We start from the raw sequence: 113,120 nt of genomic DNA on the forward strand, positions 1-113,120 counted from the left end.
CGGAGTTCATCGCGCCGTAGCGGAAGTAGAGCTTGGCCAAGGGGGTCCTTTCGAAAGGGTCGCCCACCGATTGTAAAGGCGCGCCCTGCAACGGCCCAGCAGCGGGAGGCCCGCTACCGCCGTGGGGGCTGTTGGCCGGACTTGCCACCGCCGGGAGAATGATCCGCAAGCGGCCATGGCCGGGCGGGACCTGTGCGGGCAGAATCCCCGGTAAACTTGGGGATTGTGACTTCCCAAAACACCTCCGCCCCGCAGCCCGCCGCCGACTCCCACGACGCAAGCGAGCAGACTCGCGTCCGGATGGAGAAACGCGCCAAGCTGATCGAGCGCGGCGTAGAGGCGTATCCGGTGGGCGTGGATCGCACCCATGCGCTGGCGGAAGTCCGGGAGAAGTACGCCCACCTGCAGGCCGACGAAACCACCGGCGACGTCGTTGGGGTGACCGGCCGCATCGTTTTTATCCGCAACACCGGCAAGCTCTGCTTCGCCACGCTCCAGGAGGGTGGTGCTGACGGCAAAGCGGTCCGGTTGCAAGTCATGCTGAGCCTGGCCAACATCGGTGAGGACGCGCTCGCCGACTGGAAGGCCCTCGTTGACCTCGGCGACCACGTGTTCATCCAGGGCGAGGTGATCTCCTCGCGGCGCGGCGAGCTCTCCGTGATGGCCGGGTCCTGGTCCATGGCGTCCAAGGCGCTGCGCCCGTTGCCGGTGCTGCACGCCGAGCTCAACGAGGAAACCCGCGTCCGCCAGCGCTATGTGGACCTTATTGTCCGCGACGAGGCCCGCGAAATGGTCTATACCCGGGCCGCGATCACGCGTTCCATCCGCGAGACCCTGCATCGCCAGGGTTACGTCGAGGTGGAAACGCCGATGCTGCAGCTGGTCCACGGCGGCGCGACGGCCCGCCCGTTCGAGACGCACATGAATGCGTTTGACCAGAAGATGACCCTGCGGATCGCCACCGAGCTCTACCTCAAGCGCACGGTTGTGGGCGGGATCGACCGCGTCTATGACATGGGCCGCGTCTTCCGCAACGAGGGTGTGGACTCCACCCACAGCCCGGAATTCACCACCCTGGAAAGCTACGAGGCCTGGGCGGACCAGTTCGTGATGGCGGACCGGATCAAGGAACTAATCCTCGACGCCGCGGACGCTGCGGGCGTGGGCCGGGTCCTGCAGTCCGAGGCTGGCGAAATCAACCTCGACGGCGACTGGGCCTGGATGGCCGTCTACCCGGGCCTTTCCGAAACCGTTGGCCAGGAGATTACCCCCGAGACCCCTGCGTCGGAGTTGCTGGCGCTGGCCGCCAGGCACGAGGTCAAGGTCGACGCGGCCTGGGATGCGGAAAAGCTTGTGGTGGAGCTGTTCGGCGAACTCGTTGAGCCGACGCTGCTTAATCCCACTTTCGTGTACGACTACCCGCCTTCCGCCCAGCCGCTGGCGCGGCAGCACCGGACGGATGACCGGCTGATTGAAGCGTGGGACCTCATCATCGGCGGCATGGAGCGCGGTACGGCATTCTCCGAGCTCATTGATCCGGTGATCCAGCGCGAACGGCTTACCGAGCAGTCCCGCCGCTCCGCCGCCGGCGACGTAGAGGCCATGCAGCTGGACGAGGACTTCCTCCGCGCGCTGGAGTACGGCGCCCCGCCGATGGGCGGGATCGGGCTGGGCATCGACCGGCTGGTGATGCTCTTCACCGGCGCGGGCATCCGCGAGACCATACTCTTCCCGCTGCTGAAGCCCGAGGGACACTGACCATGGACTATGTCGCCGTATTGCTTCCTTCCGTGGTCGTTGGGTTGATTTTCTGGTTCGCCATGAAGTCGATCTTTAATGCCGATAAATCCGAGCGCCAGGCCGAGGCGCGTGCCCAGGCGGAAGCCGATGGAAATACCCCCGACGCCGCTACGCGCCGGCGCGAGGGCCATTCCAACGATCCGAACTAATAGCAGGCTATTCCGCCTTGGGTTTTCCTTTGGAAACCCTTTTTCGCTTTGACTCGTTGCCATAAAGCGGAGGATACTTCTAAGAAGTTTCATCCGGATTTCCTTGATACTCATCCTTTTGGAAAGAGAGTCTTTAATGGCACAGAAAGTAAAAATCATCCTTGTTGATGATCTGGATGGGGGCTCCGCGGACGAGACCGTCCGGTTTGGCCTTGACGGCGTCAGCTACGAAATCGACCTGTCATCGGAAAATGCATCAGAACTGCGCTCCGCAGTTGAGCGGTTTGCCGGCCACGCGCGCAAGACGTCGAGCGGCCGCGCCACGCGCACCAAAATTTCATCCGGCCGGAACCAGGACTCTGCCCAGATTCGGCAGTGGGCCCGCGATAACGGCTATGCGGTAAACAGCCGCGGCCGTATTCAGGCTGAAATTCAGGAAGCCTATCAAAAGGCGAATTCCTAGCCCTTGGGCCGGGAACCTTCCGCCGTTTGATGAAGCGGTTTGGCGTAATGCCAATACCCATAACGATGCCCCCGCTGACGGCAGGGGCATCGTTATGTCCGCCCGCGCTGACCGGGCCGGCGCGTTCCCGCCCGGTTGCCGGCCAAAGGCGCAGGTCCGAACCGGGGGCTGGCCGCGTGCTGCGTCCCGGGAGACGCAGCGGGGCAGGGGCGCCGCCGGGGCCGGCAGCCCGTGTTTGGGCGGGCAGCTGGCCCCGCAGCGGCGTCCCGGTTTCCCCTGTGGCGAACAAGCCCCAAAATTTGAACCCGGCCACGTAGCATCAAAGTACGTCGTTTCTAGGAGTGTGGCGAAATGTTTGAGCGATTTACGGACCGTGCCCGTCGCGTAGTTGTGCTTGCCCAAGAAGAGGCACGCATGCTGAACCACAATTACATTGGTACCGAACACATCCTCTTGGGTCTGATCCATGAAGGTGAAGGTGTTGCGGCCAAAGCCCTTGAGTCCTTGAGCATCTCGCTCGACGGCGTTCGCGAGCAGGTACAGGAGATCATCGGCCAGGGCCAGCAAGCCCCGTCCGGACACATCCCCTTTACCCCCCGCGCCAAGAAGGTCCTGGAGCTCTCGCTTCGCGAAGCGCTGCAGCTGGGCCACAACTACATCGGCACGGAGCACATCCTGCTCGGCCTCATCCGTGAGGGTGAAGGCGTTGCCGCCCAGGTGCTGGTCAAGCTCGGTGCGGACCTCAACCGCGTCCGCCAGCAGGTCATCCAGCTGCTCTCGGGCTACCAGGGGAAGGAGACCACCGGTGCCGGTGTCGGCCCCGGCCAGGCCGAAGGCACCCCGGCCGGCTCCGTTGTGCTGGACCAGTTCGGCCGCAACCTGACCCAGGCTGCACGTGAGAACAAGCTGGACCCGGTTATCGGGCGCGAATCCGAAATGGAACGCGTGATGCAGGTCCTCTCCCGCCGCACCAAGAACAACCCGGTGCTGATCGGCGAGCCCGGCGTCGGCAAGACTGCCGTCGTCGAAGGCCTCGCCCAGGCCATTGTCCGTGGCGACGTTCCGGAGACCATCAAGGACAAGCAGCTGTACACGCTGGACCTTGGTTCCCTCGTGGCCGGTTCACGCTACCGCGGTGACTTCGAGGAGCGTCTCAAGAAGGTCCTTAAGGAAATCCGCACCCGCGGGGACATTATCTTGTTCATCGATGAAATCCACACCCTCGTGGGCGCGGGTGCTGCTGAAGGCGCCATCGATGCGGCCTCGATCCTGAAGCCCATGCTGGCCCGCGGCGAGCTCCAGACCATCGGTGCCACCACGCTGGACGAGTACCGCAAGCACATCGAGAAGGACGCAGCGCTGGAGCGCCGGTTCCAGCCGATCCAGGTCAAGGAACCCTCTGTCGCGCACGCGATCGAGATCCTCAAGGGCCTCCGCGACCGGTATGAGGCGCACCACCGCGTCACCATCACCGACGGCGCCCTTGCCTCGGCCGCGAGCCTTTCCGAGCGCTACATCTCGGACCGCTTCCTGCCGGACAAGGCGATCGACCTGATCGATGAGGCCGGCGCGCGGCTGCGTATCCGCCGGATGACGGCCCCGCCGGAGCTCAAGGTCATGGACGAGAAGATTGCGGCCATGAAGCTGGAGAAGGAATCCGCTATTGACGCGCAGGACTTCGAAGGTGCTGCCGCGCTGCGCGACAAGGAGCAGAAACTCATTGTTGAGCGGGCCGAGAAGGAACGCCAATGGAAAACCGGCGGCATGGATGACATCTCCGAGGTGGATGAGGATCTCATCGCCGAGGTGCTGGCGAACTCCACCGGCATCCCGGTCTTCAAGCTGACCGAGGAAGAGTCCTCGCGGCTGCTGAAGATGGAAGACGAGCTGCACAAGCGCGTCGTCGGCCAGGACGAGGCCATCAAGTCCCTTTCCCAGGCGATCCGCCGCACCCGTGCAGGCCTGAAAGACCCGAAGCGTCCGGGTGGTTCGTTCATCTTCGCCGGCCCCACCGGCGTCGGCAAGACCGAGCTAGCCAAGGCACTGGCCGAATTCCTCTTCGGTGAGGAAGACGCCCTGATCACCCTGGACATGTCCGAGTACTCGGAGAAGCACACGGTGTCGCGTCTCTTCGGAGCCCCTCCGGGCTACGTCGGCTACGAGGAAGGCGGACAGCTGACCGAGAAGGTCCGCCGTCGTCCGTTCTCCGTGGTGCTGTTCGACGAAGTTGAGAAGGCGCACGCCGACCTCTTCAACTCGCTGCTGCAGATCCTGGAGGACGGCCGCCTGACCGACTCCCAGGGCCGGGTGGTGGACTTCAAGAACACCGTGATCATCATGACCACCAACCTCGGCACCCGGGACATCTCCAAGAGTGTTGCCACCGGCTTCCAGTCGGGCACGGACACGCAGACCGGGTACAACCGGATGCGGGCCCGCGTGACCGAGGAGCTCAAGCAGCACTTCCGCCCCGAGTTCCTGAACCGTGTTGACGACGTTGTGGTATTCCCGCAGCTGACCCAGGACGAGATCATCGAGATCGTGGACATGTTCGTCGGCCGGTTGGAGAAGCGCCTCAAGGACAAGGACATGGGCATCGAGCTCACGCCCGCGGCCAAGATCCTGCTCGCAACCCGCGGCTACGACCCCGCCATGGGTGCCCGGCCGCTGCGCCGGACCATCCAGCGCGAGATCGAGGACCAGCTCTCCGAGAAGATCCTCTTCGGCGAAATCCACGCTGGCGACATCGTGATGGTGGATGTGGAAGGCGAAGGCGACGACGCCAAATTCACCTTCGCCGGCAACACGAAGCCGCTGATCCCGGAGATCGCTCCGAGCGTCTAAGCATTGGCCCAACGGCCCCGTCTTCCTAACCAGGGAGGCGGGGCCTTTGCGTTTGCAGCCTCGCCCCTTGCTCGGCACCGCGGCGGGTGCAGCTTGCTCGCCCGTCCCTCGCGTCGGCGCAAGCTACACAATGGCGCCTGCGCCTTCGCCTCCGCAGGTGGTCACCGCACTGAGCACCGTGGTGGTATCTGAAAGTACCGTTTCACTCTTAGTGAACTTGGTGTGATCCATGCCATAGCGGGTGTTGAATCGGTGCATGGCTTCCACCGATCCGGCAACGCAGGGCGAGCAGCCCGAAACACCTTTCCATAACCTTGACCACTACCTCGCCATCCCCAGGGTCAGCGGCCTGGTGCTGAGCCCGGACGGCGGACGGCTGGTGACCACGGTGGCCACGCTGAATGCCAAGGGCACCGAATACGGCACCGCCTTGTGGGAGCTGGATCCGGCCGGGCAGAAGCAGGCCCGTCGGATCACCCGCAGCGCCAAGGGCGAAACCGGGGCCGTGTTCGCCGGCGGGGACCTGTACTTCAGCTCCGCGCGTCCAGACCCGGAATCCCCGGAGGCGGACCCGGTAAATGCGCTCTGGATGCTGCCCGCGGGCGGTGGCGAAGCCCGCGTTGCGCACACCCGGGCCGGTGGTATTGGTACCCTCCTGGCGGCGCAGGGGACCGGTGCGCTCATCCTCAACGCCGCCGTGCTGCCCGGTGCCACGGACGAAGGAGGCGATGCCGAACTCCGCACGGCACGTAAGGACAAAAAGGTAGCGGCCATCCTGCACAGCGGATACCCCGTCCGTTACTGGGACGCCGACCTGGGGCCCGCCGAGCCGAGGCTCTTTGCCGTCGAGCCCCTCGAACCGGGCGAGGAGCAGGAACAGGCCAAGCCGTCAACTGTTGACGCCGCGGCGCCGCTTAAGCTCCGCAACTTGACGCCCGACGCCGGTGCCGCCCTGCGGGACGCGGATACCGTCATCAGCCCCGACGGCACAACGATTTACAGCAGCTTCACCAAGGTGCTGGCCCGCGCGGACTCCCGGTCAGTTCTCATCGCGGTCGACGTCGCCACCGGCACCCGTAAGGTTCTGCTGGACACCGAGGGAATGAGTTACTTCCCCGGGCCGGTCAGTCCCGACAACCTGACGCTTGTGGTGCGCAGCGAGAGTGACACCACGCCGGAAGCGGCGCCGCAGCTGAAACTGCACCTGCTCGACGTCGGCGGCGGATCGGCCCGGGATGCAGGCCATGCCGAGCCGGTGCCGCTCGCGCACGGCTGGGACCGCTGGCCGGTCTCCGCCGCCTGGCTGCCGGACGGATCTGCCCTGCTCGTCACCGCCGATGAGGACGGCGCCTCGCCGGTTTTCCGCATCGGCATCACCGGGGACGGGGGAGCCGGCCGGGTCACCCGGCTGACGGCCGACTCCGCGGCGTATACCGATGTTGTGGTTCATCCGGACGGCCGCAGCGCCTATGCACTCCGCAGCTCCTACGAGTACCCTCCGGAAGCGGTTCAAATCGACCTTGCCAACGGAGCCGTCAGCCGGCTCCCCGCCCCCGCGGAACGCCCGCGTCGCCATGGCTCGCTGGAACGTGTGGAGACGACGGGGGCAGACGGAACCCGGGTGCCGGCGTACCTGGCGCTCCCGGAAGACGCCGGCGCCGGAAGCCCGGCACCGCTGCTGTTGTGGATACATGGCGGCCCGCTCGGTTCATGGAATGCCTGGACCTGGCGCTGGAACCCCTGGCTGCTCGTTGCCCGGGGTTACGCCGTGCTGCTCCCGGACCCGGCCCTCTCGACCGGTTACGGCCAGCACCACATCCAGCGCGGCTGGGGTGAATGGGGCAAAGCCCCGTACACCGACCTGATGGCCATCACTGACGCCGTTGTGCAGCGGCCGGACATCGACGAGACCCGCACGGCTGCCATGGGCGGTTCGTTCGGTGGCTACATGGCGAACTGGGTGGCCGGCCACACCAGCCGGTTCAAGGCGATCGTCACGCACGCAAGCCTCTGGGCGCTGGACCAGTTCGGCCCCACCACGGACTCCGCGCCCTACTGGCTCAAGGAAATGACAGCCGAAATGGCCCTGGCCAATTCCCCGCACCTGCATGTGGAGGACATCAGCACACCGATGCTGGTCATCCACGGCGATAAGGACTACCGGGTCCCCGTCGGCGAAGGACTGCGCCTCTGGTACGAGCTGCTCGCCAAGTCCCAACTCGCAGCCGACGGGAACGGCGCGACTGACCACCGTTTCCTTTACTTCCCGGACGAGAACCACTGGATCCTGCAGCCGCAGCACACCAAGGTCTGGTACGGCGTCGTCGAACACTTCCTGGCCAGGCACCTGCTGGAGCAGGACGTGCCGGTCCCGGCCGAGCTTGGCCTCTAGCTCCAGCCGTGCGGCGTCCGGCCCGGAGGCCGCACGGCGGCGCGGCACAAAACGCGCGCCGTAGGATTGGGCTGTGACTGAACCTATCCTCATCCGCCTTGCCCGTACCAGCGATGTCGGGGCGATCAAGACCCTTGTGGCGCCGCTGGCCGAACAGCGGATTCTGATGGCCAAGGAAACCGTGGCCTACTACGAGAGCCTCCAGGAGTTCCGGATCGCCGAGTCGCCCGACGGCGAAGTGATCGGCTGCGGGGCGCTGCACGTGATGTGGGAAGACCTCGCCGAAGTGCGCACGCTCGCGGCGTCGGATGCCTGGCGCGGTACCGGCGTGGGCCATCTCCTGGTTGAGCGGCTGCTGGCGGATGCCCGTGCATTGGGAATCTCCCGCGTCTTTTGCCTCACCTTCGAGGTTGACTTCTTCAAAAGACACGGCTTCGAAGTGATGGCGGACCAGTCCGCGGTGGACCCCGTGGTCTATTCCGAGTTGCTGCGCTCCCACGATGAGGGTGTCGCCGAGTTCCTCGACCTTGCCAGGGTGAAGCCCAATACACTCGGAAACACCCGGATGATCAAAGCGCTCTAAGCCCGGGCCGGCGCCGGAAAACGACACGGTGCGGATCGGGGACGGCGTCTTCCCATCAATAAATCTGATGGATAAACTGATCCCGGTCCAGGGGGTGGGCCATCTCTCTTTTCGGAGGCAAGAAATTGCACGAGCGCGCTATCTTTCCTGATTTTTCCGCATTCCAAATGACGATGTCAGGCGGCATAACAGCCCGGCACACCGCAGCACCGCCCGCCGGCGAAGATCCCGGCCAGGACCCTGCGGCGGATCACGGCCAGGGACTTGTTTCGGGGCCGGAACCGCGCGACGGGGACGCCCTGCGGCGGCTGAATGCCCCGCCCTTCTCCTGGCTGGGCAGCGACGCCTGGCCGACCGTTTCGCTGCGGGCCGACGAACCCTGCTGATGGCGCCGCGGACCGCGCGGAGAGCCGCCGGCCGGGGCGCCAGCGCTTCGCGTCCGGCGCGGCACTTTGGGCCCCTACCGCTGGCAAGTGCCCGGTAGTAGGGTCTAAGCAAGCAGCCAGGACACCATCCAGGGAGCACAGCCATGAAGAAACTCATCAATGATCCCCGGGCCGTGGTTGACGAGTCAGTGGAGGGTTTTGGGCTTGCCCACGCCGACCTCGTGACCGTCTTCGCGGACCCGAAGTACATCGTGCGCAAGGACGCTCCGGTGGCAGGGAAGGTCGGGCTGGTCTCCGGCGGAGGCAGCGGGCACGAGCCCCTGCACGGCGGCTACGTCGGCATGGGAATGCTCGACGCCGCGGTGCCGGGTCCCGTGTTCACCTCGCCCACACCCGACCAGATCCTCCCGGCGACCCTGGCCGTCAACTCAGGCGCCGGCGTTGTGCACATCGTGAAGAACTACACCGGGGACGTCCTCAACTTTGAGACCGCTGCCGAGCTGGCCCAGGCGGAAGGCGTGGAAATCCGCACCGTGCTGGTCAACGACGACGTGGCGGTGGAGGATTCGCTCTACACCGCCGGACGCCGCGGTGTAGCCGGAACCGTCCTGGTGGAGAAGATCGCCGGTGCCGCGGCGGAGCGGGGGGACAACCTCGATGCCGTGGCAGCCATCGGCGACAGGGTCAACCACAACGTACGCAGTATGGGTGTTGCCTTGACCGCCTGCACAGTCCCGCACGCGGGGGCGCCCAGCTTCGTGCTGGCGGAAAACGAAATCGAAATCGGCATCGGTATCCACGGCGAGCCCGGCCGGCACCGGATTCCGATGGAGAACGCCGACGGCATCACCGACCGCCTGCTGGAACCTGTGGTCAGCGACCTCGGGCTGGCGTCCGGGGACAAGGTACTGTTGTTCGTCAACGGCATGGGCGGTACCCCATTGAGTGAGCTGTACATCGTCTACCGCCGAGCCGCGCAGCAGTTGGCCGCACAGGGGATCACGGTGGAACGCTCGCTGGTCGGCAATTACATCACTGCCCTCGAAATGCAGGGGTGCTCCCTTACCGTCCTGCGCCTGGACGCTGAATTGACGGCACTCTGGGACGCCCCCGTCCACACTCCCGCCCTCCGCTGGGGTGCCTGACCGTGGGGCTTGACGTCAACTGGGCGCTGCGGTGGCTGACCCTCACGGCCGCGGCCATGGCGGAGCACCGGGAGGAACTCATTGAACTGGACAGGCCGATCGGCGATTCGGACCACGGTGAGAACATGGACCGTGGCTTCAAAGCGGTGATGGCCAAGATTGCCGAAGCGCCGCCGGAAACGGCGGGAGCGGCACTGAAACTGACAGCGATGACCCTGATGTCCAAGGTTGGCGGAGCTGCCGGCCCGCTCTACGGCACCGCGTTCCTGCGTGCCGGCACGGCGCTGGGTGAGGCGGCCGAGATTGACTCGGACACACTCGCCGCTGCGTTCCGGGCGGCAAGGGACGGGATTGTGGCCCGCGGAAAGGCCGATTCAGGGGACAAAACGATGGTTGATGCCTGGACTCCCGCCGTTGACGCGGCCGCTTCCGCGGCCGGAGACAGCGACGTCCTCAAGGTCCTGCTGGCCGCTGCGGAGGCTGCCGAAGCGGGGGCCGTCGCTACCGACCCGATGCTCGCGCGCAAGGGCCGCGCCAGCTATCTGGGGGAGCGCAGCATCGGTCATCGGGATCCGGGCGCCGTCTCGACCGCCCTGATCCTGCGCGCGGCCGCCGGGGCTGCCGAATGACGGTCAACCTTGTCGTTGTCTCGCACAGCGAAAAGATTGCCGACGGCGCCGCCGAGCTAGCCGCCCAGATGGCGCCAGATGTGATGATCCTCGCCGCAGGCGGTACCGGCGACGGCAGGATCGGCACCAGCCTCGAGCTGGTCATGGCGGCGCTGGAGCAGGCCGGGGACGCCAGCACCGACGGCATTGTGGTCCTGACCGATCTTGGCTCGGCGGTGATGACAGCCGAATCCGCGGTGGAGTTCCTGGCGGATCCCGGCTTGGTATTGCTGGCCGATGCGCCCCTGGTTGAAGGACTTGTCGCGGCCGCCGTGGCGGCCCAGTCAGGCGCGGATCTGGCGGCCGTGAGGGACGCCGCGGAGGCCGTGTACCGGCCGCCGGCCGCGGGGCAACACCCGCACGGCCACCGGCCGCCGGAGGCGAGCGGTGATTTCGAACTTGTTAACCAGGCCGGTATGCATGCCCGTCCGGCCGCGAAGATTGCCGGCGGCCTGTCCGGCATGGACGCCGAGGTGACCATCAGCGGCGCCGATGGCGCGTCGATGACGGAGCTGATGATGCTCGGGGCGGTGAAAGGTACGGTGCTGCACGTGGAGGCCAGCGGCCCGGATGCCACCCAAGCCGTGGACTACCTGCGCGGACTTATCACTGCTGGCTTCGGCGAACCGTAGACCGGTCGCGGGCCGGGCGGAAGTCAGGCCGGCAACCGGATCCCGGCCGGGTGCAGTTCCGCCAGGCCATCGCTGAGCAGCCCGGACAGCGCGCGTTCGAGTTGCTCCGGAGCGCAATTGAGCCGGTGCAGGGCGGCCAGCGGGATGTCGATTCCGGCCGGTTCGAAGCCAAGGTCGACGGCGGCTTGCGCAAAAAGCTCCGGGTCGACCGGCGACTCTGCGACCCGGAGCACCGCCATTACGGCACCCCTGACCTGGCGGTCAGTTCCGTGCCATGACTGGCCCTTCGGTGTGTACGTCGGCGGCGGCTCCCCGGCTGCGAGCCAGGCGCATGAGCCGCTGACCGGACATTGCCCGCACTTCGGCGACCGCGCAGTGCACACCAGGGCGCCGAGTTCCATCACCGCGGCGTTCCAGCGGACGGAGGACGCGGCGTCGTCCGGCAGCGCCTGCGCGGCAAGCCGGGTCTCTGCGGCGGTGAGCGATGGCGACGGCAGCGCGGCACCGGAAAACAGGCGTGCGTGCACGCGCCGGATGTTGGTGTCCACCACTGTTTCGCGGCTGCCAAAGGCGAACGCCGCGACCGCCGCTGCCGTGTAGCTTCCCACGCCGGGAAGTTCCAGCAGCTCCGGGTACGTGCCGGGAACCTTTCCGCCGTGATCGGTGCCGATGGCTACTGCGGCCGCATGCAGGCGCAGCGCCCGCCGCGGATACCCCAGCCGGCCCCAGGCCCGGACCGCTTCGCCGGCCGGCTCGCCGGCCAGATCGGCCGGCTGCGGCCAGCGCCGCAGCCATTCCTCCCAGACGGGCAGCACACGCACCACCGGGGTCTGCTGCAGCATGATCTCGCTGACAAGTACGCCCCAGGCCGTGCATTCAGCTGCCCGCCACGGAAGGTCCCTTGCGTTCGCGCGGAACCAGGTGTCGAAGACGTTGTGCAGGGCCGCCGGCGAAACGGCCGCAGGAAGGCCAGGCGGGTCCGCGGCAGCAGGGGCGGTGGGGGAATCGGTGAGGGCTTTGATGGATTCAAGCGTAATAGATAAGGGCCACAGTCCGCCCGCGGCGTGGGAGGGCCCGATACCCGGCGCGGGTCTCTAGCCTAGAAGGATGGGCAGGCAAGACAATCCAGGAACTCACGGCTCCCGTCAGGGCGCTTCCGGCAGCGGAGCGGGCTCGGGCCGGAACCGGGCGGGCGCATCGACGCGCAATACCGTCCGCCGGCCTGCCCGGAAACCAGGCAGCGCGGTGTACCGCCGTCGCAGGCTGTTCGTTGGCGCCGCACTCCTGCTCGTGATTGCGCTCGGCCTCGGCGGATTTGCCGCCGCCGCCAGCCTGCTCAACGCCGGGGCGCCCTCCTCGGACGGAGCAGCTGCTGCTTCCGCGCCGGTAGCGACGCCGGCCGGCACTCCGCAGGCCACGGCGTCTCCTTCGGCCACTCCGACGGGCAACGGCTGCGAGCAGAACCTCGTGACTGTCGCGGCGTCCACGGACAAGCCAGCCTACGCGGCAGGCGAAAATCCGTTGCTCACGCTCAAGGTGACGAACGGCAACCGGGTGCCTTGTGAGATCAATATCGGCACGTCCCAGATGGAGTTCCTCGTCACGAGCGGCTCGGACCGGATCTTTTCATCCACCGACTGCCAGTCGGACGCGACCGAACTCGTGAAGACCATCGCGCCGGGTCAGAGTGAAACGGCCAATTTCCCCTGGCAGCGCAACCGCACGGTTCAGGGCTGCGCGCCGATCGAGGCCAAACCGGGCGCCGGCGGCGCCTATTACGTCTTCACCGCCCGGCTGGCGGGAAAGACCAGCCCCAAAGCCGTGTTCCAGCTGAATTAGACCCCGGCGGACCTCACAGGAACCTGTCCAGGAGACTTGCCTCGGCCATCCGGCTGAGTCCCTCGCGGACCGTCCGGGCACGCTGGTCGCCGATGCCATCGACGGTCATCAGGTCATCAATCGTGGCCGCCATCAGGAACTGCAGGCCGCCGAAGTGGTCCACCAGGCGGTCGGCGACGGCCTTCGGCACGGCCTTCAACCCGGAAAGCAGCCGGTAGCCGCGCGGCTGGACCACGGCGTCGAGGTTGGCCTCGCCGCCCGCGAAGCCAACGATCCCGGCAATTTTTCCCAAGTCGATCAGCTCGGTGGGGCCAAGGTTCACCAGCGCCTTCACCGCCTGGTCGATGTCCTCTGCAGAAGTGTCCGGGCCTGAGTAATCCCGGATGATCACATCACTGCCCGGGCCGCGTCCCACCGTCAGCTCGTCCAGCTGGAGCGAGAGCAGCCGCCCGTCCTCGCCGAGCTCCAGCACGTACTGCGAAATCTCCTCGGAAATCCGGCGCACCATCTCCTGGCGCTGCAGCGTCACCGCCACATCGCGGACGGTCACCATTGCCTCGATTTCCAGGGCGGAGAGCGAACTGGTCACCTGGTCCAGTCGCGAGCGGTAGCGCTCCAAGGTAGCCAGGGCCTGGTTGGCGCGGGCCAGGACCTTCTCCGAACCTTCCAGCACGTGCCGCAGCCCGTTGACATACAGCGCGATGATTTGCATGGACTGGCTCACCGAGATCACCGGCACGCCGGTCTGGATCGCGACGCGCTCAGCGGTCCGGTGCCGGGTCCCGGACTCCTGGGTTTCGATGCTGGAATCCGGGACCAGCTGCACGGCCGCGCGCAGAATGTTGCTGGCGTCCTTGTCGCAGATGATGGCACCGTCCATCTTCGCCAGTTCGCGCAGCCGGGTGGGGGAAAAATCGATGCCGATGTCGAATCCGCCCGAACAGATTGACTCGATGGTCCTGTCGATGCCCAGCACGATCAGGGCCCCGGTCCGGCCGCGAAGGATGCGTTCCAGTCCGTCGCGAAGTGCGGTGCCCGGTGCCACTCGGCCCAGCGTAGCCTTGAGCGAATCTTCCGGGCTCCGAGCCATAGATTTTCCCTTCAAAGGTGCAGGTCTCAGCCCGCAAGTGCGCCGGTTTCCAGTGTTGGCCGGCAGGATCAAAAGTACTCGGTTTCCCGCTCCCACCATAGTAGAGGCAAAGGGAGCCAAGTTCCGCACGGACAAGCCCCAAAGTGGTCCATTGCGACGCGCGTGGGACCGCCCGAAGAACGCCCCCCCCGGGCCATATCCCGGACCGGCATATTTGGCCCACGGTTCGACCGTTTCGACCCGGGGCTGCACCCGCTTCGCGGCGGCAGCCCCGGCTGCGATAAACTTGGACCCTTGGGTGAACCGTCGGGCGGCCCGCCGCCCCCGGCACACATCGCACCACGCCGAAATCCCAACAGAATCACCCGCGATCCCACCGGCCCAGCCGGGCCCGGCAGGCCCGGGGGCGCCACCACCAACGCCGCAGCGAAAGTAGCATCGTGTCTCAAGAAGTCCTTAGCCCCGCCCGAGTCCAGGAGATTCACAAGCAGGCGGCCCGGCGTCGGACTTTCGCGGTCATTTCGCACCCCGACGCGGGTAAATCCACGCTGACCGAGGCGCTCGCGCTGCACGCAAAGGTGATCGGCACTGCCGGCGCCTCCAGCGGCAAGGCCAACCGCAAGGAAACCGTCTCGGACTGGATGCAGATGGAAAAGGACCGCGGTATCTCGATCAGCTCCGCGGCGCTGCAGTTCTCCTACCGGGACACCGTGATCAACCTGCTGGACACCCCCGGCCACGCCGACTTCTCCGAGGACACCTACCGGGTGCTGGCCGCCGTAGACTGCGCCGTGATGCTTGTGGACGCCGCCAAGGGCCTGGAAACCCAGACGATGAAGCTCTTCGAGGTCTGCAAGCAGCGCAACCTGCCGATCATCACGGTGATCAACAAATGGGACCGCCCCGGCCTGGACTCGCTGGCGCTAATGGACGAAATCACCGAGCGCACCGGCCTGAAGCCGATGCCGCTGACCTGGGCCGTGGGCATCTCCGGTGACTTCCGCGGTGTCTGGGACCTGCGCAATGACCGTTTCGCCCAGTTCAAGCGAAACAATTCCGGCGCCAACATCGCGCTTACCGAATACTTCACGCCGGAGGCGGCCGCGGCCAGCCAGGGCGAGGACTGGTCCAACGCCGTCGATGAGGCCGGGCTGGTGATCGAGTCCAACCTGGAGTTCGACATCGACGCCTTCCACGCCGGAGAGGCGACCCCGATCCTTTTCAGCTCCGCAGCGCTGAACTTCGGCGTCAAGGAGATCCTTGATGCCCTCGTGGACTTCGCCCCGCCCGCGGCCCCGCGGCCCGACGTTGACGGTGCCCCGCGGGCCGTCGACGCGCCCTTCGCCGGATTCGTCTTTAAGGTCCAGGCCGGCATGAACAAGGCGCACCGGGACCACGTCGCCTTCATCAGGGTCTGCTCCGGCGTTTTCGAACGTGGCATGGTGGTGACCCAGGGGCGGACCGGCAAGTCCTTCGCCACCAAGTACGCCCAGCAAGTCTTCGGCCGGGAGCGCGAGGTAATCGACGAGGCATTCCCCGGTGATGTTGTGGGCCTGGTGAACGCCTCCTCGTTGCGGGTCGGGGACAGCCTGTTTGTCGAGAAGCCGGTGGAGTTCCCCGCGATCCCGCTGTTCGCCCCGGAGCATTTTCAGGTGGCGCGGTCCAAGGACCCCAGCCGTTTCAAGCAGTTCCGCCGCGGCATCGAACAGCTTGAGCACGAGGGCGTTATCCAGGTGCTCCGTTCGGACGTCCGCGGCGACCAGGCCCCGGTGCTGGCCGCCGTCGGGCCCATGCAGTTCGAGGTAGTTGAAGACCGGATGGCGCACGATTTCAGTGCGCCGATGCGGCTGGAACGGCTGCCGTACTCGATCGCCCGGATTTCGACGGCGGACGCCATGCCGGCGCTGGCCAACGTCCCCGGGGCCGAGGTGCTGCTGCGCTCCGATGGCGAATACCTGGCCTTGTTCAACGACGTCTGGGCCCTGCGCCGGATCGAAAAGAACCACCCGGACCTGACACTGCTGCCGATCGGCACGCACAACCCCGCCAAGTAGCTGCCGGCACCGCGTGCGTGCGTGGCAGGATGATCCGCCGCAGGTCTTCCTGAATCACCTTTCCGCGGTATCATAAGTAACCTTGCTAATGATGCGGGCGCCCCACCTTTCGGCTTTTTGGACTGATCCGCGCGATTTCGTCGGCGGGCCCCGCACTTTAAGGGACAACGAACACTCTTTGACTGACTACAACAGAAAACTCGGCATGGAACCAGGCTTCCTGCTGAGCGGCCGCTACCGGATCCAAGCCCTCATCGGCACGGGAAGCCAGTCCACCGTGTACCGAGCCCATGACGAACTCCTGCAGCGGGAAGTGGCAGTCAAACTCTTCCGGGACGACGCGGATGATCTTGAACATACCCGCCGGCAGGGGCAGGAGGTCCGCATCCTCGCGGGGATGGGCCACCACGCCCTGGTGACGCTGTTCGACGCCGGCGCGGACCTCAGCGACCCGGAGGCGCGCCTCACCTACCTCGTGATGGAACTGGTCCGCGGACCGGACCTGCGCCACCGTGCCGCCCAGGGGCCGCTCTCCGCTGCACACATGGCCCTGATCGGCCACGACCTGGCGGACGGACTCTCCTACATTCATCATCACGGGATTGTGCACCGCGATGTAAAGCCGGCCAATATCCTGCTGGTCGATTACAGCAACGACGACAGGCGCCCCCGGGCCAAGCTCAGCGACTTCGGTGTTGCCGTGATGACGGGCAGCGGACCCGTGGGCGACGACTCCGGAACCTCCGGGACGCCCGCTTACCTGAGCCCGGAGCAGGCTGCCGGTGAACCGGCCGGGCCGCTCAGCGATGTATATTCCCTCGGACTGGTGCTGCTCGAAGGGTTAACCGGAAAGATGGCGTACCCCGGTGCCCCCATCCAGTCCGCCGTCGCGCGGCTGCTCCACGACCCGGACATCCCCGAAGAACTTGCCCCCATCTGGACGTCGCTGCTGTCCTCCATGCTTGCCCGGGACCCGGCGGATCGGCCGCCGGCCCGGGAGGTTTCCCTCGCGCTGCGCCAGGAAGTCATCAACGGCGCGGCCCGCCACCGCCTGGAGGCAGCCCCCGGCGGGACCGGCGAGGAAGCCAGGATGCGCGCGGTGGAGCGCTACCGGATCCTCGACACGCCGTCCGACGGTGCCTTCGACCGGATCGCACGCCTCGCGGCACGGATGTTCGCCGTGCCCGTGGCGATCGTGAGCGTGGTGGACCACGACCGGATCTGGTTCAAGGCCCATCACGGCACTGACGTTACGCAGATTGGCCGCGACCCGGGGCTGTGCGCCTCCGCGATCCTGCAGGACGAAACCTGGATCGTGGAGGACGCCACCCGGGATCCCCGCAGCCTCGCCAACCCCCTGGTGGCGGGCGAGTTCGGCCTGCAGTTCTACGCCGGAGTCCCGCTGCGCACCCCCGACGGCTACAACCTGGGCACCTTCTGCATCTTGGACCGGGAACCCCGGGTGTTCAGCGCCGCCGATACACGTGCGCTGGAGGACCTGGCAGCGATCGTGATGAATGACCTGGAGATGCGGTTGCAGAGCAGGGAAGCGATCGCCAGTTAGCAGGTATTAGCGCCAGCCGGCACGGAGCGCCAGTTCCAGCTCAAACCGCGCCTCGGGGTCCTCCAAGGCGTCGCCGAACAACTCGCGCAGCTGCGCCGCCCGGTACCCCACCGTCTGCGGGTGGATGCCGAGCTCTGCGGCCACCGGACCACGCTGGCCCCAGTGCCGCAGCCAGGACAGCAGCGTCTCCGCGAGCCGCTCCCGCTGCGCCGGGCGCAGCCCCTCCAGCGGCGCCAGCCTGCGGTTGGCCAGTTCTGCGATTGCTGAGGGCTCCGCCCCGAGGATCACCTCGGCCAAATGCTCGTCCGCCCAGATGGGCGGGTCCTCCGGGCCGTCCCGGGGCTGCAGGACCGAGGCAGCGAGCACTGCCAGACGCAGCGAATCGGGGACTTTCTCCCAGCTCCCGGCGGGCCCAACCGCCGCCCCGCGGCCACGCAAGGCTTTCTCAAGGTCCGCCCGCGCGGAGGGTGACTGCCGGGCCGGAACCAGGGCAACGGCGTCGGTCTCGCGTTCGATCACAAGTGTTCCGGCGCCCAGCCTCAGCCGCAGCCCCGCGGCCCGGTCCACCGGCAGGGTCACCACCACCATCCGCTGCGGCAACGACCAGTCCGCCATCGCAGCAGTCTGGCGCAGTGCCGCCTCATCCGCCTGTCCCAGCAGGAGCAGGTCGAGCAGTTCGGTGCGCCGGCGGTCCACCGCGCCGGCACGTTCCGATTGTTCAAAGGCGTAGGCTTCGGCGCTGACGGCGGACAGTTCGTCGATGTAGGCCAGGATCGATTCACCCAGGTCCACCACCACGCTCTGGCCAAGGTGGTGTTCCACCGAAACCCTGGACATCTCGCGGAAGGTGACGCGGGCCCCCATCCGGTAGGCGCTCAGCAGCGCGTCCATGCTCCGTCCCTGCCGGAACTCCCCGCTCCCCAGCCCTGCCACGAGTTGCCTGCTCTCCTCCGAAAGGGCAGGCAGCCGGGTTGCCGGCAACTGCAGGAAGCGCTCCAGTGCCGCGGCCACCCCCCGGCGCAGCCCGCGGCCGAAGCGGCCTTCAATCGGCCTGGCGTAGGCCGGAACAAGCTGCGGCACGGCGTCGATGATGGCCTCGACAATTCCCGGCATCATCGGCCGGAGCACGTCACTGACCTCACGCGGCAAGGCCAGCCACGGCGGATCGGCAGCGGAAGCGGGAGTGCCCGACGGGGCTGTATTCATGGGCCTGGTTCCAATATGTTGTTGCGGGGAGACAGTTTATCTACGTCGATCGTATGCCTAGGGTGAAGAAGTATGACCGCCACTGACATAAGCTTGATACATGATCCGGCTCCGTAAGCTGGCGCGCGCCGCATCTCTACTGACCACCCCCCTAGCTCCAGAAGACATTCTGTCGCTGTTCAATCCTGTGTTTTCCGCCCGCCAACTGCGCGGTGTGGTCACTCGGGTGGTTCCAGAAACGGCCGATTCCGCCACAATTTTCTTCCGTCCCGGCCGCGGCTGGCAAGCACACCTCGCCGGCCAGTGGGCCCGCATTGGCGTCGAGCTTGACGGCGTCCGCCACTGGCGCTCGTATTCGCTCAGCGCCCCCGCCGGCAAGGACCCGGCCATCACCGTCAGTGACATGGGTGCCGTCTCCGGCACTTTGGTGCGCCACACCAAGCCCGGCGACGTTCTCTTCCTGGCGCCGCCGCAGGGTGACTTCGTGTTACCGGAGCACCCGCGGCCACTGCTGATGCTTACTGCCGGGAGCGGAATCACCCCCGTTATGTCGATGATCCGCACCCTCGTGCCGCACCGGCCCGACTCCGACGTTGTCCTCATTCACACGGCCCGGACCCCGGCGGATGCCATCTTCCGCGAAGAATTGGCCGAACTCGCGGACCAGTTCCCCAATTTCCAGGTCACCAACTGGTTCACCGGCGAACGTGGACGGCTGGATTTCACGTCGACGGCCGAGCTGGACGGACTTTGCCCGGACTGGCGCCAGCGCGCCGCTTACGCCTGCGGCCCCGAAAGCTTCCTGGACGACGCCGAGGCGCTCTGGGAAGCTGAGGCCGCCACCGCGGTGGCACAGCCGGAAGCCAGCCTCACGATCGAACGCTTCAGCACCAAGCTGGCCGGCGGTTCAGGGCACGACGGCGGATTGGTCACCTTCGAGGCGTCGGACCGCGAAGTCGAAGCCGGCGGCGACACTCCGCTGCTCGACGTCGGCGAGGATGCCGGCGTCCTAATGCCCAGCGGGTGCCGGATGGGCATCTGCCACAGCTGCCTCATCCCGCTCCGGGCAGGCCAGGTCCGTGACCTGCGCACGGATGAAGTCCATGGCGAGCCCGGCCAACTAATCCAGACGTGTGTTTCGGCAGCCGCCGGACCCGTTAACCTCGACCTCTGAGGAGTACCACAGCATGACGATTGTTTCTGACAAGCAGGACCTGTCCGAGGACGCTCCCCAGGGCGCCAATGACTCTGCCAAGGCGCCCGCTTCCGTGAAGACGCGGCCCGGTGCCCTCGCCGAGTCCGGCAGCCCGACCGTTCGGCCGCCGGCCGCCGCGCACCTCTCCGATGAGCAGGTCGCGGAGCTCGGCCGTGAACTCGACGCGATCAAGGACGACATCCTTGCCAAGCGCGGGGCGTCCGATGCCGCCTACATCCGCCGTATGATCAAGATCCAGCGCGGACTGGAGATCTCCGGCCGGGCCGCCCTGCTGGTGAGCAAGAACAAGGCAGCCTGGGTCACCGGAACCACGCTGCTGGGCTTCGCCAAGGTCCTGGAAAACATGGAGCTGGGGCACAACATCCTGCACGGCCAGTGGGACTGGATGCGGGACCCGGACATCCACTCCACCACCTGGGAGTGGGACTTCGTTACCCCGGCGCGCGCCTGGCAGCACACCCACAACGACCTGCACCACCGCTGGACCAACGTCATCGGCAAGGACAACGACGTCGGATACAACCTGCTGCGTATGGACGCCCAGCAGGAATGGAAGCCGTTCAACCTCGGCAACCCGGTGTACAACGCACTGCTGGCACCGGTCTTCGAGTGGGGCATCGCGATCTACGATCTTGAGCTGCAGGATTACAAAGAGGGCAAAAAGTCCAAGGAAGCCCTCACCAAGGACCTCAAGGCGCTGGGCCGCAAGGCCCTCAAGCAGTTCACCAAGGACTACGCGGCCACGCCCGCCGTCGCCATGCTGACCGGCTCCGGCAAGCAGGCGCTCTACGGCACCCTGACCGCGAACGCAGTTCGAAACGTCTGGGCCCACGCGGTTATTTTCTGCGGGCACTTCCCCGACGGGACCGACACCTTCACCGAAGAAATGGTCGAAGGTGAGACCCGCGGCGACTGGTACGTGCGGCAGATGATCGGCTCCGCCAACATCTCCGGCTCCAAGTTTATGCACCTGATGACCGGCAACCTCTCGCACCAGATTGAGCACCACCTTTTCCCGGACATCCCGTCCAACCGCTACGCGGAGGTGGCCCCGAAGGTGCAGGAGATCTGCAGGCGCTACGGCCTGCCGTACACCACCGGCCCGATCTGGAAGCAGGTCGGCTCCACCTGGGCCAAGGTCTTTAAGCTCGCTTTGCCGCCCAAGAAGGCCTAGCTCAACCGATCCGACTGAAGCAGGGGGGCCCGCCGTACCGGTGGGCGCCCCTGCTGCGTGTTGTGGCCGGTGCTCCGTCCCAGTGGCCTGCCCGGACGGCCCGGCGGGGCCGGGAAGTGCGCGGATTCCGGCCAGCGCCAGGCCCGCGGGTGTCCGCAGCCGGGCGGGAACGTCGCGACGGTCCGGGTGTCAGTCTCTGGCCGCCACCCCAAGCACGTGCGCCAGCGGCGGGTTGCCCGGCAGGACCGAGAAACCGAAGCGCTCAAGCCCCTGGACTGTAAACCCCGCCCGGGCGATGCCGCCAACGGTGTCCCGGTTCGGGTGGCAGCCGCCCGCCAAACGGCTCCACAACGGCGTAATCAGGTCCTCAGCGGCAGCAAGCACCCGGTGCGCCGAGCGGACGTGCTCGTAGAACAGCAGCAGCCCGCCCGGCCGCAGGACCCGAACCACCTCCGCCAGGGCAACGGACTGGTCCGCGACGCTGCACAGCACCAGGCTGGAGACCACAACGTCGACGGAGGCATCCGCCGCGGGCAGCGACTCCGCCACGCCGTCCTGCACCATGACCGGCACGGATGCGTTGCGGGCGGCGTTCCGGGCCAGCTCCCGGAGGGTGGGGTCCGGTTCGAGGGCCAGCACGGTTCTCACAGCGGAGGGATAGAACTCGAAGGTGGCACCGTAGCCGGCCCCGATTTCGATGACGACGCCGCGTGCCGCTGCCACGAGGCGCCGCCGGTGGTCCGCTGCGCCGCGGGCGTCCATCCGCGGACCGACGCGGGCGAAAGATCGTCCGAACGATCGGCTGGGTGGGCTCGTCTCGGGCATGTGGCCTCTTTTCCGGTCAGCTGACCTCAATTACTCCCATCATTCCCAGGTCCTCATGGTCCAGGATGTGGCAGTGGTAGACAGAGCGGCCGCTAAAGTCACGGAACGCGATCCGGACCGTGGCCCGCCCGTTCGCCCGCACATTCACCACGTCCCGCATGATAACGCCCTCGACTGCCTGGCCGTTGTCCTCGATGAGCTGCATCGGCCACACATGGAGGTGGAAAGGGTGGTCCATGGGGCTGGTGTTGACCAGCGTCCATTCCTCCACGCTTCCGGCCGGCACTACCGTATCGGTACGGGAGCCGCTGAATTCGCGGCCGTTGATGCTGAACCCCATCATGCCGGACGGCCTTCCTTGTCCCATGCCCATGCCCATGGCCAGGAGCAGCTGCCGGCGCGCGGTGACGGTGGCCGTTCGGAGGTCCTCCGGCGCCGGCCGGGGCGGGACCGCAGCGGGCGCGTCCGCGGATTCGCCGCTGACCCGAAAGACGGCCAGCGCCGCCGGCCCGCGGCCGGTAAGCGGCCCCTGCCGCATCATGCCAGGCATACTGCCACGGTTGTAGGGAAGCGCCTGTAAAACGGTGTCGCCGGCAGTTGCCGTCACCAGCAGGTCCGCCCGGTTTCCCGGCGCCAGCAGGAGTTCCTCAACTCTGCCGGGCACGGGGGACCGTCCCGAATCCATGCCAATCAGGTCCAGCCGCTGGCCGTCCAGCCGGAGCCGCAGGAAGCGGGCGGCGCAGGCGTTGATAATCCGCCAGCGTTCCCGTTCGCCCGGGCGGGCGGTGAGCAGCGGGTTGCGTTGACCGTTGAGCAGGAGTAATTCGCCTTCCCGGCCCGCCATCCGCTCCGGCTGCGACACAGCGGCGACGCTGCCGGCGCTGTCCAGGGTGGTGTCCGAGACCAGCAGCACCCGGTCCGCGCTCACCGGGATGGTCCCGGAGTCCTCGACGATAATCGCACCGAAAAGACCGGCGAAGATCTGCCCGGCCACCGTGCCATGGTGATGCGGGTGGTACCAGTACACGCCCGGCGGATGGTCCGGAGGCAGCCGGTAGCTGTAGTCGAACGCCTCCCCGGGCCTGACGGCGAGAAACACGTTGTCGCCATTGGCTTGCGGGGACACGTGCAGGCCATGGACGTGCAGGTTGGTTGCTTCGTCCAGGCCATTCACCAGCCGGATGGTGAGCTCGTCTCCGGGGCGCAGCCGCAGGGTGGGGCCTGGAGAAGTGCCGTTGTAGCACAGCGCGCTGGCAGGGCGGCCGCCAAGCTCGACTTGGCCGTGCGCGGCTTCAAGGGTGAGTTGCAGCTTGCCGGCCGTGCTGCGAAGTTCCGGGGGGATGCGCAGTCCGGGGCCCTCCGCGTCGGCCATTCCACCGTTCGGTGGCTCGGCGGAAGCCAGGGACCACCACAGCCCGGCTCCGCCTGCCACAGTGGCCGCCGTGCCGAGGCCGCCCAGGAGCAGGGTGCTGCGACGGCTGATTGGCCGCACTAGGATTCCTCGCCGAGGACTTTCACGTTCTCGCGGTACTGTTCCGTGGTGAGCTCGCCCTTGGCAAAACGTTCGTCCAGGATCAGCCGTGCCTGGCTCTTTCCGCCCGGTGTGCCCGGCGTGCCGGGGAAGCCGGGGCCGGCCGGGGGAGTACCCGGCTGGCCATAGCTTGGGGTGCCGTAGTGGCCGGGTTGAGCCGGCCCGCGGCGGCCGGCTCCGCCGCTGAACGTGCGGACCGCGAGCAGCACCAGCGCTGCGATCCCGACCAGCAACAGCGCGCCCCAGAGCCACATCCAGCCGATGCCGTTTCCGTAGTTTCCCATCATGGCCGCTTCCTCTCGCCCCTCGCCGCTCGCCGCTCGCCGCTCGCCCCGCGCCGCTGTCCTGTCCTGTCCTGTCCTGTCCTGTCCTGTCCTGTCCCCATCGTCGGCCGGATACCGGGCGGCGGCTAGGGTCCAAAGTCGCTTCCTGAGGGTCTTGCTGCGTTGCTGCCCGGTTACTTCGTCAGGGTGTGCTGCAGGCGGGATATGCGCCTGCGGAGATCCAGCGGCGACTCAGCGGGAACGACTCAGCTGATCAGCAGGCTCAGCGCCTCGGTCAGGTGCCCGACTTCCCGCACCGAGAAGCCCGCGGGCACCGGTCCGGGGCCATTGGGGCTGGCCGGCACCACGGCATGGGTAAAGCCCAGCCGGTGGGCTTCCTGGATCCGCTGGTTGATCCCGGGGACGGCGCGGACCTCGCCGGCCAGTCCCACTTCACCAAAGGCGATGAGCCGCTGCGGCAGGGGTTTTTTGGCTTTCGCCGAGGCCACGGCCAGCGCGACGGCGAGGTCGGTGGCGGGTTCACTGAGCTTCACGCCGCCAACTGTCGCCACGTAGGAATCGTCCTTGTTCAGCAGGCAGCCGGCCCGCTGCTGGAGTACGGCCAGCAGCATGGCCACCCGGGAACTGTCGAGTCCGCTAGTGGCCCGGCGGGGTTGGGCACTGGAGCTTTCTGCCAGCAGGGACTGCACCTCCGCGAGCAGGGGCCGGCGCCCTTCCAGGGTCACGGTGATGCAGGTGCCCGAGACCGGCTCCTTGGTCCGCGAGACGAAGAGCCCGCTCGGGTCGGCCAGGCCTTCGATCCCGTCTTCGTTCAGGTCGAAGCAGCCGACGTCGTCCGTGGGCCCGTACCGGTTCTTGACGGCCCGCAGAAGCCGCAGCCGGGAGTGTCGTTCGCCTTCAAACTGGCACACCACGTCGACCAGGTGCTCGAGCAGCCGGGGTCCGGCGATCGAGCCGTCCTTGGTCACATGGCCGACCAACAGGGTGGTCATGTTGCGGCGTTTGGCGGCGGCGATCAGGGAGGCTGCGACCTCCCGGACCTGCGAGACACCGCCGGCGCTGCCTTCGACATCGGCGCTGCTGAGTGTCTGCACGGAGTCCACGATCAGCAGCCGCGGCTCCAACTTCTCGACCTGCCCCAGGGCTTGGCCGAGGTCCGTTTCGGCGGAGAGATACAGGGATTCGGCGACGGCGTCGATGCGGTCCGCGCGCAGCTTGACCTGCGCTGCGGATTCCTCGCCCGTGATGTAGAGGACATCCTGTGCGGTGCGGGCAAACTTGGCGGCAACGTCCAGCAGCAGGGTTGACTTGCCGACGCCGGGTTCGCCCGCCAGCAGGATCACGGCGCCAGGGACCAGCCCGCCGCCGAGCACACGGTCCAGTTCATCCACCCCGGTGGGCAGGAAGGCAGCGGTGGTGGCATCCACTTCGGAGATCCGGCGGGCCGGTTCCAGCACGCTGGTGGCCGCCGTTGTGCGCGCCACGGCGCCGCCGGTTTCCTCAACGGTGCCCCAGGCCTGGCACTCGCCGCAGCGGCCCACCCACTTAGCGGTGGTCCAGCCGCATTCCGCGCATTTGTAGCCCGGCGCCTTGGTGGCGCGGGAAGTCTTGGTAGCCATTGCTCCACCTTATCGGCGCCCTGTGACAAGCACGCTTCCGCGCCGCGGCGACTACAGCGGCCAATACCGCGGCGACTACAGCGGCGGAAGGATGTCCCGGGCTTCCCCGGAGTCGACCCCGGCCGCCTCAAGCAGGTCCACCATCAGCGGACGGAACAGCATCACCACCGTTTCGCCTTCCAGCCGCTGCACATCCAGCAGCCGCGGGTGCAGGCGCCCGGCAATTTCCCGTAATTCCGTCCGGGCCGTCCGCAAGTGGGCGCGGCGGACGCCGTCGTGCACTTCGGCCAGGCCCAGGGAGAGTTCGTCGACGGCATCGGCCGTGTCATGCAGGACCTCGGCGATGTTCTGCGTCGCCTCGTCGGACAGGGCCGCATGATTGATGGCGCTGGTCAGGCGGCGGGCAAAGACGCGGCTGTTGCGCAGTGCCAGGTCGATGTAGTCGAGCGACTGTTCCATCTGGTCCAGCTCGTCCCGGTGCCTGCGGTAGGCCGGCGACAGGGTCGCCACCTCGCCGGAGGACCGCAGGGTCTGCCGCATGGCATCGACGAGCGGCTGGCAGTTCCGGCCCCGGATCAGCGCATGCCATGCCTGGGTCGCGTCGCTGGAACTCAGCGCAGAGCCGCATTCGCGCAGCACCTCGGCGAGTTCGTGCAGGAGTTTCCTGACGTCGTTGCGGGGTTCCCGGCGCGGGTCCTTCGGGATCAGGATGGTCACCAGGAGGGCAAACACCCCTCCGACGACGGCGTCGAGGCTGCGGGTAAACGGTCCTCCGTCGGGCGCCGGCAAAAGGACCACCAGCAGGGACTGCAGCCCCAGCTGGGTGGTGAAAATGGTGCCGCTGTCCAGGAACCTTGCCAGCAGGATCGAGAACAGCAGCACAACGGCGGCCTGCCAGATCCCGGCGCCCAGCCAGTGCAGCAGCAGGTCGCCGACGACGATGCCGATGGTGCAGCCGAGGCCGACCTCGATCACGCGCCGCAGCCGGGGGTCGCGGGAAAAGCCCAGCGAGATCAGGGATGACGTCGCAGCGAAGAGCGGGCCGCTGTGGCCCAATACGTATTCGGCGAAGGCGTAGGCGCCGACGGCGCAGCCCGTCATCTGAATGGCCGGCACCAGGGAGTTCCGGCTGCGGACCAGGCCGGTGCGGACCCTGCCGCGCAGGAACCGGGAGCTTGCGGAAAGTCCAATAGCGGGGGCCATGCGCTCCAGTCTAGAGGGCCGTTGAGCGTCCGGTCCGTCGGGGCCGGCCCCTACGACTGCGACGACGCCAGCGCAATGGGCCCCGGCGGATGTAAGCCAATGTCCCGGCGTCGTTAACCTTGCGTTCACCTTGGGCGGCAATTCTCTTCACTTGGGGCGCCTACCTTCGATAAAGGTACAAACCGTACGCATCTTTGACCGGGCTTCTCCCGCCCGGCACGCACAGAAGAATCCCTGGAAGGGGTACATCTCAGTGAAGGCACTCCGTTTCGGCCGCAACGCGGCTATCGCTGTCATCGCCGTTGGCGCTCTCGCGCTGACCGCATGTGGTTCGGACAACGCAACCGGCACCGCCCAGTCCGCCGCTCCGTCCGCTTCGGGCCCCAAGGTTACGGGCACCCTGACGGGTATCGGTTCCTCCGCGCAGGGCGCTGCCATGGATGTGTGGAAAACCAGTTTTGCCTCGGCAAACCAGGGCGCCACGGTGCAGTACTCCCCGGACGGTTCCGGTGCCGGCCGCAAGGCCATCCTGGACGGCTCCGCGCAGTTCGCCGGCTCCGACGCCTACCTCAAGGACGATGAGCTTGCCTCGTCCAAGACCCAGTGCGGTCCCGAGGGTGCGCTGAACATCCCCGTTTACATTTCCCCCATCGCGGTCGCCTACAACCTCCCCGAGGTCAAGGAACTGAAGCTGGACGCCCCGACTGTCGCCAAGATCTTCCGCGGTGAAGTGGCCAAGTGGAACGACCCGGCCATCGCCGCACTGAACCCGGACGCGACGCTCCCTGACCTCAAGGTCACCCCGGTGCACCGCTCGGATGACTCCGGCACCACGTCCAACTTCACGGATTACCTGGCCGCGGCCGCTCCCGAGGCCTGGACCGACAAGGCTGCCGGAATCTGGCCGGCCGCCCTGCAGGGCGAAAACGCCAAGGGCACCTCAGGCGTCGTGAAGACCGTCACGGACACCCCCGGCGCCGTAACCTACGCCGATGACTCCGCAGTAAGCGGCAAGCTCGGCACCGCGCAGATCAAGGTGGGCGGTTCGTTCACCAAGATCTCCGCCGACGCCGCGGCCAAGGCCGTCGACGCCGGTACTCCGGTTGCGGGGCGCAACGCCAGCGACCTGTCCATCAAGCTTGACCGCAAGACCACGATCGAAGGCGCCTACCCGATCGTGCTCGTGTCCTTCCACGTTGTCTGCACCAGCTACGAAAAGCAGGAAACCGTGGACCTGGTCAAGGCCTTCGAGAAGTACGTAGTCTCCGACGCCGGCCAGAAGGCCGCCGCCGAGTCCGCAAAGTCCGCCCCGCTGTCCAAGACGCTCCAGGACAAGGCCCTCAAGTCCATTGAGGCCATCAAGGTCAAGTCCTAGGGATCTTCTGCGCTGGCAGGCATAGTGGAAACACCAGCCTGATAATGGTTCCCTGCCCTGTTACGGCTGTCATCGACGGCCGTAACAGGGCAGGGAACCAATGTGTTTATCCGACGTACACACAGATCTGAAGGATCGTGAAGTGACCACCACCTCCCTGACCACGTCCCGGGGCGCAGGCCGCGCCGGCGACAAGGTCTTTTCCGCAGCCACTTTGGCCGCCGGGTGCCTGATCCTGGCCGTGCTCTTCGGGGTAGCGCTTTTCCTCGTTATCCAGGCTATCCCTGCCCTCGTGGCCTCCCCGGACAAGATCCAGGGCGGCGAAGGCTTCTTCCCGTACATCTGGCCGATCGTGATCGGCACGCTGATCGCAGCCGCTATTGCCCTGGTGATCGCCACCCCGGTAGCCATCGGCGTCGCTCTCTTCATCTCGCATTTCGCGCCGCGGCGCTTCGCCGCCCCGCTCGGTTACCTCATCGACCTGTTGGCCGCCATCCCTTCGGTGGTCTACGGCGCCTGGGGTGCGGCGTTCCTGTCCGGCACCATGACGCCGGTGTACCAGTGGCTGGCCAAGAACGCAGGCTGGCTGCCCATCTTCGAAGGCCCGGCGTCGGCAACCGGAAAGACCATCCTGACGGCCGGAATCGTCCTGGCGGTTATGGTGCTGCCGATCATTGCGTCCCTGACCCGCGAAATCTTCCTGCAGACCCCCAAGCTGCACGAGGAGGCGGCGCTGGCGCTCGGCGCCACCCGGTGGGAAATGATCAAGATGACGGTACTGCCCTTTGCCCGCCCCGGCATCATCAGCGCGATTATGCTCGGTCTCGGCCGCGCCTTGGGCGAAACGATGGCGGTGGCCCTCGTCCTGTCCTCCGGCGCCCTGACCGCCAGCCTGATCACCTCCGGAAACCAGACCATCGCTGCTGAAATCGCGCTGAACTTCCCGGAAGCCAGCGGATTGAAGGTCAGCACGCTCATCGCGGCAGGCTTGGTTCTCTTCGTTATCACCCTCGGCGTGAACATGATCGCCCGCTGGGTCATCATCCGGCACAAAGAATTCTCGGGAGCCAACTAAATGACCGCCACCCTGACCCCCGTCAAAAAGCGTTCGGCCCTCACCAAGGGCCAACTGCCAAAATGGGCGCCGTACCTGGTGCTTGGCATCGCCCTGGTTCTCGCCGCTGCCGTGATGGCCCTGATCGGATTCAACGCCTTCGGGTGGGGACTCGTCTCGGCCATCCTCTTCGCTGCCGGTCTTGTCGGATGGAGCGCCGCCGTCGAGGGATCCCGTAAAGCCAAGGACAAACTGGCGACCTGCCTGGTGGTGGGCTCGTTCCTGATCGCCCTGCTCCCGCTGATCTCCGTGATCTGGACGGTTCTTGTTAACGGGCTGCCGGGCCTGCTGGACCCGGGGTTCCTGACGACGTCGATGAACGGCGTAACGGGCGCCTTCGACAACAAGACCGTCGAGGAAGGCGGACCGGTTGTTGGCGGCATCTACCACGCGCTGCTCGGCACCATCCAGATCACCCTGCTGGCGACGGTCATCTCGGTGCCGGTGGGCCTCCTGGCCTCGGTCTACCTGGTGGAATACGGCAACGACCGGACCGTGGCGAAAGCCATCACTTTTTTTGTTGACGTTATGACCGGCATTCCGTCCATTGTTGCGGGCCTCTTCGCGGCGGCGTTCTTCTTCGCGGTGATGGGCCCCGGCACCAAGACCGGTGCCGTCGCCGCCGTCGCGCTCTCCGTCCTGATGATCCCCGTGGTGGTCCGCTCCAGTGAAGAGATGCTCAAGATCGTCCCCAACGAGCTTCGGGAGGCGGCCTACGCCCTCGGGGTCCGCAAGTGGCGGACCATCCTGAAGGTCGTTATCCCGACGGCGATCTCCGGCATCGCCTCCGGCGTCACCCTCGCCATCGCCCGGGTGATTGGCGAAACCGCACCGATCCTGGTCACCGCCGGATTCGCGACCGGCATCAACAGCAACGTGTTCGGCGGCTGGATGGCCTCGCTGCCAACCTTCATCTACACCCAGATCCTGAACCCGACCTCGCCGTCGAACCCGGATCCGTCCTCACAGCGCGCCTGGGGCGCCGCCCTGGTCCTCATCATCCTGGTGATGCTGCTGAACCTCGGAGCCCGCCTGGTTGCCCGTATCTTCGCACCCAAAGCCGGACGCTAGGCTGCTATGGCGGCCCCATTCTTCTTCCCGTACCTCCAGCAAGTGAAGGAACATCATGTCTAAGCGCATCGACGTCAAGGACCTGAACGTCTACTACAGCAAATTCCTGGCCGTCGCAGACGTTAGCATCAACATCGAACCCAAATCCGTGACGGCTTTCATCGGACCGTCCGGCTGCGGCAAATCCACTTTCCTGCGCACCCTGAACCGGATGCACGAGGTGATCCCCGGAGCCCGCGTTGAGGGCGAGGTGCTGCTCGACGGCGACAACCTGTACGCGCCCGGGGTTGACCCGGTGACCGTCCGCGCGCAGATCGGGATGGTGTTCCAGCGGCCCAACCCGTTCCCCACCATGTCCATCCGCGACAACGTGCTTGCCGGCGTCAAGCTGAACAGCAAAAAGATCTCCAAGGGCGAAGCCGACGCCTTGGTGGAGCGCTCCCTGCAGGGCGCCAATCTGTGGAACGAGGTCAAGGACCGGCTGGGTAAGCCCGGCTCGGGCCTCTCCGGCGGCCAGCAGCAGCGGCTCTGTATCGCGCGCGCGATTGCCGTTGAGCCGCAGGTCATCTTGATGGATGAGCCCTGCTCCGCGCTGGACCCGATCTCCACCCTTGCCATCGAGGACCTGATTAACGAACTCAAGGACCAGTACACCGTGGTGATCGTGACCCACAATATGCAGCAGGCCGCGCGGGTGTCTGACAGGACGGCGTTCTTCAACATCGCAGGCACCGGCAAGCCAGGCAAGCTGATCGAATACGGCGACACCCACACCATGTTCAGCAACCCCACCGAGAAAGCCACCGAGGACTACGTTTCCGGCCGCTTCGGGTAAGCGCTCCGCGCGGAGCGCTTACGGCGTCGTTAGGGATTGCCCAGCGGCGAGAGGGACAAGGCGAGCACAAATGCCGTCGCCGCGGTGGCCACCGGAGTCAGCACCCAAAACATCAGGATCCGGATCACCACCTTTCGGTCGGTGGCCCGGAACGCCTGGTTGGTGCCGGAGCCTAAAACGGCGGAGGTGACGGTGTGGGTCGTCGAGATCGGCCAGTACAGGCCGATCGCGCCAATCAACAGGATCGCCGAGCTGAAGAGCTGTGCGATCGAACCGCGCAGCGGATCCATCCGGATCATCCGGTAGCCGATGGTGTAGGAAATCCGCCAGCCGCCTGCCAGGGTGCCGGCGGTCAGCAGGACAGCCGGGAACAGCGCCACCCAGACCGGCATACCGCCTTCGCCGGCTAGCCCGGACGCCAGCAGCGCAAGGATCAGGACTGCGCCGGTGCGCTGGCCGTCCTGCAGGCCGTGGGCAAAGGCGACGGCGCCGCTGGCGATGCTTTGGGCCCGTCGCGACCGGCCGTTGACGACGTTTGGCGGTGTGTACCGGGCTGCCCACGTCGCCGGCCAGACCAGCAAATAGGCGCCGGCGAAGGCGATTACCGGCGAGAGCAGCAGGGGCAGCACCACCTGGAGGAGCAGGGACGAATCTACGCCGCCGACGTCGTTCCCGCCGAGCGCCGCACTCGCGACACCCGCGCCGGCCAGCCCGCCTACGAGGGCGTGGGTGGATGACGACGGGACGCCCCGCCACCAGGTGTAGATGCCCCACAGCACGGCACTAGCCAGGCAGGCGATCAGGATGCTGAGCCCGTTCACCCCCGGGGGCAGGCGCACCCAGGTCTGGCTGACCCCAAGGGCCAGGGCTGCGCTCAAGGCGGCGCCGATGAAGTTGAAGAACGCGGCCAGCAGCACTGCGACGGTTGGCGTGAGGGCCCGCGTCCGGACCGCTATCGCTACCGCCGCTGAGGCGTCCCTGAAACCGTTCAGGAAAGCGAAAGCCCCGGCGAAAACCACAACCAGGGCAAACAGCATCATCGTCACGTCAGGATTCCTTGACGATGATGCTGCCCACCTGGGTCGCGATCCGGCGCATCTCCCTGCTGACCCCCACCAGCTGCTCGGCGATATCCCGGTTCCGGGCGAAGCGCGCCGGCTTCATTTCGTGAAGCATGTCCGCGACCCAGACCCGGTGGGAGCGCTCGGCGCGTTTGGCGAGGCGGAGGACCTCGATCCAGTAGTCCTCCAGGTCGTTCAGGTTGTCCAGCCTCCGCATGGCGTCCACGGTGAGCTCGGCCTGCCTGCTAATGATCTCCAGCTGGTCCGCGGCGCGTTTGGGCAGGCGGTCCAGCTGGTACAGGGACACGAGGTCAGCGGCTGCATCGAGCTTCTCCATCGCCTCATTCAGGAATCGGGAGAGGGCGTACATGTCCTCGCGGGGAAGCGGGTTCACGAACGAAGTGCGCATATGCGTCAAGAGGGCGAAGTGCAGTTCCGCGGACTTTGCTTCGTGGTTGTGCATGTCCTCGAGAAGCCTGGCGTTTTCACTCGCAGGTGCGCCAAGGATTTCCGAGAGGGTGCCCGTGGCGAGGACAAGCTGGCCGGCAAGTTGGGCGAGAATGTTCAGCCCGGCGGGCTCCTGGGGGAAAAGGCGCAGCTTCACGTGTGAATTCCGGTCTTCGGGAGGGAGGCGCACGGGGGTAGGGGGCCGGACGTGTGAGGTGAGGAAGACCCGCGCATAAGGAATACATTACCGTCCGCCCGGACAGCCTCGGATAGGCGCCGGCGGGGCTCCGGAATGTGACAGCGGCCCGGGGCGGAAGCGGAGCGCGGCGTCAAACCGGGCATAAAAATGGTGCCGAACCGGAGACGCCTCTCGGCGGTAGGCCGCTCTAGGCGGCTAGATGTTGAAGCCCGGGGGTTTCGCGGTTCGGCACCGCCTTTAGTTTTCTACGTGGCCGGTGACAAGTCAACATTGACAGCCGGTGTGCGGCGTGCTTTTCGGGTGCCGGCCGGCACCCCGCCCCGGCCTAGTCCAGCTCGCCCAGGCGCCATGCGTTGGCGGCGTGTTCGAGGTCCTCGGCCGTTTTGACCAAAAGATGCGAATTGCGCGTCAGCTTGCTCGCGTGGTTCTCGTTGGTGTGCTCAGCACCGTCAGCGAGAGTGGCCTGGCCCAGCGCCACAACGCGGCAGAATGCGGCAGAACGTTCCAGCGCGACGTCGAACTCGCCCTCGAACGCGCCGGAGAGGATGGCGTCCGCCATCGACTTCATTTCCTCGGCTCCTGGCGGCTCCGCGGCGCCGGCCACCACGCGGGCGACCTGGGCGGTGTCTTTGCCGGCTTTGAAGTACACGGAGATCCGCTCGGCGTCCTGGATCGTGGCGGCCCGCAGTGCGTATAGGCGCCAGAGGGCGCCCGGGAGCGAGCGTGCGGGGCTTTCGGCCCACATCTCGGCGATGGCTTCGAGGCCTTGTTCATCGGCGAGCTTCACCAGCCGCTTGGTCACTGCCGGGTCCTCGTTGTCGCGTCCGCGGCGCACGAGTGCCTGGGCTGCAAGATGGGCGGCCTCGGAGACGCGGGCAGGGTCGGCCCCGCCGGCGAAGGGCTCAAAGTCGATGGGGGCGAAGGGCTTCGGCTTGTGATGCCGGTGCGGTCCGGGGGTGCTGGATCCTGCTTGCTCGCTCATGCCACCACGCTACTCCAGTGCTGTCGGGGAATCGAGCGTGTGGGCCCTCGCCGGCCTGTGCCCCCGGCCCACGAACAGGGCACACGACGGCGGCGATCCCGCCCGATGCAAATAATCCGCCCAGGTCTGGGGTACAGTATTAACGTCCAGAAATGGACTGGGCTGATCGGCCCTTGAACAGTGGATTTATCCGCCGTTGAAGGTCGTCAGCTGGGGCCTTTAGCTCAGTTGGTAGAGCATCGGACTTTTAATCCGTGGGTCGTGGGTTCGAACCCCACAGGGCCCACCCACGGAGCAGGCCAGAGGAAATGTCCTCTGGCCTGCTCCTGTCTTAAGACCGCAGCAGGGGGCCGGCGGTCCGCCCGAGAGGGCCGTACTGGTGCTCACCGCCGTGCCGGTTCCGGTTCTTGGTATCGGCCCGCCGGGTGTGGCGGACCTGCCCGCCGCCGCCGGGGTCACCAGAGGCTGGTTGCGGGTGCAAAATGGTGCCATGGATGCCGTCGACGCGCTGAACGAGATTGCCTTCTGGCTTGAACGCGGGCTCGCCCCAAGCTTTAAGATCCAGGCCTTCCGGAAAGCCGCCGGAATCATCGCCGGTCTCGGGACAAATGAACTGGCGGCCCGTGCCCGGGACGGCCGGCTCAAGCGGACCAAAGGTATTGGCGACCGGACGTTCCAGGTCATCAGCGAGGCGCTCGCCGGCGATGTACCCCAGTACCTCAGCGGGCTGCGGAGCCGGGGGGCAGAGCCGCTGGCGCCGGGCGGGCGCACGCTGCTGGCTGCCCTCCGCGGGGACCTGCACGCCCACAGTAATTGGTCCGACGGCGGATCCACGATTGAGGCCATGGCAGCTGGCGCCAGGCTGCTGGGCCGTGAGTACCTCGCACTCACCGACCATTCACCCAACCTCAAGATCGCCAACGGGCTCAGCGCCGAACGGCTCCTCGAACAACTCGACGTCGTCGCCGGAATCAATGCCAACAACGGCGGCGGCTTCCGCCTGCTGCGGGGCATCGAGGCCGACATCCTCGAGGACGGCACCCTGGATCAGGCCCCGGAGGTGTTGGACCGCCTGGATATCGTCGTCGCCAGTGTGCATTCGAAGCTTCGTGCTGAGCAACGCACCATGACCCGGCGGATGCTCGGCGCGATCGCCGACCGGCACACAAACGTGCTCGGACACTGCACGGGCCGGCTGGTCCAGGGGAACCGTGGAACGCGTCCGCCGTCGGAGTTTAAGGCCAAAGAAGTCTTCGCTGCCTGCGCGGAGCACAACGTCGCCGTTGAAATCAACGCCCGGCCGGAGCGCCGGGACCCGCCCGGCGCCCTCATTGAGCTTGCTCTCGACGCCGGCTGCCTGTTCAGCATCAACAGCGATGCCCATGCCCCCGGCCAGCTCGATTTCCTGCAGTATGGTGCCGAGCGAGCCGAACGCCATGGTGTACCGGCGGAACGGATCATCACCAGCTGGCCCCTGGACCGCCTGCTCGAGTGGGCCGGTTCGAGAGGCTGACTGTAGCCCGCCGCTGCACCGGAGCATGCTCTCCGGGGCCGGGCAGGACTGGACATAGTGCTGCTGGGCCCAGTCCCGGGCGCGGAGGATGGACATGCCCACCGGTTCGGGAGGTGGGGTGTGCGCATCTTGCCGGGCTGCGGCGGGCAGCGAACGTCTGCGCAACTGTTGTCTGGTTGGGCCTGGCGCCATTCCCGCACTTCGATAGCATGAGGGCTACTGGGCCATCACCGGAAGGCGGTCTCAATAGTGAAGACCCCTCCTGCACCCCTGCTGACGGCTATTACAAGGCTTAGGGCCGCTGGTTGCGTCTTTGCCGAGGAGGAAGCGGGGCTGCTGGCGACGGCCGCCGCGTCGCCTGGCCATCTGGAAGCCCTCGTGCAGCAGCGGGCTTCCGGTCTGCCGCTTGAACACATCCTGGGCTGGGCGGAGTTCTGCGGACTCCGGATCCGGGTGGATCACGGCATCTTTGTGCCCCGCCGCCGCACCGAGTTCCTCGTCCGGCAGGCGGCCCGGCTGCTGGCCGCACCTTCAATCGTGGGCCGCTTGCCCGTTGTTGTAGACCTTTGCTGCGGGTCAGGGGCGGTCGGAACAGCGCTCGCGGCGCTGGCCGGTCCCCTTGAGCTGCATGCTGCGGACATCGACCCCGCGGCGGTGCGCTGCGCCGCCGTGAACATTGTGCCGTCCGGCGGTGCTGTCCACCAAGGGGACTTGTACGAGCCTCTCCCGGAGCGGCTCCGCGGCCGGGTCGACGTCCTTGCGGTGAACGCCCCGTATGTTCCTTCAGCGGACATCGCCACCATGCCGCAGGAAGCCCGCCTGCACGAACCTCGGGTTTCCCTCGACGGCGGTGCGGACGGGCTTCAGGTACAGCGAAGGGTGGCCGCCGCGGCGCCGGACTGGCTGGCGCCTGGCGGCTCCCTCCTGATCGAGACGAGCCGGCGGCAGGCGCCGCGGACCGTCGAACTGTTCATCCGGAACGGACTCACGGCCCGGGTGGCCAGTTCCAAGGCGTTGGACGCCACGGTTGTGATCGGAACTGTCGTCGCAGGAACGGCTGTGGGCGTTTCGCCCGTGCAGCCGGGAGCTCCGGTGTAGCTAGGAAACCCTGTCCGGATCGATGTTGGTCGCGGCTCCGGCCGGGGTGGCCCCGCCTTCGTCGGACCAGTCCTGGCCGTGCTGGTCGTTGAGAGCCGGGTCGGACTCGACGTCGGCCGTTGTCCCCTTCGGGGCGTCGCTGCGGACGGCGGAAACGATCACCGTACCGGCGCGGCGGGCCGCCTCGCCAAGCTGTTCAGTAACTTCGGGTGCTTTGTCCTTCACTGCGCCGGCCGCTGCACTCAGAGTGTCCTGGACCGGCTGGCTTGCCCACAGGCCCGCCGTGCGTGCCTTGAGCCTCTCGTACGCCGCCCGCCCGGAGCGGGACCCGAGAACGTAGCCTGCGGCGATTCCGGCTCCGAAAAGAAGTTTGCCTTTCATACTGTCCTCCTGCTTGTTGGTGGTGCTCACCATGGGTGTCCAGCAATTTCTGCCACGAGGCTGGTGCCAAAAAACCGGTCCCGGAAATATCCCGGGACCGGTTTCGCTTGCAGTCGCGTTTAGCGGGCTGAACGCTTGGAGATCATGCCGTAAACGAGCAGGACGATGATCGCACCGCCGATGGCCAGGAGCCAAGTGGACAGCGAGAAGAACTCGTTGATGCCCACGCCGAACAGCGCGCCGCCAATAAAGCCACCCAGAAGGGCGCCAACGACGCCGAGGATCAGCGTGATGATGATGCCGCCACCCTGACGGCCCGGCAGGATTGCCTTGGCAATGGCGCCGGCGATAAGACCCAGAATCAGAAATGCAAGAAAGCCCATTTTTATCGTTCCTTCTTCTACATAGAGGAGGCACCCGGATTGCCGGGTGCGCTACATCCTTCTGCCTCAATACTAATCATGCTTAGCATAAATGAGCCAGCTGAGGCAGTGGAAGCGTCCCGACGAGGGCGCCGCCGGGACCGTTGGCAGGCCTGTGCTGATGTCACCGGAACCGCCGCGGGTTGGCGGCAACCGGCGGAATTCAGGGTCTCCGGCTGCTTGCGGTCAGCGCTCCAGGCGGAACCCGAGCTTGATGGTGACCTGCCAGTCGGCGACCTGTCCGTTTTCGAGGTGGCCGCGCACTTCCTTGACTTCGAACCAGTCGAGGTTACGCAGCGTCTTGGCCGCCTCGGCGATGCCGTTGCGGACGGCGGCGTCAATCCCCTCGGTCGACGTTCCGACAATTTCGGAAATGCTGTAAGTGTGGTTAGGCAACTTCGCTCCTCGTGGTCGTCATCGTTTCCTGGCGGTGGGCCGTTCCTGCAGGTTAGCCGAGAGGGTGCTGCGTTACTAGGGGTGGGCGGCGGAGCCTCAGGACACCGAGACGGGCCCTGGTTCGGGGCGCTTGGGCGCCAGCGGGGGGACGTCGGGACGGTTCCGGACCCGGCCCACCATCCAGGGAAGCAGGTAGTTGGTGAACCAGGCCAGGTCTCCGGCCTTGCCTTCCCGCCACGTTCCGGCCGGCATGGGTTTGGGTTCCAGCGGGCTCAGGCCGTGGGGGACGCTCAGGGATTCCAACACCATGGCGGCCACGGTGTGGTGGCCCATCGGGGAGAAATGCAGGCGGTCCGGGTCCCACATTCGCGGGTCGGAGAGCTGGCGCAGGGACCAGAGATCAGCGATCACCCCGTGATGGCGTGCGGCGATGGTCCGGATGTTCTCGTTGAAGACAGCCACCCGGCCCCGGTTGTGGCCAAGCAGCGGCGTATCGCGCCAGTCCGGACCGGTGAACAGTACAATCGTCGCTCCGGTGGCACTGAGCATGCCAACTGCGGCGTCGAGGGCGGCAGCCAGACGGTCGGGATCGCTCCGGTGGAAGACAAGGTCGTTGCCCCCGGCCGAAAGGGTGACCAGGTCCGGCTTCAGCCCAATTGCAGGCCCGAGCTGCCGGTCCAGGATCTCGCGCAGCAGGAGGCCGCTGACGGCGAGGTTGGCGTAGCGGAAATCCGGCCGTGACTCGCTGAGCTCCTCGGCGATGCGGTCCGCCCATCCCCGCATGCCGCCGGGGCTGCGTGGTTCCGGGTCCCCGAGCCCCGCGGTAAACGAATCGCCCATCGCCACGTATCGGCCCCATTGCCCGGTAATCCAGGGGCCTGCGGTGGCCCGCCGATTCGAGGCCGGGCCCCGTCCCGGCGCGGGACCTCCAGCGCCGGCCTGGCCGGCGCCAGACTCCAGGAAACCGGCGGCGTTCACACCCCCAGCAATACGCCGAATGTTCAAGCTCCGCTAGGTACTTTGGTCCCTAGCCGGTCCAGCCGGGGTGGGCCGGTGCCGGTGGGGACAGCGAAGGGTTGAAATACCCTAAGGGGTATAGATCATACGCACGGGGGTATATCATGGAATATCACCCTGTGAATTCCGGAGGAACAAATGGAACTCGATGCCGCCGACATGAAGCCCGTCATCAATCGACTTCGCCGTGCCCAGGGGCAACTCGCCGCTGTCACCCGAATGATCGAAGAGGGCCGCGATTGCAAGAGTGTTGTCACCCAGTTGGCGGCCGTTTCCAGTGCGCTCGACAAGGCGGGATTTTCGATCATCGCCACCGGCCTGCAGCAGTGTATGCAGCAGGAGGACCCCAGTCTGGACCGCGCCGAACTCGAGAAGCTGTTCCTTTCGCTCGCCTGAGTTGATTAGTCCCGGCGCGCCGCCAGAACGTAGCTCTTGAGGTCATCCAGCGTTTGCTGCATGTGCTCGTCCATGGCATCCCGGGCCTTGTGCGGATCCCGCGTGGACAGCGCCTGGACGATCTTCTTGTGCTGGCCGATGGCGTGGGCCTGGATTTCGCGCACCTCGGACGTCTGGGTCCGCCGCCTTTCCAGTACCCGGTGCAGCGGTGCGAACAGTACTGCTACAAAAACGTTCTCCGAGGCGCGCAGAATGAGGTCGTGGAAGGCGAGGTCCGCCGCCACGAACGCGGCGACGTCGTGCCGCTCGTGCGCGTCCCGCATCGCCTCCACCTGGCCCTGGAGGGTGTTGAGGTCGGAGTCGCCAATCCGGCCGGCGGCCAGCTCGCACGCCCCGGTCTCCAGCATTCGGCGCAACTCGATCAGCTGAATCGCGGCCGCAGCGTCATTCTTTCCCTCCGAGGCTGCCCGGAGGACCGCCTCCAGGGATGCCCAGCGGTTGAGGGGGTTGACAAAGGTTCCGCGGCCCCGTTCCACACTAAGGATCTGCTGGGCCTGGAGGGTCTTCATGGCCTCCCGGACCGTCATGCGGCTCACCTCGTGGCGGGCGCTCAGCTCCAGCTCGCCGGGTACGGCGGCCCCGGGCGGGAATTCGCCGGAAATGATGCGGTCCAGTAGTTCATCCGCCACGACGCCGACCAACGATTTTCTTGCCAATTTTCCCCATCCGCTGCCACAGAATTGCCTGATTGGCCACTTTACTTGCGCGTTTTTGTGCCGTGTGCCACACTAGCATTCGAACATTAGATGTCGGACATCTTACAAATATACATCGCAGCAGAGTTCCCACAATGGAGTGCAAGTGCCCTTTGAATCAGAGGTTTTTGAAGCCGACGTGCTGGCCGCCTTCCCGGCGGAGGTCCGGATTCCCGCCCGGACCGTTGCCGATGCCCTTGCGGCTTCCGCCAGGCACTCACCCCGGATCCTGGTGGTGCTCGACGACGATCCAACAGGTACCCAGTCCGTGGCGGACCTTCCGGTCCTCACCGCGTGGGAAGTCTCCGACTTCACTTGGGCATTCACCCACCGGATCAACGGGCGCCGCCCGGACGCCGTATATGTCCTGACCAACACGCGGAGCCTGGACCCTGCCGAGGCCGCTGCCCGTAACAAAGAGGTGGTCCGGAACGCCCTCGCCGCGGCTGCCCTGCACACCGGCGGGGCCGGTTCCGGCGGTGTCAGTTCCAGGCTCCGCCTCGCGTTCGTCAGCCGCAGCGACTCCACCCTCCGCGGCCACTACCCGCTGGAACCGGACACTATCGCGGCAACGATCGCCGCTGACAGCGGTGAAGTGACCGACGGCGTTGTGATTGTTCCGGCCTTCCCCGACGCCGGGCGCGTAACTATCGGCGGTGTGCACTTTATGCGGGGCACCGGCGGCGACGCCGGCAAGCTCACCCCGGTGGCTGAAACCGAATTCGCCCGGGACGCCAGCTTCGGCTTCGTGAATTCCGAACTTGCCAAGTATGTGGAGGAGAAGTCCGGGGGACGCTTCCCCGCGGCTTCGGTGATCGTGCTGACCCTGGACCTCATTCGTGCCGCCGGCCCGGACGGCGATCCCCGCGGCTCGGCCCTCGCCATCGCGGATGCTGTCGGCTCCGCCACCGACTCCACCCCGATCGTGGCCGACATCGTGACCGAAAACGACCTCCGAGCGCTCGCGCTGGGCCTGGAGGAAGCAGAACGCCGCGGCAAAAAGCTGCTCTACCGGGTGGGGCCGCCGTTCGTCCGGGGCCGCATCGGGCAGGAAATCCGTACCGAACTCAGCGGCGAGGAGGCCTATGCCGGCCGTACGCCCTCCGAAGCCGGAGGCCTGATCGTGGTCGGCTCCCACGTCGGCGTCACCACCCGCCAGCTCAAGGCCCTTGTCGAACAACACAGCGCCGCGCGGATCGTGGAGATCGACGTCGAAAAGCTGCTGGCCGGCAATTCCGCTGGCTACCTCGACGAAATCGTCCGGACCGTCGTCGATTCCCTGCGCACCGCCGACGTTATCCTCCACACCAGCCGGCTGCTCATCAAGACGGAGGACGCCGCCGAGAGCCTGCGGATCGCACGCACCGTATCCGCCGCCATCGTCGCGGTGGTGAACCGGACCCTCAAGACTTTCCCGCCGCGCTTTGTTATTGCCAAAGGCGGCATCACGTCCTCGGACGTGGCCGCCCACGGCTTGGAAATCCGGCACGCGATTGTCCGCGGCCCCATGCTGCCGGGCATCGTCAGCCTGTGGGAACCGGTGGACGGGCCCGCGAAGGGCATACCGTTCATCGTCTTCGCCGGCAACGTGGGCGACGATGAGTCGCTGGTCCAGGTCACCCGCAAACTCAGCAATACTTTCTGACCAGCCCAAGCCCCTCATGTCAATGGAGAGAATCATGAACTACAAAGTTACGGTCCTGGGCCTGGGCGCCATGGGACTGCCCATGGCCACCCGGCTGGCAACCCAGCTCACCGTCCACGGTTTTGATATCGCCGAGCCTCGCCTGCGGCTCGCCGATGAAGCCGGAGTCCGCACTTTCTCCTCCGCCCGCGAAGCGGCCGAAGGCGCCGATGCCCTGCTGCTGGCCGTGCGCAACGGCGAGCAACTGGACGATGTCCTCTTCGGTGAGAACGGCGTCGCCTCGGCGCTGTTGCCGGGCGCCGTCGTGATCCTCGGCAGTACCGTAGGCACCGAAGCCATTCCCGCCACCGTCGCGCGGCTCGCCGAATTCGGCGTCTCCCTCGTTGACGCGCCACTCTCCGGCGGACCGAAGCGAGCCGGCGACGGCGATCTGCTGATAGTGGTGGGCGCCGAACCGCAGGCGCTGGAAGCGGCCCGGCCGGTCCTGGAGCTGCTCGCCTCCACCCTTACCGTCGTCGGGGACAAGCCCGGCGACGGACAGGCCCTGAAGACCGTCAACCAGCTGCTCTGCGGGATCCACATCGCCGCGGCCGCCGAGGCGATGGCCCTGGCAGACGCCCTTGGCCTGGACCAGGCCAAGACCCTCGCGGCTTTGGAAGCCGGCGCCGCCGGGTCCTTTATGCTCTCCAACCGCGGGCCCCGCATCCTCGAGGCTTACACGGAGAACGGCGCGGAGGTCCTCAGCCGCCTGGACATCTTCGTCAAGGACATGGGCATCGTCGGCAAAGCCACCCGCGCCGCCGGCCTCGCCGCGCCCGTGGCTGCCGCTGCCGAGCAGCTGTACCTGCTGGGCCAGGCCCAGGGACTTGCCTCCGCCGATGACTCAGCGGTTATCAAGGTTATTGCGCCCACCAAGCGCACCCCCTAGTTCCCCGCCCCGCCTGCGGACGGAGAGAACCTGCAGGAACTGCAGGTTCGCGGGACGCCGCGGCCGGGCCCTTCGCTGCCAGGGCACTGGCCACCCGCTCCCGCTGGCCTGCCGACGGCCCGAAAGCCGGGAGGCTAGGATCAAAACATGATTCTGGCCTCTCTCCTTTTCGCGCTTCTCGCGGCCGTGTTGCATGTCTACATTTTTACGATGGAGTCCATCACCTGGTCGCGGCCGGCCACGTGGAAGCGTTTCAGTATCACCTCGCAAGCTGACGCCGAGACCACCCGGGCGATGGCTTACAACCAGGGCTTCTACAACCTGTTCCTTGCCGCCGGAGCCCTCGCTGGCACTGGTGCCGTTGCCCTCGGACACACCCCCGTCGGCTGGACGCTGATCTTTAGCAGTTGCGGTTCCATGCTTCTGGCAGCCCTCGTGCTCGCCCTGAGCGGGCGAAAATACCTTCGCGCGGCCGCCACGCAGGGCGCGACGCCGCTGCTCGCCGTTCTGTTCGGAGTGCTGGGGCTGCTAACCGCCTGAGCTTTCGGAAGCACCGTCGCCGGGCCGCCGACGCCCGGCTGAAGACAGCAAAACAATAGATACCCATTACTTGCCTGCACCTTTCCGGCTGCTATTGACGTTGCCTGTCTTGCTGAGGAAAATCACGACTTGGAAGCCCTTGAATGAACCGCATCAAGTGCGTCGTCATTAGTCTCGGGGCCTCCTAGGGGAAACACCGTGGATGAAATCCAGCTTCAGGCCTGGCCTGCCAGATCACGCCACTGGCAGACCATGAGAATCTCGCTGTTTCGGGTGGATTTGAGTGGTTCCCTTGGGTTGGGGGATGCCATCAAGGACGTAACGTCAGCGGTCGGAATCCCGCCGTGCAGCGGCTGCGAACGACGTGCAGCCGTTTTGAACAGGTTTCTGCGCCTGCCGCGGTTCAAGAAAACGAACCGCTCCGACTAGTTCGGTTGGCCCGCAACTACTCGTGCGCGGCCACAGCCCGATCGTAGGATCGGGCCATGTGTCAGGAGGCGGCCATGCCGCAAAAAGTGGTGGTTACGGAACGATACTGGTGCCCCGGCCCCTGGCCATGGGAGTGGTTTGACACCTGTACCCGGCAAGTGACCAAGTGGTGCTACGACTTTAGCTGGGTGGAAGAATCCGGATATTTCCTCTTCAGCCATTTGAAGGGCTGTGAGAACGGAACGCTCTACACCTGGTACGCATTTTCCTTCAACATCTTCGGCAGTACGCACTACGGTCCGGGCCGCATGTGCTTCACCAGCCAGCTCAGCAGCGCCGGCAGGTGTGCGGCGTCGGCGGTCTCGGGCTTGACTGTGACGGCTGAATCGCCGCATGTCCAAGCCACGGCTCGCCGCCAGATCCGGGGCCCGGTCAACCGTCCGTTGCTCGAAAACGGAGAACAGCCAAAGCTCGACGGAGAGACGAAGGAGGAACCTGATGCGTGCCACACTAAATCTCGAAACAGTGCTCCAAGACCTTCACTGCTACGACGAGGGTGACGGGTGGGGCAATGCCGAACCGTATATCTGGACGGCCTTTTTCAAAGTCGACGGGGACAACTTTGCTGTGGAGGCCGGGGCTGGCCTGATCGGTTCTCCCGTTATCGTCACGAGTAATGGCACGCACGGAAACCTCGGGAACACAGACGTTGATGCCGGGGATGACGTCGCGATCCCGGACGCCGTGGGTAGATGGACTACGAAACTGAAACCCATTCCGATCAACGATGCCGGTCTGCGCGCGCTACTGAACGACGATGACATACCGGCCATCGGCGGAGTGGTGGTTTCCGTTATGGAAGAAGACGGCTGGCCGGACAGCCTGGCGAACACCGGCTATTCGGCTTTTGTGGATGCTGTGCAGCTGGCAGTGGTGAAAGTGGCCGCCAGCTTCCAGCATGCGCTGGCTGCCCCGACTCCCCAGGAAATCAAAGATCAGATAGACGTTGTCAAAGCCTCCGCGGCTGCATCTGTGCACGCAGCCGTGAAAGATGCCATGTCCGGATGGCAGCTGATCTGGTACGGCACTTTTGGCGACAACGATGACAATATCGGCACGGAAGCATTTACTGTTACCACCGACGAGCTGGTGGCGAATCCCGCGATCGAGATTCTGCGGCGCTGGTCCGGTGACGACTCGGGGGACGGAGACTGGGAGCTCCGCGGCGTTTTCCGCGGATTTCCCCAGCTGGATTGCAACCTGGCGACCATCTTCTCCACGCCAAGCGCAAGGCCGGCACAGGACGACGCCCTGGGCAAGCCGTTGGAAGCCATGCGGGCCTTTCGGGAAGGCGGCTTCCGCGAATACCCGGGGCTTGGGCTGTGGTGGGAGGAACTCAGGCAGGTCAGCCCCGCCCTGGCTTTCCTTGCCGCAAGCCGGCCGGAAATCGAGGATGCGTTGCATGGGCTGCTCCTGGACGCCGGCGTTTGGCTTGACGATAAGACTGTTGTGATCGAGAGATCATCCCGGGATCGGATCAATATCGTCCTTGACGCTGTTGCCGGCTCCGGTTCGAACCGGACCCGCCGTGTTGTCCGGCAGGCCAAGCGTGTGGTGGAGCGACTGGACGGGGTCAGTTTTGAGGCGGGGCTGAAACTCGCAGCTGAAATCAAGCCGGTGGGGAGGACTCCGCGCCGGACGGCGGCGGAGTCGTCGTCGGGCCTCCAACCGGTGAATACGCCCCTGACGAGCTTTCTGGTGGCACTGGCCGACCCTGCCGTGCTGGAGGCCTACCGGCGGGGGCCCGATGCCCTGCTGGCCGCAGCCAGGCTCAGCGCGGAGGAGGCACAGGCGATCCGGCAGGGGCACCGCGGACGGCTGCGCCTTGGCGCGCTCGCGGAACTGGAAAGGGCAGGTTACGCGGCGCTTGTCACTGACAAGCTGGCTCCCGGCGTCGGCGCCATGGACCCGATCACGATCAACACCAACAATTTTAACAACAACACAATCAATATCCAGACGACCTACAATTCGAGCACAAACACCAGCAACGACAATACGACCGTGACCACCAGCAATGACAACACCACTACGACCACTACTAATTCAAGCGACTGGCGGGAGCGTGCACTGGCTGACATTGAAGGAGCGATCCAGTATTTCGCCAAGGATGACTTCAAGCAGCACGGGAGCCTGCATGTGGTGGGCTCTGGAATCCTGCCGATCACCGACTTGAGTTACGGCGCGCAGGCTCAAATTATGAAGGCGGATATGGTCCTTTACTGCGTTGCGGACCCTGCCACGGAGCTTCGTATCCATGAGTTGAACCCGCGCTCCACCTCGTTGTACGGGCTGTACGGCAATGGCGTGCCAAGGATTGAGACATACCGGGCAATGGTGGACGCAATTCTCGAACAGGTGCGCCGGGGCCGCCGAACCTGTGCCGTCTTTTATGGCCACCCCGGAGTGTTCGCGTGGTCCACCCACGAGGCCATCCGCAGGGCGCGCAGCGAAGGCTACCGGGCCGAGATGGGCTCGGCCGTTTCCGCCCAGGACAGCCTCTTCGCCGATCTGGGCCTGGACCCTTCAACCTTCGGGCTGATGACCCTGGACGCCACTGACTTCCTGATCAGGAACCGGACGCTGGATACATCCATGCACGTCCTGTTGTGGCAGGCGGAGTGCGCCGGTGACGACGGCTTCAATTTTTCGGGCTACCGCAGGCACAACTTTCCGGTGCTGATTGAACGAATAGGGGAGTTCTATCCCAAGGACCATCCGGTGATCATCTATGACGCCTCGACTTTTGGGCACCTTCCACCCGTAATCCAACTGAACCATCTTGACACCATCAAAGCATCCGACCTGTCCGGGATTTCTACGTTGTACCTCCCCCCGGCAACAACGCCCGAGACCGACCGGCAGATGCTGGAGAAACTGGGCCTGATCGGATAGCGGTGCCGCCGGCCGGCGGAACTGGGCCGCCTCGCCGCCCTGCAGCATCTTGCCTGCCATTGCCACACCCGCCTTTAAGTGCCAATGTCGAACCATGACGGAGAACTCTGCAGCCCGCGAAGACACGTTTCGCCCGGACGTGTCCACGACCCGTAATGATGAGCTGCACCGCTATGAGCTCCACGTAGGCGGCCAGCTGGCCGTTCAAATCCGCTTCATCGATGAGCCCGGCCATGTGGACTTTATTCACACTGATACGGCCGAGCAATTCCAGGGCAAGGGGCTCGGCAAGGTGCTGGCCCACTTCGCCCTGGACGACGTCGTCGCAGCCGGCAAACGGATCATCCCCAATTGCCCCTTCATCTACCGCTACCTGCGCAAGCACGCTTCCTACACCCAGTACATCGACTGGCCGGAACAGCCGCCGGCCGGCGCCTGAACCCCGGAAGGAAACAGTGTGGCGGCGCCGCCCGCTTGTGGCCGGGGGCAATAACCTCGTAAGGTTTTAGCAGAGTTACGCAGTCGGCTCTTGGACGTTTCCCTTTGGAGAACCCCGTGAACCATAAACTGCGTGTGCTTGTCCGTGTGGAGGCCGGCGCCGGAACCGTGACCCTCGAAGTCACTGGTTGCCTTACCCAAGCTGATTTCCCCTCGCTGCTGCATATCATCCGGCGTGCGGGACGCCTCGGCGCGGGCACCGATGTCATCATCGATCTCCACAAGTCATCCCACCTGGACCCGGAGATCCTCCTCGAGCTGCGGTCAATGGCCGATACCGGCACGGAGGCCTTCGCTGCGGGTGCCGGGCAGACCACAGAGCCGTTCCGCATGACGCTGGCGGAACCCGCCGAGCTGCCGATCTGCCTCCTGCACGTCGGCTCCGACGGTGAAGTCCTCGCCGGACTCGAGGCGGAACTCGCGGCGGGGCAGCCACTTGACCTTGCTGCGGAGCCGGGCGCGTCCCCCGCCGTCCTTCCCGCCGGGCCGGGGTTGCCCGCAGGAGTGGACGAGGCCTGCGGCCCGGCAGCGGCCGAGCTCAACGCCGTCAGCGACCCGCAGCTGACCGAGTACTTCGAGGGGACGCTGGACCCCGCCGCAACCGTCCGGGCACTCTCCGACATGGCGCTGGGGCAACTGGCCGATGCCCTGTACCGCCACCTCGACACCAACAGCCCGTCCTTCGGGGCCCACACCTGGTACGAGCTGGCCACCGAAGAGTTGCAGCAGCGCCACCACGGCGCTGCAGGCGATCCCGAGGACGTGGAACTGCCTGCCGGGCAGGGCCCTGGCCTGAGGCGGCGGCCGGCACCGGTTAGGCTGTGGCCATGACTCCCCGTGCCGTGACGCCTGCCGGTTCCACTGCCCTGATCACCGGCGCCACCGCCGGGATCGGGGCCGAATTCGCCCGCCAGCTCGCCAGCGAGGGCCACAACGTGGTCCTCGTGGCCCGCAACAGGGCAAGGCTGCAGGCCGGGGCAGCGGAACTTTCGGAGCGGTACGGCGTCCGTGCCGAAGTTCTCTCCGCCGACCTCACGGACGACGCCGGCGTGGCAGCCGTCGTCGCCAGGCTCACGGATCCGGCGCGCCCAGTGGAAATCCTGGTCAACAACGCAGGCATTGGGCTGCTGCGCTCCTTCGCGGAGAACGACATCGCGGACGAGACCAGGCATTTGAAACTGCACGTCGAGACCGCCATGCAGCTGACCCACGCCGCCCTGCAGGGTATGCTCGGCCAGCACTCGGGCCGGATTATCAACGTCGCCAGCGTCGCTGCGTTTCTTCCCCGGGGCAGCTATTCGGCCGCGAAATCGTGGCTTGTCAGCTTCTGCCGCTGGGCCAGCCTCGCCTATTCCAAGCAGGGCGTCACAGTCACCGCGGTCTGCCCCGGCTTCACACACACCGAGTTCCACGACCGGATGGGCATGGATAAGGCGGCAACGCCGCGCTGGATGTGGCTGACGGCCGAGCGTGTGGTGCGCGAAGGCCTCGCCGATAATGCCAGGGGCAAGGCTGTTTCCATCCCGAGCAAGCGGTACAAGGTGCTGACCGCGGCCGCCCGCATCCTTCCGGACAGGCTCGTTGCCGGCCCGCCCCGCCGCGCGAAATAACGGGTCAAGGCCGACCGCCCGGCGACCGGCGCCGCCGGATCAAAACCACAACAACGATGCCGAGCCCGGCGCCCAGCAGGGTCTCGACGGCGCGTTCGGTCACCAACACCTGCGGGTCGGCGGGGGCGGCGAGCTGTGTCATCAGCAGGATCACGGGAGTGAAGGACACCATCGCCAGCCCGTAGTGCCTGGTCATAAAAAGCTCCGTGGTGAACTGCAGGACAATCACCAGCACAGCCAGGACGACTGCCTCATGTCCGGGAAACGCCCTCAGGGGTGAGAGCGTCCAGGGGAACAGCACCACCGCGACCACCACCAGTCCCGCGAGGGTGCCAACAATCCGGTGCAGGCCGCGATAGACGCTGCTGGGCATATCGGCCCCCGCCAGCGGTACCGCTGCGGCTGCCATGGCCCAGTGCGGGTGCCCGCTGCCGCTAAGCACACCGACGGAGCCAGCTGCCCCGACCGCCGTGAAGTACCGCGCCGCATGAATCCACGCGGCCCGGCGTCTGGCCCCGCGCAGTGCCGGGACCTCGCGGGCTGCACCGCGTTGCCAGGCTCTGCCCCGCACCCAACCACCGAATCCCACGGCCATGGAAAAGCCTGCCGACAGTGCCCCGATAAGGACCGCCGTGTGCCAGTGCACAGTTGTGGGGATGGAGGCGCAGGCGCCCAATGCCAGAATGCCGAAGAACGGGCCGTTCGGCTTCAGTGCCACCTTGTCCGCGAAAAGGGATCCCGTCGCGGCCAGCACCGTTTCGATAACGACCAGCGCCCAGGAATGCAGCTGGTGTACCGAAAGGAACACACCGACGGCCAGCCCGCCCACGAGCAGGAGGGCCGCGTGGCCCTGGTGCCTGAGCCGCAGTTGATGAGGTTCGTTGCGGCCATACATGCCGGTCAGGGCGCCGAACACCGCGTAGATCATCAGTTCCGGGCGGCCTGCGGCAAGCAGCGCAAGGGACGGCGCTGCCACGCTGACCGCCACGCGGACTGCCGAGACGTGGTCTTTGTTGGCTGGCGCCAGGCGGTGGAGGCTGCGGAGATGGGCGCCGAAGGATGGCACGGTGCCTCCTGTTCCGTGCTGGGGCCGGACGGTTAGCGGCGCGGCTTAGTGCCGGACGCGCCTAAGGCCCGCCTTCCGGTGGTTCCCCAGGGGAAACACCGGAAGACAGGCCTCGATGGGCGGGACTTGCTACAGAATACGGTTTAGCAGGCCGGGTTCAGGACAAACCCGGCCTTGGTGCCAGGGGCTGACTTAGACTTTGGCGGGTACGGTCCCGGCATCCTCGCGGTTCACGGAATCAGCAGCTGCATCGGCCGAAGCGCCGACAAAGGGCATATCCATCTCCACCAGGTCGATCAGCGGGTTCTCGTCCTGGTTGGCGACGAGTTCCTTGGCCTCCTCGGGGGTGTCCACGCTGGGCATGGAACCCGGCAGGGGCATCCGGGCCGATTCCTTCAGGAAGTAGATCGCCACTGCGCCGATAGCCGAAGTAGCCATCAGGTAGTAAGCAGGCATCATGTCATCGCCGGTGGCGTTAATCAGGGCCGCAACGATAAACGGTGTGGTACCGCCGAAGATGGCCACCGAGAAGTTGTACGCGATGCCCATCGCTCCGTAGCGGCTCGACGTCGGGAACTGGGCCGGCAGGGACGACGCCAGGTTGGCCACATAGAAAGTGACCGGGAAGGCGACCAGGCCAAGGCCCAGCAAAGTGGACCAGATTTCGCCGACGCCGATCAGCAGGAACGCCGGGGCGGCCAGGACGACGGTGCTCACGGCGCCGATCCACAGTACGGGACGGCGGCCGATCCGGTCGGAGAGCTTGCCGGTCAGCGGGATGCACAGGCTCATGATGACCAGCACGGGAATGGTCAGCAGGGTGCCGTGAACCGGGTCGTACCCCTTGGACTCGGTCAGGTAGGTCGGCATGTACGACGTCAGGGCGTAACCGGCAGTATTTGCTGCGGCCACCAGGATCATCGCGACGATGATGGAGCGCCAGTACGCCTTCACAATGCCTACCGGGCCCTTGGCTACCGCGGCGTCACCGGCGGTTGCGTCCTTGGCCAGGTTCGCCTGGGCGTCCAGGGTGGCTTGGAACTGCGGGGACTCCTCGATCCTGCTCCGGAAGTAAACGGCGATCAGACCCAGGGGGCCCGCCACCAGGAACGGGATCCGCCAGCCCCACTGCTCCATCGTGTCCTGACCAAGGGTCAGCTGCAGCACGGAGACGAGGGCGGCGCCGATCGCGAAGCCGAGGTAGCTCCCGAGGTCCAGGAAGCTGGCGAAGAAGCCGCGCCGCTTATCCGGGGCGTACTCGCTCACGAACGTTGTGGCTCCGGCGTACTCGCCGCCGGTGGAGAAACCCTGGATGACCTTGAACAGGACCAGCAGCACCGCTGCCCAGATCCCGATCTGGGCGTAACCCGGCAGGAGGCCGACGGCGAAAGTGCTGGCCGCCATGATCATCAGTGTCGCAGCGAGTACCTTCTGGCGGCCGATTTTGTCGCCGAGCCAGCCGAACACGACCCCACCGAGGGGGCGGGCAATAAAGGTGGCGGCGAAGGTTCCCAGCAGGAACAGAGTCTGAACAGACTTGTCCGCTTCCGGGAGGAACACCGGTCCCATCGTGGTGATCAGGTAACCGAACACACCGACGTCGTACCACTCCATGGTGTTACCAACGATGGTGCCGCCGAGTGCCTTTTTAAGCATCGGCCTATTAACTACGTTAACGTCGGACTCCTTGAGCCGGCGCCGCGTCCGCAGCTTTGGTTTTTTCGCACCCGGGGGGGCAGCTTGGTTGGTTCGGCCGGCGTCAATCACGCCAGCCGAAGAGTCGGTCATGCTTCGGTCTTTGGGCATTTGGTGCACTCCTATGGAGGTCATTTGCTTGCGACTTGTAGCTGCCCCGCTCTGGGCAGGCTTTCAATTTTACGTGATTTCGATGGTATTTCCGAGTTTGGTGCCGTACCATCCGCTATTTCGACCCCGCAGGGGGCCGGTTACGGGAAATTTCTTTCCGCCGTTTCGCCGCGTCGTTACTGGGAAACTCGCGTCTGCACCGTGGACCGCGCAAATATTTCACGGCCGGGCGGTCTGCCGCCGGTTTTAGGGCCCGAATCACGCCTCCCGGAACACCACGGGCTCATCCGCGACGGGGCCGGTCCCGGCTCCGGAAAGCACCGCGCAGGAGGGGTATCCAAGGCTTCCGGAAAGCGCCTAGGGTTGACTGCAACACACTGCTGATCAGCACCGCCGATCGAACGCCACACAAGGAGAACAGTCCATGACTGGCAATGAAACCACAAAGAGCAGCAACAGCGGCGCGGAGCCGGACGGCAGGCCGCAGGCCGGCCCGGAGCAGGGGAAGGGCATCAAGTCCCGTCTGACGGACGCCCAAAAGGAGATGCTCGCGAGCAAGTCCCGGGGCGGGGCTGGCTCGCAGAGTGTCGGCCACAGCCACAAGCCAACGCACGTCAGCGGCAAACAGGGCCCGGCGGAGAAAAAGGTCCGCTGGTAACCCTAGAGACATCACCGCCCGGCGGACCTAGGATGGTGGGACGTTTCATTTCATCGCGGAAAGGACGAGCCATGGCGGATCATCACTCGAAAGACGAGATCGAGCCCGAGGTTGCCGGTCACCTTGCGGAGTCCATGGACGAGGTTCCCGGGCCGGAGAGTAAACGCCCGGAACCCCAGTCGCCCGACGACGGCCATGAGTGGCCGGACGGCAGCGGGAAGCACCGCCATCCCAAGGACCGCGACGTTGTCCGGGGACAACAAGGACAGCAGGTGGCGGACGCAGCCATCCACCGGCAGAGTCGTCCCCAGGTCCCGCATCACGACTAAGCACTGCGAGGGCCCGCCGCGGCGGGCCCTCAGCTGTGTTCGACGACGACGTCGTCCGGGTTTTTGTCCGGACGCCAGCCACGCCAGACCGGGTGCCGAAGCTTGCCGGATCCCGTCCACTCACCGAACTTAACCTCGCCGACCAGCTTGGCCGACACCCAACGGGCGCCGGCGGCGTCTTCCGCGGGAACATCCGCAAACGGTGAGGTCTTGCGCGGCAAAGCCTCCAGCTGCCGGCGCAAGCCGCCGAGTTCGCGGGTGCTGAAGCCGCTGCCCACACGGCCCACGTAGCGCAGCGTCGGCCCGTCCGGAATGCCCAGCAACAGCGAACCGACGGTGTCGCGGCGCTCGCCGTTGCCGGGGCGCCAGCCGCCGACCACCACTTCCTGGGTCTTTTCGAACTTTAGCTTGAGCCAGGACCGGCTCCGCTGACCGACGTAGCGGCCGTCCGTGCGCTTGGCCATGACGCCCTCCAGCCCCAGTTCCTCAACGCTTTCCAGGATGTGCCCGGCATCGCCGTGGATTAGTTGGGAGAGGTCCACCGGGCCGCCGGTAAGGGTGAAAAATGCTTCCAGCCGTGCCCGCCGCCGGCCGAGCGGCAGGCGGCGCAGGTCCGAGCCGCTCTCGGCCAGGAGGTCAAAAAGCATCAGCCGGACCGGCGTAGATGCCCGCGCCTGCGCGACGTCGGAGGCACTGCCGAGGTTCATCCGCCCCTGCAGCAGCCCAAAGTCGGGCCGCCCCGAAGGGCCGACGGCGATTATCTCGCCGTCGGCGATGAAGTCCTGCTCCGGCCAGCTGGAACGTTTGGTCAGTTCCGGATACGCGGCGGACATGTCGTTGCCGTTGCGGCTGATCAGGCGGATCTTGCCCGCACCCCCGACGATCAGGGCCCGCACCCCGTCCCATTTGAGTTCGAACTGCCAGTCCTTGCCGGGCAGGTCGGCGGCGCTGCCGGGGCTGGCCAGCATCGGTGAAACGTCCGCCGGATCCGGGGCGGCGGGCAGCGGAGGTTCCTCCTGCGGCGGGGGAGCATGCTCATTCTTCGCGCCCGGCGCGTCCATCAGGTGGATGAGCCACTGCCCCTCGCCCCTGCCGGTATGGATCAACGCGAACCTGCGGGCGCCGGCCAGCCCGCCGTCGTCCGGGCCGCTGAGGGTGGCAATGACTTCTTTGCCCGCGATCCACTTCTCGCACTCGTAGTAGCCGTGGTCCCAGATACTGACGGTACCGGCGCCGTATTGGCCCTTGGGGATGGTGCCTTCGAAGCCCGCATAGTCCATCGGGTGATCCTCGGTCTGGACCGCCAGGTGGTTTGTGGTCCGGCTCGTAGGAACGCCCTTGGGCAGCGCCCAGGAGACCAGGACGCCGTCACGCTCCAGCCGGAGGTCATAGTGCAGCCGGCTGGCATGGTGTTCCTGGATGACGAACTTCTCCCGGAGGGTGCCGCCTTCTGAAGCTGCCCGGTACTGCTCGGCCGTGAAGGGCTCAGGGGTGGAGCCAGCGTCACGTTTGGCGCGGTACTTCTCCAGCCGCGGGTCGGTGGCGCCGCCGTCGCCGGTGGTGTTGCTGCCGTTCGGGCGGCCACCGGGCTGCGCCGTTGCCTTGCGCCCGGCGGAGATGACGGAGAAAGGATCCTTGCCCGACTTCACGCGCGCAAGGACCTCCCGGTAGTCCAGCTGGTGCAGTGACGGTGAGTTGAGTTCACGCCAGGTCCGCGGAGCCGCCACCGTGGGCCGGAGCCGCCCGCGCAGCGAGTAGGGAACGATGGTGGTCTTTGCGGCGCTGTTCTGGCTCCAGTCCACCAGGACCTTGCCGGCGCGCAGGGTCCTTTTCATGTCACTGACGGCCAACTCCGGATGGTCGGCTTCCAGGGCGCGGGCCAACTCGTGGGCGAAACCCGAAATCTGTTCGGAGCCCTGGCTGCCGTCGAGGGCCGCGTACAGGTGGATGCCTTTGCTGCCGCTCGTCACGGGTACGGGATCCAGGCCCACGTCCTGCAGGATACTCCGGGCGAGCCAGGCGACCGCGACGCATTCGGCCAGTCCTGCACCCTCACCGGGATCCAGATCCAGCACCAGCCGGTCCGGTGGCATCTGCTCGCCGTGGGAATCCACGCACCACTGCGGCACGTGTATCTCCAGGGCTGCTGTCTGCGCCAGCCAGGCCAGTGTGGCCGGGTCGTTGACCAGCGGGTACTGGATGGTGCGCTGCTTGTGGGTGATGGCGGCCCGCGGAACCCAGCCCGGTGTCGAATGGTCCAGGTTCTTCTGGAAGAACATCTCGCCCGGGGCATCGGCCGTCCCGACGCCGTGCACCCAGCGCTTCCGGGTAGCCGGCCGGTCCGCGGCAGCGGGGATCAGCACCGGCGCCACGGCCGCGTAGTAAGCCATGACTTCGGCCTTGGTGGTACCGGTCTGCGGGTACATCACCTTATCCAGATTGGTGACCACCAGCTCCCGGCCGCCGACCCGGACCCGCTCCTTGCCGTTCGCCGTCGCCCTTTCAGCCAAGGGGCTTCACCTCCACGCCGCTGTGCGGTTCACTTGATCCATGAGAGCCATCTGGAAAGGCGCGATAGCGTTTGGGCTGGTCAACGTGCCGGTCAAGGTTTACAGCGCCACCGAAGACCACGACATCAGCCTGCACCAGGTCCACAACGCCGACGGCGGGCGGATCCGCTACCAGCGACGCTGCGAAATCTGCAGCAAGATCGTGGACTACGAGGACATCGACAAGGCTTACGAGGACGACGGTCAGACCGTGGTCCTCAGCCGCGAGGAGCTCAAGTCCATTCCGGCGGAAAACAGCCACGAGATCGACGTGGTGCAGTTTGTGCCGGCGGAGCAGCTGGACCCGATGATGTTCGAAAAGAGCTATTACCTGGAGCCGGACTCCAAATCGCCCAAGGCCTACGTCCTGCTGCGCCGTGCGCTTGAAGACACCGACCAGGTGGCTATCGTCCAGTTCGCGCTGCGCGACAAGACCCGGCTGGGGGCGCTGCGGATCCGCGGGGACGTGCTGGTGCTGCAGGCGCTGCTCTGGGCCGATGAGGTGCGGGAGGCCAGCTTTTCCTCGCTCGAAACCACTATCCGCATCTCCGCCCAAGAACGTGAAATGTCCGCCGCGCTGGTCGATTCGATGGCGGCGGACTTCGAACCCGGGCAGTTCACCGACGACTATCAGGCGCAGCTGCGCCTGCTCATCGAGGCGAAGCTGGAGAAGGGGGAGTCCCTGGACACCGAGGAAACCTTTGGCGTCCCGGCCGCCGGCTCCGGCTCCGGCGAGGTGATCGACCTGATGGAGGCGCTCAAGCGGAGCCTGGAGAAGAAACGCGGGGGACGGGCGGCCACGTCGGACGACTCCGCCGGGCCCGGGGCCGCGGCGCCCGCTTCGAAGTCGACGGCCGCGAAGGCTGCTCCCACCCGGACTTCCCGCGCCGCACCCAAGACAGCGCCCAAGACTGCAGCCAAGACTGTACCGAAGACTGCAGCCAGGGCCGCGCCGAAGGCCGGGACCAAGGCCGCCGGGACAAAAGCGGCCGCGCCGTCCGCGCGGAAAGAGGCCTGAGCGGCCGGGCGTCCGGCCCGTGGCCATCTGGATCAGGCGTTCCCGAGCGCGGAGGGCTCAGTCTTCGTCTTCGGCATGGCCTGCCTCCCTGGCTGGTTGTCGGTGCCGGCGGCATCACCCACCGCCTCCCGAATCTGGCCGGCGGCGGACCGGGACCTCCGCCGGCGGCGGTGTTCCGCTGCCGCGGATTCCAAACTATCGGTGCGGCAGGCACCTGACAAGCCTTGGCTAAGGGTATGTAGCGGACCTGAGCGGGACGGCCCAGGAACCTGCGGGGCTGCCGGTTGCCGACCCTTAACGCAGGAGCCCGGCCACACCCTCGGTGGGTGCGGCCGGGCTGTCGCGTTACAGTCGGCGGGCGGTGCTGCTATTCGGCGTCGTGGTCCGTTTCCAGGATCTGGACCAGCCGTTCGAGGGCGGCGTCGGCGCCGTCGCCTTCGGCGCGCAGGACTACCACGTCGCCGTGGGATGCGCCAAGGCTCATCAGGGACAGGATGCTGGCAGCATCCATGGCCTCGTCGACAGGCTCACCCAGCCGGGCGATGGTGATCTCGAGATCGAACTCGCCGGCTGCCTCCGCAAAGATGGCGGCCGGGCGGGCGTGCAGCCCTACACGGCTGGCAATGGTGGCGTTACGTTCGGTCATTTCTGCTCCTTGGATTCAGCATGGGGATGTCAGCGTGGAAAATCTTCCCGGCCGCTTCAATCAGACGGTTGCGGGGACCAGTTCTACCGTATCAACGGTCTTCCTGACGGCCCAGCGCTTGAGTGCCAGGACGGACAGCGCCGTAATAATGGTGCCGACGATGATTGCCACAACAAACATCAGGAAGTTGTCGATCGCGAAGAAGACAAAGAGTCCGCCGTGCGGGGCCTTGGATCCGACGCCGGCGGCCATGGAGATGGCGCCGGTGACGGCACCGCCGAGCATGCTCGCCGGGATCACGCGCAGCGGGTCGGCGGCGGCGAAGGGGATGGCGCCTTCGGAGATGAAGGAGGCGCCCAGCAACCACGCGGCCTTGCCGTTTTCGCGCTCAGCCAGGCTGAAGCGCTGCTTGTCCAGGACAGTGGCGAGTGCCATTGCCAGCGGCGGAACCATGCCCGAGGCCATCACGGCTGCCATGATCTGCCACGGGGCCTGGTTGGTGATCGTGGCGGCACCGAGACCGGCGACGGCGAAGGAGTAAGCAACCTTGTTGACCGGTCCGCCCAGGTCGAAGCACATCATCAGACCGAGGATGATGCCGAGGACAACTGCGCTGGCACCGGTCAGGCCGGAAAGCCAGTCATTGAGGCCGGCGGTGATGCCGGCGATCGGGCCGCCCAGGACCAGGAACATCAGCCCCGATGCCACGAGGGACGCAACCAGCGGGATAATCACAACAGGCATCAGGCCGCGCAGCCAGCGGGCGACCTGGATTTGGCCGATCACATGGGCGATGTAGCCTGCGAGCAGGCCGCCGACGATGCCGCCAAGGAAGCCGGCACCCATAAATCCGGCGACTGCACCGGCAACGAAGCCCGGGGCGATACCGGGCCGGTCAGCGATGGCGTAAGCGATGTAGCCGGCCAGGGCCGGTACCAGGAAGCCCAGTGAGAGGGCGCCGATCTTGAACAGGACGGCGCCGAGGTAGGCGCCAAGCGGGCCCCATGCGTTGTCCGGGAATTCCGTGGGCAGGTTGAAGATGCTGTTGTCCACAACGATGGCATCGGCATACTGGGTGATGAGGTACCCGCCCATCAGGAAGCCAAGCGCGATCAGCAGGCCGCCGCCGGCCACAAACGGGATCATGTAGCTGACGCCGGTCAGCAGCGCTTTCTTCAGCTTCTGCCCAATGTGCTCACCTTTTTCCTCGGCCTCGTTCTGTGCCTGTTCCTCCGCGCCGAAGTGCGGGACCCGGCGGGCGTTGGGGTTCTCTGCGGCCGCGAGGGCCTCATGGACCATCTTTTCCGGCTCGTCGATGCCGCGTTTGACGGGGGCGTTGATAACCGGCAGGCCGGCGAAGCGCTCCTTGCCGCGGACATCCACGTCGACGGCGAAGATGACGGCGTCGGCTGCGGCGATCACTGCCGGATCCAGCGGCTTTGCCCCTGAAGATCCTTGGGTCTCCACCTGCAGGTCCACGCCGATTTCCTTGGCCGCGGCCACAAGCGAATCGGCGGCCATGTAGGTGTGGGCGATGCCGGTGGGGCAGGCAGTGACAGCGACAAGGCGCTTGGACCGGGAAGCTCCGGTCCCGGTCGCGGCGCCGCTTACGGCCGGTGCCGGTGCGGAGTGGGCGGCAGGCTTATCGGCAAGGGCGCCTTCGACGAGCCCGACGACCTCGGCCGCCGAACCGGCGTCGCGCAGGGCCTGGGTGAAGTCCTTTTTGATCAGGGAGCGGGCCAGCTTGGAGAGCAGCTTGAGGTGTTCCTGGTCCGCGCCATCGGGGGCCGCAATAAAGAAGATGAGGTCCGCGGGGCCGTCCTTGGCGCCGAAGTCGACGGACTGGGAGAGCCGAGCCATCACCAGGGTGGGTTCGGTCACCGCCGTCGAACGGCAATGCGGGATGGCGATGCCGCCCGGAACCCCGGTGGCGGTCTTCTGTTCCCGGGCGAAGGCGTCGGCGAAGAGGCCTTCCACCTCGGTGGCGCGACCGTTGGCGGCGACTTTGCCTGCCAGGTGCCGGATCACGGCTTCGGGCGAGTCGCCCAGGTTCTGGTCGAGCTCGACCAGTTCGGTAGTAATGAGCGCAGTCACTGTCAATCCTTCGTCAGGGCCGTGATGGTTACGGCGTTGGGGGTGGTTTGGTGGACTGCCGGGACTGTGGAGCCCGGCAGCGAAGCGGCGGCGGCACCGTGTGCCACAGCCTGGCGGAGACAATCGGCCGGGGCGGCGCCCTGGCTGGAAGCGAGCAGGTAACCGGCCAGTGACGAATCGCCGGCGCCTACCGTGCTCACCGCGGTGACCGGCGGATGCGTGGCCAGCCACGCGCCGTCGGCCGTGACGAGCACCGCACCCTTGGAGCCGAGTGTTGCCAGCACGGCACCGACTCCGGATCGCACGACGGCGGAAGCGGCCGCCGCGGCCGCCCCCGGATCCGCTTCGAGTTCCTCGGCGGACTTGTGCGTGGCGAACCCGGCTGCGGCAGCCAGTTCCACCAGTTCCTCGGCATTGGGTTTGATGAGATCCGGTTTCCCCAGCGCATCGCCGCAGATCGCGGCGGCGAGCGGTTCGCCGGAGGAGTCCACGGCGACAAGGGGAGCCTCTTTGCCGTGATCCATGCTGCGCAGCCGCCGGGTGACGGTGGCGTAGAAGTTGGCCGGGACCCCGGGTGGGAGCGATCCAGCCAGGACAACCCAGCTGGCTCCCCGGGAGTGGTCCAGGAGCAGCCCGATCAGGGCTTCCTGCTGGTCCGCACTCAGCGCCGGTCCGGGTTCGTTGATCTTGGTGGTCACGCCGCCGGGTTCGGTGAGCGCCACGTTGCTGCGCAGCGGCTCTCCGATGGGGAGGGCGGCGAATGGGACGTCGACTTCGCGGAGACCGGCGAGGACGGGGTCCGCCTCGGCGCCCGGGAGCACGGCGACGGTCTTCAGCCCGGAGGCGACCAGGGCGCGGGAGACGTTTACGCCCTTGCCGCCGGATTCCTGCCGGACGGAGACGGCGCGCTGGACTTCGCCGCGGACCAGGGGTCCCGGCAGTGCCACGGTGCGGTCCAGGCTTGGGTTGGCGGTCAGGGTGACAATCATGCGACCACTACCTCCACTCCGGCATCCGCGAGGGCGTCGGCCAGGTCCTGGCCGGGTTTCGTGTCAGTGATCAAAGTGTCCAGATCTTTCAACGAGGCGAACTGGACCAGGGTTTCGGCATCCAGCTTGGAGGAATCAGCGAGCACCACTATGCGGCGGGCTGAATGGACGAAGGCGGCTTTGACAGCGGCTTCTTCAGGATCGGGGGTGCTCAGCCCGAAGGCTGCGTGGATGCCGTTGGTGCCGATGAAAGCGATATCCGGGCGGATCCTGCGGGCGGCTTCCACCGTGGACTGGCCGACGGCGGCCTGGGTGATTCCGCGGACCCTGCCGCCAAGCAGGTGCAAGGCGATGCCGGCCTCACCGGAGAGCTTTGCCGCGACGGGCAGCGAGTGGGTGATGACCACGAGTTCCGCGCCGGGTGCTGCAGCGGCTGACGTCGCTGCAGTCCGCGCGGCCAGGCGGTCGGCGAGGGTCTCGGTGGTGGAGCCGGCGTCGATCAGGATGCTGCCGGTTCGGTTTTCCGGGATCAGTGCGAGGGCCGCTTCGGCGATCCGGGTCTTTTCCGGTTGCCGCTGGTCGGCGCGGACCAGGATGCTTTCTTCGCTGGTGCTGAAGCGGTCCGGGGAGACGGCGCCGCCGTGTACCCGGCGCACACTGCCGGCGGATTCGAGGGCGGCCAGGTCCCGGCGGACGGTTTCGGTGGTGATGCTGAAACGCTCGGCGAGGTCCGTGACGCTGGCACGGCCGCTGGCAACAATGAGCCCCACGATCAGCTGTTGGCGTTCCTCGGCGAACACTGGCTCTCCCTTGCGTCAGTACTGCGGACCTCCCCCGCACTTCCGTGATGACCATCACAATGAAGTGGAGTTGATTGACTTTATCTGTGAATATGTGGCTTTGTCAATGAAAAACAACATGAACACAGAAATGTCCCGTACGCGGCCGATGGGCATGCCCAGTTTTCGGATCGAGGAGTGGGCATATCTGGACTATGTCCATCCGTGGGGCCGGGCGCAGGGCATGTCCGCCGCCGGGCCCGGGCGCGGGGCATGCGCAGGGGTAGGGGTAGAGGTAGCGGGTAGGGGTGGAGACGGGTTCGGCCGGTGTTCACGCACGGGACGGTGCGCGTGCTGGAAGGGCGGGAAGGGCCATACAACGGCCGACGCCGGGCCGGGCCCGGTAAAGGGTTCGGCCCGGCGTCGGGTGGCTTATGCGGTGCGCGGCGGCGCGCTCGGACTAGATGCCGGCGTCGCGGCTTTCGTTCCGGGTGATGGTCTCGCCGGTATTGGGGTCCACAACGGAGCGTGTCTCGCTGACCCGGCGGGTGCGGCTGCGCCCTGGTGAGGCCAGGACCAGGGAAGCGATCAGCCCGATGACACCGACCGCCATCAGGATGTAGCCGATCATGGTCTGGTCCACATTGGGGATCAGGCCGGGGGTGATGGCCCAGGCGAGGATGGCGCCGAGGGCGATGAGGAAAATGGCGGAACCGATTCTCATGACTTGCTCCTTGTGTCCGGTCGGACGGTTAAGTATTGCTAAGCATGCTGTCCAGCGTCAGGCTACAGCCCGGTGCGTGTTGTTTCAACGATCTCATTGACGCCACTCCGGCCAGTTTTCGCACGTAGTCTTGAAGCGTCCGCTGCGGCCGGCCAGATACGTGCCGCCGTTTACCGCACTGCCGCACCAGCCCCGCACCCCGGCGGGTTACGCAACGTGCCTCACAGAAATCCGGTGCCCATGCTTACAGCTTTCCCCAGAGTCGTCGTCACCGGACTGGGAGCAGTGACTCCCGTCGGTGCGACGGCGGCCGAGACCCGGGCCGCGTTGCTGGCCGGGCGCTCAGGAATCGCGGCACTTGAGGATGACTGGGCGCAGGAGCTTCCGGTCCGGATGGCGGGCCGGGCGGACGTTGATGTTCCCGCGCTGCTCTCCACCCCGGAATATAAGAGGATGGACCGGTGCGGGCACCTCGCGTTGATTGCGGCCCGGGAAGCGTGGGCGCAGGCAGGCCGTCCCGCAGCCGACCCGGAACGCCTGGCCGTGGTGATCGGATCCGGCTATGGCGGCCTGGACACAACCCTGGAGCAGGCCCGGGCCCTTGATGCCCGCGGGCCGCGGCGCGTCTCCCCGCACACGCTGACCCGGATCATGACCAACGCGCCCGCGGCCTGGGTGTCCATGGATGTCGGCGCCAAAGGCGGGGCGCGCACCCCGGTGAGCGCCTGTGCCTCCGGGGCGGAAGCCATCTCCCAGGCGGCAGACATGATCCGTGCCGGGACAGCGGATGTTGTGATCGCCGGCGGCGTGGATTCCTGCATCAACGGCCTCATCCTCAGCGGCTTCGCCCAAATTCGGGCCCTGTCCACCCGCAACGGAGACCCGGAGTCCGCTTCGCGGCCGTTCGACCGGGACCGGGACGGATTCGTACTGGCGGAGGGCGCCGCGATCCTGGTCCTGGAACGCGAAGACCACGCCCGCGCCCGGGGAGCGGAAGTGCTCGGTGTCGTGGCCGGAACTGCTGTGACATCCGACGCCGTCGACATCGTCGCCGCCGATCCGGTCATGCAGCGGCGGGTGATGGAAAAGGCCATCGCCGCCGCAGGCCTTGGTGCCGGAGACATCGGGCTGGTCCATGCCCACGCGACCTCCACCCCGGTCGGCGATCGCCTGGAAGCCGACGCGATCAGTGCCGTACTTGGAAACCAGGTACCCGTTACCTCCACAAAATCCCTCACCGGGCACCTCCTTGGCGGCGCAGGCGCCCTCGGCGCCGTCGTCCTGATCCAGGCGCTGAAAACCGGGGACTTTCCGGGGTCCGGCAACCTTGACCAACCCGACGACGGGATCGACCTGAACCTTCTGCGGAAAACGGTGGCAGGCCAGGGAGCCAGGGCAGGCATCGCCAACGCCTTCGGATTCGGCGGTCACAGCACCGCCTTGGTGATCACCGAAAGCTAGGCTGTTGCGATGGAGCGAGTCCTCTGGTCCAAACCGGAACACGAACGCGACGGGACCCCGTTGCTGGTCATGATGCACGGCTACGGCCGGGATGAATCCCGGATGGTGAAACTCTTTGGCAGCCTGCCGTCCGGGTTCAGTTGCGCGGCGCTGCGTGGCCCCAAGGAGATCGGCGACGGGTACGGCTGGTTCCTGCTGGACTACTTCCTGACCCATGACTTCGCTGACGTCATCGCTGCCGCCAACGCCGTGTTCAGCTGGATCGAATCAGTCAAGTCCCAACACACCAGCATCAGCCTGCTCGGCTACTCGCAGGGCATGGCCATGGCCACGACACTGCTCCGGTTGCGGCCGGCGGAGTTCCGCGCCGCCGTCGGGCTGTCAGGATTTGTACTGGACAACGAACTCCTGGCGATGAGCGAATCGTTCGAGTCCCGGCCGCCCTTCTTCTGGGGCCGGGACCGGGATGACCTGGTGATAAACGCCGCCGCAGGGGAGCACACCGAGGAGTGGCTCCACGAGCACACACAGCTCACGGCGAGGACCTACCCGGGAACGGGCCACGCCATTTCGGCCGCGGAACTGGTGGACGTCAGCGCGTTCCTCCGCCACTATGTGCTGAACCCGGGAAACTGACTCCGCCCGCGGCCGGACTCCAAGTGGGGTGGCGATAGTGCCAAAGGTCCTTTTATCCAATTGCGCGTCAATTTTGTAAGCGCTTACACTCAACGTGGGCCGTATTTCTGGCCGTCAACTGACTTCAGGGGGAAGAAAGGGCTGAGCCCTGTGTTGCAGGCTAAGGCGCCGCGTCACCGTCGAGGACGTCGGCGCACTCTCCGGATTTTCCATCTGCACCGACTCCCGCAGCTTCGAAGACCGCCGTGCGCCCTTCGGGAGGTATCCGATCCCGGCGCCCCACGGCTACGCAGCAATTGAAGGGCTCCACCGCCCTGGAGTGCCAAAACCCCGTCACGCCAGCTTCGGGAGACCAAACTGACAGCGGGCCAGCGCACCCGCCGGCGTTAAACGGCGCCCGGTTGCGACCGGGAATGCCCGCTATCTTCAGCGCTGGGGCCCCGTTCCGGTCCGCCCCCTTAAAACGCCGGCCCCGGCCTGCCGGCCCACCGACTGAAAAATGCCGTCTGAAAGGACAACCGAACCATGACTGAGCTTTCCAACAGCACCGCGTCGAGCTGGGCCGGGGCGTCTGCCATCCTCTTTGACCTCGACGGCGTCCTGACCCCAACCGCGATTGTGCACGAGCGCGCCTGGCGCGAACTTTTTGACGGCTACCTCCAGTCCGTTCCCGGGGCCGCCGCCTACCGCGCAAGCGACTATTTCGACCACATCGACGGCAAACCCCGTTTCGATGGCGTCCGGGACTTCCTCGCCTCCCGCGACATCGTCCTGCCCGAAGGCCCGCTGGAGGACGAACCGGAGCACAACACCGTCCACGGCCTGGGTAACCGCAAAAACCAGGTCTTTAACGACATCGTCGCCGCCGGCGGGGTTCGGCCCTACGCAGGCTCTGTGCGGTTCGTCGACGCGGCACTGGCCCGCGGGCTGAAGCTCGCCGTCGTTTCCTCTTCCCGCAACGCCCCGGCGGTGCTCAAGGCCGCCGGACTTTCGGATTACTTCCCGGTAGTGGTCGACGGGGTCGTCGCCGTGGCCGAGGGCCTGCCCGGCAAGCCCAGCCCGGCGACCTACGAATATGCCGCCCGGTTGCTGGGCCTGCCCAGCGACGAGTGCGTTGTGGTCGAGGATGCCGTGTCCGGCGTCCAATCCGGCCGGGCCGGGAACTTCCATTCGGTGATCGGCGTGGACCGCGGGGCGGGCCGGCAGACCCTGCTGGCCGCCGGAGCCACGCTCGTCGTCAACGACCTCGACGAGCTGCTCTAGCCCGTCACCCTTCCGTCCCGACCAGGACGCTGCAAGGCCCTGCAAGACCGCACAAAAACCTCTCATCAGCAGCCTTTTTACCGCCTGAAGGATAAACCATGGCCCTTATCACCTCTGACCGCGCGCGGTTCCCCAATGACCCCTGGCAGCTGGTCGAGACTGTGCACCTCCCCGGCAACGCCGGCACGCTGGAGACCCTCTTCAGCCTCGGCAACGGCCACCTCGGTATCCGCGGCGCCCACTGGGCCGCCGCCGACGCCGAGCTGCCGGGCAGCTTCGTCAACGGCTTCCACGAGACCTGGGACATCAAGCACGCGGAGAACGCCTACGGCTTCGCCCGCACCGGCCAGCGGATCCTCTACATCCCCGACGCCAACAACTTCACCGTGATCATCGACGGCGAAACCTTGAGCCTGGACGAATCCACAGTGCTCGACTACCGCCGCAGTGTCGACTTCGCCACCGGCGTGTACGAATGCCGGATCGTCTGGCAGTGCCGCTCGGGCGCCACCGTGACCACCATCGAACGACGCGCTGTCGGCTACCAGTCCCGCGGTGCGCTTGGCATCTCGCTGGAACTCGGCGCGGACCGGGATATCTCCGCGGACGTGACCTCCTCGGTGATAAACCGCCAGGACCAGCCGGTGGATGATCACTCGGCCCACGACCCCCGGCGTGCCGGCCGGCACGCCGGGCGGGTGCTGCTGCCGGTGCGGCTCGACGGCGGCGACGGCTCGCTGCGGCTGTCCTGGGAGACCGCCGAATCCAAACAGCGCATTGGCCTGGCTGTCGACCACTGGACCAACGCCGGCGTGCAGCCTTTCGACACCCAGGTGCATGAGGACGACAGCAGTGTCCGCTACGTTCTGGCCGTAAGCGCCGACGAGCCGTTTGTGCTGGAAAAGAGTGTCAGCTACGCCGTCGGGCAAGCCTCCGAAGACCTTGCCGACGACGCGGAAGCGGGTCTGAGGCCGCTGTCGGAGATTTTCGCCGAAAGCGCGGAGCATTACCGAAACTACTGGACCACCAGCGACATCATCCTCGCCGGCCAGACCGAGCTGCAGCAGGCCGTCCGCTGGAACCTCTTCCAGTTGGCCCAGGCCACCGCCTGCGCCGACGTCGCCGGCATCCCGGCGAAGGGTGTGTCCGGTTCCGGCTATGACGGGCACTACTTCTGGGACCAGGAGGTGTACCTGATGCCCTACCTGACGTACACCAGCCCCGGCAACGCCCGCCAGGTCCTGCAGTTCCGCCATGAGATGCTGCCCGAAGCCAAGATCCGGGCCAAGGAACTCAGCGTGGACGGCGCCCTGTTCCCTTGGCGCACCATTAACGGGCTGGAGGCCAGCGCCTACTACGCCGCCGGCACGGCCCAGTTCCACATCGCCGCCGCGATCGCCTTCGCGACCAACCGCTACATCTGGGCCAGCGGCGACCAGGAGTTCCAGGAAACCCTCGGCGCCGAGCTGCTGATCGAGACCGCCCGGATGTGGGTGTCCCTGGGTTTCTTTGGCAAGGACGGGCAGTTCCATATTCACGGCGTCACCGGCCCGGATGAGTACACCGCCGTTGTCAACGACAACGTCTATACCAACGTGATGGCGCGCTTTAACCTGCGGGCGGCGGCGGCGCTGGATCACCCCGGGATTGACGATGCCGAACGCCAGGTGTGGGAGCAGGCCGCCAACCGGATGCAGCTGCCCTATGACGAGGACCTCCAGGTCCACGCTCAGGACAACGACTTTATGACCCTGGAGCCGTGGGACTGGACGACACCGCGTTCCAAGTACCCGCTGCTGCTGCACTTCCACCCGCTGGTGATCTACCGCCACCAGGTGCTGAAGCAGGCCGATACCGTGCTGGCCATGTTCCTGCAGTGGCAGGACTTCACGGCCGAGGAAAAGCGCCGCGCCTTCGATTTCTACGACCCGATCACCACCGGCGACTCCACCCTGTCCGCCTGTGTGCAGGGCATCATGGCGGCCGAGGTCGGCTACGGCGACGCCGCGCTGGACCACTTCACGCACGCGTTGTTCATCGACCTGGACGACACACACGGCAACACGATCGACGGCGTGCACATCGCGTCCACCGGCGGCGTGTGGAGCTCGCTGGTCAGCGGCTTCGCCGGCCTCCGGGACCAGGGTGCGGTGCCCTACTTCGACCCGCGGCTGCCCGCTGGCTGGGAAGGGCTCTCGTTCCACCTGAAGATCCAGGGCCGGCTGCTGCAGCTTGAACTGGAGCAGGGTGCCATCAGCCTGACGGTGCGCGGGGGCCCACCGCTCGAGATCGACGTCCGCGGCGAGCTGTTTACGGTCGACGGTGATCCGGTCCGGGTGCCGCTGGCCCCGGTGGCGGTCCCGGAGCCCACGATCTTCCCGAGCGGACTGCCGACGGCGTCCCTGCCGATGGTGCGCGCAGCCGGCTAGGCCTGCTGCTGCCGTTCGGCGGCGCCGCTGCTGCCGAGGTGCCCGTCGCCAGCCAGGCGCTCCGGGCCGTCGTCGAGCGGGTTGGCGATCTCGTCGGCCGGCATCTTCGCGACGGCCAGTGCGATGACCGCCACAACCGGACACACGGTCCCGGCCACCAGGAAGATGAGCCCGACCGGCAGCACCTCGGCGGCCGGGCCGGCGAGGGCCATGGAGACCGGCATCAGGGCCAGCGAGACGAAGAAGTCCAGGCTTGAGACGCGGCCCAGCAGGTGCGGGGGAACCCGGCGCTGCAGCAGGGTGCCCCAAATGACCATGCCCATCCCGCCGGTGGCACCGAAGACGAAGAGCGCGGCAGCCAGCGCCCAAAAGCTGTCGATGATGCCGACGGCGGCAAGTGGCAGGCTCCCGGCGCCCCAGCTCACCATCATCGCGCTCAGGTAGCGGCGCGGCAGCGGGAACGAAGCAGTTGCCAGCGACGCGGCGGCGCCGCCGACGCCCATCACCGCGAGCAGGAATCCGAACTGGCGCGAGTCGCCGCCGAGCTGGTCGCGGACCACAAACGGCAGGAGCACCTCGATGGGGCCGATCAGGAAAAGTACGGAGATGCAGGCCCACAGCAGGGTCCACATTAGCCAGGGTGTGCGGACCGTGTAGCTGACTCCTTCGCGGAGGTCCTGCAGCAGGGACGTTGGGGCGCGTTCGCCGGTCCCGGAACCTGCCCCGCCGCCAGCGCCGTCCATATCCGGACGGGGCTGGCGGCGGAGCAGGCTGAGGACGGCGAGGGCCAGCAGGTGGCACACCGCCACCCCGGTCACTGCATGCGCGGGGGAGAGGGCTGCGACCAGGATGCCCGCGACGGCCGGGCCGGTGGCCTGCTGCAGGAGCGGCCGCATGGTCCCTTCCAAACCGTTAGCCGCGAGCAGGTCCTCCGGCGGCAGGATCCGGGGGAGGATGGCGGAGTAGGCGGGGAAGAAGAATGCTGCGCCGGCGCCGAGCACAAACCCGCCGAGCGCCAGATGCCAGAGTTCCAGCCAGCCCAGCATGGCCAGTCCGCTGATGGTGGCGATGACGGCCAGGTTGGCCCCCTCCACCGCGATGATGAGCAGCCGCTGCGGGAACCGGTCCGCGGCGATGCCGCCCATCAGCAAAAACGCGACGAGTCCGGCGCTGCCGGCGGCCGCAACGAGGGAGAGCTCCAACGGCCCCCCGCCGAGCTCGATCACCTCGTAGACCATCGCCACGGCCCACATTCCGGAGCCGAAAATGGAGATGGCCAGTGCTGTAATCAGCACACGGTATTCCCGGTGTGCGAAGGGCCGCAGGGCCCTCGGTGAGCGCATGGTCCCAGTTTAGGCTGCGACTTCGCGTGAGGGCGGCGGTTTCCAGGCGGGAAAATCCGATGGAATAGGCGGGCCGGTGTCCGGGTTGTCGCCTAACGGGACGGGCAATCCAACCAGGACACCCCGTTCCGACGCACGGGGCCGGAAAGCCGCTACGCAGTTCTGCTGCGGCGGCCACAGGCCCGATTGAGCCGGACTACCCAGAATCGGAGATGGTGGATTAATGACTGCTTACAAGACAGTGAACCCCGCGACCGGAGAGACGCTGAAGGAATTTCCGCTTGCTACCGCGGATGAGGTGGAGAATGCCCTCGCGGCCTCGAAGCAGGCCTTCCAGGCCTGGCAGGCTGCGCCCGTAGCGGACCGCGCCGCGGTCATTGCCCGCGTGGCCGAACTGTACCGGGAACGACAGGACGAACTGGCCCGTCTGATCGCCACGGAGATGGGCAAGCCCTTGGCCCAGTCCCGGGGCGAAGTGGGCCTGGTGGCCGACATCTACTCGTACTACGCCGAAGAGGGCCCGGCCTTCCTCGAAGACGAACTGCTTGATGTTAAAGGCGGCGGCGAAGCAATCGTCCGCTCAGCACCGGTCGGGCCGCTCCTGGGCATCATGCCGTGGAACTACCCGTACTACCAAGTGGCCCGGTTCGCCGCCCCCAACCTGGTCCTCGGCAACACCATCCTGCTCAAGCATGCCGGCAGCTGCCCCCAGTCCGCCCTTGCCATTGAACAGATTTTCAAGGATGCCGGGCTCCCGGAGGGTGTCTACCTCAACGTTTTCCTGAGCAACGAACAGGTTGCCGAAGTCGTCGCCGATGACCGGGTCCAGGGTGTCTCCCTGACCGGAAGCGAGCGGGCCGGCTCAGCAGTCGCCGAGGTGGCCGGCCGCAACCTGAAGAAGTATGTGCTCGAACTCGGTGGCAGTGATCCGTTTATCGTCCTCGACTCAGACGACCTGGACGCCACGGTAAAGGCAGCGGTCAGCGGACGGATCGGGAACGCCGGCCAGGCCTGCACGGCTTCGAAGCGTTTTATCATCCTTGAGGACCTGTACGAGGCTTTTGTGGAGAAGTTCACTGCGCGGATGTCCGCGGTCAAGCACGGTGATCCCTTGCTCGCCGACACCCGCTTCGGGCCGCTCTCCTCACAGAGCGCCGCGGACGGCCTCATCGAGCAGATCCAGGACGCCGTGGACAAGGGCGCTACCCTGCGGACCGGCGGACACCACATCGATGGCCCCGGCGCCTTCGTGGAGCCCACGGTGCTGACGGATGTGACCCCCGGGATGCGGGCGTTCTCCGAAGAACTCTTCGGCCCGGCGGCCGTCGTCTACAAGGTCGCCAGCGTTGAGGAGGCCATTGAACTGGCCAACGGGTCCCCGTACGGGCTCGGCGGTGCGGTCTTCAGTGCCGACGCCGAGAAGGCCAAGGCGGTGGCCGATCGGCTGGACACCGGCATGGTCTTTATCAATTCCGTGGCCGAAACCCAGGCGGATCTGCCCTTCGGTGGTGTGAAGCGTTCGGGCGTCGGGCGCGAGCTGGCACGGTTCGGCATGAATGAGTTCGTCAATAAGAAGCTCATCCGGACCCCGCGCTAAACCGGGCAGTTCTTCGCGGCAGTTGAGGGCGGACAGGCGCCGCCGATCCGCCCTCAACTGCCCGCCCGGGCCATCGTCCGCCTCTACCGGCGGCGCCGCTGTGGCCTAGTGTTAAGGCTTGAATCCACAGCAGTGACGGTTCCGATGAGAGGCGATGATGGCCAAGCGAGGCAACCCGGCAATGAAAATTGCCCAGCAGTCAGCACACAACGCGATGTTCGACGCCGAGGGCAAACCCCGGGCAGGTGTGCACAACGTGCTCCTGCGGGCCGTTGAAATCCAGCGCCCCTTGATCCTGGCGAACCTTCGCCGGCTCCAGCGAAAGCACCCGCGGGCCACGGCGGCCCAGCTGGCCGCAACCCTGGAACGGGACTACCTCATTGCCGTCACCGGCGGCGGCGCGCTTGTGGGCGGGGCGGCCGTGATTCCCGGCGTCGGGACTGTGGCCGCACTGGGCCTCTCGGCCGCCGCGACCGCCGGTTTCCTGGAGGCCACAGCACTTTTTGCCACCTCTCTCGCCGAACTTCACGGCGTGCGGATGGTGGATCCGGAGAAGGCCAGCACACTGGTCATGGCCGTAATGCTCGGCGAGGAAGGCACCGCGCTGTTGAGTTCCCTGAGCGGCCAAGCCACCGGGCAGGGCGGCGGGCCCACCCAGGCGTGGGGCACACTGTTCGCACGCCGGGCACCGCTTGTTGGCTTCGGCCAGGTTCGTGAACGGATCCAGCGGGCTTTCCTCCGGAGCCTGCTCAGGCGCCAAGGCGGTGCCTTGCTGGGCCGGGCCCTGCCGTTCGGCGTCGGGGCCGTCGTGGGCGGGGTCGGCAACCGGATGATGGGACGGGCCGTGGTGGCCAATGCCAAGGAAGCGTTCGGACCGCTGCCCCTCGTGATCCCCGGCGAACTGGGAGCGACCGCGGAGCTGGACGGCCCGGCAGCAGCCCCGGCTGACACAAAGGACAGCAAGGACGATTCAGCGCAGAAAGGCGGCACGTTTTGGATTTGAACGCTGACTTGGGGGAGTCCTTCGGGACGTGGACCATGGGCGACGACGCCGCGATGTTTCCGCTTCTGACGAGCGCCAGCGTGGCCTGCGGGCTGCACGCCGGGGACCCCGTGACCATGCTGGACACCTGCCGGGCGGCCTACGAGTCCGACGTGCGGGTGGGCGCTCACCTGGGCTACCCGGACATGGCCGGATTCGGGCTCCGGGCCCTGGACATGACGTTCGATGATCTCTTCGGCGCCGTGCTGTACCAGCTCGGCGCCTTGGACGGGGTGGCGCACGCCGTCGGCGCCTCGGTGGACTACATCAAGCTGCACGGGGCACTCTACGACCGGACAGTGCGCGACGCCGAGCAGGCTTCGGCAGTCGTCGCGGCCATCCAGGCCTACGATCCGGGGCTTGCCGTGCTGGGCTTCCCGGGCTCCGCCCTGCTCGGGATCGCCCAAGAAGCCGGCCATCCGGTCTTTACCGAGGCCTTCGCCGACCGCGCCTACCTGCCCGACGGCACCCTGCTGCCGCGCTCGCAGGATGGTGCACTGCTGGAGGACCTCGGCCGGATCCAGGAACGGGCCGTGCGCCTTGCCGTCGAAGGCGAGGTCGAAGCTGTGGACGGGACGGTGCTCAGGATCGAACCGCACTCGCTGTGCATCCACGGTGACACGCCCGGGTCGGTCGAAACCGCCGCCGCGATCCGCGCGGCCCTCGAAAGCGCAGGCGTGGAGCTGGAAAGCTTCGCTTAGCCGAAGACCAGGTGGGCCACAGCAAAAATCGCGAGGCCGGCAAGGGCGCCCACCACGGTGCCGTTAATTCGGATGAACTGCAGGTCCTTGCCGATCTGAAGCTCGATCTTTTGCGAGGTTTCCTCGGCATCCCAGCGGGATACGGTATCGGTGATCACACCTGCGATGTCCGAGCGGTACGTCTTGACGAGATACCCGGCGGCGTCCCCGATCCACCTGTTCACCTTGCCGGCCAGTTCGCCGTCGACAACGAGCCGGGTGCCGAAGTCATGCACGGCGGCTTTGAACCTGACGGTCAGTTCGCTGTGCGGATCGTCGACGGCGGAGAGCAGCGCGGCCTTGATGGTGCCCCAGGTTCGGGAGGCGAGTTCCCGAATTTCCGGATCTCCCAGGACTTGGGCCTTGATGCCTTCGGCCCGGGCAATCATAACCGGATCGTGCTGCAGGTCCTGTGCCAGATCCTTGAGGTACGTGTCGATCGACCGGCGGACCTGGTGCTGCGGGTCGGTCTGCACAGCGCGGGTGAATTTGAGGATCTCGACGTAGACCTTGTCGCCTACGAGTCCGTCGACGAACGACGGCACCCACGTCGGGGACCGGTCAGTCACCACCCGGTTGACCGTCTCCTGGTTGTCCCGCACCCAGTCCACGGTTCGGTCCACGAGCACGTCCACCAAGGCGTGGTGATGGCCGTCGTCGAAGATCCGCTCGGCGACCCGGCCCACCGGGGGACCCCACGGCGGAGCGAGCAGATGCCGGCGGACCATGCCCTCGATCACGGCCTGGACGTCGTCGTCGTTGAGCACGGTAAAGGCCCCGCGGATGACGGCGGCACCTTCCTTGGCCACCCGCTCCGCGCCGCCGGGCCCGGAGAGCCAAGCTCCGGCTTTGCGGGCGATGTCCACCGAGGCCAGTTTCTCCTGGACCACCTGCTCGGAAAGGAAGTTGGTTTCCACGAATTCACCCAGCGAGGCGCCAATCTGGTCCTTGCGCTGCGGAATGATGGCGGTGTGCGGGATTTTCAAGCCCATCGGGTACTTGAACAGGGCCGTCACCGCGAACCAGTCGGCGAGGGCGCCCACCATACCGCCCTCGGCCGCAGCCCGGACGTATTCGAGCCAGGGGTACTGCTTCTGCAGGGCGAAGGCGACCACAAAGATGATGGCCATCAAAACCAACAGTGAGAGCGCCAGCAGCTTCATCCGCCGGAGCGCGGATTCTTTCGCGGCGTCGCTCCCTGCCATGGATTGGCGGCGGCTGGGGCGGCCGACTGCGGGCGCGTTGGCGCCGGCGGGGCCCTCCGCGCGGGTAGTTGGCTTAGATTTCACCTGCATGTGCCCAGCCTAGCCCGGCTTGGGCGGTGGCCGTCCGCTAACGTGTCAGCATGACGACTGCCGAGTCCACCGCAACCCGTCCGCTGGTCTACGCCCACCGTGGTTCCAGTGCGGCGTTCGCTGAGCACACCCGGGCGGCCTACCTGCAGGCAATTGCCGACGGCGCCGACGGTGTGGAGTGCGATATCCACCTCACCAGGGACCAGCACGCTGTACTGCTGCACGACTCAACCCTGGACCGCACCTCGGATGGCACCGGAGCCGTGGCGGACAGGACCCTCGAGGAGCTCCGGGCGCTGGACTTTTCCTCCTGGAAGGGCGCCAGGATCCCGGAAGAATACGGCAGTAGATCAGCCCAGCTGCTGACGCTCCCGGAGTTGCTGGCCCTCCTGCGGACAGCAGGCCGGGAGATCGGGCTGGCAATTGAACTCAAACACCCGAGTCCCTTTCAGCTCAAGCTCGAAGACCGTGTCCTGGAAATCCTCACGGCCGAAGGCTGGGATCCGGCGACGTCCCGGCTCGGGAACATCGTGGTGTCTTTTATGAGCTTCAGCCCGGACTCCGTGAAGCACCTGCTGGGAACCGTCCCGTCCGCCGCCGTGTGCCAGCTTGTGGACGACGTCGACGTCGAGGAGCTCCGCGAGGAGCTGGGCCTCGGGGCGCTCACCGGCGGAGCGCTCGCCAATGTGATGAAGGCCGCGCAAACGGAAGCCGAACGGATCCTGGATGACTGCGAGACCGGGCTGGCCGGCCCGGGCATCGACTATGTCCGGGGCCATTCCCGGACCATCCGGCGCTGGCTCAACTCCGGCCGGCGGTTCCGGGTGTGGACGGTGGATTCGGAAGCCGACGTCGCCTTGTGCCAGGAGCTTGGGATCCACGAGGTCACCACCAACCGGCCCGGGCAGGTCCTGGCGCAGCTCTCGGCCGGGTCGCGGAGCCTCGGCTTGCACGGGTAGCTCCCGCTGGTCTTTGCGCCTCAGCCCAAGGGAACAGGGGAGGCTACGCTGCAAGGTCCCGGCGCCGCCAGCCGGCGAACCCGAACGCAGCAAGCACGGCCGCTGCCACGGTCAGGACACCCAGCGCCGCACCATCCCCGGATCCCACCGGGAGCAGCGGGGAATGCCTGAACGGGGAGAGGTCCATCAGCCAATTCGGGGCGTTCCACAGCACCCCGAACTCTCCCAAGGCGACGAACGCCAGCAGGAGGCCCCAGGCCGCCCCGGTCAGCCGAGGCGCCCAGCCGAACACCGCCAGAGCGAGGCTGGTAACAACCCATGCGGCCGGCACCTGGGCCAAAGCGGCAACGGTGCTGCGGCCCAGCAGGGAGGCATCGTTGACGGCGAAGGCGGCTCCGGCACCAATCGACAGGCCCGCCAGAAAGAGCAGCAAAACGACGCCGGCCAACGCAAAGGTGAAGTGGCTGCCCGCCCACCGGAACCGGGTAGTGGCCGTGCCCAGCAGGACTTCGGTATGGCCCGCGGCTTCCTCGCTGCGCAGATGGTTCGCCGCCGATACCCCGTAGGCGGCCGCCAGTAGACCCATGATGCTGATTTCCGCGGCCAGGAAGGCCTCCGTCAAAGCGCGGGGGCCGCCCAGCAGCTTGATAAGGTCCTGGGCGTTTGGTGAACTCAGCAGCTCTGCCACATTGGAGACCAGGGAACCGATGACAACGCCGAAAATCACGAACGCCACGGCCCAGCCTAAAAGTACGCGGTACTGCAGCCTTACGGCCAGGCCCCAGACGCCGGAGAGCGAGCCTACGGCAGGTCCGGGACGCCCGGCAGCGATCCCGGCTCCCAGATCCCGCCGTGCCCGAAGCGCGAATGCCGCCGGAACCAGCACGAGAGAGAGTGCAACAGGCAGCGCCAGCACCCACCAGCGGTCTCCGGCGAACGCCCGGATCTGCTGGTTCCACCCGATGGGCGAGAGCCAGGAGAGCGCCGAGGGCCCCGGCTCGGCGAGGTCTCCGACAGCGCGCAAAGCATAGGTCACTGCGACGATACTGACACTGATCCCGGTCGCGGCCCGGGCGCTGGCGGTGAGCTGTGCCGCCACGCCGGCCACGGCGCTGAATACCATCCCGGTGGCGGCCCAGCCCAGGCCGAAGGCGAAGGAACCGGCCGCCGGCAGTCCGCCGGCGGCCAGCGCGGCTGCCGAGAGCAACCCGAGCAGCACGTTGGCCCCCAGGCTGATCGTGAGGGCCGCCGCCAGCGGTGCGTCTCGCCCCAGCCGCCCGCCGCCGAGCAGTTCCAGGCGTCCGCTCTCCTCGTCCCCGCGGGTGTGACGGACGGTGAGGACGATCATCAGGACGGCCAGGATGGCGGCCATAAACGCGGTGTATTTGATGAGCGACAGCGCACCGATCGAGCCGGGGTCGTAGATCCGCCCGAACATGGCCACCATGGAGGCGGTCGCGTTCAGGGCGGTGGAGGCCTCGATGCGGCTCGTGGCATCGGGGTAGAGCTCGACTCCGGCACGCGCGGTCGAGTAGGCGGTCAAGGCGAAACCGACGATCCACGCAGGCAGCATCCAGCGGTCCCGCCGCAGCCCGAGACGGATCAGGACGCCGGTTCCGGCCAGGGTCTCAGGCATCGCCGGCCCGCCGTCGGCCCGGCCTGGCAGGGGCACCGGAGCCGGGCTGTCCGGGCGGGGCGCCGGACGCCGCCGCCGAATCCCCGGCAGTGCCGGCACCATAGTGGCGCAGGAACAGGTCCTCGAGCGTTGGCGGCTGGCTTGTGAGGGACCTCAGTCCCGCCGTCGTCAGTGCCTGCATCAGGTGGTTCAGGCCGGCCGGCTCGACTTGGGCGTTGACCCGGTGGTCCGTTACGACGACGTCGTGGACACCGGGCAGGAGTTCGAGTCCGGGCGGCACCGTGGCGACGTCGGCGGTGACCGAAGTTCGGGTGAGATGCCGCAGTTGCTCCAGCGGGCCGGTCTCCACCAGCCGCCCGGACCGGATAATGCTGACCCGGTCCGAAAGTGCCTCGGCCTCACTGAGGATATGGCTGCTCAGCACCACTGTTCTCCCCTGCGTGCGCAGTTCGCGGACGCAGCTGCGGAATACGTCCGCCATCAGCGGGTCCAGCCCGCTCGTCGGCTCGTCCAGCAGGAAAAGTTCAGCATCGGTGGCCAGGGCAGCAACAAGGGCCACTTTCTGGCGGTTTCCCTTGGAGTACGCCCGGGCCCTCTTGCTGGGGTCCAGTTCGAACAGGTCCAGGAGCTGATCCCGGCGTGCGCGGTCCTGCCCGCCCTGAAGCCGGCCCAGCAGGTCGATGATCTCCCCGCCTGTCAGGTTCGGCCACAGTGCTACGTCCCCGGGGACGTAGGCCAACCGGCGGTGCAAGGTCGATACCTCACGCCAGGGGTCGAGTCCCAGCACCCGGATGGAACCGGCATTGGAGCGCAGCAGACCCAGCAGCAGCCGCAAGGTGGTGGATTTGCCTGATCCGTTGGGCCCGAGGAAACCGTGCACCTCACCGGCAGCCACGTCGAAGTCCAAGCCGTCCAGCGCCTGCACGGTCCCGAACCGCTTCACAACGCCCTTCATTTCCACCGCAGCGCCCATACGCAACAACGTACCCCGATTGACGCTCGTGACACCCTGCAGAAAGTCCTGTTTTGAGGCAGCCAGTCACGGTTAGCGGGGGGACCGCGGCTGTGATTGAGTTAATCCATGCCATCTCGCTGGTCCGGCCGGGACACCCAGACACTTTCCGCGGTCGCGATGAGCGTCCTGCTGCTGGCCAGCGCGTCGAAGCACTTTGATGATCCGGATTTCTTCGCGCCAGTGGTTCCCGATGCGCTGTGCCGGGATGACAGCGGCGGGAAGCCAAACAGCCCCCTCGCGGTCCTGTCCCGGGAGGAATGGGTCGCATTCAGCGGCCTGCTTGAAGTGGCCGCCGCCGTGGGGCTCCTGGTCCCGGTGACACGTCGCGCCGCGGCCGGATGTGTGACGGCCATGTTCACCCTTTTCCTCGCCGGACACCTCGACGCCCTGCGAAAGGCCTACGGCCCGGGCGGGACCCCCGCCCGGCGCCGCACGCACACCCTGCGGTTGCCGCTGCAGGCGCCGCTGATTGCCTGGGCCTGGAGCTTGCGGAAAACCGCACCGGCGCAACGGGCCCGGCAGCAACAGGCCCGGCGGTGAGGCTTCTGCAGTCCCCGGCCGTGCGGGTGGGGCTCTCCATCAGCATCGCCACCGGACTCTACGGCGTCTCTTTCGGAGCGCTGTCCGTTACATCAGGCCTTGACTTTTGGCAGACTATGGCCCTGAGCCTGCTGCTGTTCAGCGGCGGCTCACAATTCGCGTTTATCGGTGTGGTAGCCGGGGGCGGCTCCGCGGTCGCCGCGATGGGGGCGGCCACCCTGTTGGGCATGCGTAACGGGATTTACGGCATGCAGATCAACGCACTGCTGGCGCCGCGGGGCTGGCTGCGGTTTGCGGCCGCCCACGTCACCATCGACGAGTCGACCGCCACCAGCACCGGTCAAACTGATCCGCTGGAGCGCAAGCGTGGCTTCTGGACCGCGGGCGTTGGCATCTTCGTTCTCTGGAACCTGTTCACCGCCGTGGGCGCCCTGGCAGGCGGGGCGCTCGGCGATCCCAAACAGTGGGGCCTCGACGGCGCTGCCGTGGCGGCGTTCCTGGGCCTGTTGTGGCCCCGGCTCAAGGGCCGCGAACCTGTGGCGATCGCCGTCGTCTGTGCCCTGGCCACTGTGCTGGCGGTACCATTGGTGCCCGCCGGGGTGCCGATCCTGGTGGCCGCCGTGGTTGCGGCGGCAATCGGCTGGTTCAGTAATGGCCGCAGCGACGAAGGACTGGAACCGGACGTGGACCCTTATGCGGACCACCCGGACGCACGGGTGCGCCCGGCAGGGGATACCGCATGAGCCTGTGGATGTGGCTGCTGCTTTCCTGTCTGCTGGCCTACGCGTGGAAACTGCTGGGATATCTGGTCCCGGCCAGCGTGCTCCGTGACCCCCGGATGTCCCGGATCGCCGGCACCATGACGATCGGGCTGCTGGCCTCCCTGGCCATTGTTAATACCGTGGCCTCGGGCCAGACGCTGGCGCTGGATGCACGGCTGGGGGCATTGGCTGCGGCGGGCCTCGCCCTGGTGCTCCGGGCACCCTTTCTCGTGGTCGTCCTGGCCGGAGCCGGCGCAGCAGCAATACTGAGGCTGCTGGGCTGGAACTAGCCGTACCGGCTGGCAGCTGTTACCAAAATGCCGCCTGCGAACGAATGGTCGATGGGGCTGGGGTTGGTAAGGTGACCCGGACCTTTGGGAGAATTTTGAAACGAGCTGACTGGCCGGCTGCAGGCATGGTTTTCCGGAGGACCGGACTGCCCGTCGTTGTGATGACACTGGCCTTGGCCGGTTATCTCGCGGGCCGGCTTCTGCATGGCGAGGGCTTCGACGCCGTAGTTGATGGCTGGCTGGCGGCGGCTACGGGGTGGACAACGGCTGCAGTGTGCTGGCTGGCACTGCACCGGTCCGCCGGAGTGCGGATCGAGTACGCACTGGCTACGGTTGCGGTGACGGCGACTGTGGCGGGGGATACGTATTACACCTTGGCGCAGGACGAATCCGGTGTTTTGCCTTCGCCTTCGCTGGCAGACCTTGGATACATGCTCTTTTATGCCCTGATGCTGCTGGCTTTGATCGTTGTTGTGGGAAAGAGGCTGCATGGAGCTGCGTGGCCCGTTTTCCTCGACAGCGCTGTTGCCGCCTGCGGGGCAGCCACGGTGTTGGCGGTAGTCCTTGAACCCGTGGTGGGGTCCTCAGGCGAAGCTGGCCTCTCTGCCCGGACCGTGATTGCCGTCGCGTATCCGCTCTTTGACCTGATGCTTATTGCCGTGGTTGCGGCCATTTTCGCGGCCCGGGGTGAAACGGACGGACACTGGGCTCCGCTCGTGGTTGGTTTGCTCATCTTCGCTGCAGCGGATGTTGTGTTTGCGCTGGGGGAAGCATCGGGAGCATATTCGGTGGGGTCAGCTCTGGACATGGCCTGGGCCGTCGGGATCGCACTGATAGCCGTGTGGGTTGACCGGGCCTCCCGTGCCGGGCAACCGCGCCGGCGCCGGCGAACGGCCCATCAGGCGCTTCTGCTGCCCGGAGCGGCGACAGCGGCGGCGTTGGCGGTTCTGCTGCTGGGGAGCGAGCAACACGTGCCGGTCTACGCGCTGGTGTTAGCCAGCGCCACCCTGGTCCTCGCGGCCGTGCCGATGGCATTCCGCCACCGACTCTTGCGCAGATTGGCCCGGACGGATGATTTGACCGGGCTGCTTAACCGGCGGGCGTTCCACGATGATTGTGTGCAACGATTGGCCGCCGCCGCCGGTGCCGCCGCCGCCGGTGCCGGCGCCGGCAAGCGCAGCGGTGCGCTGCTGTTGCTTGATCTGGACCGCTTCAAGGAAATCAATGACAGTCTGGGCCACGAGGCCGGCGACCGCCTGCTGGTCCAGGTCGGGGAACGGTTGTCGCGGTCGCTTCGCACCGGTGACCTGCTGGCCCGGCTGGGCGGTGATGAGTTCGCGGTGCTTCTGAATGGCAGCAGCGCCGACGAAGCCGACGCTGTGGCCCGCAAGATCCGCGATGCGCTGGCCGGGGGGTTCCCGGTAGCCGGGATTGAACTGCGGACCAGCGTCAGCATCGGCGTTGCGCTCTTCCCGGGCCATGGGGCCGACGCCAACTCACTCCTTCGCAAGGCAGACCTTGCCATGTACCGGGCCAAGACGGCCCGAAGCGGGCACCAGTTATACCATCAGGACGATGACCGGCAGGGCGAGTTGCGGCTGCGCACCATCCAGGAACTACGCACCGCATTGGTCCTCGATCAGCTGGTATTGCATTACCAGCCCCAAATCGATCTCGCCACGAACGAGATCCACGGGGTCGAGGCCCTGGTGCGCTGGGACCATCCCGCCCGGGGGCTGCTGATGCCCGCTGACTTCCTGGACCTCGCGGAAGAATGCGGCCTGATGCATGACCTCACGCTGGTCGTGCTGCAGAAGGCGCTGGATCAAGCCGCTCAGTGGTCTTCTCGACAGGCGAAGCTCACGGTTGCAGTCAACATCTCCGCGAGTTCGCTGGTCGACGTCGGGCTTCCCCGCCGGATCAGTGCCATGCTGCATGAGCGGCAGCTCCCGGCCAGTGCCTTGATCCTGGAAATAACCGAGGACTTCCTGATGGCCGACCGTGACCGCGCGCGGGGAATTCTGACCGAACTCAGGGGCAACGGTATTCAGATTGCCGTCGATGACTTTGGCACGGGCTACAGTTCCCTGGCTTATCTGCGCGAGCTGCCCATCGACGAGCTGAAGCTCGACCAGTCGTTCGTGCAGCCGATGGGCACGGACCCCCGGGCCTCGGCCCTTGTGGCGTCCACCATCGCCCTGGCACACAGCCTGGGACTGCGGATCGTCGCCGAGGGCGTGGAAACCAGGCAGACACAGGACGAACTCAAGGAGCTCGGCTGCAACAACGCCCAAGGACACTATGTCTCGCTCCCGGTCAGCGCCGCGGAACTGGACGGCTGGCTCGTTAGCCGGCGCCAGCTGGAACCCGCCCCGCAGCCCTGAGGCATTCCGGGCCAAGGCCAAGGCCGGGCCCTAGCCAAGGACGGAGTCGAAGGCTGTTCCCGGCAGGGGCGCCTGCGGCGGCAGCGGCCGGTGGGGGCGTTCCGAACGGATCGCGTCCTCGACGAGGGCGGCCGCACGGCGCCAGGCATCCGAACCCGCCTCCATGGTGTCCACCACGCCAATCAGCATGGCCAGCAGCCGGATCAGGTCGGTCATCGAAATGTCGCTGCGCAGCGTACCCTGGCCCTGTCCGCGGCCCAGGAGCACGGCGACGGACTCAATCAAGTCCCCCGTAATGCCGGTCAGCAGCCCGCGCCGGCCAGCGACGGCACCAAGCAGGTTGGCTTCTTCGCTAGCGACGCCCATCAGCGCGTCAATAACACGGAAGAGGCCGTCGGCGGCGTCGGGACCGGCCAGGGCCTCCTCGATGACCGGGTCCACCAGCAAACCGAGCTGGCGGTGCAGTGCGGCGAGGACCAGTTCTTCCTTGTCGGCGAAGTTCCGGAAGAGCGTCGCCGGGCCGACTCCTGCGGTCACGGCGATGGTCTGCAGCGGGACTTCCGGGCCGTGCTCACGGAAGCACAGGCGGGCGGCCGTGATGATCTTGTCCACGTTCCGCGCGGCATCAGCGCGGAGCGGTTTGCGGTCTGCTGCCCGGTTCATTTGCTTAGGGTAGCAACGCGCACCCGGGGCGGGGAGGTTACTCCCGGGTAGGCGGGAATGTGACGGTATGCGCGGCAGCGGTAGCGGCCGGGGGGCGGGTTCCGGGGCCCGGTCCGGGTTCCGGTCCGGGCCCCTGACGCCCCCGCCCGCCAGCCATGCCGCGGGGCGGCGGCGTACGTGAAAGACTGGGCCCATGTTGCTTGCATTCTCCGTCGCACCCTCCGGCCGTCCCGCGCGAACGGCCGATGGCCCGGAAGCCGGTTCCCGGGCCATCGCTTCGGACGAGGCATCGGTGCACGACGCCGTCGCCGAAGCGGTCCGGATCGTGCGGGAGTCGGGCCTGCCGAACCACACGGACTCGATGTTCACCACAATCGAGGGCGAGTGGGATGAAGTCTTCGACGTCGTCAAGCGCGCTACCGAGGCTGTCGGCCGCTACGGCAGCAGGGTCTCGCTGGTCATCAAAGCGGACATTCGCCCGGGCTTTACGGGCGAACTGACCGGAAAGCTCGACCGGTTGGAAGAAGCCATCGGGGGCGCCTCAAGCCCGGCAGCCGGCTAGGAACAGGCCCCGTCGGGCCTACCGCCGGGGCGGGGCAGCTGAAAGACTGGGGCAATGTTCGAGCATCAGCCCACCGCCCGCTGGTCCGCCGTCGAAGACTTCCTGTCCGCCGTTGTGGTCCGGGCGGACAACTCCCTCAAACGCGCCCTCACCACGGCGCTTGAGGCGGGGATGCCGCCCATCGAGGTGGCCCCCAACGCCGGGAAACTGCTCAAACTCCTCGTTCAGCTCTCCGGCGCCCGGCGCGTGCTGGAAATCGGGACCCTGGCGGGGTTCAGTACCATCTGGATGGCACAGGGACTGCCCGACGGCGGGCGGCTGCTCAGCTGTGAATACCTGCCCGAACATGCCCGCGTGGCCCGCGCCAATGTGGACGCCGCCGGCCTGGGCCACCTGGTGGAGATCCGGACCGGGCTCGCGCTTGCGACGCTGCGAGGTCTCGCCGACGAGGACGTTGAGCCCTTTGATTTCGTTTTCATCGACGCGGACAAGGAAAACAACCCGCACTACCTCGACTGGGCCATCCGCCTCGGCAGGCCCGGCACGGCCATCGTGATGGACAACATGGTGTGGGAGGGTGCCGTGCTGGACCCCGCCCTGGACCCCGTCACTGCCCGGGGGATCATCAGCGCCCTGGACATGCTGGGCCAGGATCCGAGGCTGGACGGCACCGTGATCCAGACGGTGGGCACCAAAGGCTGGGACGGCTTCGCCCTCGCGCGGGTGTTGTAGCAGCGGGGGGCCTCCCGCCGGCGCCGGAACTGACGCCGGAATCCGAAAAGTGCTAAGTGTGCTTAGATTTACTGAGCGAGTCGCCCTATGCCGAACAGTTGTCCGGCCGGCAGGCGCGGACGACAAAGCACCAGACACCATTCGAAGGAGAACAGGCCCGAATGAACCGGAAGCCACCCTCCCAGCAGCCCCTGGCCGTGCGGATAAGCTCCGGGCCGGAGCGCCTGGCCGGCCTCGGCCCCCTGCTGGCGGAAGCCCGGTCCGCCGTCGGCGACGTCCCGGCCCTGCTGGAGCTGGCCAAATCCGCAGCCGAAACCGCACCGAACCCCGGCGAGGGAGGGACGGCGTTCCTCTGGGAAATGTTGGCTTCCGTCACGGCCGTCGACGTTGCGGCTGGACGGGCCATTGAACCGCATCTGGACGCGGCGGCAATCCTCGCCCAGTCCGCCGCCCTGGCCGCAGGCAGCCAAGCGGCCCGCCACGCGGCGCTGCCGGACCGGAACGGCCCGGACGCCGGCGCCTGGGGTGTGTTTGCCGCCGAAGCGGCAGGCCTGCGGCTCGAGGCCAAAGCCACTGACGGCAGTTTCCTGCTGCACGGCGCCAAACCATGGTGCTCGCTGGCTGCCCAGCTGGACCACGCCGTCGTGACCGCCCACCTGGACGACGGCGGCAGGGCGGCTTTCGCAGTGGACCTCCATGCCCAGGGCGTCAGCTTCGAAGACCCGCGGTGGAGCAGCCTGGGGCTCCGGGAAATCCCCAGCGGCACAGTGCGCTTCGACGCCGTTCCGGCCGTGCCACTGGGCGCCGCCGGCTGGTATTACCGCCGGCCCGGCTTCGCTTGGGGCGGCATGGGCGTTGCGGCCTGCTGGCTGGGCGGCGCCGTCGCGGTGGCCCGCGGGTTCAAGGAGGCTTTGGTTGCGGCGTCCGACGGCGGCCGCAAACCGGACCAGCTCGCGCTCGCCCACCTCGGCGAGATTGACCGTACCCTGACGGCCCTGACCGGTTACCTGGCCCGGACGGCGGAGGCAATTGATGCCGGGGAACTCTCGGGCAGCGGCGCCTGGAGCGAGGCCCTGCGCGTCCGCGGACAGGTGGCCACCGCCGTCGAACACATCCAGGCCCTTGTCAGCCAGAATCTCGGGCCCGCCCCGCTCGCGTTCGATCCCGTCTATGGGAAGCGTATGGCTGACCTCTCGCTGTACATCCGCCAGCACCACACCATGCGCGACGACGCGCAACTCGGTGCCCGCACGCTCAAAGGGGACCACCCATGGTGAGCTTCACCCATCAGGACGCCGGGACCAGCGAGGCCGCCTGGGCGGCCAGCGGGCTGGTTGCCCGGCCGGAGCTGCTGCTTGAGCCGGGGGAGGGTGCCGGCCGGGTGGTTATTGTCCTGGCCGCGCATCCGGACGACGAATCCCTTGGTGCCGGCGGTCTGATGGCTCGGCTCGAACGGCTCGGCGCACGCGTCACTGTCCTGTTGTGCACGGCCGGGGAGTCCTCCCACCCGGACTCTCCCAGCACGACGCCGGAACAGCTCGCCGGCGTGCGGCTCAAAGAATTCGGCGGTGCTCTCGAGCGCCTGCTGCCGGAACCGGAGTGGCGTTTCCTCGGGCTACCGGACGGCAGGCTCGCCGACCACCGGGAAGAGCTGCGCGCGGCACTCCAGCGCGCGATCGCCGAGGCAACTGCCGCCTCGGGGCTGCCCCCGGCCGGCATTACGCTCGTGGCCCCGTACCGGCACGACGGCCACACAGACCACGAAGAATTGGGCGCCGCCGCGGCCGAGGCCGCCAATGCCGGCGGCCACGGGCTGCTGGAATACCCCATCTGGTACTGGCTCTGGGCGGACGCCACGGACCCCGCATGGCAGTCGTGGCTGCGCCTGCCGCTGGATCCCGCGGAACAACGGGCCAAGGCCGCGGCGATGGCTGCCCACTCGTCGCAGGTCCAGGCACTCTCCGGTCAGCCAGGGGACGAGGCGCTGCTTTCGCCGGCCTTCCTGGGCCACTTCGAACGGCCATTTGAGACGTTCGCCTGGCAGCGCCCCACTGGAGCCACCGGCGCCTACGCCGCCGCCGACGCCGAAGGCGTTTTTGATGCTGTCCACACCGAAACCGACGACCCCTGGGAGTACACCACCAGCTGGTACGAACAGCGAAAACGCTCGCTTACCCTCGCCGCCCTGCCCGGCGAGGTATATACCGCAGGGCTGGAGGTCGGCTGCTCGATCGGGACGCTCAGCGCGGAACTCGCACAACGCTGCACCACGTTCCTGGCTGTCGACGCGAGCAGCGCCGCGTTGGCCCACGCCGCCCGGCGCCTCGACCACCTGCCCGCTGCCCGGACCCGCCAGCTCACTGTCCCGCGGGAGTGGCCGGACGGCCGGTTCGACCTGATTGTGGTCTCCGAGGTGGGCTACTACCTCGCAGCCGGTGAGCTGGCCGGGCTGTTCGCCCGGGTCGAGGCCGCGCTCCTGCCCGGCGGCTCCCTGGTCCTGTGCCACTGGCGTCATCCGATCTCCGGCTGGGAGCTCGACGGCGACGCAGTGCACGCCGCAGCACGCCGCCAACTCGGCTGGAGCGACGCCGGACTGTATCGCGAACGTGACTTCATCCTGGAGGTCCTGACCGCTCCGCTGGAAACCGCCGTCGTTCCGGGCCCGGAGGGTTAGGCGGAATGGCCGCCCATGCGCTGCCGCTGCCCCGCGGATGCGGCATCGACCGGATCGCTGTGGTGATTCCTGCCCACAACGAAGACCAGCACCTCGACGATGCCCTGTTGGCGGTGCAGTGCGCCGCCGACGCGCTGCACCGGATCCGGCCCGACGTGGAAGTTGGCGTGACAGTTGTGCTGGACGGCTGCACCGACGGGTCTGCCGGCATCACGGCACGCTACACTGCCACGGACGGGCGTTTTAGTGCCCTCGAAGTGGACTTCCACAGCGCCGGAGCCAGCCGGGCGGCCGGGGCCCGGGCCGCCGGCATCGGCTCACCCCGGCGGCGGCCGCCCGGCAAGCGGTGGACCCCGCCGCCGTGGGCGGGCCGGACGTGGCTGGCCAACACTGATGCCGACTCGCGGGTTCCGGAACATTGGCTGGTCCGCCAGCTGGAGTTCGCCGAGGCCGGAGCCGACGCCGTATTGGGTTCGGTGGAACCGGACCCCGCAGGGATGGACCCGGAGCTGCTGCGGCGCTGGCTGCAACGCCACCCCTTCGAGGAGGACCACCCGCACATCTACGGCGCCAACTTCGGTGTCAGGGCCTCTGCCTACCTGGCCGCCGGAGGATTCCCGAAACTCGTCTCGCACGAGGACCGGACCCTGGTGCAAAGCCTTCGGAGCCGCGCTTTCACCGTGACTGCCACCGACAGTATGCGAGTGCTAACCTCAGGCCGGATCCAGGCGAGGGCGCCGCACGGTTTTGCCGCATATCTGCGGACGCTGGGCAGGCATCAGCTACCTGCGGATGACTGACGGGGACCTAGGGCGCTTCGGGGTGAGCCCGACCAGTTAGTCCCTGGATGGATCTTCTTTGACCGCTCTCCTGAGCTGTTACCCGATCTTGCTCTCAGCAACGGAAGCCATATCAAATTCCTCGACGCCGCTCCGCTCTTTGCTCAAGAGATTGAGCATGCGCGTAGCAACGGCGTAGATGCGTTGTTTGATGTCTGGAACGCGGAGGAAGTGGAAGTTTGGAACCACGAGCGGTCTCTCCCTCGTCTTCTGGGCAGCGCAGAATCGCCGTAAGGCATCCAGATGGGGGTCCTTTAACGGACGTAGGTACTCAGTCGAATCTGATGAAGGCCCTGACCGATCCTCCTTGGAATTCCTCGGTCTGGGTGTAGCCGAGCGCTTCATAGAACGCTTTCTGCTTCAGCTGGTCGTCGGTGATTAGGACTTTCTGACGCACGTGCGGGTACTGTTCGAGCGCTCGTTCAGCGAGGGCTCGTCCTATACCTCTTCTGTGATGGGACGGCCGCACGAGGATGTCCTGGAGGTAGCAAATCGAAGCACCATCGGAAATGACGCGAGCTAGTCCAACCAGCGTGTGGCCATCATGAGCGGCCACGAGTGTGGAAGATCCTTCCAAGGCTCGTATTAGATTGTCAGGGTCCTTCGTGTAGGCAAGCCATTCCACCGCACGGTATAGCTCTAGGACTTCGCTGAGTGGCAGGTCTTTGGCCTTCACTACTTTGATGGTGGTCATGCTTCATCCAAACACGCAACTTAGTTATTGGGTGGCTACGAGATGCGCGCCCGTAGGCCGATCGTCTTATGGGCACACGTCGGAGTGGCTGGGCATGGGCACATGCCGTCCCTAGGTTTGGCCTTCACTTATTCCGGGGGAAGAACCGGGGGGCGGTGTTGACTCCCCGTCAAAGGGTGGACAGTGCTAGCCTCTGAGACTTGCGCCGTAGGTTCGTCGCATCAAAAAACTGGGGGCTTAGCGTGGTTTCGATTGGAATACTGGGAATTCTCTACTCCGTGGTGATGGTGGCAATCGTAGTGCTGGCTGTTTACGCCTTGGTGCTCGGCATCATCTTCCTCCGCCTCCGTATCAAGGAGCTCCGGAGGGCAGCCCTGCCGGGTCCGGACAAGGAAGCCTAGGACACCCCTGAATAGCCGACCTGCACCCGCTCATCGATGTCCGGCGGCCAGGGCGGACCTTGCCAGTTGTGCCCGGTGGCGGTGGCGTTCCCTTCCCCGCACGCATTACTCGAAAGGTGGCCGCATGGCCAACAAGATTCCAAGCCCTTGGATAAGTGCCTCATTCTTCGCCTGGGCGGTCCTGTTCGCACTGTGGCAGCCCTTTGTCTGGTGGCGTGGAGTTGCATCCGTATTCGCCGTTGCACTCGGGTTCTGGGGTCTTTACCTGTGGCGGCGCTATAGGGGAAAGAATTCAAGAACCGCGCCTCCGAAAGCCTAAGAAGAATCCCCACTTGAGACTGGCCGGACCCGCCTGCGGCGTCGTCGCTGCGGTGCGCCATCCTCCTGACGTAGCAACCGCGGACAGCATCTCGTGGCTGACTTCACCGCCAGTCTGGCTGGGCCGCCAGAAACTCACACAGCCCCTGCGTACTAGCTTTCGGACGCCGAGTTGCCTTGGTTCTGGCGACGTTCCTTGAGTCCTGACCGCAGGGTGGTGAAGATCGCGATGCCCATGGCCACTGCGGTGAACCACAGACCCTCCGATCCCTGAAGGGCGAGAGTTACCGAGACGATCATGAGTACTACGGCAACTATGAGAAGTGCCCATCGTCCTGCGGCCATCATTTCCCCTGTTCGGTGGATTGGTGGAGCGTGCGGGGTGTGCGGGACTTCGCATCGTGCCTGCGAAAGATCAGAGCGACCACCAGCATTGCTACGACGCCGATCAGCACGGACGGCACGAAGCCGATGGAACGCCAAAAGAGAGCGAACGGCAGGAACCCGGCCGTGTAGACGGCCAAGTTACGGAGCGCTCGGGTCCTAGTGGTCATCGGCTGAGGCCATGGAGTGCTCGCGTTTCGCGGGTCGGCTGCCGATGAAGTGCTTGAGGATCAGTGCCAGGCCGATCGGCACGAAGATGATGCCCGTGACCAGGCGGAGAGTGTCCACCGGCGCCCACGTCAGAAGGATTGCCGCCCAGAGCAGGAAAAACACTCCAGCAATGAGCGCCGGCAGTGCGGAACTGCTCATTGATTTCTCCCTCGGTGCGGAGCCCGGACCGGGCTTTGCTGAGTCAGACCGACCTTGTGACATGCCGCGAGCCTACCCACGTGGGCATCGAACGCAAGTCACAGCTAAGGTTCCCCGCCAGACGACAGGATTGATCTGATTTCTTGCGCGTAAGCAGCAATAAGCCGGCGCCGCCCGAGCATCGAAGGCACCATCTCTCGTCACGCAGGCGTCCCGTGGAGGGATCCCTTTTGGACAGTGCCGCAGACGGTTCGCATCGTGCGTCACCCGACTCGAAGACGGCTACGGCTGCGGTCAGCGGCCCCGAGGCGGTGCGAAGGAAGCGGCGGGCCCGGGGCGGTCCGATGGCCCAGGACGTACCGCGGATGGGACGGCGCTTCCACCACATGAAGTATCCGCCGATGGCGCTTCCGGCGAGACCGAGCGCAATCGCAGGAAGAACGATCGGGTTGGCGAGACCGAAGAGAACGCCCGTGTGCGCGTCGATGCCCCAGCGCGTGAGTTTCGCTGCGACGTTGAAATCGTTGAAGACGAGTCGCCCGCTCACCATCACGGTGGCAGGGTCGACCGCGACCGCGTCAGCCTGGGTCACGGTCCAGGCTTTGCCCTCCTTCGCGGGCGGCTTAATTTCTACCTTTCCGGCATCGATCACCGGTTCCGTCCATGCCGCGGCAAGACCGTGGTCACACAGGGTCCGATCCGACCCCACCGGCCGGGGGCGGTAGCATCGGGAAAATGACCAGTGGGTAATGATTGGCTCGTAAGGATCCACCAGTCGCGCGGGATAGAGAGGACAATCAAGCCATGGACACAACTCAGACAGCAATCGCGGCCTTCGTTATCACGGCTTTGATCGCAACGGCCATCTACTTCCTCGTCATCAAACGCAAGAAGGCGGGCGCTGGTAACAAGCACCCTCACTTCGAGCCACGTGCCACCCGAGATCGCGAGCTGGGCAATGACGGCCGCAATTACCCGAACGCCACCCGGGTCAACGGTGGCTACAATGGCGGCGGCGGTCTCCCAGGCTGAAAGACGTGGGGGCGGGTGCCACCCACGGTCTAGCGCCCCTTGTCCGCTGGGCGTGCATCCGGGCCTTCTTCGGGACAGACTTGAGCATCCGCGACGCCTGTACCTCGAACGGTGCAAGCGCGAAAGCCGGGCGTTACTCGAACCCGGCAAGCACCCACAGCACCACGACGAGGGAGCGGCCGTCGCCGCCGCCGCCGAGGTCGACGGTGCCGGCCATGTCCTCGTCGACCTCCAGGTAATCCCCGTCCGGTGGCTTTCCACTTTCGCAACGGGTGCCCATTTCGAGGGTTCTTAGCAGACCGACCCTGGCGCTCCGAGGAAAAAGCATCCCTGGAGTCCCCGGTCATGCAGTCAGTCACTCCCGCCATCCAACGGGATCTCGAGGCCATGGAGAACGCGCGCCCGTGGCCGGTGCTTCGTCAGAGAGCCGAACTGGAAGGCAGAAATTGGGCGTCCACGGTGCTGCAGTGCATCGGATTATCCGCCCGCTCAAGGATCCTTTACCGTGCACTCATCAGGCCGGACTTTTGTCGGGATGGACGCTAGCTAACGAGCTGCTGGAGCGCGCCGGGAATGAACATTAACGTATTGATCAACGCGAACGTGGCGATGCCGTAACCGATGGCCAGGGCAACAATGGCCAGACCACGGCCGCGTTCTCCCTTCAACCTAATCTGGCTGAGGGCCATGTGTCCGGACCCCACCGCAAAGACAGCAACAACTGCGGCGCCAAAGATCCAGACGCCGGAGGCAGCGATTACGGCGAAGATGATGGCTGCGACGGACAGCCGGTTCAGTCGAGTAGTCGACGTTTTGGCCGGCACTATTGGCGTACTCATATCGGTTCCCCAAACCTCGTTGTTCAAGCGAGTCTAGTTGGCCCCTCCAATACCTCGAGCGGATCCGTAGGCCAGGCGCTCGGAACTCATATGGCGTTGCTTCGATCAACAGAACCCCGCGTGCCCTATGCGCCACGGTCAAAACGACCGATTTTTGAGGCTGTTCCCGGCAGGCCGGCAGAACCGGGTGGGAACGGTAAGGCTACGGGAGGTAGCTGAGCTGTGGGTTGTTCAGAGGAGCCACGGCGATACAGATCAGCAGGACCGCAGCGAGCCATAGCATCCAGCCGCGGTCGAACCAGGCCCCCGAAGCCAGTCTGATCCCGTTGAAGACCAGGATGGGCAGGGCTACAAGCTGGGCGAGGGTGATAGTCATTTCAAACTGCCGCCACACCGACGTAGAGGCGCAGGAGGCCGACCGGTATTCGCCATCGCAGGCAATTCCGGACCAGCTCTGCGCTCCGGCGATCGATAGGAAGGTGCCAGCGTAGGCGCCCCAACCGAGGACGAGGATCGCTGCCACGGCCGCCCCCGCGAGGACATTCCTCCTGCGGCTGCCCGGTATCAAATTGGAAATTGGCTCGCGTGTCGTTTCCCCCATAGTTCCACCCTAGATGCATCGGAAGCAGGTGCGTCGTCGGTCTCACTGCGCCCATGCGCCAGAACAGTCGCCGGTCAAAAAGGACCGTTATCGAAATTCTGGTGCTGCAAAACTGGTGGCTGATGAGTTTTGACTGATGTGGGTCGAAACCGGAGCGAGATTGGGTTGTCGTTTTCACAATTGTGGGGGAGCGGGAGCTGCCGCGGAGTGCGAGGATTGATCGATGAAATCTGAAGCAGATGCGCGCCTGGACGCCGTCTTGATAGGTGGCCGCGAAGCGCGAGCCATCGTCATCGTGGACTACGACCCTTCCTGGCCCGAACGCTTCGAAGCTCTCGCCCAAACCATCCGGGATGCTGCCGGGGAGAAGGCGGTGTCCGTAGAACATATTGGCTCTACAGCGGTTCCGGGCTTATCGGCCAAGCCCATCATCGACGTCCTCCTGACCGTCATGGACGTTGAGGACGAGTCAGGATATATTCCGGCTCTGGAAGACGCCGGTTTTGTTCTCCGAGTCCGCGAGGAAGGGCACCGCATGCTCAGGACGCCTGCCAAAGATGTTCACGTCCATGTATTTAACCCTGAGGACGAGGCCGTCTCGAAGTACAGAGACCTGCGCGATTGGCTTCGGGTCGATGAAACCGACCGTACCCTGTATGCCTATACGAAGAAGTTGCTGGCACGACAACGATGGTCCGATATGAATGACTACGCGGATGCGAAGACCGACGTCATCTCGCAAATCCTCGCGCACGCCACGGTCTGGCGCGCGAACCGTTCCGAGAGTAGCCGCGTATGACCACGGCAACCGCTGCACCCGACCCCGTCCTGGTGCCGGAACTTCTCATCACGGATCTCGACAAGAGCCTGGATTTCTGGTGCGGGCTATGCGGGTTCGCGGTGCTCTATCACCGGATGAACGAGGGTTTTGCCTATATCGCCATAGGCTCGGCGCACGTCATGCTGGAGCAGGTCGGAATGGGTCGAAACTGGATCACCGGGCCTCTTGAACGTCCGCTGGGGCGCGGGGTCAACTTTCAGGTTTCGGTTCCGTCGATCGAGCCGATTGTGAAGGCCCTCGATGCCGGAGGATGGCCGCTCTTCATGGCACCGGAGACCAAGTGGTACAGAACCGGCGAGCACGAAGCCGGCGTCACACAGTTTCTGGTGGCAGATCCCGACGGGTACTTGATTCGGTTCCAGGCGTCTCTGGGACAAAGACTCGCCTTTCACGAGAAGGCATGAGGATCCACAGGATCGGAATCCGCTGGGCGTGAGTCAGTTGCTGTTGTTGTCGACTGCGGCGGACGTGTTTTTGTGAATGAAGGCGTGAACCATGGGGATGAAGCCCGGTGCCAGTTGCGACGCTCTGTCTTTTGTCGGATCGGGGTCTTCTATGAACAGGCCGTGTCCGGCGCCAGGGAACACGGCTATGCCGTGGGGATTGCCTGGCAGTGGCCGGAGCAGTGACGAGAAGGCTGCCAGGCTTTCGGGGACTGGAACCATTGCGTCGGATGCTCCCAGCAGTGCCAGCACCGGGCACTGGACCCTGGGCAGGATCTGTGCGGGGTCAAAGTCGAGAACCTGCCGGAGGAATCCCAGCATCTCAACAGTGTCGAAGTAACGCGTCGCGATTTCGTACCAGGTTCTGCCGCTGAAGGTTTCTTGACGGGTCAGGACCTCCCCGGGGGCCTGCCCGGAAAGCAGCCGGTCTGCCCGGTCATCGAGCCACCGTCCGGCTTCCGCTAAGGAGATGTCATCCTGTCCGTCCTGGCGGAGGTTGTTCAGGATTCGGAAGCGGTCCTGGAACGCGGGCGAGACACCGGGCCCGGAGTTGGAGATGACGAACTGGATCCGGGCATCGAGGGCCGCTGCGATCAGCGCCACCCACCCGCCCTGGCTCACTCCGTAGAAGCCGCACCCGACGCCTGCTACCGCTGGGTGGGACCTCAGCAGCGCCGCTGCCGCAAGGGATTCGTCCGCCCGGGCAGTCAGGGATTGTGTCCTCCAGTCACCGGAGGAATTGCCGCACCCGGGTTTGTCGTGTGTGAGGACCACTGTTCCGCACGAGACGAGCAGATCAACGGCACCACCCCAGCCATCGGCTGTGCCGTCTCCGGAGCCGTCCACCAGGACCAGTCCCGGCTGGGGGAGGGGTGAAGGACGGTAGTGAATCAGGGCGTTGAGGTCGCCGGCGGCGGTGCTGACTCGGGCGCTCTCCCTGACTATTGGTTCCATAGCCCGGACTGTACATCACCAGATGGGCTCGTCCATATGCTCGGCGACGAAGGCCTGCCGTGATGAAGTTCAGTCGATCGAACCTGTTAGTTCCCAGACTCGTCGGAGTTGCGGCGCAAGGCCAGTGCCATCAGCACTTCGTCTCTGTCTCCCGCGGTCAACCGGAGGGCGGTCGCCGGGTCTCGTGCCACGCGCAAGGCGCGAAGAAGCCCTCCGGTACGCCGATCCGTTAACGTGTTGATGGGAGGAGCGCTTCGACCCAGATGCGTTGGTGCTGTTTTGCGTATTGAGTTGCGGTTCTCCAGTGGTCGCCGTGCCCATTGGCATACATGGTCCCCCACGGTTCCTGACCTGTCTCGTGAGAAGACCTGAGAAGGTTGTGCATGGCTGCGGCGCGGCGATACATTGCGGCGGGGAGGCCGGCGCGCAGGCCAGGGTCTGCTGCATAGCCATCGACGAATGCTGCGAGATTTTGTGCCGCTTCCTTGGGAGCCTGCTGGGTGTTGGAGAGCGTGAAGGCTTGGGCGGCGTAGGCAAGGTCCCATAGCCGGGTGCTCGGCGCGGCAGCGTCCCAGTCGATAAATGCCCATCGTTCACCGATGATGAGGTTCCACGGCGCGAGGTCGTTGTGGCAGATTAGCTCTTCGCCGGGACTGGGAATCGCCGTGATCCACGACGCGCCAGGGTCTGGGGTGAATGCTTCGCTTGCGTCGTGGATGGCCCGCACCATCGCTCCGACCCTGCCGAGTTCTGCATGGGTGAGTGGATCCGAATCGAGGGCAAGCCGGCCTGGAATGAATTCCGTGACCTGCCTGCCTTGGGCATCTTGGCCGAGGGCAGCGGGGACATCGACCCCGGCCGCCCGGACTGCTGTCATGAAGGCCAGGACATGAGGGGTCGCCTCGGTCCACGGTTTACGGACGGTTGACCCCACACGCACGACGACGCCGCTGGCGTTGCCTCCGCTGAGTATTTGCTCGTCTGTCACAGCTAAAGACTAGTTTTCGACAGGCGGGTTTCCGGAAGCTGACCGTCGTCGGGCAGGCTGCCGGGTGGTGTGTGCCGTTGGCGGCTAAGGACTGAATCCGCGATCCGTTGCGCAGCTTGGTCCGCCGTGATGTGCGTGGTGTCGATGACCTCGGCTTCATGGTGCAGCCAAGTATGAGCTGCCTCGGCGTACGGTTCCAGGTACGCGAAGCGGAACGTCGAAGGGGCAAGGTCCTTATCGTTCTGTATTCGGTCGCGGAGCGTTGCCTGGTCGGCGTGGAGAACAAAATGCTGGATCGGTATGCCGTGAGCGCTCAGCCCCTCGCTGATCTCCCGCCAGTAGGTCTCCACCAAGACCGTCATCGGCATCACGAGCGTTCCGCCGGTGTACTCGAGCACACGCCTGGCGGTTTCGACAACGAGCGTCCGCCACGGGTCCCAGTGCTGGAAGTTATCCGTCGCCGGAAGCCCGGGTTTGATGTCCATGAGTACCTCACCGACCTTTTCAGCGTCGAAGACGCGGGATCCGGGCAGCAACTGCTGCACGAGCGCGCTCGTCGTTGTTTTACCCGCCCCGTGGGTGCCGTTGAGCCAGATAATCATGGACCGAAGCCTAGCGCCAAAAGACGTTTGCTTCCCCGCCCGGCCGGCAGCCCGGGAGGGTCTCTTGGCGGAGGACTGGGTCTAGTTTGCTTCTGCCGGGACTGCAGGACGCATGCGCAGAAGGAGTCCGACGAGTAGTGCTGTGGCGAGGCAGAGGCCGGCGTTGATGCCGATGGCCGGTAATACGGCGTCCAGGACCTGCTGCGGGGCGTTGTCGCTGCCGTGCCGGAGTAGGGACGCGGCGATGATGGTGCTCATGACCGGGATGCCCATGGTGATGCCGACCTGCTGGCTCATGGTCGTCAGCCCGGTGGCGAGGCCCTGTTCGGTGTCCGGCAGCCCGGTGGTGGCGGTGACCATGAAACCGACGATAGCGGCGAGGTTGGCGACGCCGCCGATGAAGGTTCCGATCAGCACGATGATCAGGGATCCTTGGCTGGTGTTGATGAGGAGCAGGGATCCGGTGGCGGCGGCCTGGATGGTGAGGCCGAGGATGATGGTGTTTTTGTTGCCGAGCCTGCCGATGAGCTTCGGCGCGATCAGGCCCCCGACGATGGTGCCGGCGCCGAGCACGGCGAAGGACAGGCCGGCCCCGAGCGGGGTGTAGCCGAGGACCTGCTGGAGGTAGAGGGTGAGGACGAAGACCAGGGAGGTTTCGGTGGCGAACGCGAGGATTCCGGCGATGTTGCCCCAGGCGATGTTGTTTCGGCGCAGGATACTCACGGGGACGAGGGCATGGGCGGTGTTCTTTTCGATGAAGAAGAACACGATGAACAATGCCGCGCCTGCGGTCAGGGTGCCCCACGCCAGTGGGTCGTCCCAGCCCTTCTCGCCGGCCGTGGTCAGGCCGAAGACGAGTGCGAGCAGGGCAATGGTGACGGTGACGGCGCCTGGGACATCGAGCTTCGTCCTGTTCCCCCGGGCGGATTCGGTCAGGAGTTTCGGTGCCAGGATCAGAACGAAGGCCGCGACGGGGATGTTGATGAAGAACGCCCACCGCCAGGAGAGCAGGTCGGTCAGGAGTCCGCCGAGGATCGCGCCGGTGGTGAAGCCGGCGGCCATTAGGGAGCCGTTCAGTCCCAGGGCTTTGTCCCGCAGCGGTCCCTCGGGGAAGGACGTCGTGAGCAGGGACAGGGCGGCCGGGGTGACGGCGGCGGTGGCGAGGCCCTGGGCGACACGTGCGGCCAGCAACAGGCCGGGATCGGTGGCGAGGCCGCCGAGAAGGGAACCAATCCCGAGCAGAGCCATGCCGGCGATGAAGAGGCGTTTGCGGCCGAAGAGGTCAGCGACCCGGCCGAAGAACAGGGTGAATCCTGCCGCGCAGAGCGCGAAGGACGTCGCGATCCACTGCAGGTGTTCGAGGGAGAATCCGACGTCGGCCCCGATGCGGGGGAGTGCGACGTTGAGGATGGAGAAGTCCACCGCGAGGGTGAAGCTGGCGGTCAGCAGCAGGACCATGATGAGCCGCTGCCGGCCGGTCATCCGGGGAGGCGCTGCGGGAGCTGGCGGGGCCGGTGGTGCGGTGAGCTGGGGGAGTGGTGAGGTGTCGCGGGCTGTCATGGCGGGGATGTCCGATCGCTGAAGTCTGGGATGGGTTCCCTTCCACCCTGCCGGTCCCGGGCACGGACAGCCACGCCGTGCTGTGGGTAGCACTGGCAGTGCTACCCACAGTTGGTGATGTTCGGGAATACTCACAGGTATGAATCAACCGGCAGCCATGGGCGAGTTCCTGCGCAAACGACGGGCCTCCCTGAGCCCGGGCGATGTCGGGCTCATGGACTACGGGACGCGGCGGGTGCCTGGCCTGCGGCGTGAGGAGGTGGCGATGATGGCCGGGATGAGCGTGACCTACTATGCCCGGCTGGAACAGGGCCAGCACCTGAACGCCTCCGACGCCGTCATTAACTCCCTTTCCAGGGCGCTGGCGTTGACCGACGTCGAACGCAAGCACCTCGCGGACCTCTCCGGAATCCGGCGCCGGAACGCGAAGCCTTCCCGCAGCCGCCCGGACCATGTCCGGCCCGGAACGAAACGGCTGATCGAGTCCATGCACCCGGTCCCGGCGGTGGTGCTGGGTAAACGCACGGAGGTCCTGGCCTGGAACGCCGCCGGCCACGGCCTGGTCGCCCCGCATCTGGACTTCGAATCCCCGGAAACGCCGACACAGCGGCCGAACATGACCCGGATGCTCTTCCTGGACGAAGCCACACGGAACCTGTATGCGCACTGGCGGACCGAGGCCGGCCGCGCCGTGGCCTCCCTGCGGCTCCTGTCGGGCCGGTTCGCCGACGACGCCGAGCTCGCCGCGCTGGTCGGTGAGCTGACCCTCAAAAGCCCGGAATTCGCCGTGATGTGGGCCGAACACCCGGTCGAGAACTGCATGTCCGGTAGCAAAACCCTGCACCACCCTGCGCTCGGACCGCTGGAGCTCGGGTTTGAGGTCCTGACCATGCCGGACGATTCCGGTCATCGGATCCTGACCTACACGGCCGAACCCGGCAGCGCCGAGGCCCGCGCACTGGCCCGGCTCACAGACGAACGAACTGTTTTGACGCTCTGATCAAGAGAAGCTCGCTTCGCGAGCCGACAGACGTGACCCGATGGACAGAAAAGTGGGGCAACCACAATGGAGGCAAACATGGCGCGAGTGGTCAGTCTCATTCGTTCGGACTCTCTGGCAGACGTTGCGCAGTACGCATACGCAGCAACCGCCCCCAGCGGCGCCCGCCTTATCTTCCTGGCCGGCGCATGTCCGCTGAACGCGGATGGTTCGACGGCGGGGGTAGGTGACTACACGGCCCAGGCGGAGAAGGCGATAGCGAACATGCGCCTTGCTTTGGAGGCGGCCGGTGCGGGCTTGGAGGATGTGATCAGCACTCGCGTTCTCGTCGCGTCTAACGACAGGGTCGACCTGGTGGCTGCGTGGGACGTTGTCCGCACCTCGTTCGGTGACCACGATGTTCCCAGCACCCTGATGGGAGTCACTGTTCTCGGCTACCCCGACCAGCTCGTGGAAGTCGAAGCGGTAGCCGCAGTCCTCGACTGAACGCGGCACCAGCCGGCAACGAAGCTGGGGACGCTTGCCGGGGGTGGGTGGTTGAACAAGGATCAGCCCCGCCCCGCAGGAACGAATGGCCCATCGGTGCACCAATGCGGTCTGTCTTGAGGCGAGCCACTCACCCTTCATCAGCCGGTCCGGGCAGCTCACCGAACCAATCGCTGGGATCTAGACCAAGCGCGAGAGCCGCCGACCGCGGGAGCGCCTGAGGCCCCAGGGGACGCGGAAAGGACAGTCGTGTCAGCTCCGGCTACCGGGCAGTAATCTGCGTTGCCCGTTCTAGCAGATCCGATGTGGTCACGACTGTGGCGAACTCTTCGTGGAGATTCACCCCTGTCATCCGTGACAGGTCAGCCGCGGTGACGTTTTGTCTGTCCGGGGCGGTGCGGTCGAAGGTGTGGGTCGCGTCGAGGGGGAAGTAGACCCGGTAGCCCAGATTGCCCCCGACTCGAGCCGTGGTTTCGCAGCAATGGTTGGTGGTGATTCCGCAGACGACCAGCTCCTTGATGTCGTTTTCCTGAAGCCACGCGTGTAGATCGGGGGTGCCGTGGAAGCTGGAGTTGACGTTCTTGCGCACCAGAAGATCCGGTGTGCCGGTGATGATGTCCTTGAACGCGTTGCCGGGGTTGTTCGGGTGCAGGGGGGAGGAGGGCGTGGTCGAATCGTGGCGGACGAAAACGATGGGACGGCCGGTTTCCCGCCAGCGCATCAGCAGGGCCGCGATGTTCGCCTCGCAGGAGGGGTTATCGCGAGGACCCCAGTACGCGGCGTCGTCGAAGGCCCGTTGCGCATCGATGATCACCAGTGCGGCACGGGGGTCAATGGTGGGATTTCGCGCGTGGCTCATGGATGTTCCTGTCGGGTGTTGGTTAGCGATGGGGGACTGTTTCATTCGGCCAGACGGTCTCTCAACTGTTACGTGTATGGTCCACCCGCAGCATCGTAAGGTCCTCGGCTGCGTTGATGATGACCCCACATCCGGGTTCAGTGACAGCGAAGACGGTCCCTGGCTCCAGGGCGTACCGGGCATGTCCTCCAGGAAGGGACGCCCAGCCGCGGCCGCCGATGCAATAGAGGGACGTTCCCTCCCCGGCTTCTACCCGTTTTTCGCCATCGGTTGTGGAGATGCCGAGTTCCTGTATCGCGTACCCGAACTGCTGATCCTTGGATATGACCTTGCCGGCGCCGCATGCGTCACGGTCGGCCGTTGTTGCGTGGAACATTGAATTCTCTTTTTCGATTGGGATGGGGACGCGGGGGCGGGACGTCCGCGGCTGATCTTTTATGCTCGTGCTGTCCTGGTGCGGCCTGAGCTGATCCTGGAGTGCCGTGAATCGTTGGCAGCTGCTTTAGGGGTGTTTGAACCCTGGGCGGGTGCTGCGTGTCTGGATGTCTTCCAGTTCCTGGAACAAGGTCAGCTGCAACCCCCCGGGACCGGTCAACCTGGAGTTCAATGACTTCCATGGCGTTTCGCGCGGCTCGGCAACGAGGGTGGCGCCGCCCGCGACGAGATCCTTCGTTGCCGTGGCCGAATCGTCCACTTCGAAGGCGACCCGGATTTTTGCGCTCCGTTGGCCGTCGGCCTCGATATCGTCGATCATCCGGATCTGGGCCGGGTTGGAGAGTTCGAGCGTGGCGCGACCGACCTCGAGGATGGTGACTCTGGCATCGCCGTCACCTTCAAAGGCGGCTTGTTCAGTGAGGCCCAGCACGTCTCGGTAGAACGTCACCGCGGCCTCGTAATCTTCGGCTTCGACGATGAGGCGCAGCTGGCGCACAGGGGCTGTGGTTCTCTTCTCTGTAGTCATGCTCGTACCCTAGAACCTGACACCAATGTGAGAGGCAAGGCATAGATGCGTATCGGAGAACTTTCGGCCGCGACAGGGGTCAGTGTGCGTTCACTGCGGTACTACGAGGACCAGGGCCTGCTAAGCGCGGACCGCACCGGATCAGGGCAAAGGGTCTACGGCCCGGATGCGGCGGCCCGTGTGGGGCTCATCCAGGAGCTCTTCGGAGCCGGCATATGCAGCGCAACGATGGTCGATCTGCTCCCGTGCATGAGTGATCCCGGCGTGAGGACACCCAAGCTGCGGAGCCGGTTGCTCCAGGAACGCGACCGGATCTCGGACACCATCACAAACCTCGCGACAACCCAGGCAGCCTTGGACCGGATCATCAACGAAATCTGAGTATGCCAACCTAATTGGGGACCACTGAGACGGCTTGATTCAGGACCACCCACGAGCCCACGCCCCGGAGTCGGTCCCGTCCGATGGGCCGCTCCCGGAGGACGACGGCGCTGCTAAGTTTGTCGTATCGGTGCGGCTTCCGTTCGGACGGCATCCGAGTGACGAAAATTCTGCCCAAGGAGCACCCCTCTGGTACACCCGGAACGCACTACAACCTCTGCCCCGGCCGACCTGGTCTTCTCGTTCGGCACCCTGTTGGATGAGAAGGTGCTGCAGTCGCTGTTCGGCACCCGGCTCAACACGGTCAAGGACTCCCTGATCGGGCACGGAACCACCGAGGTCGTCATCACCGACCTGGATGTGATTGCCAAGAGCGGCAAGAACGTTCACCTCGGCCTCGTCCGGCGTGAAGGTAACTCAGTATCCGGCGGCCTGCTGGCTCTAACCCCTGACCAGCTGGCCACGGCCGACGCCTACGAGGTCGGCGCCTACGCCCGCCGCCGCGTGCCCACCGGAGCCCACGGGCAGGCCTGGTGTTACGTCTCCGCCGAGCCTCTGGCCGTGGCCGAACGCATTGCCCTGATCGGCGATAGCATTGCCTACGGGCGCTGCACCCCGGAAGGCGGCTGGGCCGCCCGGGTCGCCTCGCGACACATCGCCCGCGACGAGGAGAACAACCGGTTCTTCAACCTGGCCTGGCCGGGCGCCACCATGCTCGAGGTCCTGGACGCCGCCGAGGCCGAGGTGTCCGCCCGCCGCGCCGACACGATCCTGGTGGCGGCCGGCATCAATGACCTTCTCCATGTCGAGGGACGAAGCGGGGCAAAAGTGAGCCAGGACGTAATCGCCCGGCTGGAGTCCTTCTGTGATGCCATGGAGTCCCAGGGACGGCGCGTGGTGGTGATGAGCCCGAACTGGGTAGACACCACAGTGATACCCGGCCTCCATCTGGACGAGATCCTAGACCTGCGGGAGAGCATGCGGTCCTGGTGCCAGCGGACCTTCCGGGACTTCCTGGACACCTGGAACGTCCTGGCCGACCGCCCGGCCCTGTTCAGCGACGGCATCCATCCCTCGACCGAGGGCCACCGACTGCTGGCCGAAGCTGTCGGCAGCATCTGAGCTGATCCCCGGGCCGCGTGTAGATTATCCGGGACAGCTGTCAGGGCGGTGGAAGTGCCTCTTGGCGGACGCATATGAAGATGTGCGGTCCGACCCCACCATCGCTCACTGGCGATCTTGTCAGTGGATTCAAGGTCAACGATGGACGAGATTCTTCAAGGAGGTTTGTAGTGAACCGTAGCGAACTGAAAACAGTTCTGGAGTCTGAAGGCTACAAAACAAATGCCTATGAACTTGAGGGTGGCACCCCTGACGATACGTACTGTCTAGAGGATCGCGGCCATGAATGGGCGGTCTACTATTCCGAACGCGGGTGCCGGTTTGAGGAACAGATATTCTTCACCGAGAATGACGCCTGCAAAGATTTCCTGCGGCTCATGAGGCGGACGCCGTCTGCCCGCGTGAGGAACGGGGAAGAACTACCTCGGCCGCCGATGTTCTGAACTCGGCTCTCACCGGTATTCGAAAGGTGACGCGGCCTCATGGCGCTTAGAGCTTTACTCGGCGGTCATTTCGGACTTGATGCGCCGAGCCCCTGGGGCTCACTACGGTTGGTTTGCGTGTTTGGTGGGCGATGGTGTGGGCGAGTCGGCGCCGGATTCGATGATGGAGCCGTTGAAGGTTAGCCTGTCCACGATCGCGGCGCAGAGACGAGGGTCCGTGAAGGTCTTGGTCCAGCCGGAGAAGCATTCGTTGCTTGCGATCGCGATGGAGTTCGCCGTCGCAGCGTTCGTTCCGGCGTATACCGGCGAGTAGTTGGTGGTCTTGGTTCAAGCCGTCCCACCGGTACTGAATCAAACTGCCATATTCACCCGACTCATACCCGCGATCGTATGGGCAGGTGCGGCACCTCTCCCCATCGCATGGAGACGGACCCCAGCGGGCTAAGTGACAAAAAACGATGCGAAAAGCCGCCATTTATCGCCGTGAGTCACAGCCAGGGCGTCAGGGCAGGAAACGCAGGTCAAAAACGACCGTTTCCGCTACAAGCAATCAGGCGCGTTCAAGAGTGTCGTTTTTCGGAGTCGTCTGCACAAGCACCCGTTAAAGTACGGGGTTGTGCAGACGACTCTGAACATTTAGTTGCTTGAACCCGCCTGCGCAACTCGGCGTTTTGCATCGAAGATGTCTGCACGGAACGGTTGCGGCTATTGCGTTAAGGCCTTCGCTCGGGGCTCCGACGAAATTCCACGCTAAGCGGTCCCGTGGGGTCGCCTGCGCGTTTGATGGTGCCGTAGACGGTGGAACGCGCGACCGCGAAGAGTTCGGCCAGTTCCACGGTCGTGTGGGTCGCTGCCCGGTGTACGCAGACCAGGTGCGCTTCCTGTTTTTTGAGAGCGTGGGCTGCTTCCCCCGCAGGCGGCCCTTCGCCTTGGCGACGGCCATTCCCTCACGGGTTCGTGAGCGGATCAGGTCGGCTTCGAATTCGGCGACCATGGCCAGGACGTTAAAGAGGAGCAACTCATCCGGGCGTGCGTGTTGAGCCAGATCAGGGCCACCGCTACTGTCCACCGTCGCAGGCGTCGACGGGATGGCTGGACAACAAGCCTAAGCGTGCATGCCGGAGATATTTGCGACGGCGGGGTCGACACCACGCATTACCTGGCGGACGGATGCCCACCAGGCAGTGAAACCGCTTGGTCGAGAAGTGTTCCGTGGGACGTTCCCTACGGAAATTTAGTGGGTAGTGCAGACGAGTGTGGACATTCCGTGCAGACGACTTCGGAAACTGACATTTTGTGGCTCACAACCACCTGACCGAATTGCCGCTGCCATGAGCCGGTGCAGCCGTTTCGGTGACTGCGGGATTCCTCGTGGCAGTCCCTCGTCCACACCCGCCGTGACCTTTGGCCCTAACGTGGGCCGGGCGTGGAGGCGCACCCTCAAGCCATGAGCTACCTGATCCGGGTTGGTCCGCAATGTTGCGCCTAAGCGGCTCCGGGGAGCCGTGACGCCGGGGGCCACTTCCGGACGGAGCGGCGTCGGCGGCCCGAGCGCCGGAGCCGTGCCGGGCGTCGCGGGACTGAGTTCGGCGGAGGCCGCCCGGAGGCTGGAACACTTCGGGGCGAACAAGCTCCCGGAGGCCGGCACGGTACCCGGCTGGCGCAGGCTGCTGGCCGAACTCACGCATTTCTTCGCCGTGCTGCTGTGGTGCGCCTCCGTGCTGGCCTACCTGGCAGGGATGCCGCAGTTGGCCATCGCGATCGTCGTTGTGATCCTGGTGAACGGAGTGTTCGCCTACATCCAGCAGGAGCGCGCTCAGCATGCCGCAGCGAAGCTGCGCGAACTGCTCCCGGCGATGGTCTCGGTCCGGCGGGATAACCGCATCATCAAGGTCCACACCACCGAGCTGGTGCCCGACGACGCCGTCGTACTGGTTGCCGGCGACCGGGTCCCGGCGGATCTCCGGCTGGCGTTGGCGGCAGGCTGTTCCGTGGATGAATCGATGCTCACAGGTGAAAGCGAGGCGCTCGCCAAGATCCCCGGCGACACCGTGTTTGGCGGGACTTTTTTGGTTAACGGCCAGGCTGAAGGTGTGGTCGCGAGCACCGGCGGGAAGACCCGGCTCGCCGAAATCGCGGCCCTGACCGGAAAGGTCGAGGCGCCGCCCAGCCCCCTGGCCCGGGAACTGCAACGGATCGTCCGCATCACGGCCGCGATGGCACTGGGCATCGGCGTACTGTTTTTTGTCCTCTCCCTTTTGGTGGGAATCTCCTGGCGGGACGCCTTCCTGTTTGCCATCGGGGTCGCCGTGGCACTTGTGCCCGAGGGCCTGCTGCCGACGGTCACGCTGTCCTTGGCGGTGGGGGCGCAGCGGATGGCGCGGCGCAACGCACTCGTCCGGAACCTGGAAGCGGTGGAGACCCTCGGCTCCACCACCTTTATCTGCACGGACAAGACCGGGACCCTGACCCAGAACCGGATGAACGCCGTCGAGGTCTGGACCCCTGCCGGATTGGTCAGCATCATCGGCGCAGGGTACGGCCCGGAGGCCGAGGTCACCGGAACGGGAACCGGGGAGGCAGGGCACCTCAGCACCGCGGCGCTGGCCGCGTCCGTGGGCCGTGCGGTGCTCCACGAGGGGCAGTGGATCGTCGAGGGCGATCCGATGGAGGCCGCCATCGATGCGCTGGCGGCCCGGCTGGCAGGAACCGGACAGCGCCCCGCTGAGCCCGCGGTGTCGCACCGCTTCGCCTTCGATCCCCGGCGGCTGCGGGAATCCGCAATCGCTGGGACCACCTTGTACGTCAAGGGCGCCCCGGAGTCCGTGATTCCGCTGTGTGGCGGGGCGGGCGGGGACGGTGCCGACGGCGCCGACCGCGCCGTGCAAATGGTCGACCAGATGGCCTCGCACGGGCTCCGGGTACTGGCCGTCGCCGAGCGGAGCCTGCCTGGCCTGCCCGGCGCCGATTTCAAGCTTGAGGACGTTGAACGCGGACTGACGCTGCTGGGGCTGATCGGCCTGCACGACCCACCCCGCGCCGAGGTCCGGGTGGCGCTCGAGGCGGCCCGCGGGGCCGGAATCAAAGTGGCCATGGTTACCGGAGACCATGCCTTCACGGCAGCCGCCATCGCCCGGGAGACCGGGCTGATCGGAACCCCGGAGCTTGTGCTGGAGGGACACCACCTGCCCGAGGACGACGCCGTCCTGACCGCGCTGCTGGACCGCGACGGGGTGGTGGTCAGCCGGGTTACCCCGGAACAGAAACTCCGGGTCGCCCGCCTGCTGCAACGCCGCGGCCACGTCGTGGCAATGACCGGCGACGGCGTCAACGACGGCCCGGCACTCCGGCAGGCGGATATCGGTGTGGCGATGGGGCGCAGCGGCACGGACGTGGCCCGGGAGGCGGCGGACCTGGTGCTGCTCGATGACGACTTCGCCACCATCATCGCCGCAGTGGAGCAGGGACGCGCCACCTACGCGAACATCCGGCGCTTCCTGACCTACCACCTGACGGACAACGTCGCCGAACTTACTCCCTTTGTCATTTGGGCGCTCTCCGGCGGGCGGTTTCCGCTGGCGCTGAGCGTGCTGCAGGTCCTGGCCCTCGACATCGGCACCGACCTGCTGCCCGCGCTGGCGCTGGGCAGCGAGGCCCCGAGCAAGGGAACACTGAAACGGCCCCCGGAGCGGCGGCACCTGATGGACCGGGGGCTGATGATCCGCGTGTTCGGAGTGCTGGGGCCGGTCGAGGCGGTCTTCGAAATGACGGCGTACACCGCTGTCCTGTTCGGTGCGGGCTGGACCCCCGGGGCGGCACTGCCCGCGGCGGATGTGCTGATGGCCGCCTCCGGAGCCGCGTTCACCACAGTGGTCTTGGCCCAGCTCGCTAACGCCTTCGCCTGCCGCAGCGCCAGCGTGCCGCCGTGGCGGCTGGGCTGGTTCAGCAACCGGCTGCTGATCTGGGCGGTGCTGGCGGAGCTGGGACTGTTGGCGGTCTTCCTGTTCCTCGGGCCGCTGGCAACGCTGCTGGGCCAAGCCCCGCCCTCGCCCGGCGGTCTGGCCGTGGCCCTTGCCGCCATCCCAGCCGTGCTGCTTGCGGACTGGCTCTACAAAACGGTCCGTCACCGCCGGGTCGCTCGGGCCGCCGCGGCATTCAAGGTCCAAAGCCTCTGACATCGGATGGTCCGCCGCCACAGGATGGCTCCAGGGGCGCCGGACGCCAGCGGTCACCATCGTGTCCAGTGTTTTCCTTCCCAATTGCCGAAAGCAGGAGTTGCGACATGGCTGAATCCCCGGTGCTGTGGTTTGAAGAGATCGGTATGGGTGACGTCCCGCAGGTGGGGGGCAAAAACGCCTCCCTCGGCGAACTCATCCAGTCCCTCAAAACCAAGGGTGTGCGCGTGCCGGGCGGCTTTGCGACCACCGCGGACGCCTACCGCCGGTTCATCGAGGCCAACGGCATCGAATCGGCGATGCGCTCACAGATCCAGTCCTACCGCGCCGGCGAAACGTCCCTGCGCGCCACCGGGGAAGCCATCAGGGAGCTCTTCCTGGACAGTGAGTTTCCCGAGGACACCGCCGCGTCCATCCGCTCCCACTACCGGGAACTCGGGGAGCGGGCCGGGGTGGACCGGCTCTCCGTTGCTGTCCGCAGCAGCGCCACCGCCGAGGACCTGCCGGATGCGAGCTTCGCCGGGCAGCAGGAGACCTTCCTGAACATCGCCGGGGAACGCGAACTCCTGGACGCCTGCCGGCGCTGCTACGCCTCACTGTTCACCGACCGTGCCATCAGCTACCGCGAGGTCAAGGGCTTCGACCACCTCGACGTTGCGCTCTCGATCGGTGTGCAGCGGATGGTGCGCTCCGACGTCGGCGCCTCCGGCGTGATGTTCTCCATCGACACTGATTCCGGCTTCCCGGGCGTGGCAGTGGTCAGCGCCGCCTGGGGGCTTGGCGAAACCGTGGTCCAAGGCACCATCAATCCGGACAAATACGTCGTCTTCAAGCCGCTCCTGGCCCAGCCGGAGTTCGCTCCGATTATCGAAAAGACGCTGGGCTCCAAGGACCGGAAAATGGTCTACAGCCGGGGCGGCCACGCCCGCACCAAAATGGTGGACACCTCCGACGCGGAACGCCGCGCTTTTGTCCTGGACGACGCCGAGATTCTCGCGCTGGCGCGCTGGGCCGTGAGCGTGGAAGAGCACTATGCCCGGCCGATGGACATGGAGTGGGCCCGGGATGGTGTGACCGGCGAACTGTTTATGGTCCAGGCCCGGCCGGAAACGGTCCAGTCGCAAAAAACCGGCTCCCGGTTCACCCTCCACCACCTGCTGGAGGCGGGCAGCGTACTGGTGCGCGGCGCCGCGATCGGCGATTCCATCGCCCACGGCACGGCCTGCGTGATCCGCAGCGCCGCTGACATTGACAACTTCCGCGACGGCGCCATCCTGGTCACCGAGATGACCGACCCGGACTGGGTTCCGATTATGAAGCGGGCAGCAGGCATCGTGACCGACCGCGGCGGCCCTACCAGCCACGCGGCGATCGTGAGCCGGGAACTCGGGGTACCCGCAGTCGTGGGTACAGGCAATGCCACCACTGTCCTCGCGGAAGACCAGTCCGTGACGATTTCCTGCGCCGAAGGCGACGAAGGCCGGGTCTACCAGGGCAGCCTCGCGTTTGAGACCGAGGACGTGGACCTCGGTGAACTGCCCGAGACGCACACCAAAGTTATGGTCAACATCGCCAGCCCCGCGGCAGCCTTCCAGTGGTGGCGGCTGCCGGCCGACGGCGTCGGGCTCGCCCGGATGGAATTCATCATCAGCGCCCTGATCCGGGTCCACCCGATGGCGCTGGTTCACCCCGAGCGGGTCACCGACCCCCACGAGGCCGAGCAGATCCGTGCCCTGACCAGCGGCTTTGCCGACCCGAAGGACTACTTCGTGGACGCCCTGGCTCTTGGCATCGCCAAGATCGCAGCACCCCACTTCCCCCGGCCCGTGATCGTCCGGCTCAGCGACTTCAAAACCAACGAGTACGCGCACCTGATCGGCGGTTCCGCCTTCGAGGAACCGGAGGAAAACCCCATGCTCGGCTTCCGCGGCGCCTCCCGCTACTACGACGAGCGGTACCGCGAGGGATTTGCCCTGGAGTGTGCCGCCCTCAAACGGGTCCGCGAGAAGCTCGGGTTTAGCAACATTATTGTGATGGTGCCGTTCTGCCGCACCCCCCGGGAAGCGGACAAGGTGCTGGCCGTGATGGCGGAGCACGGCCTGGTTCGGGGCCAGAACGGCCTGCAGGTCTACATGATGTGTGAGATCCCGTCCAACGTCGTCCTCGCCGACAAGTTCGCCACCCGCTTCGACGGCTTCTCCATCGGCTCCAACGACCTCACCCAGCTTGTCCTGGGCGTGGACCGGGATTCGGCGCAGCTGGCCGCACTCTTTGACGAGCGGGATGAGGCCGTGATGGCCATGATCAGCGAGGCTATCCAAAAGGCGCATGCGGCCGGCATCAAGATCGGCATCTGCGGCCAGGGACCCAGCAACCACCCGGAGTTCGCGGCGTTCCTGGTCGGTGAAGGCATCGATTCGATCTCGCTGAATCCGGACAGCTACCTCAGGACCGTTCCGCGGATCGCGGAAGCCGAGAAACTGCCTGCTTCCCGGTAGCGGCGGGCGCCTGCTTCCCGGCCTTCGCTGAGGTGCCCGGACTGAGTGCGCGCAGCGCATTGAGGATTGTCGCCAGGTCCACGAGTTCCTGGGACAAGGCACCTGCGATGGCCGGGACGAAGCCTGCAGCCGCGGCGAGCATCAGCGCCACGCTCAGCGCTATGCCGATCCAGATGCTTTGCAGCGCCACCTTGATGGTGCGCTGGCCGATCCGCACGGCCGCGGCTACCTTGGACAGGTCGTCCAGGATGATCACGACGTCGGCCGACTCGCCGGCCGCCGTCGAGCCGCGGGCACCCATCGCGATGCCGACGTCGGCGGCGGCCAGCACGGGGGCATCGTTGACGCCGTCCCCCACCATCATGACCGGTCGCAGCGGCAGGTCCCGGACGGCTTCGACCTTGTCCGCCGGCAGGCACTCGGCGCGGACATCGGTGAGCCCGGCCGCGTCCGCGATGTGTTCGGCGGTCGCAAGCGCATCGCCGGTCAGCATCACCGTCTGGATAACGCCGAGTTCGGTTAGCTCGGCCAAGGTGCGGCGGGTTTCCCCGCGGATGGGGTCGCTCATCACCAGGGCCCCGGCGAATTCCCCGGCGACGCCGACATAGATGGCGAGTTCGCCGCTGGCCAGCTCGATTTCCTCGACGCCGCCGGCCGATTCAGCCACGAACTTCGGCTTGCCAACCACCACGTCGCGGCCGTCGAAGCGTGCCCGGACGCCGTGCGTGGCGAATTCGTTGGCCTCCGTTGCGGTTTCGAAGACGAGCCCGCGGTTCCGTGCAGCCTCCATTACGGAGGCGGCGAGCACGTGGGAGGAATATTGTTCGGCGGAGGCCGCCAGGGCCAGGACGTCGTCCTTGGTGAAGGACCCGGAGGTCCGGACGCCGACCAGGGAGGGGCGGCCGTAGGTCAGGGTCCCGGTCTTGTCGAAGGCGACCGTTTTGATCCGGCTCAACTGCTCCAGCACGCCGGCGTATTTGACGATGATGCCGCCGCGCGCGGCACGGCTCATGCCGCCCAGGAACGCCACGGGGGCGGCGATCAACAGCGGGCACGGGGTGGCGACCACAAGCACCTCCGCGAACCGGGCCGGGCTGCCGCTGATGATCCAGCCGATCGCGCCGAGAAGGTACGCGAGGGCGGTGAACGGGACGGCATACCGGTCCGCGAGCCGCACCATGGGTGCCTTGCTGTCCGCGGCTTCCTTGACCAGGGCGACGATGCGGCTGTACTGCGAATCCGCCATCAGGGCCGTGACCCGCATCCGGACCGCGGCTTCGCCGTTGAGGGAGCCGCTCATCAGCCCGTCCCCGGCAACCCGTTCCACCGGAAGGCTTTCCCCGGTGAGGGAGGACTCGTCGAAGCTGCCGGATTCAGAAAGCAGGATGCCGTCCAGCGGCACCACTTCACCGGGTCTGACCAGCAGGATGTCTCCGATCCGGACGTCGGTGGCGGCAACATCCTCGAGCTGGCCGCCTGTGCTGGTTTCGGCGGCGGAGCTGCCGTCCCCTTCCCGGTGGGCAGTCTGCGGGACGCGTTCCAGCAGGGAGGTCAGTTCCTTTTTGGCCCGGCCGGCGGCGAAGTCCTCGAGGGCTGTGCCGCCGGCCATCATCAGGACAATGATCATGGCGGCGATGAATTCGCCCACCAGGACGGTGCTGACAATGGCGGTGACCGCCAGGATGTCGATGCCCCACTGGCCACCCATCAGCCGGCGGACCATGCCGACGGCCAGATAGGCCGCTACCGCCAGGGCGTAGCTGCTGGCTGTGATCTGCGCAATCGGCTCCTGCCCGGACAGGAGCAGGATAAGCACGGCGAGCAGGGCCGCGACTGTGCCTGCAACGAGCGGATATCGGAGAAGGATTTTCACGGATATCCTGCCTTAGCATTCGCTGGTTGGTGAGGCGCACTCCACTGCCTTTATCCTACTGCCCGCCCCGTTCGGTCTGTGAGAGGCTGGAGCGGGCGGAGAATGACCTTGGTCTGGCCCGCCGTGCCCCCTGTTGGGACGGCGAGGCGCAGCGGACAGTACGAGGAGGAACAGCGTGGCAAGCAGTTCAGGCACCATTGATACGAGGACCGCCTTGGTGGTCGGGGCCAGCGGCATTGCCGGATCGGCTCTGGTTGACCGGCTGGCCGATGAGGGCTGGGACGTTGTGGCCCTCTCGCGGCACCCGATCCGGCGCGGCGATGTCCGGCACGTGAGCGCGGACCTGACCTCCGTGGAGAGCCTGCGTGAAGCCTTGGCGGGTGAACGGCTCAGTCACGTGTTCTACACCGCGTGGTCGCGGATGGACACGGAACAGGAAAACATCGACACCAACGCTGCCATGCTGCGGAACCTGCTCGCGAGCCTCAGCGGCCAGCCAGTGAAACACGTGGCCCTGATGACCGGGTTGAAGCACTATCTGGGTCCGTTTGAAGCGTACGCGGCGGGGGAGATGCCGGACACGCCGTTCCGCGAATGCGAGCCCAGGTTGCCGACGCCTAACTTCTACTACGCCCAGGAAGACGAGTTATGGGCTGGCGCGGGCCGGCAGGGCTTTGGCTGGTCCGTGCACCGGGCGCATACGGTCATCGGGCATGCGGTCGGCAACGCCATGAACATGGGTCTAACGCTCGCGGTCCAGGCGTCCATCTGCCGGGAACTCGGCCTGCCGTTCATCTTCCCGGGTTCCGAGACGCAGTGGAACTCCCTGACGGACATGACCGACAGCGGGCTTCTGGCAGAACACATGGTCTGGGCGGCCACCGCCGACGGGGTAGCCGACCAGGCGTACAACATCGTCAACGGAGACCTCTTCCGCTGGCGCCGCATGTGGCCTGCGCTGGCCGCCTATTTCGGCGTCGAACCCGTTGGGTACGAGGGCCGGCCACGCCCGCTGGAACAGCAGATGTCCGGCCAGGAGGGCGTCTGGGCAGGCATCGCCGCCCGCCACGGGCTGGCCGAACCCGAGCTCGCCCGGGTCGCGTCCTGGTGGCACACAGACGGTGACCTGGGCCGTAACCTCGAAGTTGTCACGGATATGAGCAAGAGCCGGCTTGCGGGTTTCACCGGCTACCGCCGCACGGAAGACTCTTTCATCCGCTTGTTCGACCGGTACCGGGCCGACCGGCTGACACCGGCAGCGTCGCCGCCCGCCCGGGCCTTTCAGCCCTAGTCCGGCTGTCGCCGGCGGTGCCACAGTCAAGCATGTGGCCGAACCTTTCCGGCCGACGCCGGTGGCTGGTGGCCGCCGCTGCGGTGCTCTTGCTGGCCGCCGCCGTGGTGCTTGCAGTTGTGTTGAGAGCCAACCCGCCGGCGGCTGCCCCGACATCACCGCCGCCGGCGTCGTCAGCTCCGGCGTCGTCAGCTCCGGCGTCGTCACCTGTGGACACCGCCGGCCCGTCGGAGGAGCCGCCGGGCAGCCCGACGCCGGGTTCGTCGCCGTCGGACGCTCCGGTCCGCACCCCCAGCGAAACGGCTCCGGCCGGGCCGGTACCGTTGCCTGCCATCCCGGCGCCCGAGCCGCCCCCGCCCCCGGCGCCGGAGCCGCCCCCGGCCCCGTTCCCCGCCGCGCTCGCCGGCCGCGATCTGGAGGTAGTCCCGGGTGTGGGTGCAGTGGTGGCGCTGACCTTCGACGCCGGAGCCAACGCCGCAGGGTTGCCCAGCATCCTGCAGACACTGGCCACCACTGGCGTTCGCGGCACGTTTTTCCTGACCGGCAACTGGGCGGCCGGCAACCCGGCGGGTGTCGCGGCGATCGTCGCGGGCGGCCACCGGGTGGGGAACCATTCGATGACCCACCCTGGTTTTACCGGGCTCCCCGACGCCGCGATCGGGGACCAGCTGGTTCGGGCGCAGCAGGCCATCCTCGCGGGCGGAGGTGACCCCCGGCCCCTGTTCCGCTTTCCCTTCGGTGAACGCGACGCCCGGACCATCGCTGCCGTGAACGCCTACGGCTACGTGGCCGTCCGCTGGAGCGTGGACACCCTGGGCTGGAAGGGCAGCAGCGGCGGGATCTCGGCGCGCATCGTGGCTGACCGGACACTCGCCGGCCTTCAGCCCGGGGAGATCGTGCTGATGCACATCGGTTCCAATCCCGACGACGGGACCACCCTGGACGCCGATGCCCTGCCCGGGATCATCGATCGGATCCGCCAGGCCGGCTATGGCTTTACCACCCTCGATTCGCTGCTTGGCTGACGGCTATCAGGCCGGCGGGCCGGAATAGCGGTACAACGCCACTGTCGCAGTTGCCGCAGGCCTGATACGACTGAGGAATGACGGAGTCGCCCACCCTAGCCGCAGCCCTGGCGCCCGTCGATGCCGTGATCCTTGACCTGGACGGGGTGGTCACCGACACCGCCGGTCTTCGCTCGGCGGCATGGAAGCAACTCTTCGACGCAGTCCTCCAGGACCCGCGGCTTCCAGCCGGGACCCGCCGGGATCCGTTCTGCACCGAAGACTACCTGGACCTCGTGGCAGGCCGGACGTGGGAAGACGCGGTAACCTCTTTCCTGGCCTCCCGCGGCGGGGCAGTCCCGGACGGCAACCCCTCAGATGGCTCGGGGGAATGGACCGTCTTCGGGCTCGCCGCACGCCAGAACGAACTGTTCGAAAAGCTGCTCGGTGACCAACCGGTCCGGGCGTTCCCGGGCACAGTGGACCTCCTCGGCCGGCTGAAAGCGGGGCGAATTCCGGTGGTGCTTGCCACCTGCGCCAGAAACGCCGGCGCGCTGCTGGCCGCCGCCGGCCTCGGGGACTTCTTCGACCACGTCGTCGACGGTCAGACGGCCCTGGACCGCGACGTTGCGGGCAAGCCGGCCCCCGCGCTGCAGTTGGAAGCGGTGCGGCGGCTCGGGATCCCGCCCGCCCGGGCCATGGTCATCGAGGAATCAGCGGCCGGGGTGGAAGCCGGCCGGCGCGGCGGCTTTGGGCTGGTCGTTGGCATCGACCGGTCCGGGCGCCGGGGACCGCTGGAAGCGGCGGGCGCCGACGTCGTCGTCGAGGATGTCAGCCAACTGGACATTGGACTCGTCATCACGCACCCGTGGCTGCTGGTCTACGAAGGCTTCGACCCGGTGCATGAGGGCCACCGCGAAGCCCTCACCACCCTGGGCAACGGCTACCTGGCCACGCGGGGCGCCGCCCCCGAACACCGGGCCGGGGCCGTGCACTATCCCGGCAGCTATCTCGCCGGCGTTTACAACAGCCTGCGCAGCGTTGTGGCGGACCAGGAAACTGTCGACGAACACATGGTCAACATTCCCGACTGGCTGCCGCTGGACCTCCGGATCGGCGAAGGGGCGTGGTGGTCCGAGGGCGGACTT

General features: G+C 66.3%; 110 protein-coding genes, 1 tRNA gene and 2 pseudogenes (2 of these 113 only partly in view). 65 read left to right on the forward strand and 48 right to left on the reverse strand.

Annotation, left to right across the window (positions count from 1 at the left end):
* Positions 1-40, reverse strand: partial view of a thymidine kinase gene (locus tag QK287_RS05010; RefSeq protein ID WP_282359489.1) — the start only. Its footprint begins 635 nt before the window's first position; 40 of the gene's 675 nt are visible here — the first part of the coding sequence; the start codon lies at positions 38-40; the stop codon falls past the left edge of the window.
* Positions 41-225: 185 nt separating this feature from the next.
* Between QK287_RS05010 and lysS the strand changes: the two genes are divergently transcribed.
* From lysS to dhaM, 10 genes are all read left to right on the forward strand, one after another.
* Entirely contained in the window at positions 226-1,758 is a 1,533-nt protein-coding gene (gene lysS / locus QK287_RS05015; RefSeq protein ID WP_226773843.1) for a lysine--tRNA ligase, read from the forward strand.
* Positions 1,759-1,760: 2 nt separating this feature from the next.
* Positions 1,761-1,949, forward strand: coding sequence for a hypothetical protein (locus QK287_RS05020; protein ID WP_226773844.1), 189 nt, complete (start codon positions 1,761-1,763; stop codon positions 1,947-1,949).
* 136 nt (positions 1,950-2,085) lie between these two features.
* The gene (locus QK287_RS05025) at positions 2,086-2,412 is read left to right on the forward strand and encodes an Lsr2 family protein (protein WP_226773845.1); all 327 of its coding nucleotides are present in this window, start codon (positions 2,086-2,088) and stop codon (positions 2,410-2,412) included.
* A gap of 351 nt (positions 2,413-2,763) precedes the next feature.
* Positions 2,764-5,256, forward strand: coding sequence for an ATP-dependent Clp protease ATP-binding subunit (locus tag QK287_RS05030; protein WP_226773846.1), 2,493 nt, complete (start codon positions 2,764-2,766; stop codon positions 5,254-5,256).
* 256 nt (positions 5,257-5,512) lie between these two features.
* A complete protein-coding gene (locus tag QK287_RS05035) occupies positions 5,513-7,648 on the forward strand; it encodes a prolyl oligopeptidase family serine peptidase (protein WP_226773847.1) in 2,136 nt (711 codons plus the stop codon).
* Positions 7,649-7,721: 73 nt separating this feature from the next.
* On the forward strand, positions 7,722-8,231 hold the full coding sequence (locus QK287_RS05040; RefSeq protein ID WP_226773848.1) for an amino-acid N-acetyltransferase: 510 nt from the start codon (positions 7,722-7,724) through the stop codon (positions 8,229-8,231).
* A gap of 167 nt (positions 8,232-8,398) precedes the next feature.
* A complete protein-coding gene (locus QK287_RS05045; RefSeq protein WP_226773849.1) occupies positions 8,399-8,617 on the forward strand; it encodes a hypothetical protein in 219 nt (72 codons plus the stop codon).
* A gap of 143 nt (positions 8,618-8,760) precedes the next feature.
* On the forward strand, positions 8,761-9,762 hold the full coding sequence (gene dhaK / locus QK287_RS05050; protein ID WP_226773850.1) for a dihydroxyacetone kinase subunit DhaK: 1,002 nt from the start codon (positions 8,761-8,763) through the stop codon (positions 9,760-9,762).
* Positions 9,763-9,764: 2 nt separating this feature from the next.
* Positions 9,765-10,391, forward strand: coding sequence for a dihydroxyacetone kinase subunit DhaL (gene dhaL / locus QK287_RS05055; protein ID WP_226773851.1), 627 nt, complete (start codon positions 9,765-9,767; stop codon positions 10,389-10,391).
* The gene (gene dhaM / locus QK287_RS05060) at positions 10,388-11,062 is read left to right on the forward strand and encodes a dihydroxyacetone kinase phosphoryl donor subunit DhaM (protein ID WP_226773852.1); all 675 of its coding nucleotides are present in this window, start codon (positions 10,388-10,390) and stop codon (positions 11,060-11,062) included. Before dhaL ends, dhaM begins: the two co-directional genes overlap by 4 nt.
* A gap of 23 nt (positions 11,063-11,085) precedes the next feature.
* Here the strand turns inward: dhaM and QK287_RS05065 are convergent, their stop codons facing one another.
* On the reverse strand, positions 11,086-12,003 hold the full coding sequence (locus QK287_RS05065) for an A/G-specific adenine glycosylase (RefSeq protein ID WP_226773901.1): 918 nt from the start codon (positions 12,001-12,003) through the stop codon (positions 11,086-11,088).
* 166 nt (positions 12,004-12,169) lie between these two features.
* On the opposite strand from QK287_RS05065, the gene QK287_RS05070 reads away from it, so the two are divergent.
* Complete coding sequence (locus tag QK287_RS05070; RefSeq protein WP_282359491.1) at positions 12,170-12,901, forward strand: hypothetical protein; 732 nt, start codon at positions 12,170-12,172, stop codon at positions 12,899-12,901.
* Between the two features lie 13 nt (positions 12,902-12,914).
* On the opposite strand, the gene disA is transcribed toward QK287_RS05070, so the two are convergent.
* On the reverse strand, positions 12,915-13,991 hold the full coding sequence (disA, locus tag QK287_RS05075) for a DNA integrity scanning diadenylate cyclase DisA (RefSeq protein WP_226773854.1): 1,077 nt from the start codon (positions 13,989-13,991) through the stop codon (positions 12,915-12,917).
* 440 nt (positions 13,992-14,431) lie between these two features.
* Here disA and QK287_RS05080 point away from each other — a divergent pair, with 440 nt between their 5' ends.
* Together QK287_RS05080 and QK287_RS05085 are read left to right on the forward strand one after the other, a co-directional pair.
* On the forward strand, positions 14,432-16,045 hold the full coding sequence (locus QK287_RS05080; protein WP_226773855.1) for a peptide chain release factor 3: 1,614 nt from the start codon (positions 14,432-14,434) through the stop codon (positions 16,043-16,045).
* Between the two features lie 178 nt (positions 16,046-16,223).
* Positions 16,224-17,609: a GAF domain-containing serine/threonine-protein kinase gene (locus tag QK287_RS05085; RefSeq protein WP_226773856.1), complete on the forward strand. Its 1,386-nt coding sequence runs from the start codon at positions 16,224-16,226 to the stop codon at positions 17,607-17,609.
* Between the two features lie 6 nt (positions 17,610-17,615).
* Here QK287_RS05085 and QK287_RS05090 read toward each other — a convergent pair whose 3' ends face one another.
* Positions 17,616-18,815 (reverse strand): PucR family transcriptional regulator, encoded by a 1,200-nt coding sequence (locus tag QK287_RS05090; RefSeq protein ID WP_226773857.1) that lies wholly within the window; start codon positions 18,813-18,815, stop codon positions 17,616-17,618.
* Between the two features lie 100 nt (positions 18,816-18,915).
* On the opposite strand from QK287_RS05090, the gene QK287_RS05095 reads away from it, so the two are divergent.
* Together QK287_RS05095 and QK287_RS05100 are read left to right on the forward strand one after the other, a co-directional pair.
* Entirely contained in the window at positions 18,916-19,989 is a 1,074-nt protein-coding gene (locus tag QK287_RS05095; protein WP_226773858.1) for a ferredoxin reductase, read from the forward strand.
* A gap of 13 nt (positions 19,990-20,002) precedes the next feature.
* Positions 20,003-21,205 carry an acyl-CoA desaturase gene (locus tag QK287_RS05100; protein WP_282359492.1) on the forward strand — a complete coding sequence of 401 codons (1,203 nt, stop codon included), beginning with the start codon at positions 20,003-20,005 and terminating at the stop codon, positions 21,203-21,205.
* 189 nt (positions 21,206-21,394) lie between these two features.
* On the opposite strand, the gene QK287_RS05105 is transcribed toward QK287_RS05100, so the two are convergent.
* The 5 genes from QK287_RS05105 to QK287_RS05125 form a co-directional block, all read right to left on the reverse strand.
* Positions 21,395-22,030 (reverse strand): methyltransferase domain-containing protein, encoded by a 636-nt coding sequence (locus QK287_RS05105; RefSeq protein WP_282359493.1) that lies wholly within the window; start codon positions 22,028-22,030, stop codon positions 21,395-21,397.
* A 16-nt stretch (positions 22,031-22,046) separates the two neighbouring features.
* Positions 22,047-23,522: a multicopper oxidase family protein gene (locus QK287_RS05110; protein ID WP_226773861.1), complete on the reverse strand. Its 1,476-nt coding sequence runs from the start codon at positions 23,520-23,522 to the stop codon at positions 22,047-22,049.
* On the reverse strand, positions 23,522-23,848 hold the full coding sequence (locus QK287_RS05115) for an SHOCT domain-containing protein (protein ID WP_226773862.1): 327 nt from the start codon (positions 23,846-23,848) through the stop codon (positions 23,522-23,524). The genes QK287_RS05110 and QK287_RS05115 overlap by 1 nt, the downstream gene beginning before the upstream one ends.
* 242 nt (positions 23,849-24,090) lie before the next feature.
* Positions 24,091-25,464 carry a DNA repair protein RadA gene (radA, locus tag QK287_RS05120; protein ID WP_226773863.1) on the reverse strand — a complete coding sequence of 458 codons (1,374 nt, stop codon included), beginning with the start codon at positions 25,462-25,464 and terminating at the stop codon, positions 24,091-24,093.
* 75 nt (positions 25,465-25,539) lie between these two features.
* The gene (locus QK287_RS05125; protein ID WP_226773864.1) at positions 25,540-26,667 is read right to left on the reverse strand and encodes an FUSC family protein; all 1,128 of its coding nucleotides are present in this window, start codon (positions 26,665-26,667) and stop codon (positions 25,540-25,542) included.
* A gap of 253 nt (positions 26,668-26,920) precedes the next feature.
* Here QK287_RS05125 and pstS point away from each other — a divergent pair, with 253 nt between their 5' ends.
* The 4 genes from pstS (at position 26,921) to pstB (ending at position 31,062) form a co-directional block, all read left to right on the forward strand.
* Positions 26,921-28,042 carry a phosphate ABC transporter substrate-binding protein PstS gene (pstS, locus tag QK287_RS05130; RefSeq protein ID WP_226773865.1) on the forward strand — a complete coding sequence of 374 codons (1,122 nt, stop codon included), beginning with the start codon at positions 26,921-26,923 and terminating at the stop codon, positions 28,040-28,042.
* A 142-nt stretch (positions 28,043-28,184) separates the two neighbouring features.
* Positions 28,185-29,117 carry a phosphate ABC transporter permease subunit PstC gene (gene pstC / locus QK287_RS05135; protein ID WP_226773866.1) on the forward strand — a complete coding sequence of 311 codons (933 nt, stop codon included), beginning with the start codon at positions 28,185-28,187 and terminating at the stop codon, positions 29,115-29,117.
* Positions 29,118-30,227 (forward strand): phosphate ABC transporter permease PstA, encoded by a 1,110-nt coding sequence (pstA, locus tag QK287_RS05140; RefSeq protein ID WP_226773867.1) that lies wholly within the window; start codon positions 29,118-29,120, stop codon positions 30,225-30,227. It begins immediately after the preceding gene.
* A 55-nt stretch (positions 30,228-30,282) separates the two neighbouring features.
* Entirely contained in the window at positions 30,283-31,062 is a 780-nt protein-coding gene (gene pstB, locus QK287_RS05145; protein ID WP_226773868.1) for a phosphate ABC transporter ATP-binding protein PstB, read from the forward strand.
* A 29-nt stretch (positions 31,063-31,091) separates the two neighbouring features.
* Here the strand turns inward: pstB and QK287_RS05150 are convergent, their stop codons facing one another.
* From QK287_RS05150 to QK287_RS05160, 3 genes are all read right to left on the reverse strand, one after another.
* A complete protein-coding gene (locus tag QK287_RS05150; protein WP_282359494.1) occupies positions 31,092-32,108 on the reverse strand; it encodes an inorganic phosphate transporter in 1,017 nt (338 codons plus the stop codon).
* 1 nt (position 32,109) lies between these two features.
* Positions 32,110-32,727 (reverse strand): nuclease PIN, encoded by a 618-nt coding sequence (locus tag QK287_RS05155; RefSeq protein WP_226773870.1) that lies wholly within the window; start codon positions 32,725-32,727, stop codon positions 32,110-32,112.
* 367 nt (positions 32,728-33,094) lie between these two features.
* Positions 33,095-33,751: a hypothetical protein gene (locus QK287_RS05160; RefSeq protein WP_226773871.1), complete on the reverse strand. Its 657-nt coding sequence runs from the start codon at positions 33,749-33,751 to the stop codon at positions 33,095-33,097.
* 213 nt (positions 33,752-33,964) lie between these two features.
* Between QK287_RS05160 and QK287_RS05165 the strand changes: the two genes are divergently transcribed.
* From QK287_RS05165 to QK287_RS05175, 3 genes are all read left to right on the forward strand, one after another.
* Positions 33,965-34,037 (forward strand) — tRNA-Lys (locus QK287_RS05165).
* Positions 34,038-34,241: 204 nt separating this feature from the next.
* Positions 34,242-35,264, forward strand: coding sequence for a PHP domain-containing protein (locus QK287_RS05170; RefSeq protein WP_226773902.1), 1,023 nt, complete (start codon positions 34,242-34,244; stop codon positions 35,262-35,264).
* A gap of 249 nt (positions 35,265-35,513) precedes the next feature.
* Positions 35,514-36,362 carry a putative protein N(5)-glutamine methyltransferase gene (locus QK287_RS05175; RefSeq protein ID WP_226773872.1) on the forward strand — a complete coding sequence of 283 codons (849 nt, stop codon included), beginning with the start codon at positions 35,514-35,516 and terminating at the stop codon, positions 36,360-36,362.
* On the opposite strand, the gene QK287_RS05180 is transcribed toward QK287_RS05175, so the two are convergent.
* The 4 genes from QK287_RS05180 to QK287_RS05195 form a co-directional block, all read right to left on the reverse strand.
* Positions 36,363-36,743, reverse strand: coding sequence for a hypothetical protein (locus QK287_RS05180; RefSeq protein WP_226773873.1), 381 nt, complete (start codon positions 36,741-36,743; stop codon positions 36,363-36,365).
* A 119-nt stretch (positions 36,744-36,862) separates the two neighbouring features.
* Complete coding sequence (locus QK287_RS05185) at positions 36,863-37,126, reverse strand: GlsB/YeaQ/YmgE family stress response membrane protein (RefSeq protein WP_226773874.1); 264 nt, start codon at positions 37,124-37,126, stop codon at positions 36,863-36,865.
* 225 nt (positions 37,127-37,351) lie between these two features.
* The gene (locus QK287_RS05190; protein ID WP_226773875.1) at positions 37,352-37,561 is read right to left on the reverse strand and encodes a dodecin; all 210 of its coding nucleotides are present in this window, start codon (positions 37,559-37,561) and stop codon (positions 37,352-37,354) included.
* A 96-nt stretch (positions 37,562-37,657) separates the two neighbouring features.
* A complete protein-coding gene (locus QK287_RS05195; protein ID WP_226773903.1) occupies positions 37,658-38,431 on the reverse strand; it encodes an SGNH/GDSL hydrolase family protein in 774 nt (257 codons plus the stop codon).
* A 285-nt stretch (positions 38,432-38,716) separates the two neighbouring features.
* On the opposite strand from QK287_RS05195, the gene QK287_RS05200 reads away from it, so the two are divergent.
* Positions 38,717-38,974 (forward strand): metal-sensitive transcriptional regulator, encoded by a 258-nt coding sequence (locus QK287_RS05200; RefSeq protein WP_226773876.1) that lies wholly within the window; start codon positions 38,717-38,719, stop codon positions 38,972-38,974.
* Between the two features lie 5 nt (positions 38,975-38,979).
* Here the strand turns inward: QK287_RS05200 and QK287_RS05205 are convergent, their stop codons facing one another.
* Positions 38,980-39,690 carry a FadR/GntR family transcriptional regulator gene (locus QK287_RS05205; protein ID WP_282359495.1) on the reverse strand — a complete coding sequence of 237 codons (711 nt, stop codon included), beginning with the start codon at positions 39,688-39,690 and terminating at the stop codon, positions 38,980-38,982.
* 145 nt (positions 39,691-39,835) lie between these two features.
* On the opposite strand from QK287_RS05205, the gene QK287_RS05210 reads away from it, so the two are divergent.
* From QK287_RS05210 to QK287_RS05245, 8 genes are all read left to right on the forward strand, one after another.
* Entirely contained in the window at positions 39,836-41,374 is a 1,539-nt protein-coding gene (locus QK287_RS05210; RefSeq protein ID WP_226773878.1) for a four-carbon acid sugar kinase family protein, read from the forward strand.
* A gap of 34 nt (positions 41,375-41,408) precedes the next feature.
* Positions 41,409-42,302 (forward strand): NAD(P)-dependent oxidoreductase, encoded by an 894-nt coding sequence (locus QK287_RS05215; RefSeq protein WP_226773879.1) that lies wholly within the window; start codon positions 41,409-41,411, stop codon positions 42,300-42,302.
* A gap of 147 nt (positions 42,303-42,449) precedes the next feature.
* Entirely contained in the window at positions 42,450-42,842 is a 393-nt protein-coding gene (locus tag QK287_RS05220; protein ID WP_226773880.1) for a DUF1304 domain-containing protein, read from the forward strand.
* A gap of 198 nt (positions 42,843-43,040) precedes the next feature.
* On the forward strand, positions 43,041-43,271 hold the full coding sequence (locus QK287_RS05225; RefSeq protein ID WP_253031461.1) for a hypothetical protein: 231 nt from the start codon (positions 43,041-43,043) through the stop codon (positions 43,269-43,271).
* A 498-nt stretch (positions 43,272-43,769) separates the two neighbouring features.
* Positions 43,770-46,226, forward strand: a complete 2,457-nt coding sequence (locus QK287_RS05230; protein WP_282359496.1) for an SAM-dependent methyltransferase — start codon at positions 43,770-43,772, stop codon at positions 46,224-46,226.
* A 94-nt stretch (positions 46,227-46,320) separates the two neighbouring features.
* Positions 46,321-46,665, forward strand: a complete 345-nt coding sequence (locus QK287_RS05235) for a GNAT family N-acetyltransferase (RefSeq protein ID WP_253031458.1) — start codon at positions 46,321-46,323, stop codon at positions 46,663-46,665.
* 116 nt (positions 46,666-46,781) lie between these two features.
* Entirely contained in the window at positions 46,782-47,555 is a 774-nt protein-coding gene (locus QK287_RS05240) for a hypothetical protein (protein WP_282359497.1), read from the forward strand.
* Positions 47,552-48,334, forward strand: a complete 783-nt coding sequence (locus QK287_RS05245; protein WP_282359498.1) for an SDR family oxidoreductase — start codon at positions 47,552-47,554, stop codon at positions 48,332-48,334. Before QK287_RS05240 ends, QK287_RS05245 begins: the two co-directional genes overlap by 4 nt.
* Positions 48,335-48,338: 4 nt before the next feature.
* Here the strand turns inward: QK287_RS05245 and QK287_RS05250 are convergent, their stop codons facing one another.
* Together QK287_RS05250 and QK287_RS05255 are read right to left on the reverse strand one after the other, a co-directional pair.
* Positions 48,339-49,400 (reverse strand): FUSC family protein, encoded by a 1,062-nt coding sequence (locus QK287_RS05250; RefSeq protein WP_282359499.1) that lies wholly within the window; start codon positions 49,398-49,400, stop codon positions 48,339-48,341.
* A 192-nt stretch (positions 49,401-49,592) separates the two neighbouring features.
* Entirely contained in the window at positions 49,593-51,206 is a 1,614-nt protein-coding gene (locus QK287_RS05255) for an MFS transporter (protein WP_282359500.1), read from the reverse strand.
* A gap of 424 nt (positions 51,207-51,630) precedes the next feature.
* Here QK287_RS05255 and QK287_RS05260 point away from each other — a divergent pair, with 424 nt between their 5' ends.
* Both QK287_RS05260 and QK287_RS05265 read left to right on the forward strand, forming a co-directional pair.
* The gene (locus tag QK287_RS05260) at positions 51,631-51,864 is read left to right on the forward strand and encodes a hypothetical protein (protein ID WP_226773889.1); all 234 of its coding nucleotides are present in this window, start codon (positions 51,631-51,633) and stop codon (positions 51,862-51,864) included.
* 71 nt (positions 51,865-51,935) lie between these two features.
* Positions 51,936-52,193, forward strand: a complete 258-nt coding sequence (locus QK287_RS05265) for a hypothetical protein (protein WP_282359501.1) — start codon at positions 51,936-51,938, stop codon at positions 52,191-52,193.
* Between the two features lie 29 nt (positions 52,194-52,222).
* On the opposite strand, the gene QK287_RS05270 is transcribed toward QK287_RS05265, so the two are convergent.
* Positions 52,223-54,703: an ATP-dependent DNA ligase gene (locus QK287_RS05270; protein ID WP_282359502.1), complete on the reverse strand. Its 2,481-nt coding sequence runs from the start codon at positions 54,701-54,703 to the stop codon at positions 52,223-52,225.
* 40 nt (positions 54,704-54,743) lie between these two features.
* Between QK287_RS05270 and QK287_RS05275 the strand changes: the two genes are divergently transcribed.
* Entirely contained in the window at positions 54,744-55,760 is a 1,017-nt protein-coding gene (locus tag QK287_RS05275) for a Ku protein (protein WP_282359503.1), read from the forward strand.
* A 367-nt stretch (positions 55,761-56,127) separates the two neighbouring features.
* Here QK287_RS05275 and QK287_RS05280 read toward each other — a convergent pair whose 3' ends face one another.
* The 5 genes from QK287_RS05280 to QK287_RS05300 all read right to left on the reverse strand — a co-directional run bounded on the left by QK287_RS05280 (position 56,128) and on the right by QK287_RS05300 (position 60,992).
* Positions 56,128-56,406: an HPr family phosphocarrier protein gene (locus tag QK287_RS05280; protein ID WP_226773893.1), complete on the reverse strand. Its 279-nt coding sequence runs from the start codon at positions 56,404-56,406 to the stop codon at positions 56,128-56,130.
* 60 nt (positions 56,407-56,466) lie between these two features.
* Positions 56,467-58,500: a fructose-specific PTS transporter subunit EIIC gene (locus tag QK287_RS05285; RefSeq protein WP_282359504.1), complete on the reverse strand. Its 2,034-nt coding sequence runs from the start codon at positions 58,498-58,500 to the stop codon at positions 56,467-56,469.
* A 2-nt stretch (positions 58,501-58,502) separates the two neighbouring features.
* Entirely contained in the window at positions 58,503-59,489 is a 987-nt protein-coding gene (locus tag QK287_RS05290) for a hexose kinase (RefSeq protein WP_226773895.1), read from the reverse strand.
* Entirely contained in the window at positions 59,486-60,289 is an 804-nt protein-coding gene (locus tag QK287_RS05295; RefSeq protein WP_226773896.1) for a DeoR/GlpR family DNA-binding transcription regulator, read from the reverse strand. The genes QK287_RS05290 and QK287_RS05295 overlap by 4 nt, the downstream gene beginning before the upstream one ends.
* 439 nt (positions 60,290-60,728) lie before the next feature.
* Positions 60,729-60,992, reverse strand: coding sequence for a DUF6458 family protein (locus tag QK287_RS05300; RefSeq protein WP_226774695.1), 264 nt, complete (start codon positions 60,990-60,992; stop codon positions 60,729-60,731).
* Between the two features lie 240 nt (positions 60,993-61,232).
* Between QK287_RS05300 and QK287_RS05305 the strand changes: the two genes are divergently transcribed.
* The 4 genes from QK287_RS05305 (at position 61,233) to QK287_RS05320 (ending at position 66,781) form a co-directional block, all read left to right on the forward strand.
* Positions 61,233-62,453 (forward strand): beta-ketoacyl-[acyl-carrier-protein] synthase family protein, encoded by a 1,221-nt coding sequence (locus QK287_RS05305; RefSeq protein WP_282359589.1) that lies wholly within the window; start codon positions 61,233-61,235, stop codon positions 62,451-62,453.
* A 9-nt stretch (positions 62,454-62,462) separates the two neighbouring features.
* Positions 62,463-63,089 carry a dienelactone hydrolase family protein gene (locus tag QK287_RS05310; RefSeq protein ID WP_282359505.1) on the forward strand — a complete coding sequence of 209 codons (627 nt, stop codon included), beginning with the start codon at positions 62,463-62,465 and terminating at the stop codon, positions 63,087-63,089.
* Positions 63,090-63,614: 525 nt separating this feature from the next.
* Complete coding sequence (locus QK287_RS05315) at positions 63,615-64,352, forward strand: HAD-IA family hydrolase (RefSeq protein ID WP_282359506.1); 738 nt, start codon at positions 63,615-63,617, stop codon at positions 64,350-64,352.
* A 98-nt stretch (positions 64,353-64,450) separates the two neighbouring features.
* Entirely contained in the window at positions 64,451-66,781 is a 2,331-nt protein-coding gene (locus QK287_RS05320) for a glycosyl hydrolase family 65 protein (RefSeq protein ID WP_282359507.1), read from the forward strand.
* On the opposite strand, the gene QK287_RS05325 is transcribed toward QK287_RS05320, so the two are convergent.
* Positions 66,778-68,124 carry an MFS transporter gene (locus QK287_RS05325; RefSeq protein WP_282359509.1) on the reverse strand — a complete coding sequence of 449 codons (1,347 nt, stop codon included), beginning with the start codon at positions 68,122-68,124 and terminating at the stop codon, positions 66,778-66,780. The genes QK287_RS05320 and QK287_RS05325 overlap by 4 nt on opposite strands.
* Positions 68,125-68,347: 223 nt before the next feature.
* On the opposite strand from QK287_RS05325, the gene QK287_RS05330 reads away from it, so the two are divergent.
* From QK287_RS05330 to QK287_RS05340, 3 genes are all read left to right on the forward strand, one after another.
* Positions 68,348-69,721, forward strand: a complete 1,374-nt coding sequence (locus QK287_RS05330) for an NAD-dependent succinate-semialdehyde dehydrogenase (protein ID WP_226774689.1) — start codon at positions 68,348-68,350, stop codon at positions 69,719-69,721.
* Between the two features lie 157 nt (positions 69,722-69,878).
* On the forward strand, positions 69,879-70,724 hold the full coding sequence (locus QK287_RS05335; protein ID WP_226774700.1) for a hypothetical protein: 846 nt from the start codon (positions 69,879-69,881) through the stop codon (positions 70,722-70,724).
* A complete protein-coding gene (locus QK287_RS05340; protein ID WP_226774688.1) occupies positions 70,715-71,464 on the forward strand; it encodes a 5-oxoprolinase subunit PxpA in 750 nt (249 codons plus the stop codon). The genes QK287_RS05335 and QK287_RS05340 overlap by 10 nt, the downstream gene beginning before the upstream one ends.
* Here the strand turns inward: QK287_RS05340 and QK287_RS05345 are convergent.
* Positions 71,461-72,798 (reverse strand): DUF445 domain-containing protein, encoded by a 1,338-nt coding sequence (locus QK287_RS05345; protein WP_226774687.1) that lies wholly within the window; start codon positions 72,796-72,798, stop codon positions 71,461-71,463. The two genes, QK287_RS05340 and QK287_RS05345, sit on opposite strands and share 4 nt — an antisense overlap.
* Before the next feature lie 50 nt (positions 72,799-72,848).
* On the opposite strand from QK287_RS05345, the gene QK287_RS05350 reads away from it, so the two are divergent.
* Positions 72,849-73,757: a glycerophosphodiester phosphodiesterase family protein gene (locus tag QK287_RS05350; RefSeq protein ID WP_226774686.1), complete on the forward strand. Its 909-nt coding sequence runs from the start codon at positions 72,849-72,851 to the stop codon at positions 73,755-73,757.
* Positions 73,758-73,800: 43 nt separating this feature from the next.
* Here QK287_RS05350 and QK287_RS05355 read toward each other — a convergent pair whose 3' ends face one another.
* Positions 73,801-75,393: an ABC transporter permease gene (locus QK287_RS05355; RefSeq protein ID WP_282359510.1), complete on the reverse strand. Its 1,593-nt coding sequence runs from the start codon at positions 75,391-75,393 to the stop codon at positions 73,801-73,803.
* Positions 75,386-76,366 carry an ABC transporter ATP-binding protein gene (locus QK287_RS05360; RefSeq protein ID WP_226774685.1) on the reverse strand — a complete coding sequence of 327 codons (981 nt, stop codon included), beginning with the start codon at positions 76,364-76,366 and terminating at the stop codon, positions 75,386-75,388. The genes QK287_RS05355 and QK287_RS05360 overlap by 8 nt, the downstream gene beginning before the upstream one ends.
* 108 nt (positions 76,367-76,474) lie before the next feature.
* Here QK287_RS05360 and QK287_RS05365 point away from each other — a divergent pair, with 108 nt between their 5' ends.
* The 4 genes from QK287_RS05365 (at position 76,475) to QK287_RS05380 (ending at position 80,383) form a co-directional block, all read left to right on the forward strand.
* Positions 76,475-76,948: a hypothetical protein gene (locus QK287_RS05365; RefSeq protein ID WP_226774684.1), complete on the forward strand. Its 474-nt coding sequence runs from the start codon at positions 76,475-76,477 to the stop codon at positions 76,946-76,948.
* Positions 76,945-77,691 (forward strand): AzlC family ABC transporter permease, encoded by a 747-nt coding sequence (locus tag QK287_RS05370; protein WP_282359511.1) that lies wholly within the window; start codon positions 76,945-76,947, stop codon positions 77,689-77,691. Before QK287_RS05365 ends, QK287_RS05370 begins: the two co-directional genes overlap by 4 nt.
* On the forward strand, positions 77,688-77,999 hold the full coding sequence (locus QK287_RS05375) for an AzlD domain-containing protein (protein WP_282359512.1): 312 nt from the start codon (positions 77,688-77,690) through the stop codon (positions 77,997-77,999). The genes QK287_RS05370 and QK287_RS05375 overlap by 4 nt, the downstream gene beginning before the upstream one ends.
* A 95-nt stretch (positions 78,000-78,094) precedes the next feature.
* A complete protein-coding gene (locus QK287_RS05380; protein ID WP_282359513.1) occupies positions 78,095-80,383 on the forward strand; it encodes an EAL domain-containing protein in 2,289 nt (762 codons plus the stop codon).
* A gap of 30 nt (positions 80,384-80,413) precedes the next feature.
* Here the strand turns inward: QK287_RS05380 and QK287_RS05385 are convergent, their stop codons facing one another.
* Positions 80,414-81,046, reverse strand: coding sequence for a TetR/AcrR family transcriptional regulator (locus QK287_RS05385; protein WP_226774680.1), 633 nt, complete (start codon positions 81,044-81,046; stop codon positions 80,414-80,416).
* A gap of 193 nt (positions 81,047-81,239) precedes the next feature.
* Between QK287_RS05385 and QK287_RS05390 the strand changes: the two genes are divergently transcribed.
* The 5 genes from QK287_RS05390 (at position 81,240) to QK287_RS05410 (ending at position 85,814) form a co-directional block, all read left to right on the forward strand.
* Positions 81,240-81,608: a thiamine-binding protein gene (locus QK287_RS05390; RefSeq protein WP_226774679.1), complete on the forward strand. Its 369-nt coding sequence runs from the start codon at positions 81,240-81,242 to the stop codon at positions 81,606-81,608.
* A gap of 54 nt (positions 81,609-81,662) precedes the next feature.
* The gene (locus tag QK287_RS05395) at positions 81,663-82,340 is read left to right on the forward strand and encodes an O-methyltransferase (protein ID WP_226774678.1); all 678 of its coding nucleotides are present in this window, start codon (positions 81,663-81,665) and stop codon (positions 82,338-82,340) included.
* Between the two features lie 161 nt (positions 82,341-82,501).
* A complete protein-coding gene (locus QK287_RS05400; protein WP_226774677.1) occupies positions 82,502-83,617 on the forward strand; it encodes an acyl-CoA dehydrogenase family protein in 1,116 nt (371 codons plus the stop codon).
* The gene (locus QK287_RS05405; RefSeq protein ID WP_226774676.1) at positions 83,611-85,014 is read left to right on the forward strand and encodes a bifunctional PIG-L family deacetylase/class I SAM-dependent methyltransferase; all 1,404 of its coding nucleotides are present in this window, start codon (positions 83,611-83,613) and stop codon (positions 85,012-85,014) included. The genes QK287_RS05400 and QK287_RS05405 overlap by 7 nt, the downstream gene beginning before the upstream one ends.
* Positions 85,015-85,019: 5 nt before the next feature.
* Positions 85,020-85,814, forward strand: coding sequence for a glycosyltransferase (locus tag QK287_RS05410; protein WP_226774675.1), 795 nt, complete (start codon positions 85,020-85,022; stop codon positions 85,812-85,814).
* Between the two features lie 310 nt (positions 85,815-86,124).
* On the opposite strand, the gene QK287_RS05415 is transcribed toward QK287_RS05410, so the two are convergent.
* A complete protein-coding gene (locus QK287_RS05415) occupies positions 86,125-86,547 on the reverse strand; it encodes a GNAT family N-acetyltransferase (RefSeq protein WP_226774674.1) in 423 nt (140 codons plus the stop codon).
* Positions 86,548-86,789: 242 nt separating this feature from the next.
* Between QK287_RS05415 and QK287_RS05420 the strand changes: the two genes are divergently transcribed.
* A complete protein-coding gene (locus QK287_RS05420; protein ID WP_226774673.1) occupies positions 86,790-86,948 on the forward strand; it encodes a hypothetical protein in 159 nt (52 codons plus the stop codon).
* A gap of 471 nt (positions 86,949-87,419) precedes the next feature.
* Here QK287_RS05420 and QK287_RS05425 read toward each other — a convergent pair whose 3' ends face one another.
* From QK287_RS05425 to QK287_RS05440, 4 genes are read right to left on the reverse strand one after another with little or no spacing between them, the layout of a single operon-like run.
* Complete coding sequence (locus QK287_RS05425) at positions 87,420-87,566, reverse strand: hypothetical protein (RefSeq protein ID WP_226774672.1); 147 nt, start codon at positions 87,564-87,566, stop codon at positions 87,420-87,422.
* Between the two features lie 44 nt (positions 87,567-87,610).
* Positions 87,611-87,820 (reverse strand): hypothetical protein, encoded by a 210-nt coding sequence (locus QK287_RS05430; protein ID WP_226774671.1) that lies wholly within the window; start codon positions 87,818-87,820, stop codon positions 87,611-87,613.
* Positions 87,810-88,019, reverse strand: coding sequence for a hypothetical protein (locus QK287_RS05435; RefSeq protein WP_226774670.1), 210 nt, complete (start codon positions 88,017-88,019; stop codon positions 87,810-87,812). Before QK287_RS05435 ends, QK287_RS05430 begins: the two co-directional genes overlap by 11 nt.
* Positions 88,020-88,062: 43 nt before the next feature.
* A complete protein-coding gene (locus tag QK287_RS05440) occupies positions 88,063-88,671 on the reverse strand; it encodes a PepSY domain-containing protein (protein ID WP_282359514.1) in 609 nt (202 codons plus the stop codon).
* 152 nt (positions 88,672-88,823) lie between these two features.
* Between QK287_RS05440 and QK287_RS05445 the strand changes: the two genes are divergently transcribed.
* Complete coding sequence (locus QK287_RS05445) at positions 88,824-89,051, forward strand: hypothetical protein (RefSeq protein WP_226774668.1); 228 nt, start codon at positions 88,824-88,826, stop codon at positions 89,049-89,051.
* 133 nt (positions 89,052-89,184) lie between these two features.
* Here QK287_RS05445 and QK287_RS05450 read toward each other — a convergent pair whose 3' ends face one another.
* The 3 genes from QK287_RS05450 to QK287_RS05460 all read right to left on the reverse strand — a co-directional run bounded on the left by QK287_RS05450 (position 89,185) and on the right by QK287_RS05460 (position 90,491).
* Positions 89,185-89,331, reverse strand: coding sequence for a hypothetical protein (locus QK287_RS05450; RefSeq protein WP_226774667.1), 147 nt, complete (start codon positions 89,329-89,331; stop codon positions 89,185-89,187).
* 262 nt (positions 89,332-89,593) lie between these two features.
* Positions 89,594-89,890 (reverse strand): DUF4190 domain-containing protein, encoded by a 297-nt coding sequence (locus tag QK287_RS05455; RefSeq protein WP_226774666.1) that lies wholly within the window; start codon positions 89,888-89,890, stop codon positions 89,594-89,596.
* Positions 89,891-90,092: 202 nt separating this feature from the next.
* Positions 90,093-90,491 (reverse strand): hypothetical protein, encoded by a 399-nt coding sequence (locus QK287_RS05460; protein ID WP_226774665.1) that lies wholly within the window; start codon positions 90,489-90,491, stop codon positions 90,093-90,095.
* Between the two features lie 223 nt (positions 90,492-90,714).
* On the opposite strand from QK287_RS05460, the gene QK287_RS05465 reads away from it, so the two are divergent.
* Both QK287_RS05465 and QK287_RS05470 read left to right on the forward strand, forming a co-directional pair.
* Positions 90,715-91,290: a GrpB family protein gene (locus QK287_RS05465; protein WP_226774664.1), complete on the forward strand. Its 576-nt coding sequence runs from the start codon at positions 90,715-90,717 to the stop codon at positions 91,288-91,290.
* Entirely contained in the window at positions 91,287-91,736 is a 450-nt protein-coding gene (locus QK287_RS05470) for a VOC family protein (RefSeq protein WP_226774663.1), read from the forward strand. The genes QK287_RS05465 and QK287_RS05470 overlap by 4 nt, the downstream gene beginning before the upstream one ends.
* A gap of 33 nt (positions 91,737-91,769) precedes the next feature.
* Here QK287_RS05470 and QK287_RS05475 read toward each other — a convergent pair whose 3' ends face one another.
* From QK287_RS05475 to QK287_RS05490, 4 genes are all read right to left on the reverse strand, one after another.
* Positions 91,770-92,729, reverse strand: coding sequence for an alpha/beta hydrolase (locus tag QK287_RS05475; RefSeq protein WP_226774662.1), 960 nt, complete (start codon positions 92,727-92,729; stop codon positions 91,770-91,772).
* Positions 92,730-92,958: 229 nt separating this feature from the next.
* Positions 92,959-93,717: a phosphotransferase gene (locus QK287_RS05480; protein WP_226774661.1), complete on the reverse strand. Its 759-nt coding sequence runs from the start codon at positions 93,715-93,717 to the stop codon at positions 92,959-92,961.
* Positions 93,718-93,719: 2 nt separating this feature from the next.
* A complete protein-coding gene (locus tag QK287_RS05485) occupies positions 93,720-94,319 on the reverse strand; it encodes an AAA family ATPase (protein ID WP_226774660.1) in 600 nt (199 codons plus the stop codon).
* Positions 94,320-94,400: 81 nt separating this feature from the next.
* On the reverse strand, positions 94,401-95,879 hold the full coding sequence (locus QK287_RS05490; protein WP_309485690.1) for an MFS transporter: 1,479 nt from the start codon (positions 95,877-95,879) through the stop codon (positions 94,401-94,403).
* Positions 95,880-96,018: 139 nt separating this feature from the next.
* On the opposite strand from QK287_RS05490, the gene QK287_RS05495 reads away from it, so the two are divergent.
* Together QK287_RS05495 and QK287_RS05500 are read left to right on the forward strand one after the other, a co-directional pair.
* The gene (locus QK287_RS05495; RefSeq protein ID WP_282359515.1) at positions 96,019-96,879 is read left to right on the forward strand and encodes a helix-turn-helix transcriptional regulator; all 861 of its coding nucleotides are present in this window, start codon (positions 96,019-96,021) and stop codon (positions 96,877-96,879) included.
* Positions 96,880-96,957: 78 nt separating this feature from the next.
* Positions 96,958-97,365, forward strand: a complete 408-nt coding sequence (locus QK287_RS05500; RefSeq protein WP_226774658.1) for a Rid family hydrolase — start codon at positions 96,958-96,960, stop codon at positions 97,363-97,365.
* A gap of 262 nt (positions 97,366-97,627) precedes the next feature.
* Here QK287_RS05500 and QK287_RS05505 read toward each other — a convergent pair whose 3' ends face one another.
* The 3 genes from QK287_RS05505 to QK287_RS05515 all read right to left on the reverse strand — a co-directional run bounded on the left by QK287_RS05505 (position 97,628) and on the right by QK287_RS05515 (position 99,185).
* Positions 97,628-98,224, reverse strand: a complete 597-nt coding sequence (locus QK287_RS05505) for a cysteine hydrolase family protein (protein ID WP_226774657.1) — start codon at positions 98,222-98,224, stop codon at positions 97,628-97,630.
* A gap of 61 nt (positions 98,225-98,285) precedes the next feature.
* Positions 98,286-98,600, reverse strand: coding sequence for a hypothetical protein (locus QK287_RS05510; protein WP_226774656.1), 315 nt, complete (start codon positions 98,598-98,600; stop codon positions 98,286-98,288).
* Between the two features lie 126 nt (positions 98,601-98,726).
* Positions 98,727-99,185: a VOC family protein gene (locus tag QK287_RS05515; protein WP_226774655.1), complete on the reverse strand. Its 459-nt coding sequence runs from the start codon at positions 99,183-99,185 to the stop codon at positions 98,727-98,729.
* Between the two features lie 45 nt (positions 99,186-99,230).
* Between QK287_RS05515 and QK287_RS05520 the strand changes: the two genes are divergently transcribed.
* The 3 genes from QK287_RS05520 (at position 99,231) to QK287_RS05530 (ending at position 101,131) form a co-directional block, all read left to right on the forward strand.
* Entirely contained in the window at positions 99,231-99,566 is a 336-nt protein-coding gene (locus tag QK287_RS05520; RefSeq protein ID WP_226774654.1) for a MerR family transcriptional regulator, read from the forward strand.
* Positions 99,567-99,797: 231 nt separating this feature from the next.
* Entirely contained in the window at positions 99,798-100,688 is an 891-nt protein-coding gene (locus QK287_RS05525; protein WP_282359590.1) for a GDSL-type esterase/lipase family protein, read from the forward strand.
* A 170-nt stretch (positions 100,689-100,858) separates the two neighbouring features.
* Complete coding sequence (locus QK287_RS05530) at positions 100,859-101,131, forward strand: hypothetical protein (RefSeq protein WP_226774653.1); 273 nt, start codon at positions 100,859-100,861, stop codon at positions 101,129-101,131.
* 102 nt (positions 101,132-101,233) lie between these two features.
* Here QK287_RS05530 and QK287_RS05535 read toward each other — a convergent pair.
* Both QK287_RS05535 and QK287_RS05540 read right to left on the reverse strand, forming a co-directional pair.
* Positions 101,234-101,404, reverse strand: a pseudogene (locus tag QK287_RS05535) (ATP-binding protein); the annotation flags it as partial.
* A 440-nt stretch (positions 101,405-101,844) separates the two neighbouring features.
* A pseudogene (locus QK287_RS05540) lies at positions 101,845-102,146 on the reverse strand (recombinase family protein); the annotation flags it as partial.
* 547 nt (positions 102,147-102,693) lie between these two features.
* Here QK287_RS05540 and QK287_RS05545 point away from each other — a divergent pair.
* A complete protein-coding gene (locus QK287_RS05545; protein WP_226774696.1) occupies positions 102,694-105,306 on the forward strand; it encodes a cation-transporting P-type ATPase in 2,613 nt (870 codons plus the stop codon).
* A gap of 107 nt (positions 105,307-105,413) precedes the next feature.
* Positions 105,414-107,804, forward strand: a complete 2,391-nt coding sequence (ppsA, locus tag QK287_RS05550; protein WP_282359516.1) for a phosphoenolpyruvate synthase — start codon at positions 105,414-105,416, stop codon at positions 107,802-107,804.
* On the opposite strand, the gene QK287_RS05555 is transcribed toward ppsA, so the two are convergent.
* Positions 107,752-109,677 carry a heavy metal translocating P-type ATPase gene (locus tag QK287_RS05555; RefSeq protein ID WP_226774651.1) on the reverse strand — a complete coding sequence of 642 codons (1,926 nt, stop codon included), beginning with the start codon at positions 109,675-109,677 and terminating at the stop codon, positions 107,752-107,754. The genes ppsA and QK287_RS05555 overlap by 53 nt on opposite strands.
* A 175-nt stretch (positions 109,678-109,852) precedes the next feature.
* Here QK287_RS05555 and QK287_RS05560 point away from each other — a divergent pair, with 175 nt between their 5' ends.
* The 3 genes from QK287_RS05560 to QK287_RS05570 all read left to right on the forward strand — a co-directional run.
* Complete coding sequence (locus tag QK287_RS05560) at positions 109,853-110,968, forward strand: SDR family oxidoreductase (protein WP_282359517.1); 1,116 nt, start codon at positions 109,853-109,855, stop codon at positions 110,966-110,968.
* A gap of 32 nt (positions 110,969-111,000) precedes the next feature.
* On the forward strand, positions 111,001-111,993 hold the full coding sequence (locus QK287_RS05565; RefSeq protein WP_282359518.1) for a polysaccharide deacetylase family protein: 993 nt from the start codon (positions 111,001-111,003) through the stop codon (positions 111,991-111,993).
* A gap of 77 nt (positions 111,994-112,070) precedes the next feature.
* Positions 112,071-113,120, forward strand: the start of a protein-coding gene (locus tag QK287_RS05570) for an HAD family hydrolase (RefSeq protein WP_282359519.1). Its footprint extends 2,157 nt past the window's final position; only the first 1,050 of its 3,207 coding nucleotides appear in the window; it begins with the start codon at positions 112,071-112,073; the stop codon falls past the right edge of the window.

Origin of the sequence: Arthrobacter sp. AL05 (assembly GCF_029960715.1) — a bacterium.
GTDB lineage: Bacteria > Actinomycetota > Actinomycetes > Actinomycetales > Micrococcaceae > Arthrobacter.

What these genes read in the sequence shown, in the direction of transcription:
- QK287_RS05020 (WP_226773844.1), top strand. Translation starts at nt 1,761, where the DNA reads ATGGACTATGTCGCCGTATTGCTTCCTTCCGTGGTCGTTGGGTTGATT.
- QK287_RS05025 (WP_226773845.1), top strand. Translation starts at nt 2,086, where the DNA reads ATGGCACAGAAAGTAAAAATCATCCTTGTTGATGATCTGGATGGGGGC.
- QK287_RS05030 (WP_226773846.1), top strand. Translation starts at nt 2,764, where the DNA reads ATGTTTGAGCGATTTACGGACCGTGCCCGTCGCGTAGTTGTGCTTGCC.
- QK287_RS05035 (WP_226773847.1), top strand. Translation starts at nt 5,513, where the DNA reads ATGGCTTCCACCGATCCGGCAACGCAGGGCGAGCAGCCCGAAACACCT.
- QK287_RS05045 (WP_226773849.1), top strand. Translation starts at nt 8,399, where the DNA reads ATGACGATGTCAGGCGGCATAACAGCCCGGCACACCGCAGCACCGCCC.
- dhaK (WP_226773850.1), top strand. Translation starts at nt 8,761, where the DNA reads ATGAAGAAACTCATCAATGATCCCCGGGCCGTGGTTGACGAGTCAGTG.
- dhaM (WP_226773852.1), top strand. Translation starts at nt 10,388, where the DNA reads ATGACGGTCAACCTTGTCGTTGTCTCGCACAGCGAAAAGATTGCCGAC.
- QK287_RS05070 (WP_282359491.1), top strand. Translation starts at nt 12,170, where the DNA reads ATGGGCAGGCAAGACAATCCAGGAACTCACGGCTCCCGTCAGGGCGCT.
- disA (WP_226773854.1), bottom strand. Translation starts at nt 13,991, where the DNA reads ATGGCTCGGAGCCCGGAAGATTCGCTCAAGGCTACGCTGGGCCGAGTG.
- QK287_RS05090 (WP_226773857.1), bottom strand. Translation starts at nt 18,815, where the DNA reads ATGAATACAGCCCCGTCGGGCACTCCCGCTTCCGCTGCCGATCCGCCG.
- QK287_RS05095 (WP_226773858.1), top strand. Translation starts at nt 18,916, where the DNA reads ATGATCCGGCTCCGTAAGCTGGCGCGCGCCGCATCTCTACTGACCACC.
- QK287_RS05100 (WP_282359492.1), top strand. Translation starts at nt 20,003, where the DNA reads ATGACGATTGTTTCTGACAAGCAGGACCTGTCCGAGGACGCTCCCCAG.
- QK287_RS05105 (WP_282359493.1), bottom strand. Translation starts at nt 22,030, where the DNA reads ATGCCCGAGACGAGCCCACCCAGCCGATCGTTCGGACGATCTTTCGCC.
- QK287_RS05115 (WP_226773862.1), bottom strand. Translation starts at nt 23,848, where the DNA reads ATGATGGGAAACTACGGAAACGGCATCGGCTGGATGTGGCTCTGGGGC.
- radA (WP_226773863.1), bottom strand. Translation starts at nt 25,464, where the DNA reads ATGGCTACCAAGACTTCCCGCGCCACCAAGGCGCCGGGCTACAAATGC.
- QK287_RS05125 (WP_226773864.1), bottom strand. Translation starts at nt 26,667, where the DNA reads ATGGCCCCCGCTATTGGACTTTCCGCAAGCTCCCGGTTCCTGCGCGGC.
- pstA (WP_226773867.1), top strand. Translation starts at nt 29,118, where the DNA reads ATGACCGCCACCCTGACCCCCGTCAAAAAGCGTTCGGCCCTCACCAAG.
- pstB (WP_226773868.1), top strand. Translation starts at nt 30,283, where the DNA reads ATGTCTAAGCGCATCGACGTCAAGGACCTGAACGTCTACTACAGCAAA.
- QK287_RS05160 (WP_226773871.1), bottom strand. Translation starts at nt 33,751, where the DNA reads ATGAGCGAGCAAGCAGGATCCAGCACCCCCGGACCGCACCGGCATCAC.
- QK287_RS05170 (WP_226773902.1), top strand. Translation starts at nt 34,242, where the DNA reads ATGGATGCCGTCGACGCGCTGAACGAGATTGCCTTCTGGCTTGAACGC.
- QK287_RS05180 (WP_226773873.1), bottom strand. Translation starts at nt 36,743, where the DNA reads ATGAAAGGCAAACTTCTTTTCGGAGCCGGAATCGCCGCAGGCTACGTT.
- QK287_RS05185 (WP_226773874.1), bottom strand. Translation starts at nt 37,126, where the DNA reads ATGGGCTTTCTTGCATTTCTGATTCTGGGTCTTATCGCCGGCGCCATT.
- QK287_RS05200 (WP_226773876.1), top strand. Translation starts at nt 38,717, where the DNA reads ATGGAACTCGATGCCGCCGACATGAAGCCCGTCATCAATCGACTTCGC.
- QK287_RS05215 (WP_226773879.1), top strand. Translation starts at nt 41,409, where the DNA reads ATGAACTACAAAGTTACGGTCCTGGGCCTGGGCGCCATGGGACTGCCC.
- QK287_RS05220 (WP_226773880.1), top strand. Translation starts at nt 42,450, where the DNA reads ATGATTCTGGCCTCTCTCCTTTTCGCGCTTCTCGCGGCCGTGTTGCAT.
- QK287_RS05230 (WP_282359496.1), top strand. Translation starts at nt 43,770, where the DNA reads ATGCGTGCCACACTAAATCTCGAAACAGTGCTCCAAGACCTTCACTGC.
- QK287_RS05235 (WP_253031458.1), top strand. Translation starts at nt 46,321, where the DNA reads ATGACGGAGAACTCTGCAGCCCGCGAAGACACGTTTCGCCCGGACGTG.
- QK287_RS05245 (WP_282359498.1), top strand. Translation starts at nt 47,552, where the DNA reads ATGACTCCCCGTGCCGTGACGCCTGCCGGTTCCACTGCCCTGATCACC.
- QK287_RS05255 (WP_282359500.1), bottom strand. Translation starts at nt 51,206, where the DNA reads ATGCCCAAAGACCGAAGCATGACCGACTCTTCGGCTGGCGTGATTGAC.
- QK287_RS05260 (WP_226773889.1), top strand. Translation starts at nt 51,631, where the DNA reads ATGACTGGCAATGAAACCACAAAGAGCAGCAACAGCGGCGCGGAGCCG.
- QK287_RS05265 (WP_282359501.1), top strand. Translation starts at nt 51,936, where the DNA reads ATGGCGGATCATCACTCGAAAGACGAGATCGAGCCCGAGGTTGCCGGT.
- QK287_RS05275 (WP_282359503.1), top strand. Translation starts at nt 54,744, where the DNA reads ATGAGAGCCATCTGGAAAGGCGCGATAGCGTTTGGGCTGGTCAACGTG.
- QK287_RS05280 (WP_226773893.1), bottom strand. Translation starts at nt 56,406, where the DNA reads ATGACCGAACGTAACGCCACCATTGCCAGCCGTGTAGGGCTGCACGCC.
- QK287_RS05290 (WP_226773895.1), bottom strand. Translation starts at nt 59,489, where the DNA reads ATGATTGTCACCCTGACCGCCAACCCAAGCCTGGACCGCACCGTGGCA.
- QK287_RS05300 (WP_226774695.1), bottom strand. Translation starts at nt 60,992, where the DNA reads ATGAGAATCGGTTCCGCCATTTTCCTCATCGCCCTCGGCGCCATCCTC.
- QK287_RS05305 (WP_282359589.1), top strand. Translation starts at nt 61,233, where the DNA reads ATGCTTACAGCTTTCCCCAGAGTCGTCGTCACCGGACTGGGAGCAGTG.
- QK287_RS05310 (WP_282359505.1), top strand. Translation starts at nt 62,463, where the DNA reads ATGGAGCGAGTCCTCTGGTCCAAACCGGAACACGAACGCGACGGGACC.
- QK287_RS05315 (WP_282359506.1), top strand. Translation starts at nt 63,615, where the DNA reads ATGACTGAGCTTTCCAACAGCACCGCGTCGAGCTGGGCCGGGGCGTCT.
- QK287_RS05320 (WP_282359507.1), top strand. Translation starts at nt 64,451, where the DNA reads ATGGCCCTTATCACCTCTGACCGCGCGCGGTTCCCCAATGACCCCTGG.
- QK287_RS05325 (WP_282359509.1), bottom strand. Translation starts at nt 68,124, where the DNA reads ATGCGCTCACCGAGGGCCCTGCGGCCCTTCGCACACCGGGAATACCGT.
- QK287_RS05330 (WP_226774689.1), top strand. Translation starts at nt 68,348, where the DNA reads ATGACTGCTTACAAGACAGTGAACCCCGCGACCGGAGAGACGCTGAAG.
- QK287_RS05335 (WP_226774700.1), top strand. Translation starts at nt 69,879, where the DNA reads ATGGCCAAGCGAGGCAACCCGGCAATGAAAATTGCCCAGCAGTCAGCA.
- QK287_RS05345 (WP_226774687.1), bottom strand. Translation starts at nt 72,798, where the DNA reads ATGCAGGTGAAATCTAAGCCAACTACCCGCGCGGAGGGCCCCGCCGGC.
- QK287_RS05350 (WP_226774686.1), top strand. Translation starts at nt 72,849, where the DNA reads ATGACGACTGCCGAGTCCACCGCAACCCGTCCGCTGGTCTACGCCCAC.
- QK287_RS05355 (WP_282359510.1), bottom strand. Translation starts at nt 75,393, where the DNA reads ATGCCTGAGACCCTGGCCGGAACCGGCGTCCTGATCCGTCTCGGGCTG.
- QK287_RS05360 (WP_226774685.1), bottom strand. Translation starts at nt 76,366, where the DNA reads ATGGGCGCTGCGGTGGAAATGAAGGGCGTTGTGAAGCGGTTCGGGACC.
- QK287_RS05365 (WP_226774684.1), top strand. Translation starts at nt 76,475, where the DNA reads ATGCCATCTCGCTGGTCCGGCCGGGACACCCAGACACTTTCCGCGGTC.
- QK287_RS05375 (WP_282359512.1), top strand. Translation starts at nt 77,688, where the DNA reads ATGAGCCTGTGGATGTGGCTGCTGCTTTCCTGTCTGCTGGCCTACGCG.
- QK287_RS05385 (WP_226774680.1), bottom strand. Translation starts at nt 81,046, where the DNA reads ATGAACCGGGCAGCAGACCGCAAACCGCTCCGCGCTGATGCCGCGCGG.
- QK287_RS05390 (WP_226774679.1), top strand. Translation starts at nt 81,240, where the DNA reads ATGTTGCTTGCATTCTCCGTCGCACCCTCCGGCCGTCCCGCGCGAACG.
- QK287_RS05395 (WP_226774678.1), top strand. Translation starts at nt 81,663, where the DNA reads ATGTTCGAGCATCAGCCCACCGCCCGCTGGTCCGCCGTCGAAGACTTC.
- QK287_RS05400 (WP_226774677.1), top strand. Translation starts at nt 82,502, where the DNA reads ATGAACCGGAAGCCACCCTCCCAGCAGCCCCTGGCCGTGCGGATAAGC.
- QK287_RS05405 (WP_226774676.1), top strand. Translation starts at nt 83,611, where the DNA reads ATGGTGAGCTTCACCCATCAGGACGCCGGGACCAGCGAGGCCGCCTGG.
- QK287_RS05410 (WP_226774675.1), top strand. Translation starts at nt 85,020, where the DNA reads ATGGCCGCCCATGCGCTGCCGCTGCCCCGCGGATGCGGCATCGACCGG.
- QK287_RS05415 (WP_226774674.1), bottom strand. Translation starts at nt 86,547, where the DNA reads ATGACCACCATCAAAGTAGTGAAGGCCAAAGACCTGCCACTCAGCGAA.
- QK287_RS05425 (WP_226774672.1), bottom strand. Translation starts at nt 87,566, where the DNA reads ATGATCGTCTCGGTAACTCTCGCCCTTCAGGGATCGGAGGGTCTGTGG.
- QK287_RS05430 (WP_226774671.1), bottom strand. Translation starts at nt 87,820, where the DNA reads ATGACCACTAGGACCCGAGCGCTCCGTAACTTGGCCGTCTACACGGCC.
- QK287_RS05435 (WP_226774670.1), bottom strand. Translation starts at nt 88,019, where the DNA reads ATGAGCAGTTCCGCACTGCCGGCGCTCATTGCTGGAGTGTTTTTCCTG.
- QK287_RS05445 (WP_226774668.1), top strand. Translation starts at nt 88,824, where the DNA reads ATGGACACAACTCAGACAGCAATCGCGGCCTTCGTTATCACGGCTTTG.
- QK287_RS05450 (WP_226774667.1), bottom strand. Translation starts at nt 89,331, where the DNA reads ATGGGCACCCGTTGCGAAAGTGGAAAGCCACCGGACGGGGATTACCTG.
- QK287_RS05455 (WP_226774666.1), bottom strand. Translation starts at nt 89,890, where the DNA reads ATGAGTACGCCAATAGTGCCGGCCAAAACGTCGACTACTCGACTGAAC.
- QK287_RS05460 (WP_226774665.1), bottom strand. Translation starts at nt 90,491, where the DNA reads ATGGGGGAAACGACACGCGAGCCAATTTCCAATTTGATACCGGGCAGC.
- QK287_RS05465 (WP_226774664.1), top strand. Translation starts at nt 90,715, where the DNA reads ATGAAATCTGAAGCAGATGCGCGCCTGGACGCCGTCTTGATAGGTGGC.
- QK287_RS05470 (WP_226774663.1), top strand. Translation starts at nt 91,287, where the DNA reads ATGACCACGGCAACCGCTGCACCCGACCCCGTCCTGGTGCCGGAACTT.
- QK287_RS05475 (WP_226774662.1), bottom strand. Translation starts at nt 92,729, where the DNA reads ATGGAACCAATAGTCAGGGAGAGCGCCCGAGTCAGCACCGCCGCCGGC.
- QK287_RS05485 (WP_226774660.1), bottom strand. Translation starts at nt 94,319, where the DNA reads ATGATTATCTGGCTCAACGGCACCCACGGGGCGGGTAAAACAACGACG.
- QK287_RS05490 (WP_309485690.1), bottom strand. Translation starts at nt 95,879, where the DNA reads ATGACAGCCCGCGACACCTCACCACTCCCCCAGCTCACCGCACCACCG.
- QK287_RS05495 (WP_282359515.1), top strand. Translation starts at nt 96,019, where the DNA reads ATGAATCAACCGGCAGCCATGGGCGAGTTCCTGCGCAAACGACGGGCC.
- QK287_RS05500 (WP_226774658.1), top strand. Translation starts at nt 96,958, where the DNA reads ATGGCGCGAGTGGTCAGTCTCATTCGTTCGGACTCTCTGGCAGACGTT.
- QK287_RS05505 (WP_226774657.1), bottom strand. Translation starts at nt 98,224, where the DNA reads ATGAGCCACGCGCGAAATCCCACCATTGACCCCCGTGCCGCACTGGTG.
- QK287_RS05510 (WP_226774656.1), bottom strand. Translation starts at nt 98,600, where the DNA reads ATGTTCCACGCAACAACGGCCGACCGTGACGCATGCGGCGCCGGCAAG.
- QK287_RS05515 (WP_226774655.1), bottom strand. Translation starts at nt 99,185, where the DNA reads ATGACTACAGAGAAGAGAACCACAGCCCCTGTGCGCCAGCTGCGCCTC.
- QK287_RS05520 (WP_226774654.1), top strand. Translation starts at nt 99,231, where the DNA reads ATGCGTATCGGAGAACTTTCGGCCGCGACAGGGGTCAGTGTGCGTTCA.
- ppsA (WP_282359516.1), top strand. Translation starts at nt 105,414, where the DNA reads ATGGCTGAATCCCCGGTGCTGTGGTTTGAAGAGATCGGTATGGGTGAC.
- QK287_RS05565 (WP_282359518.1), top strand. Translation starts at nt 111,001, where the DNA reads ATGTGGCCGAACCTTTCCGGCCGACGCCGGTGGCTGGTGGCCGCCGCT.